Origin of the sequence: Microbacterium pygmaeum (genome assembly GCF_900100885.1) — a bacterium.
Taxonomy (GTDB): domain Bacteria; phylum Actinomycetota; class Actinomycetes; order Actinomycetales; family Microbacteriaceae; genus Microbacterium; species Microbacterium pygmaeum.
The window spans coordinates 1144163-1255978 of sequence record NZ_LT629692.1 but is presented as its reverse complement, the minus strand read 5'-3'; the positions used below and the strand labels follow the sequence as shown (position 1 = coordinate 1255978).

Annotated in this window: 105 protein-coding genes, 1 tRNA gene and 1 pseudogene (2 of these 107 only partly in view); 48 read left to right on the top strand and 59 right to left on the bottom strand. The window is 68.7% G+C overall.

Going from position 1 to position 111816, the window contains the following annotated elements; all coding sequences use genetic code 11:
- From BLT19_RS05775 to BLT19_RS05765, 3 genes are all read right to left on the bottom strand, one after another.
- Window positions 1–1545, bottom strand: the 5' portion of a protein-coding gene (locus BLT19_RS05775) for a dipeptide/oligopeptide/nickel ABC transporter permease/ATP-binding protein (RefSeq protein ID WP_091487575.1). It extends 327 nt beyond the left edge of the window; the window shows 1545 of its 1872 coding nt (coding positions 1–1545); it begins with the start codon at window positions 1543–1545; the stop codon falls past the left edge of the window.
- Window positions 1542–2483, bottom strand: a complete 942-nt coding sequence (locus BLT19_RS05770; RefSeq protein ID WP_091487573.1) for an ABC transporter permease — start codon at window positions 2481–2483, stop codon at window positions 1542–1544. Before BLT19_RS05770 ends, BLT19_RS05775 begins: the two co-directional genes overlap by 4 nt.
- Before the next feature lie 92 nt (window positions 2484–2575).
- A complete protein-coding gene (locus BLT19_RS05765; RefSeq protein WP_091493386.1) occupies window positions 2576–4114 on the bottom strand; it encodes an ABC transporter substrate-binding protein in 1539 nt (512 codons plus the stop codon).
- 207 nt (window positions 4115–4321) lie between these two features.
- Between BLT19_RS05765 and BLT19_RS05760 the strand changes: the two genes are divergently transcribed.
- Both BLT19_RS05760 and BLT19_RS05755 read left to right on the top strand, forming a co-directional pair.
- Window positions 4322–4999 carry a TetR/AcrR family transcriptional regulator gene (locus tag BLT19_RS05760; RefSeq protein ID WP_091487570.1) on the top strand — a complete coding sequence of 226 codons (678 nt, stop codon included), beginning with the start codon at window positions 4322–4324 and terminating at the stop codon, window positions 4997–4999.
- Window positions 5000–5023: 24 nt separating this feature from the next.
- Entirely contained in the window at window positions 5024–6418 is a 1395-nt protein-coding gene (locus BLT19_RS05755; RefSeq protein WP_091487567.1) for a DUF2252 domain-containing protein, read from the top strand.
- 4 nt (window positions 6419–6422) lie between these two features.
- Here the strand turns inward: BLT19_RS05755 and BLT19_RS05750 are convergent, their stop codons facing one another.
- The 6 genes and pseudogenes from BLT19_RS05750 to BLT19_RS05725 all read right to left on the bottom strand — a co-directional run.
- Window positions 6423–7460, bottom strand: a complete 1038-nt coding sequence (locus BLT19_RS05750) for a zinc-binding metallopeptidase family protein (RefSeq protein WP_091487564.1) — start codon at window positions 7458–7460, stop codon at window positions 6423–6425.
- A gap of 33 nt (window positions 7461–7493) precedes the next feature.
- On the bottom strand, window positions 7494–8390 hold the full coding sequence (locus BLT19_RS05745) for a transglutaminase family protein (RefSeq protein WP_091487562.1): 897 nt from the start codon (window positions 8388–8390) through the stop codon (window positions 7494–7496).
- Window positions 8391–8403: 13 nt separating this feature from the next.
- Window positions 8404–10923: a circularly permuted type 2 ATP-grasp protein gene (locus BLT19_RS05740; protein WP_091487559.1), complete on the bottom strand. Its 2520-nt coding sequence runs from the start codon at window positions 10921–10923 to the stop codon at window positions 8404–8406.
- Window positions 10920–14189 (bottom strand): transglutaminase family protein, encoded by a 3270-nt coding sequence (locus tag BLT19_RS05735; RefSeq protein ID WP_091487556.1) that lies wholly within the window; start codon window positions 14187–14189, stop codon window positions 10920–10922. Before BLT19_RS05735 ends, BLT19_RS05740 begins: the two co-directional genes overlap by 4 nt.
- A gap of 266 nt (window positions 14190–14455) precedes the next feature.
- Complete coding sequence (locus BLT19_RS05730; protein ID WP_231917812.1) at window positions 14456–14641, bottom strand: hypothetical protein; 186 nt, start codon at window positions 14639–14641, stop codon at window positions 14456–14458.
- 424 nt (window positions 14642–15065) lie between these two features.
- Window positions 15066–16238 (bottom strand): annotated as a pseudogene (locus BLT19_RS05725) (trans-sulfuration enzyme family protein); the annotation flags it as partial.
- A gap of 109 nt (window positions 16239–16347) precedes the next feature.
- Here BLT19_RS05725 and BLT19_RS05720 point away from each other — a divergent pair.
- The gene (locus BLT19_RS05720; RefSeq protein WP_091487551.1) at window positions 16348–16827 is read left to right on the top strand and encodes an Lrp/AsnC family transcriptional regulator; all 480 of its coding nucleotides are present in this window, start codon (window positions 16348–16350) and stop codon (window positions 16825–16827) included.
- Here BLT19_RS05720 and BLT19_RS05715 read toward each other — a convergent pair.
- Complete coding sequence (locus BLT19_RS05715) at window positions 16824–17303, bottom strand: MarR family winged helix-turn-helix transcriptional regulator (RefSeq protein ID WP_091487549.1); 480 nt, start codon at window positions 17301–17303, stop codon at window positions 16824–16826. The genes BLT19_RS05720 and BLT19_RS05715 overlap by 4 nt on opposite strands.
- A gap of 4 nt (window positions 17304–17307) precedes the next feature.
- Window positions 17308–20232, bottom strand: coding sequence for a glycosyl hydrolase (locus tag BLT19_RS05710; RefSeq protein WP_091487547.1), 2925 nt, complete (start codon window positions 20230–20232; stop codon window positions 17308–17310).
- 156 nt (window positions 20233–20388) lie between these two features.
- On the opposite strand from BLT19_RS05710, the gene menC reads away from it, so the two are divergent.
- Window positions 20389–21489, top strand: coding sequence for an o-succinylbenzoate synthase (menC, locus tag BLT19_RS05705; RefSeq protein WP_091487544.1), 1101 nt, complete (start codon window positions 20389–20391; stop codon window positions 21487–21489).
- Between the two features lie 9 nt (window positions 21490–21498).
- Here menC and BLT19_RS05700 read toward each other — a convergent pair whose 3' ends face one another.
- Window positions 21499–22197: a DUF899 domain-containing protein gene (locus tag BLT19_RS05700; protein ID WP_231917811.1), complete on the bottom strand. Its 699-nt coding sequence runs from the start codon at window positions 22195–22197 to the stop codon at window positions 21499–21501.
- 77 nt (window positions 22198–22274) lie between these two features.
- Window positions 22275–22868: a class I SAM-dependent methyltransferase gene (locus BLT19_RS05695; protein ID WP_157681769.1), complete on the bottom strand. Its 594-nt coding sequence runs from the start codon at window positions 22866–22868 to the stop codon at window positions 22275–22277.
- A 118-nt stretch (window positions 22869–22986) separates the two neighbouring features.
- On the opposite strand from BLT19_RS05695, the gene BLT19_RS05690 reads away from it, so the two are divergent.
- Window positions 22987–23868, top strand: coding sequence for a CHAD domain-containing protein (locus BLT19_RS05690; protein ID WP_157681768.1), 882 nt, complete (start codon window positions 22987–22989; stop codon window positions 23866–23868).
- 33 nt (window positions 23869–23901) lie between these two features.
- Here BLT19_RS05690 and BLT19_RS18240 read toward each other — a convergent pair whose 3' ends face one another.
- The 3 genes from BLT19_RS18240 to BLT19_RS05675 are packed head-to-tail and all read right to left on the bottom strand — an operon-like array spanning window position 23902 to window position 25549.
- Window positions 23902–24339 (bottom strand): DUF2255 family protein, encoded by a 438-nt coding sequence (locus tag BLT19_RS18240; RefSeq protein WP_091487536.1) that lies wholly within the window; start codon window positions 24337–24339, stop codon window positions 23902–23904.
- Entirely contained in the window at window positions 24336–24653 is a 318-nt protein-coding gene (locus tag BLT19_RS05680; protein ID WP_091487533.1) for a cupin domain-containing protein, read from the bottom strand. Before BLT19_RS05680 ends, BLT19_RS18240 begins: the two co-directional genes overlap by 4 nt.
- Window positions 24650–25549, bottom strand: coding sequence for a helix-turn-helix transcriptional regulator (locus tag BLT19_RS05675; protein ID WP_091487530.1), 900 nt, complete (start codon window positions 25547–25549; stop codon window positions 24650–24652). Before BLT19_RS05675 ends, BLT19_RS05680 begins: the two co-directional genes overlap by 4 nt.
- Before the next feature lie 128 nt (window positions 25550–25677).
- Here BLT19_RS05675 and BLT19_RS05670 point away from each other — a divergent pair, with 128 nt between their 5' ends.
- From BLT19_RS05670 to pgi, 4 genes are all read left to right on the top strand, one after another.
- Complete coding sequence (locus BLT19_RS05670) at window positions 25678–26727, top strand: zinc-binding dehydrogenase (RefSeq protein ID WP_172825595.1); 1050 nt, start codon at window positions 25678–25680, stop codon at window positions 26725–26727.
- A gap of 124 nt (window positions 26728–26851) precedes the next feature.
- Entirely contained in the window at window positions 26852–28345 is a 1494-nt protein-coding gene (locus BLT19_RS05665; RefSeq protein WP_091487525.1) for an MFS transporter, read from the top strand.
- Between the two features lie 100 nt (window positions 28346–28445).
- Window positions 28446–29333 carry an aldo/keto reductase gene (locus BLT19_RS05660; protein ID WP_091487523.1) on the top strand — a complete coding sequence of 296 codons (888 nt, stop codon included), beginning with the start codon at window positions 28446–28448 and terminating at the stop codon, window positions 29331–29333.
- A gap of 303 nt (window positions 29334–29636) precedes the next feature.
- Window positions 29637–31319, top strand: a complete 1683-nt coding sequence (gene pgi / locus BLT19_RS05655) for a glucose-6-phosphate isomerase (RefSeq protein ID WP_091487520.1) — start codon at window positions 29637–29639, stop codon at window positions 31317–31319.
- A gap of 10 nt (window positions 31320–31329) precedes the next feature.
- On the opposite strand, the gene BLT19_RS05650 is transcribed toward pgi, so the two are convergent.
- The 3 genes from BLT19_RS05650 to BLT19_RS05640 all read right to left on the bottom strand — a co-directional run bounded on the left by BLT19_RS05650 (window position 31330) and on the right by BLT19_RS05640 (window position 34246).
- Window positions 31330–31953, bottom strand: coding sequence for a DUF1684 domain-containing protein (locus tag BLT19_RS05650; RefSeq protein ID WP_091487518.1), 624 nt, complete (start codon window positions 31951–31953; stop codon window positions 31330–31332).
- A gap of 9 nt (window positions 31954–31962) precedes the next feature.
- The gene (locus BLT19_RS05645; protein ID WP_091487516.1) at window positions 31963–32328 is read right to left on the bottom strand and encodes an HNH endonuclease; all 366 of its coding nucleotides are present in this window, start codon (window positions 32326–32328) and stop codon (window positions 31963–31965) included.
- 103 nt (window positions 32329–32431) lie between these two features.
- Window positions 32432–34246, bottom strand: a complete 1815-nt coding sequence (locus BLT19_RS05640; RefSeq protein WP_091487513.1) for a DUF2207 family protein — start codon at window positions 34244–34246, stop codon at window positions 32432–32434.
- Between the two features lie 90 nt (window positions 34247–34336).
- Between BLT19_RS05640 and BLT19_RS05635 the strand changes: the two genes are divergently transcribed.
- Complete coding sequence (locus BLT19_RS05635) at window positions 34337–34771, top strand: MarR family winged helix-turn-helix transcriptional regulator (protein ID WP_091487511.1); 435 nt, start codon at window positions 34337–34339, stop codon at window positions 34769–34771.
- A gap of 87 nt (window positions 34772–34858) precedes the next feature.
- On the opposite strand, the gene BLT19_RS05630 is transcribed toward BLT19_RS05635, so the two are convergent.
- From BLT19_RS05630 to BLT19_RS05615, 4 genes are read right to left on the bottom strand one after another with little or no spacing between them, the layout of a single operon-like run.
- A complete protein-coding gene (locus BLT19_RS05630) occupies window positions 34859–35593 on the bottom strand; it encodes an ABC transporter permease (protein ID WP_091487508.1) in 735 nt (244 codons plus the stop codon).
- Window positions 35590–36318, bottom strand: a complete 729-nt coding sequence (locus BLT19_RS05625; RefSeq protein WP_197673029.1) for an ABC transporter ATP-binding protein — start codon at window positions 36316–36318, stop codon at window positions 35590–35592. The genes BLT19_RS05630 and BLT19_RS05625 overlap by 4 nt, the downstream gene beginning before the upstream one ends.
- 41 nt (window positions 36319–36359) lie before the next feature.
- Window positions 36360–36641: a DUF4287 domain-containing protein gene (locus BLT19_RS05620; RefSeq protein ID WP_091487505.1), complete on the bottom strand. Its 282-nt coding sequence runs from the start codon at window positions 36639–36641 to the stop codon at window positions 36360–36362.
- 25 nt (window positions 36642–36666) lie between these two features.
- Window positions 36667–37275: a TetR/AcrR family transcriptional regulator gene (locus tag BLT19_RS05615; protein ID WP_091487503.1), complete on the bottom strand. Its 609-nt coding sequence runs from the start codon at window positions 37273–37275 to the stop codon at window positions 36667–36669.
- A gap of 653 nt (window positions 37276–37928) precedes the next feature.
- Between BLT19_RS05615 and BLT19_RS05610 the strand changes: the two genes are divergently transcribed.
- Window positions 37929–38921, top strand: coding sequence for a hypothetical protein (locus tag BLT19_RS05610; protein ID WP_157681767.1), 993 nt, complete (start codon window positions 37929–37931; stop codon window positions 38919–38921).
- A gap of 367 nt (window positions 38922–39288) precedes the next feature.
- On the opposite strand, the gene BLT19_RS05605 is transcribed toward BLT19_RS05610, so the two are convergent.
- From BLT19_RS05605 to BLT19_RS05590, 4 genes are all read right to left on the bottom strand, one after another.
- Entirely contained in the window at window positions 39289–40977 is a 1689-nt protein-coding gene (locus BLT19_RS05605) for an L-serine ammonia-lyase, iron-sulfur-dependent, subunit alpha (RefSeq protein ID WP_091487498.1), read from the bottom strand.
- 143 nt (window positions 40978–41120) lie between these two features.
- Window positions 41121–41540: a hypothetical protein gene (locus BLT19_RS05600; RefSeq protein ID WP_157681766.1), complete on the bottom strand. Its 420-nt coding sequence runs from the start codon at window positions 41538–41540 to the stop codon at window positions 41121–41123.
- On the bottom strand, window positions 41537–42133 hold the full coding sequence (locus BLT19_RS05595; RefSeq protein ID WP_091487492.1) for a hypothetical protein: 597 nt from the start codon (window positions 42131–42133) through the stop codon (window positions 41537–41539). The genes BLT19_RS05600 and BLT19_RS05595 overlap by 4 nt, the downstream gene beginning before the upstream one ends.
- Window positions 42124–42699: an RNA polymerase sigma factor gene (locus BLT19_RS05590; RefSeq protein WP_091487490.1), complete on the bottom strand. Its 576-nt coding sequence runs from the start codon at window positions 42697–42699 to the stop codon at window positions 42124–42126. Before BLT19_RS05590 ends, BLT19_RS05595 begins: the two co-directional genes overlap by 10 nt.
- A 132-nt stretch (window positions 42700–42831) precedes the next feature.
- Between BLT19_RS05590 and BLT19_RS05585 the strand changes: the two genes are divergently transcribed.
- The 7 genes from BLT19_RS05585 (at window position 42832) to BLT19_RS05555 (ending at window position 47390) form a co-directional block, all read left to right on the top strand.
- Window positions 42832–43311: an Asp23/Gls24 family envelope stress response protein gene (locus tag BLT19_RS05585; RefSeq protein WP_091487488.1), complete on the top strand. Its 480-nt coding sequence runs from the start codon at window positions 42832–42834 to the stop codon at window positions 43309–43311.
- Window positions 43308–43496, top strand: a complete 189-nt coding sequence (locus BLT19_RS05580; protein ID WP_091487486.1) for a DUF2273 domain-containing protein — start codon at window positions 43308–43310, stop codon at window positions 43494–43496. Before BLT19_RS05585 ends, BLT19_RS05580 begins: the two co-directional genes overlap by 4 nt.
- On the top strand, window positions 43496–43906 hold the full coding sequence (locus tag BLT19_RS05575) for an Asp23/Gls24 family envelope stress response protein (protein ID WP_091487484.1): 411 nt from the start codon (window positions 43496–43498) through the stop codon (window positions 43904–43906). The genes BLT19_RS05580 and BLT19_RS05575 overlap by 1 nt, the downstream gene beginning before the upstream one ends.
- The gene (locus tag BLT19_RS05570) at window positions 43903–44487 is read left to right on the top strand and encodes a DUF6286 domain-containing protein (protein ID WP_091487482.1); all 585 of its coding nucleotides are present in this window, start codon (window positions 43903–43905) and stop codon (window positions 44485–44487) included. The genes BLT19_RS05575 and BLT19_RS05570 overlap by 4 nt, the downstream gene beginning before the upstream one ends.
- The gene (locus BLT19_RS05565; protein ID WP_091487480.1) at window positions 44484–45098 is read left to right on the top strand and encodes a hypothetical protein; all 615 of its coding nucleotides are present in this window, start codon (window positions 44484–44486) and stop codon (window positions 45096–45098) included. The genes BLT19_RS05570 and BLT19_RS05565 overlap by 4 nt, the downstream gene beginning before the upstream one ends.
- Window positions 45099–45138: 40 nt before the next feature.
- Complete coding sequence (locus BLT19_RS05560) at window positions 45139–45318, top strand: CsbD family protein (RefSeq protein ID WP_091487478.1); 180 nt, start codon at window positions 45139–45141, stop codon at window positions 45316–45318.
- Window positions 45319–45494: 176 nt separating this feature from the next.
- Window positions 45495–47390, top strand: a complete 1896-nt coding sequence (locus BLT19_RS05555) for an amylosucrase (RefSeq protein WP_091487470.1) — start codon at window positions 45495–45497, stop codon at window positions 47388–47390.
- On the opposite strand, the gene BLT19_RS05550 is transcribed toward BLT19_RS05555, so the two are convergent.
- The 4 genes from BLT19_RS05550 to BLT19_RS05535 all read right to left on the bottom strand — a co-directional run bounded on the left by BLT19_RS05550 (window position 47377) and on the right by BLT19_RS05535 (window position 51177).
- Window positions 47377–49101 carry an MDR family MFS transporter gene (locus BLT19_RS05550; protein WP_091487468.1) on the bottom strand — a complete coding sequence of 575 codons (1725 nt, stop codon included), beginning with the start codon at window positions 49099–49101 and terminating at the stop codon, window positions 47377–47379. The genes BLT19_RS05555 and BLT19_RS05550 overlap by 14 nt on opposite strands.
- A gap of 14 nt (window positions 49102–49115) precedes the next feature.
- Window positions 49116–49703, bottom strand: coding sequence for a TetR/AcrR family transcriptional regulator (locus BLT19_RS05545; RefSeq protein WP_091487465.1), 588 nt, complete (start codon window positions 49701–49703; stop codon window positions 49116–49118).
- A 55-nt stretch (window positions 49704–49758) separates the two neighbouring features.
- Window positions 49759–50124 carry a VOC family protein gene (locus tag BLT19_RS05540; RefSeq protein WP_091487462.1) on the bottom strand — a complete coding sequence of 122 codons (366 nt, stop codon included), beginning with the start codon at window positions 50122–50124 and terminating at the stop codon, window positions 49759–49761.
- Between the two features lie 66 nt (window positions 50125–50190).
- A complete protein-coding gene (locus BLT19_RS05535; RefSeq protein WP_091487459.1) occupies window positions 50191–51177 on the bottom strand; it encodes an aldo/keto reductase in 987 nt (328 codons plus the stop codon).
- A 133-nt stretch (window positions 51178–51310) separates the two neighbouring features.
- On the opposite strand from BLT19_RS05535, the gene BLT19_RS05530 reads away from it, so the two are divergent.
- From BLT19_RS05530 to BLT19_RS05515, 5 genes are all read left to right on the top strand, one after another.
- The gene (locus tag BLT19_RS05530; RefSeq protein WP_091487457.1) at window positions 51311–52021 is read left to right on the top strand and encodes an AIM24 family protein; all 711 of its coding nucleotides are present in this window, start codon (window positions 51311–51313) and stop codon (window positions 52019–52021) included.
- A gap of 61 nt (window positions 52022–52082) precedes the next feature.
- Window positions 52083–52220 carry a hypothetical protein gene (locus tag BLT19_RS17760; protein ID WP_172825594.1) on the top strand — a complete coding sequence of 46 codons (138 nt, stop codon included), beginning with the start codon at window positions 52083–52085 and terminating at the stop codon, window positions 52218–52220.
- Window positions 52221–52226: 6 nt separating this feature from the next.
- On the top strand, window positions 52227–52658 hold the full coding sequence (locus tag BLT19_RS05525; protein WP_091487455.1) for a hypothetical protein: 432 nt from the start codon (window positions 52227–52229) through the stop codon (window positions 52656–52658).
- A gap of 10 nt (window positions 52659–52668) precedes the next feature.
- Window positions 52669–53322, top strand: a complete 654-nt coding sequence (locus BLT19_RS05520; protein ID WP_091487453.1) for a histidine phosphatase family protein — start codon at window positions 52669–52671, stop codon at window positions 53320–53322.
- Window positions 53323–53413: 91 nt separating this feature from the next.
- On the top strand, window positions 53414–54283 hold the full coding sequence (locus BLT19_RS05515; RefSeq protein WP_091487451.1) for a PIG-L deacetylase family protein: 870 nt from the start codon (window positions 53414–53416) through the stop codon (window positions 54281–54283).
- 25 nt (window positions 54284–54308) lie between these two features.
- On the opposite strand, the gene BLT19_RS05510 is transcribed toward BLT19_RS05515, so the two are convergent.
- Complete coding sequence (locus BLT19_RS05510; protein WP_091487449.1) at window positions 54309–55349, bottom strand: lactonase family protein; 1041 nt, start codon at window positions 55347–55349, stop codon at window positions 54309–54311.
- Window positions 55350–55387: 38 nt separating this feature from the next.
- Complete coding sequence (locus BLT19_RS05505; protein ID WP_231917810.1) at window positions 55388–56176, bottom strand: bestrophin-like domain; 789 nt, start codon at window positions 56174–56176, stop codon at window positions 55388–55390.
- A 165-nt stretch (window positions 56177–56341) separates the two neighbouring features.
- On the opposite strand from BLT19_RS05505, the gene BLT19_RS05500 reads away from it, so the two are divergent.
- Window positions 56342–57178 carry an alpha/beta fold hydrolase gene (locus BLT19_RS05500; RefSeq protein ID WP_091487445.1) on the top strand — a complete coding sequence of 279 codons (837 nt, stop codon included), beginning with the start codon at window positions 56342–56344 and terminating at the stop codon, window positions 57176–57178.
- Window positions 57179–57292: 114 nt separating this feature from the next.
- Here BLT19_RS05500 and BLT19_RS05495 read toward each other — a convergent pair whose 3' ends face one another.
- Entirely contained in the window at window positions 57293–58219 is a 927-nt protein-coding gene (locus BLT19_RS05495; RefSeq protein ID WP_091487444.1) for a formate/nitrite transporter family protein, read from the bottom strand.
- Window positions 58220–58562: 343 nt separating this feature from the next.
- On the opposite strand from BLT19_RS05495, the gene nirB reads away from it, so the two are divergent.
- The 5 genes from nirB to BLT19_RS05470 are packed head-to-tail and all read left to right on the top strand — an operon-like array spanning window position 58563 to window position 64744.
- The gene (nirB, locus tag BLT19_RS05490) at window positions 58563–61151 is read left to right on the top strand and encodes a nitrite reductase large subunit NirB (RefSeq protein WP_091487443.1); all 2589 of its coding nucleotides are present in this window, start codon (window positions 58563–58565) and stop codon (window positions 61149–61151) included.
- Window positions 61148–61525 carry a nitrite reductase small subunit NirD gene (gene nirD, locus BLT19_RS05485; RefSeq protein WP_091487442.1) on the top strand — a complete coding sequence of 126 codons (378 nt, stop codon included), beginning with the start codon at window positions 61148–61150 and terminating at the stop codon, window positions 61523–61525. Before nirB ends, nirD begins: the two co-directional genes overlap by 4 nt.
- On the top strand, window positions 61522–62781 hold the full coding sequence (cobA, locus tag BLT19_RS05480; RefSeq protein ID WP_091487441.1) for a uroporphyrinogen-III C-methyltransferase: 1260 nt from the start codon (window positions 61522–61524) through the stop codon (window positions 62779–62781). The genes nirD and cobA overlap by 4 nt, the downstream gene beginning before the upstream one ends.
- Window positions 62781–63953 (top strand): uroporphyrinogen-III synthase, encoded by a 1173-nt coding sequence (locus BLT19_RS05475; RefSeq protein WP_091487432.1) that lies wholly within the window; start codon window positions 62781–62783, stop codon window positions 63951–63953. Before cobA ends, BLT19_RS05475 begins: the two co-directional genes overlap by 1 nt.
- The gene (locus tag BLT19_RS05470) at window positions 63950–64744 is read left to right on the top strand and encodes a sirohydrochlorin chelatase (RefSeq protein ID WP_091487430.1); all 795 of its coding nucleotides are present in this window, start codon (window positions 63950–63952) and stop codon (window positions 64742–64744) included. Before BLT19_RS05475 ends, BLT19_RS05470 begins: the two co-directional genes overlap by 4 nt.
- On the opposite strand, the gene fdhD is transcribed toward BLT19_RS05470, so the two are convergent.
- Entirely contained in the window at window positions 64664–65599 is a 936-nt protein-coding gene (fdhD, locus tag BLT19_RS05465; RefSeq protein ID WP_091487427.1) for a formate dehydrogenase accessory sulfurtransferase FdhD, read from the bottom strand. The genes BLT19_RS05470 and fdhD overlap by 81 nt on opposite strands.
- A gap of 60 nt (window positions 65600–65659) precedes the next feature.
- The gene (locus BLT19_RS05460; protein WP_091487424.1) at window positions 65660–68125 is read right to left on the bottom strand and encodes an FdhF/YdeP family oxidoreductase; all 2466 of its coding nucleotides are present in this window, start codon (window positions 68123–68125) and stop codon (window positions 65660–65662) included.
- A gap of 96 nt (window positions 68126–68221) precedes the next feature.
- Here BLT19_RS05460 and BLT19_RS05455 point away from each other — a divergent pair, with 96 nt between their 5' ends.
- Window positions 68222–69466 carry a molybdopterin molybdotransferase MoeA gene (locus BLT19_RS05455; RefSeq protein WP_091487422.1) on the top strand — a complete coding sequence of 415 codons (1245 nt, stop codon included), beginning with the start codon at window positions 68222–68224 and terminating at the stop codon, window positions 69464–69466.
- Window positions 69467–69661: 195 nt separating this feature from the next.
- Here the strand turns inward: BLT19_RS05455 and BLT19_RS05450 are convergent, their stop codons facing one another.
- Window positions 69662–70780, bottom strand: a complete 1119-nt coding sequence (locus BLT19_RS05450) for an ROK family transcriptional regulator (RefSeq protein WP_091487419.1) — start codon at window positions 70778–70780, stop codon at window positions 69662–69664.
- Window positions 70781–70954: 174 nt separating this feature from the next.
- Here BLT19_RS05450 and BLT19_RS05445 point away from each other — a divergent pair, with 174 nt between their 5' ends.
- The 4 genes from BLT19_RS05445 to BLT19_RS05430 are packed head-to-tail and all read left to right on the top strand — an operon-like array spanning window position 70955 to window position 76273.
- Window positions 70955–73075 (top strand): alpha-galactosidase, encoded by a 2121-nt coding sequence (locus tag BLT19_RS05445; RefSeq protein WP_091487416.1) that lies wholly within the window; start codon window positions 70955–70957, stop codon window positions 73073–73075.
- A 47-nt stretch (window positions 73076–73122) separates the two neighbouring features.
- Window positions 73123–74424: an ABC transporter substrate-binding protein gene (locus BLT19_RS05440; RefSeq protein ID WP_091487413.1), complete on the top strand. Its 1302-nt coding sequence runs from the start codon at window positions 73123–73125 to the stop codon at window positions 74422–74424.
- The gene (locus tag BLT19_RS05435) at window positions 74421–75356 is read left to right on the top strand and encodes a carbohydrate ABC transporter permease (protein ID WP_091487411.1); all 936 of its coding nucleotides are present in this window, start codon (window positions 74421–74423) and stop codon (window positions 75354–75356) included. The genes BLT19_RS05440 and BLT19_RS05435 overlap by 4 nt, the downstream gene beginning before the upstream one ends.
- Window positions 75356–76273, top strand: coding sequence for a carbohydrate ABC transporter permease (locus BLT19_RS05430; protein ID WP_091487409.1), 918 nt, complete (start codon window positions 75356–75358; stop codon window positions 76271–76273). The genes BLT19_RS05435 and BLT19_RS05430 overlap by 1 nt, the downstream gene beginning before the upstream one ends.
- 63 nt (window positions 76274–76336) lie before the next feature.
- Here the strand turns inward: BLT19_RS05430 and BLT19_RS05425 are convergent, their stop codons facing one another.
- Window positions 76337–77572, bottom strand: a complete 1236-nt coding sequence (locus tag BLT19_RS05425; protein WP_231917809.1) for a sensor domain-containing diguanylate cyclase — start codon at window positions 77570–77572, stop codon at window positions 76337–76339.
- Window positions 77573–77765: 193 nt separating this feature from the next.
- Here BLT19_RS05425 and BLT19_RS17940 point away from each other — a divergent pair, with 193 nt between their 5' ends.
- Window positions 77766–78320, top strand: a complete 555-nt coding sequence (locus BLT19_RS17940; RefSeq protein ID WP_231917808.1) for a GNAT family N-acetyltransferase — start codon at window positions 77766–77768, stop codon at window positions 78318–78320.
- Between the two features lie 148 nt (window positions 78321–78468).
- Here the strand turns inward: BLT19_RS17940 and BLT19_RS05415 are convergent, their stop codons facing one another.
- Window positions 78469–78966 (bottom strand): hypothetical protein, encoded by a 498-nt coding sequence (locus tag BLT19_RS05415; protein WP_231917807.1) that lies wholly within the window; start codon window positions 78964–78966, stop codon window positions 78469–78471.
- A 626-nt stretch (window positions 78967–79592) separates the two neighbouring features.
- On the opposite strand from BLT19_RS05415, the gene BLT19_RS05410 reads away from it, so the two are divergent.
- Window positions 79593–80369, top strand: a complete 777-nt coding sequence (locus tag BLT19_RS05410; RefSeq protein WP_231917806.1) for a CPBP family intramembrane glutamic endopeptidase — start codon at window positions 79593–79595, stop codon at window positions 80367–80369.
- Window positions 80370–80785: 416 nt separating this feature from the next.
- Here the strand turns inward: BLT19_RS05410 and BLT19_RS05405 are convergent.
- From BLT19_RS05405 to BLT19_RS05390, 4 genes are all read right to left on the bottom strand, one after another.
- Window positions 80786–80858: transfer RNA gene (locus BLT19_RS05405), tRNA-Arg, on the bottom strand.
- A 91-nt stretch (window positions 80859–80949) separates the two neighbouring features.
- Entirely contained in the window at window positions 80950–81420 is a 471-nt protein-coding gene (locus BLT19_RS05400; RefSeq protein WP_091487401.1) for a DinB family protein, read from the bottom strand.
- Window positions 81421–81432: 12 nt separating this feature from the next.
- Window positions 81433–81837 carry an MmcQ/YjbR family DNA-binding protein gene (locus BLT19_RS05395; protein ID WP_091487398.1) on the bottom strand — a complete coding sequence of 135 codons (405 nt, stop codon included), beginning with the start codon at window positions 81835–81837 and terminating at the stop codon, window positions 81433–81435.
- Window positions 81838–81847: 10 nt separating this feature from the next.
- On the bottom strand, window positions 81848–82429 hold the full coding sequence (locus BLT19_RS05390; protein WP_091487395.1) for an asparagine synthase: 582 nt from the start codon (window positions 82427–82429) through the stop codon (window positions 81848–81850).
- A gap of 99 nt (window positions 82430–82528) precedes the next feature.
- Between BLT19_RS05390 and BLT19_RS05385 the strand changes: the two genes are divergently transcribed.
- Window positions 82529–83383, top strand: coding sequence for an SDR family NAD(P)-dependent oxidoreductase (locus BLT19_RS05385; protein ID WP_091493365.1), 855 nt, complete (start codon window positions 82529–82531; stop codon window positions 83381–83383).
- A 104-nt stretch (window positions 83384–83487) separates the two neighbouring features.
- Here BLT19_RS05385 and BLT19_RS05380 read toward each other — a convergent pair whose 3' ends face one another.
- Window positions 83488–84606: a fatty acid desaturase family protein gene (locus BLT19_RS05380; protein WP_231917864.1), complete on the bottom strand. Its 1119-nt coding sequence runs from the start codon at window positions 84604–84606 to the stop codon at window positions 83488–83490.
- 347 nt (window positions 84607–84953) lie between these two features.
- On the opposite strand from BLT19_RS05380, the gene BLT19_RS05375 reads away from it, so the two are divergent.
- The gene (locus BLT19_RS05375) at window positions 84954–86510 is read left to right on the top strand and encodes a DEAD/DEAH box helicase (protein WP_091487390.1); all 1557 of its coding nucleotides are present in this window, start codon (window positions 84954–84956) and stop codon (window positions 86508–86510) included.
- 162 nt (window positions 86511–86672) lie between these two features.
- On the opposite strand, the gene BLT19_RS05370 is transcribed toward BLT19_RS05375, so the two are convergent.
- Window positions 86673–87107 (bottom strand): YdeI/OmpD-associated family protein, encoded by a 435-nt coding sequence (locus BLT19_RS05370; RefSeq protein WP_091487387.1) that lies wholly within the window; start codon window positions 87105–87107, stop codon window positions 86673–86675.
- Window positions 87108–87240: 133 nt separating this feature from the next.
- Here BLT19_RS05370 and BLT19_RS05365 point away from each other — a divergent pair, with 133 nt between their 5' ends.
- The 3 genes from BLT19_RS05365 (at window position 87241) to BLT19_RS05355 (ending at window position 88641) form a co-directional block, all read left to right on the top strand.
- Window positions 87241–87438, top strand: a complete 198-nt coding sequence (locus BLT19_RS05365; protein WP_091487384.1) for a hypothetical protein — start codon at window positions 87241–87243, stop codon at window positions 87436–87438.
- A 173-nt stretch (window positions 87439–87611) separates the two neighbouring features.
- Entirely contained in the window at window positions 87612–88031 is a 420-nt protein-coding gene (locus BLT19_RS05360; RefSeq protein WP_091487381.1) for a DUF4383 domain-containing protein, read from the top strand.
- Window positions 88032–88077: 46 nt separating this feature from the next.
- Complete coding sequence (locus BLT19_RS05355) at window positions 88078–88641, top strand: hypothetical protein (RefSeq protein ID WP_157681764.1); 564 nt, start codon at window positions 88078–88080, stop codon at window positions 88639–88641.
- Window positions 88642–88656: 15 nt separating this feature from the next.
- Here BLT19_RS05355 and BLT19_RS05350 read toward each other — a convergent pair whose 3' ends face one another.
- From BLT19_RS05350 to BLT19_RS05305, 10 genes are all read right to left on the bottom strand, one after another.
- Window positions 88657–89598, bottom strand: a complete 942-nt coding sequence (locus tag BLT19_RS05350; RefSeq protein WP_091487376.1) for an aldose 1-epimerase family protein — start codon at window positions 89596–89598, stop codon at window positions 88657–88659.
- Between the two features lie 3 nt (window positions 89599–89601).
- Window positions 89602–91113, bottom strand: a complete 1512-nt coding sequence (araA, locus tag BLT19_RS05345; protein ID WP_091487374.1) for an L-arabinose isomerase — start codon at window positions 91111–91113, stop codon at window positions 89602–89604.
- 16 nt (window positions 91114–91129) lie between these two features.
- Window positions 91130–92737: a xylulokinase gene (locus BLT19_RS05340; protein ID WP_091487371.1), complete on the bottom strand. Its 1608-nt coding sequence runs from the start codon at window positions 92735–92737 to the stop codon at window positions 91130–91132.
- Window positions 92734–93435, bottom strand: a complete 702-nt coding sequence (locus tag BLT19_RS05335) for an L-ribulose-5-phosphate 4-epimerase (protein ID WP_091493361.1) — start codon at window positions 93433–93435, stop codon at window positions 92734–92736. Before BLT19_RS05335 ends, BLT19_RS05340 begins: the two co-directional genes overlap by 4 nt.
- A gap of 62 nt (window positions 93436–93497) precedes the next feature.
- Window positions 93498–94571 carry a LacI family DNA-binding transcriptional regulator gene (locus BLT19_RS05330; protein WP_231917805.1) on the bottom strand — a complete coding sequence of 358 codons (1074 nt, stop codon included), beginning with the start codon at window positions 94569–94571 and terminating at the stop codon, window positions 93498–93500.
- Window positions 94572–94610: 39 nt separating this feature from the next.
- Complete coding sequence (gene yjfF, locus BLT19_RS05325; RefSeq protein WP_091487369.1) at window positions 94611–95651, bottom strand: galactofuranose ABC transporter, permease protein YjfF; 1041 nt, start codon at window positions 95649–95651, stop codon at window positions 94611–94613.
- Window positions 95648–96694, bottom strand: coding sequence for an ABC transporter permease (locus BLT19_RS05320; protein ID WP_091487366.1), 1047 nt, complete (start codon window positions 96692–96694; stop codon window positions 95648–95650). The genes yjfF and BLT19_RS05320 overlap by 4 nt, the downstream gene beginning before the upstream one ends.
- On the bottom strand, window positions 96691–98274 hold the full coding sequence (locus BLT19_RS05315) for a sugar ABC transporter ATP-binding protein (RefSeq protein WP_091487364.1): 1584 nt from the start codon (window positions 98272–98274) through the stop codon (window positions 96691–96693). The genes BLT19_RS05320 and BLT19_RS05315 overlap by 4 nt, the downstream gene beginning before the upstream one ends.
- A gap of 93 nt (window positions 98275–98367) precedes the next feature.
- Window positions 98368–99354, bottom strand: a complete 987-nt coding sequence (locus BLT19_RS05310; protein WP_091487362.1) for an ABC transporter substrate-binding protein — start codon at window positions 99352–99354, stop codon at window positions 98368–98370.
- 165 nt (window positions 99355–99519) lie between these two features.
- Window positions 99520–100518, bottom strand: a complete 999-nt coding sequence (locus tag BLT19_RS05305) for a LacI family DNA-binding transcriptional regulator (protein ID WP_091487360.1) — start codon at window positions 100516–100518, stop codon at window positions 99520–99522.
- 122 nt (window positions 100519–100640) lie between these two features.
- On the opposite strand from BLT19_RS05305, the gene BLT19_RS05300 reads away from it, so the two are divergent.
- Genes BLT19_RS05300 through BLT19_RS05290 form a run of 3 tightly spaced genes read left to right on the top strand, consistent with a single transcriptional unit; the run spans window position 100641 to window position 104157 of the window.
- A complete protein-coding gene (locus tag BLT19_RS05300; RefSeq protein ID WP_091487357.1) occupies window positions 100641–103070 on the top strand; it encodes a glycoside hydrolase family 2 TIM barrel-domain containing protein in 2430 nt (809 codons plus the stop codon).
- 51 nt (window positions 103071–103121) lie between these two features.
- Window positions 103122–103388, top strand: a complete 267-nt coding sequence (locus BLT19_RS18235) for a pentapeptide repeat-containing protein (RefSeq protein ID WP_091487355.1) — start codon at window positions 103122–103124, stop codon at window positions 103386–103388.
- A complete protein-coding gene (locus tag BLT19_RS05290; protein WP_091487352.1) occupies window positions 103312–104157 on the top strand; it encodes an NAD-dependent epimerase/dehydratase family protein in 846 nt (281 codons plus the stop codon). Before BLT19_RS18235 ends, BLT19_RS05290 begins: the two co-directional genes overlap by 77 nt.
- 18 nt (window positions 104158–104175) lie before the next feature.
- On the opposite strand, the gene BLT19_RS05285 is transcribed toward BLT19_RS05290, so the two are convergent.
- The gene (locus BLT19_RS05285; protein ID WP_091487351.1) at window positions 104176–104394 is read right to left on the bottom strand and encodes a hypothetical protein; all 219 of its coding nucleotides are present in this window, start codon (window positions 104392–104394) and stop codon (window positions 104176–104178) included.
- A 115-nt stretch (window positions 104395–104509) separates the two neighbouring features.
- Here BLT19_RS05285 and BLT19_RS05280 point away from each other — a divergent pair, with 115 nt between their 5' ends.
- Window positions 104510–105112, top strand: coding sequence for a flavodoxin family protein (locus BLT19_RS05280; protein ID WP_091487348.1), 603 nt, complete (start codon window positions 104510–104512; stop codon window positions 105110–105112).
- Between the two features lie 15 nt (window positions 105113–105127).
- Here BLT19_RS05280 and BLT19_RS05275 read toward each other — a convergent pair whose 3' ends face one another.
- On the bottom strand, window positions 105128–105367 hold the full coding sequence (locus BLT19_RS05275; RefSeq protein WP_091487345.1) for a hypothetical protein: 240 nt from the start codon (window positions 105365–105367) through the stop codon (window positions 105128–105130).
- Between the two features lie 130 nt (window positions 105368–105497).
- Window positions 105498–106679, bottom strand: coding sequence for a polysaccharide pyruvyl transferase family protein (locus tag BLT19_RS05270; RefSeq protein ID WP_091487343.1), 1182 nt, complete (start codon window positions 106677–106679; stop codon window positions 105498–105500).
- Window positions 106680–106796: 117 nt separating this feature from the next.
- Between BLT19_RS05270 and BLT19_RS05265 the strand changes: the two genes are divergently transcribed.
- Complete coding sequence (locus tag BLT19_RS05265) at window positions 106797–108950, top strand: glycosyltransferase (RefSeq protein WP_091487341.1); 2154 nt, start codon at window positions 106797–106799, stop codon at window positions 108948–108950.
- Complete coding sequence (locus tag BLT19_RS05260; protein ID WP_091487338.1) at window positions 108947–110251, top strand: nucleotide disphospho-sugar-binding domain-containing protein; 1305 nt, start codon at window positions 108947–108949, stop codon at window positions 110249–110251. Before BLT19_RS05265 ends, BLT19_RS05260 begins: the two co-directional genes overlap by 4 nt.
- Here BLT19_RS05260 and BLT19_RS05255 read toward each other — a convergent pair.
- Window positions 110212–110892 carry a glycosyltransferase family A protein gene (locus tag BLT19_RS05255; RefSeq protein ID WP_091487335.1) on the bottom strand — a complete coding sequence of 227 codons (681 nt, stop codon included), beginning with the start codon at window positions 110890–110892 and terminating at the stop codon, window positions 110212–110214. The genes BLT19_RS05260 and BLT19_RS05255 overlap by 40 nt on opposite strands.
- 31 nt (window positions 110893–110923) lie before the next feature.
- Between BLT19_RS05255 and BLT19_RS05250 the strand changes: the two genes are divergently transcribed.
- On the top strand, window positions 110924–111816 hold the 5' portion of the coding sequence (locus tag BLT19_RS05250) for an NAD(P)-dependent alcohol dehydrogenase (RefSeq protein ID WP_091487333.1). 160 nt of this gene lie beyond the right edge of the window; only the first 893 of its 1053 coding nucleotides appear in the window; the start codon lies at window positions 110924–110926; its stop codon lies off the right edge, out of view.

Sequence of the window (111816 nt, the reverse complement as noted above, 5' to 3'; positions counted from 1 at the left end):
CGAGACCGCCCCCGCGATCAGCACACGCTGGGCCATGCCGCCGGAGACCTCGAAGGGGTACGCCTTGAAGGTGCGCAACGGCTGCGGGATGCCCACGCGTTCCAGGAGCGAGAGCGCCTTGTCCGTGGCATCCTTCTTGCTCATCCCGAGCCCGACGCGCAGCGGCTCGACCAGCTGGCTGCCGATCGTGAACGACGCATCCAGGTTGCTCATCGGCTCCTGCGGGATGTACGCGATGCGACGCCCGCGGATGCCGCGGTACACCGCGTCGCTCCCGTTCTCCAGGCGGGTGCCCTCGTAGTCGATCGACCCGCCGGTCACACTGCCGCCCTTGGGCAGCAGCCCGAGCACAGCGAACGCCGTCTGGGATTTGCCGGAACCGGACTCGCCGATGAGGCCGTGCACTTCGCCCTTGCGGATGTCGAGCGAGACGCCGTGCACGACCTCCGTCGTGCTTCCGTCGCTCTGCCCGTATCCCACGCGGAGGTCCCTGACGCTCAGGATGACTTCGCCCGAGCGAGCGGCTGCCCGCTCGTCGTCGGCGTGCCGGATCGGCTCACCGTCGACGGTGACGAGGTCGACCTCGTCGCCCAGGTCGCTCATGCTCGTCGCCGTGGTGACCGCGGCGATCGAACCGGTGCGGCTGGTGACCGCGCGACGGTGCTTGCGTCGTACGACGACCGTGCGCTCGAGCACGTCCCGCATGGCGTTGGCGAGCAGCATCAGCGCGATGCTCGTGAGGCCGATGGCGAGCGATGGCCAGAGCATCAGCAGCGGCGCCTGGTAGATCTTCGAGAACGCGTCGTTGAGCATCCCGCCCCAGGTCGGCACCGACGTGTCGCCCAGGCCGAGGAACTCGAGGCCGGACTGGATCGCGATCGCGATGATCGCGACGATCGCGGTCTGGATGATGATCGGCGCGCGGACGACGGAGAGCACATGGCGACCGATGATGCGCAGGTCGCTCAGCCCGGAGACCCGCGCGGCGTCCACGAACAGCTCGGATCGGACTGCGGTGACCATCGTGTAGACGAGCCGGAAGTAGGCCGGGGCCAGCACGACGCCGAAGATCAGCATCGCGATCCAGACCGAGGGTCCGAGGACGGCGCGGGCGGCGAGCAGCACGACCATGGCGGGAAGCGCCATCACGAGAGCCGTGAACCACGAGGCCACCGTGTCGAACCAGCCCTGGTAGTAGCCCGCGATCAGACCCGTGATCACGCCGAGCACCAGGGCGGTGACGACCGCCAGCAGCGCGGCGGCGATGCTGACCTGGGTCGCGGCCAGCAGTCGTGAGAACACGTCGCGGCCGGCGCTGTCCCCGCCGAGGAGGTGTTCGGGACTCGGCGGCGCCAGGATGAGCTGGAGCGAGGCGAGGTTCGGATCGTACGGTGCGATGAGCGGCCCGATGATGGCGATGATGCCGACGAGGGCCAGGAAGATCATCGACACGAGCGCGAGCGGGTTGCGCAGGAGGCGGCGGAACAGATGGTCGGCGCGCGCTCCGGACGTGGGAACCGCGGCAGGGACTTCGACGGCGGTCATGACAGTCTCACCTTCGGGTTGAGCGCGGCCTGCGCGAGGTCGATCAGGAGGTTGACGACCACGGCGATGATCGCGGTCACGATGACCACGCCCATCACCACCGGCACGTCGCCGGAGGTCGTGGCGGTCACCGTCAAGGAGCCGATGCCGGGGAGGGCGAAGATCTGCTCGACGATGACGGCGCCGCCGATCATGCCGATGAACTGCACCGCCAGGAGCGCGAGGGCGGGGCCCCCGGCGTTTCGCAGCACGTGCTTGTAGACGACGCGGTTCGAGCTGAGTCCTCGACTGCGGAGCGTACGCACATAGTCGCGGGACAGTCCGTCAAGCACCGAGCCGCGAACCTGCTGGGAGATCGTCGCGATGCCGCCGATGGCGAGAGCGATGATCGGCAGGGTGACGCTGGTCAGCCAGCCGGTGAACGAGGTCGTGATGGGGATGTAGCCGGTCGCTTTGAACCAGTGCAGGTTGATTGCGAAGATCAGCACGAGGAACAGGGCGATGAGGAAGCCCGGGATGGCGAAGCCCAGGATCGAGAAGAACTGCACGGTGCCGTCGACAGCGCCGCCGCGTCGCGCCGCGAGGATCCCGAGGACCACCGAGAAGATCGCCGTGATGATGATGGCGCCGATCACCAGCGACAGGGTGACCGACAGCCGGCTCGCGAGCTGGACCGTGACGAGCTGCCCGTTGAACCAGGACCGGCCGAGGTCGCCGGTGACGGCCGACGAGAGCCAGGTGCCGAACTGCACGAACAACGGCTGATCGAGGCCGAGCTCAGCTGCCTTCTGGGCGACGAGCTCTTCGCTGGCGTTCTGCCCGAGGATGGTGCGCGCGATGTTGCCACTGCCCAGATACAGCAGCGTGAAGGCGATGACCGTGATCACGACGATCAGGACCAGGCCCGACAACAGGCGGCGCAGGATGAATGTGAGCATGGCTCCACTCCTGTGTAGAGAAAGACCGGAGGACGACGGGAAGGCGAGGAGGCCTGGCCCGCCCGATCACTCGGGCGGGCCAGGGAGGGCGACTACTGCTTCGGCTGGAAGTCGTAGATCGCGGGGTACGCGTTGGTCGGGAGCATCTCGACCGTCGTGTTGGCGTCGGTTGCGACGCTGCCCTGCACCCGGAAGAACGGGGCGAACCAGCCCTGCTCGACGATGTAGGTGTTGAGCTCCTTCGCGACGGAGGCCTGCGTGGCCTCGTCACCGTACTGGATCTCCTGGATGTACTCGTCGACCTGCGGGTCGGAGTACTTGAACGGGTTGAACACGGCCGTGGGAGCGATCATGAACTGGATGAGCTGCCAGTCCGGGTTCTGCTCCAGGGCCATGAACGATGCGGGGTACTTCGGGGCGAGCAGGTCGGCGATGAAGTTTCCCATCGGGACGTCGACCTGTTCGACGGTGATGCCGATGTCGGCCAGCTGCTGGGCAACCAGCGTGTATGTGGTCGCACCGAGCACCGACACCGACGGCATCGAGATCGTGAGGCCATCGGCGTAGCCGGCCTCGGCCAGGAGGGACTTGGCCTTCTCCGGGTCGTAGGTGTAGTACTCGTCCAGCTCGGGGTCATAGGCGTCCGAGGTCGCCGGGAACACCTGCGTGGTGACCGTGCCGTTGCCGAACTGCGTGGCCTGCAGCAGTCCTTCGCGGTCGAACGCGTAGTTGATCGCCTGACGGACCTTCACGTCGGCCAGCGCTGGGTCCATCGTGCCGGCGCGGTCGAGCAGGAGCAGACCCTGGAAGTCGAGCTCGTTGGCGTTGACCGTCCAGCCGGCGCCCTCGACCTCGTCGAGCGCATCGTTGTTGGCGAGCTTGACGCCGTTGGCCTCGCCGGCCTTGATCGCGTTCAGCGCGGCGGTCGGGTCGGTGAGCGTGTTGATCACGAGGTTGTCGTAGTGCTGGACGTCAGGGTTCCAGTAGTCGGGGTTCTTCGTGTAGGCGTACGTCGTCCCGGTGACCGTGGCGGCCGTGTCGAGCACGTACGGACCGGAGCCGATCGGGGTGGTCGCGGCATCGGGATTGTCGAAGTTCGCCTCTGCGCCGACCAGACCGGGATCGCGCGTCAGGTAGTCCAGCATCGCGGGGTCCGGCGCGCTCAGGGTGATCACGACCGTGGTGTCATCCGGCGCCTCGAAGCTCGCGACCCCGGCGAAGTAGCCGGCATCGGGTGAGGTGCCGTCCTTGAACCGCTGCAGGTTGCCGACGACCACATCGGCGGTGAGCGCCGAGCCGTCGGTGAATGTCACGTCGTCGCGGATGGTGAGGGTGAGCACAGTGTTGTCGTCGTTGTACGACCACTCGGTCGCCAGCCACGGCTCGATCGTGCCCTCGGGCGTCGCGAGCAGAAGCGTGTCGAAGACGGCCTGGTAGAACGGCGAGCGGTTGCCCCATTCGGAGCCGGCCGGGTCGAACGTGGTCGGCGCGGCGATGGCGCCGAGCGTGAGGGTGCCTCCGCTTCCGCCTTCTCCACCGCCGTCGGTGGCTCCGCCGGCACAGCTGGACAGGGCCAGTGCGGCGGTGACGGCGATAGCCGCTGCTGCCGCGGCCTTCTTCCATCGGATCATCTTCGAGTCCTCTTGGTAGGGGGTGATTCCACTGCGGATCACCTTCGAGGGGTTACGCTAACACCAAATACGAGCGCGCACTAGGTTTTTGAGATAAATTTCTAGTGGACGCTTGGTTTTCAGATCCGAGCGCGCAAGAATGACAGCAGAACGACCGACGACGGTCAGGCAGATGACCGAAGACGGTCCGAACGATACGGTGGGACAGTGACCCAGACCCCGTCACAGACGCGTGTCCGCAAGCCACGCGGTGAGTACGCGAAGACGAGCGCCAAGCGCATCGCCATCCTCGACGCCGCCCTCGAGGTCTTCGCCGAGTCCGGCTACCGCTCCGGTTCTCTCCGCGATGTCGCCGCACGCGTGGGCATGAGCGAGGCGGGACTCCTCCATCACTTCCCGAACAAGAGCGCCCTCCTGGCCGCCGTCCTCGATCGGCGTGACGATCACGCGCGGGAGATGGTCACCTTCGAGGCGCCCGACGGTGCGGACACGCTCCGCGGACTCGTCGATCTCGCGGCCTACAACGCATCGGTTCCCGGTGTCGTCGAGCTGTACTGCGTGCTGTCCGCCGAGGCGACGGCGCCGGATCATCCGGCCCACGACTACTTCGTCAATCGGTACGAGTTCACGCGCCGGACGATCGCCGGGGCGTTCGAGTCCCTCGTGGCGGAGGGCCGCGTACAGGCCGGGCTCACGCCGACCCGTGCCGCGATCTCCACGATCGCACTCATGGACGGGCTGCAGGTGCAGTGGCTGCTGGATCGCAGCGTCGTGGACATGGCCCAGGAGCTGCGGGAATTCTTCTCATCCGTGGTGGACATGTCCTTCGACGACGCCGTGGTCACCGAGGCCGGGGTCACCGAGCCCGCGCTCGCGAACGACTAGCCACGCCTCGGGCATGATGTCCACATGCCCCTCGATGCACCTGACCTGCTGACCGAGCGCGCGCATTTCAGTCGCGCCGAGTCCCGCGAGCTCGGCAAGAGCCTGCGCCGGGTGGTGGGCAGGTCGGAACTCGCAGAGCGCCGTCCCGCCGACCGTGACGTGGCCGTGCATCTGCGCGAGCAGGGCGCGCAGCGTGTCGCGGACCTGCTGCCGCTGCGTCGTGAGCGCATGCTGGCGAGCCCCTTCGCGTTCTACCGCGGAACGGCGGGTCTGATGGCGCTGGACCTCGGCGGCGACCCGCATTCCGGCATCCTCGTCGCCTCCTGCGGCGATGCGCACATCAGCAATTTCGGCTTCTATGCGTCGCCGGAGCGTCAGCTCGTCTTCGATCTGAACGACTTCGACGAGGCAGCCGTGGCACCGTGGGAGTGGGACGTGAAGCGGCTGCTCACGAGTGTCATCATCGGCGGCCGCCATGCCGGCTACGCGGAGAAGGACATCCAGCGCCTCACGGCGACGGCCTTCGGCGCGTATGTGGCGATCCTGCGGCAGATGGCGCAGCTCAGCCCGGCGGAGCGGTATTTCCTGCACCTGAACGTCGAGGCGGCGCGGCGCACGCTCACGCGGGACGGCCGGCGGGTGCTGAATGCGACCCTGGCCGCCGCGGAGCGACGCACGACCGCGCGTGCGGTGCGCCGCACCACGGAGCGGGACCCCGATGGGCGGCTTCGCTTCGTGGAGAATCCTCCGACCATGGTGCGCTTCCACCTGGACGACGCGGGCGAGCCGATCGGCGACGCCGACCCGGCCGACTCGATCCACGCGCTCTTCGCCCAGTACCGCGACACCGTGAACACCGACATCGACACGGTGCTGGCGCAGTACGAGCCGACCGATCTCGCGCGCCGCGTCGTCGGGGTCGGCAGCGTCGGCACGCGCTGCTACCTGCAGCTGCTGCAGGGGTCGGACGAGGACGCCCTTCTGCTGCAGGTGAAGGAGGCGGGCGAATCCGTCCTCGCACGGTACGGCGGCATCCGCCAGCCCACCCGCATCACCGAGGGCGGGGAGGTGCACGGCCAGGGACATCGCGTCGTCGGACTGCAGCGTGTGCTGCAGGCGGTGTCGGATCCGTTCCTCGGATACTTCCAGGCGAACGGACGGGACTTCTACGTGCGCCAGTTCCACGACATGAAGGGATCCGTCGACCTCGACGACATCTCCCTCGCCGCATTCACCGACTACGTCACCTCGTGCGCGGGATTGCTGGGGCGTGCGCACGCGCAGAGTCCCACCGCAGGGCAGGTGGTCGGCTACATCGGGAGCTCGGATGCCGCATCCCGGGCGATCATGCAGTGGTGCCGCGCCTACGCCGACCAGTCCGCCGCGGACTTCGAGGTCGCCTCCGCCACGAGCTGGTGAGTCCTCAGCGCGGTGCGACCCGAGCGCCTCGGCCGCGCACGGTGCGCAGCTCCGCGACGAAATCGAGCTTGTCGAGGACCGGTGCGGGGATCACGAACGGGTAGAGGTCGTCCTTGCCCATCGACCGGTTGATCATGTTGAGGGCGATGGACAGCGGGATCCACACGCCGCCGACGAGGTCGCGGAAGCGGGAGAACGCCTCGACTCCGGCGACCGCGGTCAGTCCGTACTGCGATGCCGTCTGCACCGTGTCGCAGATGTGCAGGTAGTGCGCCCAGGTTTCGGCGAAATCCTCGTACGGGTGCATCGTCGCGTAGTTCGTGAGGAAGGACTGCTCCCATCCCGCCGGGGCGCCCAGCGCGTAGTGGCGATCGATCGCGGCCTGATAGTCGGCCCGCTCGTCGCCGAACAGGGCTCGGCACCGCTCCAGGCGGTCTGCATCTCCTGCGATCTCGACGAGCTGCCACTGGAAGTAGTGACCGATCTCGTGCCGGAAATGTCCGAGCATCGTGCGGTAGGGCTCGTCGAGCTCGCCGCGGAGCCGTTCGCGATAGGCGGGATCGCTCTCGGCGAGGTCGATCGTGATCACCCCGTCGTCATGACCGATGACGACGTGCCGGTCGGTGCTGGAGAGCAGGTCGAAGCACACTCCGTTCACGGGGTCGCCGCCGTCGGCGGCATCCTTCCCGATCACCGCGAAGCCGAGGTCGTCGAGCTCGGCGAGGAGGTGGCGCTTGGCCCGCTCGGCGAGCGGGTAGTTGGCCATGCCCGCGGCATCCGCGTCGTTCGGTCTCGTCCGCGTCAGTGAGCAGCTCGAGCACTGGCCGCCCTCGAGAGGTGCCAGCCAGGTGCATCCGGAGAGATTGAGGTTGCGGCAGACGTGCCAGATCCAGCCGGCCGAATCGACGTACCGGCCGTCGCGCCCGACCGGCACGATCTCGCCCTCGCCGCGCGAGTATCCGAGCGAGGTCCCGCAGACCACGCAGAGGGAGTTCTCGAAGTACAGCGGACTGGCGCACACGCGGCATCGGTACGACTTCACCGCCTCAGGCTCGCACAGTTCGCCGAGCGGACCTCACCCTTGCGCGTATTCCTCGAGTGGTGCAACATCCACGGCGACCTTGAGCGTCGACTTCTTCGCCTCGGTGTAGATGACGCCCTTCACCGGCGGCACATCGCCGTAGTCGCGACCCCAGCCGACCGTGACGTGGCGGTCCGAGGCCCACTGGTCGTTGGTGGGGTCGATGGCCAGCCATTGATCGGACCCGGGGATCCAGACTGCGACCCAGGCGTGCGAGGCGTCCGCGCCGACGAGGCGGGGCTTGCCCTTCGGGGGCCGGGTCGCCAGGTAACCGCTCACGTAGCGCGCCGCCATCCCATGACTGCGCAGGCAGGCCAGCGTCACGTGGGCGAAATCCTGACAGACCCCGGCGCGCGCCTCCATCACGTCTGCGACGGTGCTGGTCACGGTGGTGGCCGTCTTGTCGTAGTCGAACTCGGTCTTGATCCGGTGCATGAGATCGGTGACCGCCTCGCCGATGGGGCGACCGGGGGTGAGCGAGATGGCCCCGTACTCGCGGGCCGCGTCGACGTGCTGCGCCTTCGGGGATTCCAGGGCGAACTCCGTCGCCGCCCACGCACCCGGCGAGATCGTCGGGTTCAGCAGCGGACGCGCGTTCTCCCACGGCTGCGAGAGCGCTTCCGCGTCGTAGATGGTCGGCACGACGGAGACTTCGCTGACGGCGTCGATCACCAGCTGCAGGTGGGGCTCGGTGACGTGGAAGTACGTCACGGTGTTGCCGTAGAGGTCGACGTCGTCGGCGACATCGCCGGGCGGCGGGTCGATCGAGAGCACCGGTGTGCTCACCTGCTGCCAGGGCAGCTCGCGCGGACGGCACCGGGCCAGCCCGAAGCTGCTGGACACGTCGTCGTCGTACGAATACGTGGTGCGGTGGGAGACGCGGTATCTCACGGAGTCGTCCCCCTCACACTCTCAGGCCGGTGATCTCGGCCAGCAGCATGGGCTGCGGCTGCGGGCCGGCGGCGAAGTGCAGGTGCACGATCGCGTCGCCCAGGCGGTACAGGTGCGAATGCGTTCCGGCCAGGAAGTCCTCCAGCTGCGGCCGGCGACCTTCGACGGAGACCGCCAGCGCAGCGATGTCGGCCGCCGCGACGTCCTCCTCGAGATGCTCGAGGAGGCGTTCGGGCCGCGTCGAACCGGTGGAGCCGGCCAGCTGCGACAGGTGGTCGCGCAGGCGCGCCAGGCAGAACGCGATCGAGCGGGGGTTGTCGGGGTCGGCGACGAGCAGCTCGAGGACATCGGCGACCCGGACGCTGCCCCGGAACCGGCGACGGTGGGTGACCGAGCTCTCCGCGGCCATCAGCACGCCGCCGAGCACGGCGCGATCGGTGCCGACACCGAGCGACTGCGTGGCGGTGGCCGCCAGCAGCGTGCACACCTGCATCGCACGTTCGAGGTGGCGGCCGGCCTCGATCGCGTGCCACCCGTCGTCGCGCATCATGTTCGCCGTCACACCCTGCAGGGAGAGGATGCCGCCCAGCATCCTGCTCGCGGATTCGGCGATCTGAGGCCGGCGTGACGCGCGCATCGCCCTCATGGCACGGTCGGTGCTGCCGAACGCACGCCACGTGTCACCGGACATCTGGTCGCGCACGCCCTCGAGCGTGTCGCGCAGCCGCTCCAGCGAGTGCGCCGCCGAGCCGGCCCGGTCCGCGTCCAGCAGCAGCGAGCGCAGTTCGAGATCCGAGTCGAGCCACCGCGTCCCGCAGAGGCGCTGCAGGCTGCCGATGAGCGCGCGCAGCGCCGCGCCGCCGCCCGTGGTGGGGCCATAGTCGAGCTGCTCTGCGTGCGTACTCGCGGTGATCACCAGACGGACCAGGTCTTCGGCGCGTTCGGCGTACCTGCCCGACCAGAACAGGTCCTCGACGGCCCGGGGCGAGAGCACCGGCACCGCGCGGGTCAGCGGCAGGGCCGTCACCTCGACGATCCCCTGGTCGGGGTCGGCGGGCGTGCCCTTGAGCACCCAGACGTCTTTGGTGCTGGGCGCTTCCTTGCGGTCGTTGACGAGCGTGGCAAGTCCGCCGACGAGCGGGCGATAAATCGACCCGTCGCGCACCGTGAAGCCACGGAGCGCGACCTGGCTGGGGTTGGCGCGGCCCGACGCGCGTCCGGCATCGCCCCAGGACGGCACCTGGGACAGGGGCAGCCGCTCCTGCCCGACGTAGCGGTGCGGCTCGGCGAGGATCAGCCGGCTCAAGGTGTCGGAAGCAAGCGCAGCCAGATCGGCGGCCGAGCCGTCGATGCGACGGATGATGATCGCGTCCGGCTCTGTCGCGAGGGTCTCGAGGACCTCGGCCCGCTGGTCCTGGTCACCGCACCATCGGGTCGGCACGGACGGCAGGCGCAGCTGCTCCCCAAGGAGCCGCTCGCAGATCGCGGGCATGTACGGCATGAGGCCGGGGTTCTCCAGCACGCCGGCACCCAGGCCGTTGACCAGGCGGACCCGTCCGCGCCGCACGGCCTCGGTGAGCCCCGCGACGCCGAGCTTCGACCCCGCACGCAGTTCGAGCGGATCGCACCACTCCGCGTCGACGCGCCGCAGGATCACATCGACGCGCTCGTGCGGCGCGACCTGCGGGAAACCGGCCGGCTTCATCCACACCCAGCCGTCCTGCACGACGAGGTCTTCACCCTGGACCAGAGGGAAGCCGAGGATGTTGGCGATGAACGCCTGGTCGTACGCAGTCTCGGACAACGTGCCAGGCGACATCACCACGACCCGCGGATCCTCGACGCCGACCGGCGCGGCCTGCAGGAGCGCGGAACGCACAGCGGAGAAGTAGGGCTCCATGCGATGCAGCCCCGCCTGCTCGTACAGTTCGGGGAGGACGCGGGAGAGCACCCGGCGGTTGGCCATCGCGTAGCCGAGCCCGGACGGCGCCTGGACGCGATCGCTCAGCACGTGCCATTCTCCGGCTGCGTCCCGGCCCAGGTCGGTGCTGGAGAGCACGAGCGGATGCGGGTCGAACCCGGTCGTGCGCGCGACCGGACGTGTGAACCCGGCGTGACCGAACACGACCGCGGCCGGCACGATCCCCTCGGAGAGCAGGCGCTGCTCCCCGTAGATGTCGGCGAGGATCGCGTTGAGCAGCTCAGCCCGCTGCGCGAGGCCGACCTCCAGGCGCGCCCAGGTCGCAGCATCCACCACCAACGGCATCGGATCCAGCCGCCACGGCTGGGCACCCGCCTGCGGATTCCCGTAGGTGACGCCGTCGTCGGCCAGCAGCGTGGTGATCTCGATGTCGATGCGCTCGAGCTCCGCCGGGGTCAGTTCGACCGCGATCGCGGCCATGCCCTTCCACGCGGGGCGCAGCGCGCCGTCCGGCCCCACGACCTCATCGAAGCGCGCACCGGAACCGTCCTGCAGGTGCAGGGGCAGTGTCGGCTGCGCGATGGCGGCAGCGTAATCGCGGAGGAGGCTCACTCGGCCGGAACCCTCCGCAGGTCCAACGTGTGCGGATAGTCCAGCGTCGCGGCACGGCGACCGCGTTCACGAAGGGCTGCGACGTCGATCCGACCGGCCGTGTGCCCGCGCGGCTCGAACCGGCTGGCTCGACGGGCTTCGGCCTCGTTCGCGTTGACCGGCGGGTGATCGTAGGAGCGTCCGCCGGGATGCACGACGTGATACGTCGCGCCGCCGAGACTGACCCCGGCGTCGGCATCGATGACATCGAAGGTCAGTGGCGCATGGACCTCGATCGACGGGTGCAGCGCCGACCAGGGCTGCCAGGCGCGGTAGCGGACGCCCGCGAAGTACTCGCCGGGGACGTCGGTCGGTGTCAAAGGCATCGGAACACTGTTGCACGTCACGAGGTGCACTCGGCGATCGACGCCTGTCACTTTCACCTGCACGCGCTCGACCGACGAGTCGACGTACCGGGCGGTCCCGCCCGCGGTCGCCTCTTCGCCCAGGACGTGCCACGGCTCGATCGCCTGTCGCAGTTCGAGCGTGATCGGGCTGTGCGACCCGCCGATCGAGGCCAGCCCGATCCTGGGGAAGCGGAACTCGGTGAACGCGTCGAACCACTCCTCCTCGAATTCGATGCCGTGCGCACGCAGATCGGCGACGACCTCGGCGATGTCGGCGGTCGCCCCCTCGGGCAGAAGGAAGTCCTCATGCAGGCGCGTGCCCCACCGCACCAGCGGTGCGGTCAACGGCGCGTCCCAGAACATCGAGACGAGGCTGCGCACGAGCAGCGCCTGGACCAAAGCCAGCTGCGGATGCGGCGGCATCTCGAATCCGCGCAGCTCGAGGAGTCCGAGCCTGCCGCGGCTGGAATCCGGGCTGTACAGCTTGTCGATGCAGAATTCGGCCCGATGGGTGTTGCCCGTCAGGTCGGTCAGCAGATGCCGCAGCGCCCGGTCGACGACCCACGGCGAGGGATGCATCCCCTCCGCGGTCGCGAGCGCCATCTGTCGGCGCACCTCCTGCAGCGCGATCTCCATCTCGTAGACCGCCTCCGGGCGGCCTTCGTCGAAGCGCGGCGCCTGGCTGGTCGGGCCGATGAAACGTCCCGAGAACAGGTAGGACAGGCTCGGATGCCGCTGCCAGTACGTGATCAGGCTGGCCAGCAGATCGGGCCGGCGAAGCAGCGGCGAATCGGCCGGCTGCGCGCCGCCGAGGGTGATGTGGTTGCCGCCCCCGGTGCCGGTGTGCAGGCCGTCGAGGTCGAACTTCTCCGTGGCGAGCCGGCTCTGCCGCGCATCCTCGTACAGCGTGACGGTCAGATCGCGCAGCTGCGACCACGTCTGCGTCGGCTGGACGTTCACCTCGATGACGCCGGGGTCGGGCGTGACGATCAGCTGGTTCAGGCGCGAATCCGGCGGCGGTGCATAGCCCTCCAGTACGATCCGGCACGGCACGCGGCGAGCCGCTTCTTCGATCACGGCGAGGAGGTCCGCGTAGGCCTCGAGCGATCTGGTCGGCGGAAGGAACACGTGGACCTGGCCCTCGCGAGCCTCGACCGTGAGCGCGGTCGTGAGCGCGCCCTCAGGATCGACGACGGAGACCGAACGGATGCCGGGCTCCAGCGGCGGCCCCTCGTCGAAGTACGACGGCTCGTCCGAGTCCTGCGGATCGGTCCACGCGATCGAATCCAGCGGCAGTCGGGAGCCGACGGCGCTCGTACCGGGAAGGAGGACGAGCCGGCCTCGACGGAAGCGCCACGCCGGGCTGGTCCACTCCTGGCCGGTGGTCAGCGGAAGCACCCACCCGGTCGGCGTGCGCACGCTTTCGTCGAGAGCCCGGACATCCGCCGCGATGGGCTCCGCCGCGCCGGGTCGCGCACCCTCCGGCTCGCGGAGTTCGGCGCTGAGCGCGGCCAGCGGATCCTCGTAGCCGGGCAGCAGCTGCCGTGCGGGCAGGCCGAGGAGCGTCGTCACGGTGCGTGCGAGGAGCTCGGCGTTCGCGGGCGCGTCGAGGTCGGCATCCTCCCGCCACGGATTCGCGAAGAGGCTGGGGTCGTTCCAGAGCGCTTGGCCGTCGGTCCGCCACTGCAGCGCGATGTTCCAGCGCGGCAGCGGCTCGCCCGGGTACCACTTGCCCTGGCCGCGGTGCACCACGCCGCCGCGGGCGTAGGTCGAGCGCAGCCGCTCGGCGAGGCCATCGGCGAGTTCACGTTTGTGCTCGCCGTCGGCATCCGTGTTCCACTGCGGACTCGTCGCATCATCGAGCGAGACGAACGTGGGCTCGCCACCCATGGTCAGCCGCACGTCGTTGCGCTGCAGACGCTCGTCGACGAGGAGTCCGAGCGCGTCGATGCGCTGCCACTGCGGATCCGTGTACGGCTTCGTGGTGCGCGGATCCTCGTGGACGCGCAGGACCTCGTTCGCGAATGAGAATGTGACCTCGACTGGCTCGGTCGCCCCTTCGATCGGGGCGGCGCTGGAGGGGTGCGGTGTCGCGCTGAGCGGGATGTGGCCCTCACCTGCGAACAAAGCGCTGGTCGGATCCATGCCGATCCAGCCCGCGCCGGGGACGTAGACCTCGGTCCACGCGTGCAGGTCGGTGAAGTCCTGCGCCGGTCCGCTCGGGCCGTCCAGCGCCGCCTGATCAGCGGCCAGCTGCACGAGATACCCCGAGACGAAGCGCGCCGCGAGGCCGTACCTGCGCAGCAGGCTCACCAGCAGCCACGCGCTGTCGCGGCACGAGCCGATCGCCCGGGCGAGGGTCTCGTCGGGAGTCTGCACACCCGGCTCCATCCGCACGTCGTACGCGACGTCGCGGTGCACGGCGCTGTTGAGCGCAGCGAGGAACTGCACCATCGGCACGCCGTCGGCCGGCAGGTTCAGCTCGTCGAGCCAGCGTCCAGCAGCCTCGCTGTCATCGACCGGCCGCAGGTACGGCGCGAGGTCGGCCTTCAGGCCCGGCTCGTACTCGAACGGGAATCGCTCGGCGTACTCCTCGATGAAGAAGTCGAAGGGATTGATCACCATCAGGTCGGCCACCAGGGACACGGTGATCTTGAGGTGATCGATGCGCTCCGGGAACACGATGCGGGCGACCCAATTGCCGAACGGGTCCTGCTGCCAGTTGATGAAGTGGTTCTTCGGGCTGACATCCAGCGAGTACGCCTCGATCGGCGTCCGCGAGTGCGGCGCAGGCCTCAGACGCACCACGTGGGGGGTGACCTGCACCGGGCGCGCGAACTCGTACCCGGTGTAGTGCGTGAGGGAGACCTTTGTGGACATTCCCACAGTGTCGCCCAATTCTGTTGCGCGCGGGTTTCGTGGCGGTGCTTGCAGCCGCCGAGACCCGGCAATTCCGTCCAGTCCCGGGCGCATCGTCCCCGGTCTCGGCTGCGGGGACGGGTCTCGGCCGCGAGTCCGAGGTTTCGGCTGCGACCCATGGGTTTCGGCTGCGACCCCGGGTCTCGGCCGCGACCCGGGGTTTCAACTGCGACCCATGGGTTTCGGCTGCGACCCCGGGTCTCGGCCGCAGCGCTGACCGATCGCGATCAGTTCGAGGGGTCTTCGCCCTTCGTCCCCTCGGTCGCCGCTCTGCGGTCGGCATCCGCACTGTCGATCTGGTCGTCGTCGAGGTCCGGGTCCAGCGGCTGATCGTCCGGGTCGAGCGGATCGACCGCTTCCGTGATGATGTCGGGTCCGTCGATCGCAACGTCGTCGCGGTCAGTGATCGGCACCGGAGGAATGGGAGGGTTCGCGGGGTTGGTCATGATGCTCCGTTCACGGTTTCGCGAGGGGCTGTGCCGTTACCGTAGGTTCTCGCCGGCCCGCTCGACGAGGGCCTGGAACCCCGGCGCGGGACGTGCTAGTACCGTCGACGCCGGCCGACGGCGCGGGCCCCGCGGGCGCAGGCCTCGCCGCCGCCTGCGCCGAGACCCCGGTCGTCGGCGCCGAAACCCCGGTTTCGTCACGAGACCCGGCCCTCTGCACCCCGGTCTCGGCGGAAATGCCGGGTCTCGGCGCCGACGCGGCCGGAACACCCCGGCTCGGCGCCGACGCGGCCGGAACACCCCGGCTCGGCGCCGACGCGACCGGAACACCCCGGCTCGGCGCCGACGCGGCCGGAACACCCCGGCTCGGCGCCGACGCGACGGGAACGCCGGCCGCGGCGAGCGCCTGCGACACGTCGTCGGTGAGGTCGTCGACGTGCTCCAGCCCGACCGAGATCCGCACGACCCCGGCGCCCGGCTTCGCCGGACCCGCGACCGGCCGGTGCGTGAGCGATGCCGGATGCTGCACCAGCGAGTCGATGCCGCCGAGTGAGACCGCATGCTCGATCAGGTCGCACGCCTCGGTGAACCGGGCGGCTGCGTCGTACCCGCCGGCGAGCTCGACCGCGATGATCGCACCGGGGCCTTCCAGCTGGCGTCCGATCAGCCCCACGGGATCCTGCCCCGGGAGCCCCGGGTAGTGCACGCGCGCGACCGCGGGATGCGCGCTGATGCGCTCGGCGAGCACACGGGCGGTCTCCTGCTGGGCCCGCACCCGCAGCGGCAGGGTGCGCAGGCCACGGTGCAGCAGGTACGCCGCCATCGGATGCAGCACGCCGCCGGTCAGCGCCCGCACCTGGCGGAGCCGCGTCACCCAGTCCTCGTTCGCGGCGACGACCCCGCCCATCACGTCGCCGTGGCCACCGAGGTACTTCGTCGCGCTGTGCAGCACCAGCGTCGCGCCGTGCCGCGCCGGCTGCTGGAGGATCGGCGTCGCGAACGTGTTGTCCACCAGCACCGGCACGGTTCCCGCCGCGGCGACGACGTCGGCGATGTCCACGAGTTCGAGCGTGGGGTTGGCCGGGGTCTCGACGATCACGAGTCCGGTATCGGGACGGATCGAGGCGGCGACCTCGTCGACGCGCGCCCACGTGACGCTCGTCCCGAGCAGTCCGCTCTCGAGCACGTGATCGGTGCCCCCGTACAGCGGGCGGACCGCGACCACGTGCGGGCGTCCGGCTGTCACCGACGCGATCAGGCAGGCCGAGAGCGCGGCCATGCCGCTCGCGAAGGCCACGGCGCCCTCGGTCGACTCCAGTTCGGCGAGCGCATCCTCGAAGCGCGCCACTCCGGGCTGCCAGAGCCGCTGGTACACCGCGCTGCGTCCGTCTCCGAGCGACTGCCCGGTCGCGAGCTCCTCGTAGGAGAGCCCGCCCGACTCGACGTCTGCCAGCGGGTTCGTCGTCGAGAGATCGATCACCGGCACGTGCGAGCCGCTTTCGCGAACGCCCGCCATCCCCGCGTGCACCGCTCGCGTCTCGATCCGGTGATGCCACTTGTCCATGCGGCCAGAACAACAGAAACTTGTACTTCCAGCAACCCGCTCTGAAGGTCGTTGCACAGTACCCGAATTCTGTGCAGAACCTTCGTCATCGCCGTGCCCGAGGAGTCCCATGTCGCAGGTCCTTGATCTCGATAGAACCGATCGCGCGCTGCTGCGCGCCCTGACCGCGAATGCCCGTGCATCCGGAGCATCCCTGGCCGCCACGCTCAACATCGCCGAGTCCACCGTCTCGCTGCGCCTGCGCCGCCTGCAGACCAGCGGAGCCATCCGCCGCTACCGCGTCGACCTGGACCCGCTCGCGCTCGGCGCGACGGTTCAGGCGCTCATCGCGATCCGGCTCGCCAAGCACGCGCGCGACGAGATCGAGGCCTTCCGGCGCGCGGCGCCCACCCTCCCCGGCGTAGTCAGCCTCTTCCACATGGCCGGTGCGGACGACTTCCTGCTGCATGTCCTTGCTCGGGATGCCGCGGAGCTGCGCGAATTCGTCCTGGCCCACCTGACGGGGCATCCGGCTGTCGCCCACACCGAGACGAACCTGATCTTCGAGCACACCGACGGTGACGGGTGGGAGGTGCTGCTCGGCCGCTAGCCCTGCTGGGGCTGCCGCACCGTCTCGGCAGCGAGCCGCGCCAGCAGCCGTTGCAGGGTCGCCACGTCCGCGGCATCCCACCCCGCCAGCCTCGAGCGGAAGGTCGCGCCCGCATTCGCCAGGATGCGGGTGCCGATGTCCCGCCCGGCGGCTGTGAGCGCGACGAGCACGCTCCGGTCATCCCCCGGGATGGGCACGCGCAGCACGAGTCCCGCCTCGACCAGCCGGTTCGTGATCTTCGTGATGTTCGCCCGCCCGGTACCCAGCGCCGACGACAGCGCACTCGGCTTCATGGCGCCGCGATAGCTGAGCTGGTTGACCACGAGGAACATCGCCATGTCGTCGACGGGGAAATCCACCGCCGACATCACCCGGCGGCGGACCTCGTGGCTGTCGGCCCAGTGCACGATCGAGGACACCGAGATCCGCAGATCCAGCGGGTCGGTCTCGATGACCGGCGACAGGTCGACACTCATCCCGTCACTCTCGCACGAGTCGCACCGGACCGATCAGGCCGTAGTCGTGCACATCGGTCCGCTGCGTCAGCGTCGGGTCGCCCACCATCTGGGCGAACACGTCCGGCAGCGCGTCGTAGTACCCGCGCGCCAGGAGTCGGTTGTTCAGCGAACTCGAGACGCGGACGACGACCTCGTTCTCGCCGACCCGAAGGTCGTCCGTCACCTCGACCGCAGGGAAGGAGGTGTCGAAGCCTCTCGCCTCCCCGCCGTTGACCCGGACAGACCCGAGCCCGCCGCTGGTGGAACCCAGCCGAAGCACGTACCGGGCACCGCCCTCGATCGCATCGAGCGTGAAGCGCGCGGTGTACTCCCCCACGCCGGACACCTCGGGGCCGACGCCCTCGAGGTGCCGCCAGGCGCGCAGCGCGCCCGTCCCTCCGTCCAGCGTCGTGACCGTCGTGCCGGGGCGCACTTCGCGGGACTCGTAGCCGAGACCTCGATCCTCCGAGATCACCTGCAGCTCACCGGCATCCCAGCTCTGCACACTCATCCGCCACTGATCGATCTCGAGCACCGGTGTCGGAGCGACGGCGGAGGAATCGGATGCCGCGGCCGACCGGTCCAGCGTGATCAGCGCGGTCTCCCCCGGTTCGAGCTCGACCGAGACGATCGTGCGGACGCCGTCCGAGCGCGTTCCCCGGTGCGGCCGGATTCCACCCGACCACGCGTCGAGACGATGCGCGGCGCCGGAGCCCGGGAGGGCGATCTCGACGGTGGTCGGGCGCCCGGTCTCATAGAGGAAGTGGTACAGGTACACGTGCAGCAGGTCGCCGTCCTCGCGCAGGTGCGTGAGCACGTTGCGGTCGTCGTCGACGAACTCGGCGCGTCCGACGACGCCGAGCCGGCGCATGGCCTGGACGGATGCTGCGGGGTCGGCGATCCGCGAAACCGTCGGCAGCGCCTCGAGTTCGGCGATCGTCGCCGCGAGCTCGTCGTCGCGACCGTCGAGTCCTGGCGTGCGCGCCGCAGCGCGCTCGTGGAAGACGTGCTCGTCGGCGGTGAGCAGTTTCAGCTCGCGCGTGCCGTCCACCAGCAGCACCCGAAGCCCGCGGCGCGCCCAGTCGAGCAGATGCGCCGCGACGTCTGCATCCAGCTCGGCTTGGAAGACGATCAGCGCCTGGTACCCCGGACCGTCCGGCTGGATGAGCTGTCCGTCGAACGAGACGTCGTCGCGCATCAGCAGTGAGCCGTCGAAGAATTCGTAGGTCCATCCGGCGTCCTGCATGCCGAGGTCCTGCCACCAATGGTTCTGGCGGTCGCGCATCCACAGCCGCCCGTATGCGTCCTCGTCGGGGATGCGCCCGCCCTTCCCGTCGCTGAAGGCGAATCCGGAGGTGTTGTCGGTGAAGTGGTCGGTGCGGAGGATCCCCACATCGATGCGCGGGCGCCCCTGCCGCAGGACCGCCTGGAAGCGGCCGATGGCATCGTTCCAGAGCGGGTAGAACTCGGATGCCGGCTGACGGGTGTCGAACCGCTCCGAGAACATGCTCCACATGCCCTCGTGGCCGGGCCACTCGGTGACGCCCTCGGCGCCGGCCGTGCTGGCCCAGCCGTGCAGCACCGTCTTGGTGTTGCCCGCGGCGAGCTGCGTCGCGATGATCTGGTCGTAGAAGCGGTGGTCGAGCACATGGTTGCGCGTGGTCGCGCCGGTCTCGGACGAGTACTGCTTGCCGAACAGGTGCGCAGGCCCGGACATCAGCCGGTAGGCGTCGATCTGCGAGCCGAACTCGAGCGACTCGGTCTCGATGCCGTCGACCTCGGGACCCGGCCGGGTCAGCTCGAAGGGCAGCCCGTAGCTGATCTCGGCGCGCAGCGTCATGCCGTTCTCGTGCAGGAAGGCGGCGAACGGACGCAGCATGTTCTCGATGTACAGGTCGGTCAGCGTGCGGACGTAGTCGAAGCGCACCTTTCCGACCGTGGTCTCCTGCTCGGCGAGCGCCTCGTAGTGATAGATCGTGCCGGCGGCCATGAACGGCACGCTGCGGGTCAGCAGCGGCAGCCACGGCGCGATGTCGTAGCCGCGCCGCCTGCGGAACTCCTCGGCGACGGTGCGGCCCCAGAACAGCCCGCCGGCACCGTAGGTCGTCAGCTCCAGGGAGTCCATGTACATCTGCGCCCGCGGGTTCTGCGCGATCTGCGCGCGCAGCTCGGGCGTGAGCACGACTCCGTCCCAGTAGTCGATGACGGCCTGAGCGCCGTCCGGGTCGACGTAGTTCACGGTGTAGTTGACGGATGCCGAGGGTGAGGCGGTCTGTCCGGTGCCGTGCATCCAGTAGACGAACAGCTTCCAGTCGCCCTCCGGCGCGGCCCATGCGAGCGCGCCGTCGCGAACCTCGTCCGTCAGGTCCGTCAGCGACTCGGTGTCGAGGATGTTGCCGCTGACGACGCGGGCCGCGACGACGGCCACGAAATGCTGGTCGCGGATCGTGCCGCGATGACCGGGCAGGATGCCTGCGGGCGGCTCTGCTGCGAGGTCGACCCGCGGCAGCGCGCCGTCTCTGCGCTCACCGCCGCGGAGCTCCTCGACGACGACGTCGAGCTCCTGCGCGGCCGCGGGACTGTCCGCGTCGATGGATGGAAGGTTCGCATTCGACCAGTTCGTGCCCGACGTGAAGCTCACGGACATCCCGCGCTTCGTGGTCTCCTCCACGACGATCTGCGAGTCGTGCACCCACTCCTCGGATCCCCAGCCGTACCGGGAGTGATCGATCGCCTCCTCGTCCATCGCGAGGAATTCCATGCCGCCGAAGCCGAGACGATGCGCGGTCTCGATCTCGTACCGGAGGGTCTCGTCGGTGTGCAGGCCTTCCGCCAGCCACCATCGCAGCTCCGGCCGGTACTCGATGGCCGGGGACGCGAACATCCTCGCGAGGTCGTCGATCGACATGGGTTCTCCTTCGAACACGTCAGGGGGATCGCGTGAAACGTTCCAATGTGGCCGACTCTATGTTGCGGTGGAACATGCGTCAATGTCCTGAGGAAACTGTTTTCGCCGCCCGGTACGCTGACGGCAGACGCTCCCCGCGTCGGAGGGATGGCAGGGATGAAGCTCGAAGGATTCGAACTGCGTCGCGTCGCGATGCCGCTGGTCTCGCCGTTCCGTACCTCGTTCGGCACCCAGACCGAGCGCGACATCCTGCTCGTCAAGGCCGTGACGGATGCGGCAGAGGGGTGGGGAGAATGCGTCTCCCTCCCCGATCCCGTCTACTCGGCCGAGTACACCGACGGCGCCGTAGACGCCATGAAGCGCTTCTTCATCCCAGCCCTTGCAGGAATCGGCGACGCGACGGCTGTCGAGGCGGCCCTGCGTCGCTTCAAGGGTCACCGGATGGCCAAGGCCGCTCTCGAGATGGCAGTGCTCGATGCCGAGCTGCGCGATGAGAGTCGCTCGTTCGCGCGCGAGCTCGGCGCGGTGCACGACACCGTTCCGTGTGGAGTGTCGGTGGGCATCATGGACTCGATCCCGCAGCTGCTGGATGCGGTCGGCGGCTATCTCGACGAGGGCTACGTCCGCATCAAGCTCAAGATCGAACCCGGCTGGGACATCGATGTGGTCCGCGCGGTGCGCGAACGATTCGGCGACGACGTCCTGCTGCAGGTCGACGCCAACACCGCCTACACCCTTCGCGATGCACGTCATCTTGGTCGCCTCGACCCGTTCGATCTCCTCCTCATCGAGCAGCCGTTCGACGAGGAGGACATCCTCGCGCACGCGGAGCTCGCCAAGATCATCACGACGCCGGTCTGCCTGGACGAGTCGATCACCTCGGCCCAGACCGCCGCGGCAGCGATCCGCCTCGGCGCGACCAGCGTGATCAACATCAAGCCCGGTCGGGTCGGCGGGTACCTCGAGGCCCGCCGGATCCACGACCTGGCCGTCGCGAACGGCATCCCGGTCTGGTGCGGCGGAATGGTGGAGTCCGGCATCGGCCGCGCCGCGAACATCGCCCTGGCGGCCCTGCCCGGCTTCACCCTCCCGGGCGACGTCTCGGCCAGCGGGCGCTTCTATGCGACCGACGTCACAGAGCCGTTCGTCATGCGCGACGGTCACCTCGACGTGCCGACCGGTCCGGGTCTGGGCGTCGCGCCGATCCCCGGCATCCTGGACAAACTGACGACGGCTCTGGAGTGGGTACCGCTCTGAGGCAGGCGGCTACTCGGGCTCGTTCCCGTACAGCCGGGCGATGTCCTTCGAATCGTGCCAACCCTCGTAGGTCGGGAGCATCGGCCAGCCGTCGGGCGAGTCCTGCCACTCCTCCCGCCGGCCGTAGGGCAGGAGGTCGATCAGTGGGAACGTGTGCGTGAGCTGCTCGGTTCCGCGGCCGTTCGTGTGCCACGTGCGATAGACGGTGTCGCCGTCGCGCAGGAAGACGTTCACGGCGAATCCGCCACCCGGAGGGGCATCCACGTCGCTGCCGAACGGGCTGTGCGCGGTCGAGTACCACTCCATGCGATTGCCCACCCGGTCGCGGTACGCCAGTGCCTCGCCGATCTCGCCCTGCGTGACGATCACGAAGCGGGCGTCGTACGGCTCGAGGAAATCCAGTCGCGTGAACTGCGCGGTGTACCCCGTGCAGCCGGGGCACTGCCATTGCTTGCCCGGCCACCACATGTGGTTGTAGACGATCAGCTGGGTTCTGCCCTGGAACAGATCGACCAGTCGAACGGGTCCGTTCGCGCCCTCGAGCGTGTATTCGGGCATCTCGACCATCGGAAGCCGCCGACGCTCAGCGGCGATGGCATCGAGTTCTCGGGTCGCCGCCTTTTCGCGGATCCGCAGCTCATCGAGCTGTCGGCGCCACTGATCGGCGTCGACGATCGGTGGCAGGGCGGCAGTGGATGTCGTGGTCACCTTCATCACCTCCGGGATATGTTCACAGCGTACACATCACCGGTCGGGCGTCAAGAGGCCCTTCTGCGCGGGAGGCCTCAGCGCTTGACGAAGAAGTCGAACCGGTGCCCGTAGGGGGTCTCCGGGATGTAGTGGTCGGCGCCGACGGGCGGGAACACCTCGCGGCGGAACCGCTTGTCGAACAGGGCATCGAGGCCGACGACGCGGTGACCGTCGGCGTCGTTCCACCCGACGACGAGCCAGCCGCCCGAGCGGAGGACGTCGGCGCAGGCATCCAGCCCCTTCTCCACGTCGGCCGGCCGGTTCAGGCCCCACCCGATCACGCCGTTGCACACGACGAGGTCGAAGCTCTCTCGTTCGAAGACGTCAGTGAGACCGGTGGCCGAGACCGTGTGGTGCTGCGGACCCGCGATGCGCTGCTTGTCCGGATCCATGTCGACCGTCCAGTAGTCGACCCCTCGGAACAGTTTCGGATACGTCCGCGTGTACCAGGCGACGCCGATGTCGAGCACGCGACGGATGCTGTCCATTGCGAGGAAACCGGGGACGATGACGTCTTCGAGGAAGACGCGATCGGTGGTCGCCAGACGCCAGCGTCCGTTCTTCCAGCGCATCTTGCTGCGCAGCCGAATGCTCCGAGGCACCAGTGACTTGAGAGTTCGCGGGGACATGCCTCCAAGCTTGCCTGGGATTGGGCGATTCCTCGACCGGGGACTCGCCGATGCCGCGTCGTTTGCGCCGCGGCAAGCCCCTTCTCCGTTTCCAGCGCTCGGCCTAACGTCGATCTCCATGCAGGAGAACTCCTCATCGGCCGCACGCACCAGTCCACTCGTCCAGGCGATGGACCAACTGGCCTGCCGTTTCGAAGAGACCGACCGGGAGCTGGTCTCCGTTCGCGCTGACGGCGTCCACCGCCACCGGACGGTCGTCCGCCGCATCCGCAGCCTTCTTGCGGCGTATGGTCGGCTTCTCGAGGTCCCCGGCAGCACGGCGCTGCCGGGCGAGCTTCAAGCGTGGGCGACGTCGCTCGGTGTCGCTCGCGACGCCGAGGTGCGTGCCGAGCAGCTCGCAGAGGCACTCTCCCGTGACGGCGGCGAGGCCACTTCGGCGGCTCGAGCGCTGGTCGAGTCGCGGCGGGCGAGTTCGGATGCCGCATCGCGCCGACTCCGCGAGGTCCATGACCTCGAGCGGACGACGCGGATGCGAGCGCTGCTGGACGAGTTCGTCCTCGCACTGCGGGCGGAGGAGGAGGCGGATGCCCCACCCCGCAGCATCCGCAAGAGGATCAGCAGCGAAGCCGAGCGCACGGTGAAACGCGCCGCGGGGGTGGACGGGTCCCTTGGGTCGTATCACCGGTTGCGCAAGGCCGCCCGGCGCCTTCGTCATGCGGTCGAGGCCGTCACCGATGACCCGCCGGGTCTGTTCGGCGCACGCATCCGCCGCCTCGGGCGTCGCGCGCACCGGATCCAACGCCTCCTCGGCGATCATCGCGATGCCGTGCTGCTGGCCGACGAGCTGGAACGCGAAGCCGGTCTCGCGCAGCACCGCGAGCAGGACGCCACCGACCTGGAGGCGGCCGCAGAGCGGGCGCGGGCGAACGCGACCGAGATCCTCGCGGGCCTGGAGCGGGCGTGCCGGAGGCTTGCGCAGGCCGCCCGCGACCTGGACTGAAGGCGACCCGAGCGGCCCGCTGTCCGATGCCGCCTACCCGTGCCCAGCATTGTCAGTAGTCGAAGCGCGAGAATTCCCAAGCCGATCGAGCGGCGGCCCGTTGACCTCACGCGGGTCGACTCGCAGAGTGGTCTGCTTCGAGACCGCATTCGTTATCGCGCGGGTGGCAGACCCGGTGCCGTACTTTGCCGCGTATGCGGCGTCGATCGCCGCGTCGTGTGTGGGGTCGAGGGTGTAGGTGACTGGTCGGGTCTGGTCACCCCAGGCGAGGAATCCCTCGAAGTAGCGTGCAACGCCTTTGTACCACTGGCCTTCGGGTCCTTTGACGGATCGTAGGTAGAGGTTCCCGTCGACGACGACATGCCAGACGATGACGGGTGTGCGTGAGGTGCCGTCTGCACGGCGTCCTGCGACGCGGACCTCACCGGCACGCTTCAGTTGGCGGAGTTCATCCGGCGTCCACGCGATCAACGGCTTTCCTCACGCTCGTCGACAGTCGTTCCGGCGTAGTCGTCGTCGGTGACATGTTCTCTCCAGGTCGTGGTGGTGGCGGGGTCGTCCCCGGCCTCGAGCATGGCGAATCGGGCGATCCCCTGCGTGACGCGGAGGTACTGGCCGCGGGCGTGGGAGTGCCAGGCTGTGCGGGCGCCCGGCGCGAATCGGACCGTGGCGACGGTCATCCGTTGGTCGGGCTGGTGCGGTGCGGCGATCACGTCGACCCAGACATCGCCGGTGAACTGCTCAGGCGGGTTTTTCACGGTCTCTGCAGCGGCTTCGATGATCATTCGGTTCTCCCTGCTTCAGCGTCGATGTTCGCCTGCGGTGTCGGCGCGGGCGGAGGTGTCGTGGCCGCCCAGCTGGCCAGGACCCGCAGTGCATCGGCGGACGCGGAGCCGGGTTCGGCGGTGTAGGTGGACAGTGTCAGCCCAGGATCGGCGGGGAGTTCAAAGGCTTCGTAGGTGAGCTCGAGGTCGCCTACGACAGGATGCCGGAGCCGTTTCACGCCGCTGCGGTGGTAGCGGACGTTGTGCGCCGCCCAGAGGGTGCGGAATCGCTCTGATCGGGTGGACAGTTCGCCGACGAGGTCGGTGAGGCGCTTGTCGTAGGGGTTTCGACCGGCTTCGCCGCGCATGGTCGCGACGAGCTCTTGGGTGTTCTTGTCCCAGTCGACGTAGAAGTCCGGCGCGACCGGGTTGAGGAACGCGAAGCGAGCACTGTTGGGGGCGGGTTCGGCGAAGACGGGTGAGTAGAGCGCGCGGCCGAGCTGGTTGGCGGCGACGTAGTCGAAATAGTTGTTGCGGATCATCGCGGGAGCGTCGGTGATCGCGTCCAGGAGCCGCAGGATGCTGGGACGCAGACCGTCTGCGCGTCTGCGGGGCTTCTTGGCTGCCGGTGATGCGTTGGCGGTGCGGGCGAGGTCGAACAGGTGTGCTGTTTCGGCGTCGTCGAGCTGCAGAGCGCGGGCGAGGGAGTCCAGAACGCTGTCGGATGCGCCGGAGAGGTCGCCACGCTCGAGGCGGGTGTAGTAGTCGACGCTGACTCCGGAGAGGAGAGCGACCTCTTCTCGGCGCAGCCCGGGGACGCGCCGGTTGCCGCCGTAGGCGGGCAGTCCTGCCCGGTCGGGAGTGATGCGGTCTCTACGCGTGGAGAGGAATTCGCGCACTTCGCCTCGGTGATCCATGTCCTCGACGGTACGCGCCGGCCGCGGGGTGCGGGAGGGTCTGTCAGTACCGGTGACAGCGGTCACTCCCGCGCGCGCGAAGGACGCGATTGTCTTGAAGCATTCCGACCACTGAGGAGTTTCATCGCATGCTTGCGACTTTCATGTACGGCGCCGGGGACGTGCGCGTCGAGACCGTGTCCGATCCGACCATCAAGAACCCGACCGACGCGATCGTCCGCACCGTGCGGTCCTGCATCTGCGGTTCCGACCTGCACCCGTATCACTCGATGGATGCGTCCAGCGAGGGCAGCCCGATGGGCCACGAGCTCATCGCCGTTGTCGAGGAGGTCGGCGCCGACGTGACGACGGTCAAGCCCGGCGATTTCGTCATCGCGCCGTTCGCGTTCCAGGACAACACCTGCGTGTTCTGCCGAGAAGGGCTCCAGACCTCCTGCATTCATGGTGGCTGGTACGGCTCCGCCGAGACCGGTGGGCTGCAGGCTGATCTTGCCCGGATCCCGCTCGCTGACGGCAGCCTCGTGAAGGTTCCCGATCTGAACCCGGCCACGGCCGATGACGGCATGCTCGCGTCGCTGCTGACCCTGTCGGACGTGTACCTCACCGGGTATCACGCCGCCCACATGGGGCAGGTGCAGCCCGGCAAGACCGTCACGGTGATCGGTGACGGCGCGGTCGGTCTGTCCGCCGTGCTCGCCGCGAAGCAGCTCGGCGCGGAGCGGATCATCCTGATGGGCCGCCATACCGCCCGCACCGACCTGGGTGTGGAGTTCGGCGCGACCGACGTCGTTGCCGAGCGCGGCGACGACGGTATCGCGAAGGTCATGGATCTCACCGGCGGGGAGGGTTCGCACATCGTGCTCGAAGCCGTGGGGCACATGCCTGCGTATGAGCAGGCATACGGGATCGTCCGTCCCGGCGGGATCATCTCCCGCGTGGGCGTCCCCCAGTACGAAGACGCCCCGGTCGGGTTCGGTTCGCTGTTCGGGAAGAACGCCCGCCTCGCGGGTGGCCCGGCACCCGTCCGCGCGTACATCGAAGCGGCGATCCCTCGGGTGCTGTCCGGTCAGATCAACCCTGGACGGGTGTTCGACCGTACGATCTCGCTCGCCGAGGTGCCGGCAGGTTACCAGGCAATGGATGACCGCACAGCCCTCAAGGTGATGGTCACCCCGTAGGCGCACTGTCGCTGTCGGAGCCCGGTCACTCCCCCGCGACCGAGGGGGTTCCGGCAGTACCTGGGACACCCCGCACTGCCACCAAGACGGACCCGGTGTTGACATGGAGGTGGGAAGGAAACCGATGACCTCGACCTCCGGTGCGATCCGCACCGCACCGCGACACAGCACCCCGCTCCATAAGTGCGCGATCTTGACGATCATCCTCGTCAGCTACTTCATGATCCTGCTCGACAACTCCGTGATCTTCACCGCGCTCCCCAGTCTGCAAGCAGACCTGCAACTGACCGGCACGGAACTCGCCTGGGTGCAGAACGCCTACACCCTCGTCTTCGGAGGCCTGCTGCTCCTCGGTGCCCGCGCCGGCGACATCCTCGGCCGCAAACCCGTGTTCATCTTCGGCCTCATCGTCTTCTCCGTCGCGTCACTGCTGATCGCGCTGTCCCCGGCAGGGTGGTGGCTGATCACCGCCCGCGCCATCCAGGGGATCGGCGCTGCGATCGTCGCCCCATCCGCCCTCTCGCTGATCACCGCGACCTTCCAGGGCGCGGAACGGTCCCGTGCGGTCGCGTGGTACTCCGCGACCGCCGGTATCGGTGCCAGCCTCGGCCTGGTCGTCGGCGGTGCGATGGCCTCCTGGTTCTCCTGGCGTGCCGGATTCTTCATCAACGTCCCCATCGGGCTGGCGATGCTGATCCTCGCGCCCCGTTTCCTGCCCCGCACCCCGGCCCTCCCCGGCCGGTTCGACATCACCGGAGCCATCACCTCCACGCTCGGCGTCGGATCCTTGGTGTTCGCGATCCTGAACGCGGCCGAGAACGGCTGGGCGAGCCCCGCCACCGTCATCGGGTTCATCTCCGCTGCCGGCATCTTGACGGTGTTCATCGTCGCCGAGTCGCGCGCGGCGCAGCCGATCATGCCGTTGCGTCTGTTCGCCAGCCGCCTCCGCACCGGCGCCTACCTCACCCGGCTGCTGTATCTCGGCGCGATGATCGGATTCTTCTTCTTCACCAGCCAGTACCTGCAGGAGGCGCTCGGCTTCACACCCTTGCAAGCCGGGCTCGCATTCCTGCCGATGACACTGGTCAACTTCGCCGTCGCGATCGCGATCCCTCGCCTCACGGCCCGATTCGGCAACACCATCCCCCTCATCGTCGGTGTGGCGCTCACCCTCGCCGGGATGTTCTGGCTCAGCCACATCGGACCGGACAGCACCTACCTCACCGCCGTCGCCCTCCCCATGCTGCTGATCGGCGCAGGCCAGGGACTCGCGTTCGCGCCGATGACCACCTTCGGCATCACCGGGGCCACCGCGACCGATGCCGGCGCCGCGTCCGGCGTCGTGAACACGTTCCACCAGGTCGGCTCATCCCTCGGCCTCGGCATCCTCGTCGCCGTCGCAGGTGCCGCGGCCTCGGGAAGCACAGGGAATGTCGCGGTCACCGTCACCACGGAGGCCGGCGCTGCACTCACCGCTGGAAGCATCTTCCTGGTCGTGAGCCTGGTGATCGTCCTTGCCCTCATCGCTCCCGCATCCGCGGCACTCCGCCACACCCACGCCACCACCACGGGCGCGGGAGCCACCTCGCGTTCTACGCCGGCTGGCCCCGTCCGATGAGCGCCGTCACCGTCGCCAAGGAGGTCTTCAGCGACACCGCCGACGCCTGACCCGACCGCGCATCCCTGACCGCTCGCCTCCTGACCGAAAGAAGCACTCCATGATCGATCTCACGCTGAACAACGGCATCAGCCTCCCCGCCATCGGGCTCGGCGTCTTCCAAAGCGACCCCGAAGAGACCGCCGCCGCCGTGGAGGCGGCCCTCCGCACGGGGTACCGGCACATCGACACCGCAGCCGCGTACGGCAATGAACGCCAAGTCGGTGAAGGGCTGCGCCGCTCGGGCGTGGACCGGGACGACGTGTTCCTCGAGACCAAGGTGTGGGTCACCGACTACGGGTACGACCAGACCCTCCACGCGTTCGAGAAGGCGACCGGCAAGCTCGGCGTCGAGACCCTCGACCTGCTGATCCTGCACCAGCCGATCCCCACCCGGTTCGAAGACACGATCGCCGCGTACAAGGCGCTGGAAACGCTCCTCGCCGACGGAAACGTGCGGGCCATCGGGGTCAGCAACTTCATGCCCCACCACCTGGACCGGCTGCTCGCCGAGACGGAGATCGTGCCGGCGGTGAATCAGGTGGAGCTGCACCCGTACTTCACGCAGCCCGACGTGCAAAGCGCAGACACCGCGCACGGCATCCTCACCCAGGCATGGTCACCGATCGGTGGGATCACCTTCTACCCCGGCCCGTGGGGCGACGAGCGTCGGAGCGTCATGCAGGACGCCACGATCGCCGAGATCGCCGGCACGCACGGGAAGAGCCCCGCCCAGGTCATGTTGCGCTGGGGCATCCAGGAAGGCCGGTCGGTGATCCCCAAATCCACCAACCCGACCCGCATCGCCGAGAACTTCGACGTGTTCGACTTCGAGCTCACGGGCGAACAGATCGCCCGGATTGACGCGCTCGACACCGGCGTCCGCGGCGGCCCGGACCCCGACCAGCCCAGCGACGCGTACTTCGCGCGCGAGATCCCCGAAGCGTGACCCGGGAAACCGAGAAGGAAAACCCGTGATCCGAGGCCGACGTTCGGGCGAGGCCGATGCGCGCAAGAGCGAGTACCGCGAGATCCCGATAGGTCGAGTCAAAAGAAAATCACGAAAAGATAACGGCACCCCCTTCCCTTTCGTTACCTCCTCGTTATAGAGTTCAACCACGGAAGTTGTTTGCTGTGGCAACGACCGCATGTGATTGCAGGACACTCTTGGTGCAAGGGACAAGGGCCGGTCGGAAGCCTCTCCGATCGGCCCTATCCCTTTCCCTGTGCCACCGGCGCTAGCGTTGAGGGCATGAGCGCTCCGATCGATCCGACATCCACCACTGCCTGGGCCGAGCTCGACGCCCTCCGTTCAGCACTGCAACCAGACCTGCGCGGCTGGTTCGCCGACGATCCTCAGCGGGTCGACCGCTTCACGAAGCAGCTCGTCGACCTGCACGTCGACCTTTCCAAGAACCTCGTCGACGACGAGATCCTGGCGGCGCTGGTGCGCCTGGCCGAGCAGACCGGCGTTGCCGAGCGTTACGCGCGCATGCTCGCCGGCGATCACATCAACACCACTGAGGATCGCGCCGTCCTGCACACCGCGCTGCGCCGCCCGGTGGGCATCTCCCCTGAACTCGTGGTCGACGGTCAGCACATCGACACCGACGTCCACGGCGTGCTCGATGCCCTCTCCGCGTTCGCGGACAAGGTCCGCTCGGGCGACTGGCGCGGCGTGAGCGGCAAGCGCGTCACCCACGTCGTCAACATCGGTATCGGAGGGTCGGATCTCGGACCCGTCATGATCTTCGAAGCGCTCAAGCCCTACGCCGATGCCGGCATCGAGGCGCGGTTCGTCTCCAACATCGACCCGACCGACATCGCGCAGAAGACCGCCGACCTCGACCCGGAGACGACGCTGTTCATCGTCGCATCCAAGACCTTCACGACCCTCGAGACCCTCACCAACGCACGCCTCGCGCGGGACTGGCTGTGGGCGGGGCTGATCGCGGCGGGCGCGATCGAGGACGCCGACGCGGCGAAGACGGATGCCGTCGCCCACCACTTCGTCGCCGTCTCGACGGCCCTCGACAAGGTCGCCGCGTTCGGCATCGATCCCGCGAACGCGTTCGGCTTCTGGGACTGGGTCGGCGGCCGCTACTCGGTCGATTCCGCGATCGGCCTGTCCCTGGCGATCGCGCTGGGTCCCGACGTCTTCGATGAATTGCTCGCGGGCTTCCACGCCGTCGACGAACACGTGCGCACCACTCCGCTCGCCGAGAACGTCCCGGTGCTGATGGGCCTCTTCAACGTCTGGTACAACAACTTCCTCGGCGCCCAGTCGCACGCAGTGCTCCCCTACGCGCAGCAGCTGCACCGCTTCCCCGCCTACCTCCAGCAGCTCACGATGGAATCCAACGGCAAGTCGGTGCGCTGGGACGGCACGCCCGTCACCACCGACACCGGCGAGGTGTTCTGGGGCGAGCCCGGCACGAACGGGCAGCACGCGTTCTACCAGCTCATCCACCAGGGCACGCGGCTCATCCCGGCCGACTTCATCGCGTTCGCGAACCCCGCGTACCCGCTGAGCGACGACGGCCGCGACGTGCACGGGCTGTTCCTGGCGAACTTCCTCGCCCAGACCAAGGCGCTCGCCTTCGGGAAGACCGCCGAGGAGGTCGAGGCCGAGGGAACGACCGGCGCGCTCGTCGCGGCCCGCACGTTCTCGGGCAACCGCCCGACGACGTCGATCTTCGCGCCCGCGCTCACCCCGTCGGTCCTGGGTCAGCTCATCGCGCTCTACGAGCACATCACCTTCACGCAGGGGACGATCTGGGGCATCAACTCGTTCGATCAGTGGGGCGTCGAGCTGGGAAAGCAGCTCGCGCTGCGGATCGCGCCGGCCATCGAGGGCGATGCGGATGCGGTGGCGACCCAGGATGCCTCGACCCGCGCGCTCCTGGAGTACTACGCGCAACACCGCACGCGCTGACCGCGCGGGCTCAGCCGTACAGCTCGCCGACCGGAACCGCGATCGGCAGCACGTTGCCCGGCTGGGCGAGCGGGCACGCCCACTTCGGGTCGTACGCGCAGGACGGGTTGTACGCGAAGTTGAAATCGATCACGATCGTGCGGCCCGCGGCATCCGATCCCAGATCCGCACCCTTGATCGTGTCGATCAAGTAGCGTCCGCCGCCATACGTTCCGCCCGGCGAGCCGGCGAGCCTGTCGCGGAGGGGGATGAAGACCCCGCCGCCGTACGTCGTCAGCCGCCAGAGGTCGAGGCTCCCGGCATCCGGAATCTCCACCCTCCCGAGCCGCTCGAACGGCACCACACCGTCAGTGCCCGTCGCGAACTCGAACCCGCCGGGCTCGGCCTCGACGATCGGCAGCTCGTAGCGCCACGCGGCGTCATACGGCGCGATGGTCAGCCCCTCGAACATCAGGCGGTCCGCGGGCAGGAGCGGCGTGGCGGGATGCCGCGCCATCAGATCATCGCGCTCGATGCGCCAGAGTTCGTGGGCATCCTCCGGATCCTCGGCCTCGCGGACGGCGGCGTAGAGGGCGAATACGCGGCGGCGCCAGTCGGCGACCTCCAGCGCGGTGCGTGCAGCGTCGGTGGGCATTCCTCCAGGCTACGCGGGGCTTCCGGCCTCGGGTCCCCGCGCGAGGGAGTCCAGGAACGCGCGATGTCGCAGCAGGAAGGCGCGCTCGTCGAGCTTCTTGCGGCGCAGCCACCCCGTGACCTCGTCGTTGGACTTGCTGGCGTTGCACGACCGGCACGCCGGGACGATGTTCTCGATCGTGTACCGCCCGCCGCGGGAGAGCGGCAGCACGCAGTCGCGCTGCAACGCCGCGGCATCCGCACCGCAGTAGGCGCAGCCGCCCCACACCTCGCGGATCGCCGCCCACTGCGCCGGCGTGAGGTCGTTGTCGGCAGCGTCCATGCGGCGCCTGCGCTTGCGGGCGGCGCGAGCGCGGCGGGTCTGCGGTACGGCCATGCCGCCAGGCTAGGACTGCGCCGGCCGTGCGGGCCACGGCGACACGGGCCGCGGCGAGCGCGGCGACACAGGGCACAGGCCGCGGGGCACGTGGGCGCGGGCCTCAGACTCCGCCGGTGCCGCCGCCTCCGCCGCCGCCGCCCGCTGATCCGCCGCCGCTGGACCCGCCCGAACTCGAAGATGAGGACGACGTCGCCGACAGCGAGCTGATCCCGGAGGAGAACGATGCCGCACTGAAAGCGGATGAGCCGGCGTACCAGCCCGGCGAGTTGTCGGAGCCGTAGAGGACGGCCAGGTGCTCGGCCCACTGCTTCTCCTGACCGAACACCACGGCGTAGGGCAGCAGGACCTCGTACAGCTTCAGCATCTCGGCGGGGTCGGCCGGATCGATGCGCACGCGCTCGGCGCCGGAGGGCGACTGCAGCATGCGGATCCGGTCCGCCTCGGCCCACTCGATGAAGACCTTCAAACCGGCGAGATGATCGCGTACCTCCGCGCCCTCGGCCGTGAGCGGCACCCGCGACACGACCAGCGACACGATGAAGACGGTCAGGCCCGCGGCAACCATGAGCAGGATCGGGATCAGCGGCTCGACCGAGGCGGTGACAGCGAACACACCGCACACGAACACCACGGCTGCGGCGACGAGCGAGGCCAGCACCGGGGCCACGCGGTCGGTAAACGGCACCTCGCGGCGGAGTCCGCGGGTCACGAGCTCCTTCGCCGCCAGGGCGAGGATGTTCTGCGCCGCCGACGAGAACCGGGTGTCGGTCTGACCGAACTCGTACTCGGTCCCCGGCTCGAGGGCCGGGAACAGTCCGCCCAGGAGCAGCTTGCCGTCGCCGTCCGCGAGCGTGGGATCGATCAGCTGCGCCTTGAGCTTGACCCCGCCGAAGAGCTTCTTCTCCCCCTCGACGATCCGGATGCTCCCGACCACCGCCTGCTCGAGCACTTCGGCCGGGATCGCCTTGGTGGTCCGTCCGAGCAGCACCGCACTCTCGAGCGCATCGACCTGACGCGGCGGGGTGTACTCGGCGATGATCGTCGGGCGGCCGCGACCGTCGGACAAGCGCCGCCGGCGAACGACGACGGCGTACACGATCGAACCGAGAAGGCCGAGCCCTCCGACCGCCTGCAGCCACCCCCAGGGCGACGCCAGGTACGACGGGTCGAAGGGCGTGAACGTGCCCTCGTCGAAGCCGATGGCGAACGTCATGGTCTGGTAGGGGGAGAGCGAATCGGTGGATGCCTGCACCACCGCGCCGGTCGTATCCGCGCCGTCGTCTTCCGCGATCGAACACGTCTGCGTCGACCCCGCGGAGCCGACGTAGCAGCCGAGACCTCCGGTCATGCGACCGGCGAGCTCGGGCGGAATGATCGTGCGGGCGGTGACCGGACCGAAGGGCTGCGGCGAATCGGTCCCCGGCACGTTCCAGTAGAACTCGTCGACACCGGCATCGGTGCGCACCGTGACGTTCTCCAGCAGGTAGGTGAACACGTACGTCTGCTCGCCGTGCACATAGTCATCGGCTCGCGAGGTCATCGAGAACACCCCGTCCTCCGACTCCGTCTCGGACGGACGCGGGTTCCCGTCGCCGTCGGTGATCGAGATCAGTCGCGGGGAGTGCGGGCCGACGGTGGATTCCGGGATGCTGCGGCGCATGCCCCGGTTCTGGTCGTAGTCGGGGAAGAGCGCCACGAAGCGTTCGACGACCAGGAGCGTGCTCGAGCCGTCGTCCTCGCGGCCGAGCGTGTACTGGACATCGAGGCTCTGGAACGAGAAGTCGTCGAGGTCGGTCGAGACGAAATCCGAGCTGTCCGCGTCGGTCTCGAGCGAGACGCTCGCGCTGCAGGCGGCCAGGAGCGACAGGACGAGAGCGAGCACAGCGCCGACGAACACCCGCAGAACGGTCCCCATGGCTCCACCCTACGCAGGCAGGCGCCCCGCCCGCGGATCGCGCGGTGCGGCACGACCCATCGCGCGGCGCGTCCGCGTAATCTGATTCCTATGAACGACCGCCGCCTCGCGATCGATGCCTGGGAGAGTCTCTTCCGCGCGCAGCACGAGGTGTTCGAGGAGATCAGCTGCGACTTCGATGACACCGGGCTGTCGCAGGCCGAGTACGACGTGCTGCTGACGGTCACGCGCGGCGACGGGATGACCGCGCGTCTGCGAGATGTGACCTCGAACATGCTGATCAGCCAGCCCAGCGTCTCGCGTCTGGTCGATCGGATGACCGCGCGCGGACTGGTCTCCAAGTGCCCCGATCCGGAGGACGGGCGCGGCTCGCTGGTGCGGGCGACACCGGAGGGCGCGTCGGCGTTCCGTCGGGTCGCGTCCGCGCACGGGCGATCGATCGCCGAGCGGATGTCACGCCTCGACGACGACGAGCTCGAGCAGCTGCGGGATCTGACGGCGAAGCTGCGCGACCCGGGCCGCTGAACCGGTCGCGACCCGGCCCGTTGAATCGCCGCGCGACCCGGTCGTCTGAACCGCCGCGCGACCCGGTCGTCGAGCCGGCGGAGCGAGTCAGGGCGTGCGCCGTCGCAGGGTCAGGGACGCCAGGATCAGGCATCCCACCGCGAAGGCGACGACGATCAGCAGCGGCCGGTACAGGTCCCACCCGTCATCCCCCGCGGTCACCGCGTTGATGGCGTCGATCGCGTAGCTGAGCGGCAGGAAGTCGGAGATGACCTCCAGTGCCTCCGGCATCTGATCGCGCGGCATGAACAGCCCGCCGAGGATCACCTGGGGGAACACGATCAGCGGCATGAACTGCACCGCCTGGAACTCGGTGCGCGCGAAGGCGCTCGCCAGCAGCCCCATCGCCGTGCCGAGGATCGCGTCGACGACAGCCACCAGCCCGAGCTGCCAGATCGGCCCGTCGACTTCGAGCCGGCACACGAAGACGGCGAAGCTGACCGTGATCACGGCTTGCAGGCTCGCCATCAGCCCGAGCGCCAAGCCGTAGCCGAGGATGAAGTCGCCCTTGCCGAGCGGGGTGGTCATGAGGCGCTCGAGGGTCCCCGATCGCCGCTCGCGCAGCGTCGTGATCGAGGTGATCAGAAACATCACGATGAACGGGAACAGCGCGAGGATGGGCCCGCCGTACTGGTCGAACACGCCGTCCTGGTCACTGAAGAGCCAGGCGAAGAGGCCGACCAGCAGGCTGGGTGCCACCAGCATGAGCGCGATCGAGCGCGGGTCGTGGCTGAGCTGGCGGAGCACGCGGCCGGCAGTGGCCGCGGTGCGGGCGCCGTTCACCGCTGATCCCTCTCGATGAGCGTGAGGAACGCGGCATCCGGATCACTCGCACCGGTCTCGGCCAGCAACCCGTCCGGGGTCGTGTCGGCGATGATCCGGCCGCTGCGCATCAGCAGGAGCCGGTCGCACCGCAGCGCCTCGTCCATCACGTGGCTGCTCACGATCATCGTCGCGCCCGCATCGGCGAGCGCGCGGAACAGCGTCCACAGCTCGGCGCGAAGGACTGGATCCAGGCCCACGGTCGGTTCGTCGAGCACGATCAGCTCGGGTGAACCGAGCATCGCCACCGCAAGCGAGACGCGATTCTCCTGTCCGCCGCTCAGTGAATCGACCTGCTGGTCGCGGTGGGCGTCGAGTCCGACCTGGCCGATCACGCGGTCCACGTCTGCGCGGGGGGCGCCGAGCACGCGAGCGAAGTAGCGGAGGTTCTGGCGCACGGTGAGGTCGCCGTAGACAGAGGCGGCCTGGGTGTCGTAGGCGACCCGTCGGCGAAGCGGCGTGCTGCCGGCCGGTTCACCGAGCACGGTGACGGTGCCGGCCGCGACCTTCTGGACGCCGACGATCGAGCGCATCAGGGTCGTCTTGCCGCAGCCGGATGGCCCGAGCAGTCCGGTGATCTGTCCGCGCGGAATCGTGACGTCGAGCCCGGCGAAGACCTCGGTCTTCCCGCGGCGCACGGTGAGACCGCGGACATCCACGGCGGACTCGAGCGCATTATTCATCATGTGATGAATAATGCTCCTCCGGACGCGGCCCGGTCAAGACCTCAGCGGTCGGGATTGCTCGCCTTGCCGTCGAGCCAGAGCGTGTCGGACGCATCGCTGTGCGCGGTGCCGGTGCCGACGTGTTTCGCGTCGCCCTTCGTGATGACGTGCACGAGCGCCATCGCGTGACCGCGGCCGAGGCCGTAGTCCTCCGCGAGCCAGGACACGATCTCGCCCGACTTGGTGCCAGGGCCGAAGCCCTTCTCCCCGGCGAGGTCGATGAACTGGCGGGGCGTCAGCCCGGTCTTGTCCTCGATGTTGTCGAGGTACGCCTGGAACGACATCCACTCTCCTTCCCCGGACCTCGGATCAGTCCGTGAGATAACTCTGCACCGTGGGTCCGACGCGCGCCACGAGGTCTTCGACGCTCGCGTCGGCGAGTGCGGGAAGCTGCAGGAGGTAGCGCGCGATCAGCAGTCCTGCGACCTGGCTGGCCACGAGGCTCGCCCGCAGCTCGGCGTCCGGCGTGTCGAGGCGCGCAGCGATCCGCGCGAACAACTCGCGCTGCAGGAAGCCGGCGAGCAGGGGCGTGGTGAGGCGATTGCCGAGGCCGGTGCGCATCAGCAGGATGCCGCGCTTGCGCGTCTCGGGCTTCTCCCACGCCTCCAGCACGTAGCGCACGACGCGCTCGCCCATGCCGTCGACGGAACCCTCCAGGAGCGCAGGGATGTCGACGTCGGGGCGCATCGGCGCCCCGATCGTCTCGGCGAACAGATCCGCCTTGGTGCCGAAGTAGTGGTGCACGAGCGCCGCGTCGACCCCGGCGCGGGCGGCGATCCCGCGCGTGGTCGACCCGTCGTAGCCGAGTTCGCCGAACTCGTCGATCGCCGCGGCGATGATGCGCTCGCGCCCGCCGGCCTCGCCGGCCCTGGGTCGCCCGCGGCGCCGTTTCGGCGTGGGGACGGCGTACTCCGGCATGCGGTCAGCCTAGACCTGGCCGATCGGCGGGCAGCGGCATCCGCTCTCCTCGACCCTCGCGGATCGGTCCCCTGGCGAACAGAGGCTCGCGTGAGGTGGCAGCAAGTGCGGGCTCGTGCGGCTCGAGGCTGCAGAACCTGCCACCCCCACGAGCCGGCCTCCGCACGAGGTGGCAGTTCGTGCGGGCTCGCAGAGCCTGAGGCCATAGAACCTGCCACCCCGCGGACCGGTCTCCTCACGAGCCGGCCTCCGCACGAGGTGGCAGTTCGTGCGGGCTCGCAGAGCCTGACGCCACAGAACCTGCCACCCCCGCGGACCGGTCTCCTCACGAGCCGGCCTCCGCACGAGGTGGCAGTTCGTGCGGGCTCGCAGAGCCTGAGGCCGCACAACCTGCCACCCTCGAGTGCTGCCCTTCTCAGAGGTGGCCGCTCTTGCGGAGTCACGATGCTCGAGGCCACAGAACCTGCCACCCCCGCGGACTGCGTTCCTCGCGAGGTGGCAGTTCGTGCGGCCTCAGAGGGCTCGACACCGCTGAAATTTGCCACCGCGCGTGGCCCAGGGCAGGTTCCTCCACACGCAGGCATGAGGCCGATCCCTGCACAGATCTGCACTGGCGCGCGCCGCACGGTGACCAGGGCGAGGACCGTGAGCGGATGCCGACGCCTGCCGCTCCCTTGCCTTCCGAGCTCGGTCGCACCTTCACCTGCGCCGACGCGCAGCGAGCCGGTGTCAGTCCAGGCCGGCTGCGCGCTAAGGACCTCCGGATCCCTTTTCGCGGCGTCCGGACGGTTGTCGAGTCCCAGCCAACCGCGTGTCCGCCGATCCTCGACGATGCACCCCTCGCACGGGATCGCGCACTTCGCAGCGCCGTGCTCACCAGGGCGCGCGAGTACGACGCGATCATGGCACACCACGCGTTCTTCACCGGACGGACGGCCGCCGTGCTCTATGACGCTCCGATCGATCACGCCGGCGACCTCGAGGTGGGCGTCTTCGCGCCTGCACGGGCTCCTCGACGGGAGGGCATCCGAGGGCGCAAAGTGGCAGTCGCACTCGCGTCGACGCGTGAGCACCTCGGCCTGCGCGTCACCAGTCCCGGCTCGACGTGGGCGATGCTCGGTGCGGAGATGAGCGTCAGGGATCTGGTCCGTCTCGGCGATGCGTTCGTTCGCGTTCCGCGTGACGACCGAGGACGACGGCAGCCGCGTGAGCAACGCGCAACGCTCGATCAGCTGCGGGCCGCCGTCGATGCCGGGTCGCGTCCGGGCGCGGCGAGATTGCGCGAAGCGCTCGAACTCATCCGCGTGGGCAGCGCGTCACCCCTGGAGACGGACTATCGCCTCGATGCGGCGGCGGCGGGCTTGCCGGACCCCCAGCTCGACGTGGAGATCTTCGATGCGCACGGGTTCCGGATCGGGATCACCGAGATCGTCTATGACCAGTGGCGCGTGGTCGTCGAGATCGAGGGCGACCACCACCGCACGAGCCGCGACCAGTGGAACCGCGACATCGAGAAGCACGCGGCATACGTCGCCGAGGGGTGGGAGGTCATCCGCCTCACCTCCGGACACATCCGGGGCGCACAGCCGCGGGCCGTCCCCATCGTCCGGAGCGCGCTCGCTCGGCGCGGCTGGCAGCACGGGTGACTTGTCTCGTGGTGGCAGTTCGTGCACACTCAGCCCGGCTGAACTCGCACGAGCTGCCACCTCGGGTCGCCAAGCCACCACGAGGTGGCAGCTCGCGCGACGTCAGGCGCCGCGAGGCCGCAGGAACTGCCACCTCGGGTCGCCAAGCCACCACGAGGTGGCAGTGCGTGCGGCGTCAGGCGCCGCGAGGCCGCAGAACCTGACACCTAGGGTCGCCAAGCCACCACGAGGTGGCAGTGCGTGCGGCGTCAGGCGCCGCGAGGCCGCAGAACCTGACACCTCGGGTCGCCGAGCCACCACGAGGTGGCAGCTCGCGCGACGTCAGGCGCCACGAGGCCGCAGAACCTGACACCTGCGCGCGAGGGGATCAGCACTCGATGACGTTCACCGCGAGACCGCCCTCGCTGGTCTCCTTGTACTTCGTCGACATGTCGATGCCGGTCTGACGCATCGTCTCCACGACGGCGTCCAGCGAGACGTAGTGGCTCCCGTCGCCGCGGAGCGCCAGGCGCGCAGCGGTCACGGCGGTCGAGGCGGCGATCGCGTTGCGCTCGATGCACGGGATCTGCACGAGCCCGCCGACCGGGTCGCAGGTCAGGCCGAGGTGGTGCTCCATCGCGATCTCGGCGGCGTTCTCGATCTGGCGGTTCGTCCCGCCCATGACCGCGGTGAGCCCGCCCGCCGCCATCGCACACGCCGAGCCGACTTCGGCCTGGCAGCCACCTTCGGCGCCCGAGATCGAGGCGTTCGCCTTGAACAGCGACCCCAGCGCGGTGGCGGTCAGGAGGAAGCGACGGATGCCCCGCCGCCGGTTCGCCTCCGCGATCGCCGCGGGCGACCCCTCGACGAGCTCCGGAATGGGAGCGTGGAATCCGATGAGCGCGCTGCCGACGAGCTCACCGTAGGGCGTGACCGCGTTGCCCGCACCGAGGCCGGAGTCGGCGAGGAAGCGCCACCAGTACATGGCGACTGCGGGAAGGATGCCGGCAGCACCGTTCGTCGGAGCCGTGACCACCCGGCCTCCGGCCGCGTTCTCCTCGTTGACGGCGAGCGCGAACGCCGCGAGCCATTCCCCCGGCAGCTCGCGGTGACCGTCGGCCTCTGCCGCTTCGAGCTGCTCGCGCATCGCGCCGGCGCGGCGTTTGACCGCCAGCAGCCCGGGCAGGACACCCGTTGCCTGCATTCCCGCGTCGACGCACGCGGCCATCGCGTCCCAGATCCGGTCGAGCCCCGCGGCGATCTCCTCGGGATCTCGGAGCGCCTCCTCGTTCGTGCGCGCGGCCTCGGCGATCGTGATGCCGCGCTCGTCGCAGATCTCGAGCAGCTCCTGCGCGCTGTCGAACGGAAGCGGGTAGTCCGGGTCGGCGGCGGGCCCGAAGCCGGCGCGTGAGTCACCCGCCCCCTCGCGTCGGATGAAGCCTCCGCCGACGGAGTAGTACGTCTCGCGGAGGAGGAGTCCGTCCGGGCGCGACCCTTCGGCGGGCTCAGAGACCGCGGCCGGCTCACCGCCCGAGTCCGGCTCACCGACCGAGTCCGAATCACCGACCGAGGCCCGCCCAGGAACCGGGCGCTGCACCGAACCACGCCCGGTGCTGCGGATCCCGGCGGCCGCGAGCCGCGCCACCTCCGGATCGACCGGTGGCCGTGGGCTCGACCACGCCTCCAGGGTCATGGCGTTCGGGTGTGCGGGAAGCCGCGTCCGCGGCGCGAAGACGACATCGGATTTCTGGAACGACACGGCGTGCGACCCGTCCAGCGCCAGCTCTCGGCCCCTCGGCCAGTCGGTCCACGCCGAGCGGACAGCATCCGGTTCCACCGTCTCCGGATCCAGCCCTTGCAGGCCCGCGACCACCGCGTCGGGTGTGCCGTGGCCGATGCCGGTGGCGCCGAGCGATCCGTAGAGGGTGCACGTGACTCGTGCGACATCCTCGAGGAGCCCCGCCGAGCGGAGACGAGCCGCGAAATCCCGGGCGGCCCGCATGGGACCGACCGTGTGCGAGCTCGAGGGTCCGATGCCGATGGAGAACAGCTCGAACGCAGAGACGTATGCGCTCATCCGGCTAGGTTACGCCGCTTCTCGCAGACTGCCTATGGATTCGAGTCAACAGCGATCAGGATGCCTGCCCTCGACCTCTCGGACGACGCAGTGTGTCCCGACGCAGCGCGCAGTTCGGCAAGAAGACGATCCGGCGGCCGGTATCAGGAGATCCGCGAGACCTGCACCGAGACCGTCGCCCCGTCGCCTTCGGGGACGGCGGCCAGAAGCGCGTCAGCGACCTCGCGCGCCGCCTCGGGAGTGCTCGCGGAGCGCGCCACGCCGATCCGGGTGACCACCGTGGTCCCATCGTCTGCGGAGACGACACGCACGCGATTCAGCCGATCCAGGTCGTGCGCGAACACGGCGCCGACGATCTGCGGCAGCTGCGCGATCGAGCCTCCGGCGGCGAACACGTCTGTGACCCCGTGGACGTCGTACACGGCTGTCGTCAACGCCGTCTCCAGGATCCCGTCGACGTCGACGACGACATCCACCTCGACGTCCACTGCTGCTGCAGCCGTGGCATCGAAGGCCGCGCCCGGGCCGGAATCCCGATCAGGTGTAGGGGTGAGGCTCGTCATCGCTGCCCTTCCTCGGGGATGTCCCCGTGCAGATCGTCGATCGAGATGTCGACCGCCTCGACGTGCAGTTCGGTGTGACGCGCGAGGGCTTCGAGGATCCCTGTGCGCAGCGCGGTGGTGACCGGCAGGATGGGCCGCCCGAACGCGATGCTCGCCGTGATGGTCACCACGATCGGCGCTCCCGGCCTCTCGACGTCGCCTTCGAGTCTGCAGCGGCCGACGACGACATCCGGGATGTCATCGCCCACGGAGCGGATCAGCGCACGCACCGCGCCCTCGGTGACGGAAAGCGTGACCCGCGGGTCGGGGTGATGCAGGGGCAGCGCGCGACCGGCTCGCACCTCGGTCTGGATGTTGCTCATGATCCCCTGGAACCAGCTCTCCGGAATGGGCGGCTGCTCGGCGATGTCCTGGGCGAGCAGGTCCCGGGACAGCTGGGACACGCGGGCGAGTCCCTGCAGCGCGTTCAGGCACTCGGGGCACGTTTCGATGTGCGGGTCGCGCGGGAACCGGTCGGCGGCGAGATAGTCGCTGAGGTCCTCGATCGTCTTCCCGCAATCGAGCGTGCGGTGGGTCATGTCGGTCACCGCCATCCCTCCATCTGCGCGTAGATACTCGAACGTGCGCGAGCCAGCTTGCCTCGAACCGTCGCCTTCGGGATCTCCATGTCCTGAGCGATCTCGTCGTAACTGAGTTCGGCCACCTCACGCAGAAGCCAGCACCGCCGTTGGTCTTCGGGCAGCGCATCCAGCGCGACCGAAAGTGCACTGAGCTGCGCATTGCGCACCGCGACGTTCTCGGGATGGAAATCCTCGCGAACGGTGATCTCCGCAAGCGGCAACCCGACGTCGTCCGGCCTCCGCCTGATCTGCGTGTACGCGATCCTACTGGCGATGCGCATCAGCCAGGCCTTGACCGCGGCGGGGTCGCGCAGCTCCGGCAGTTTCCGCCACGCGGTGTAGAAGGCCTCCTGGAGGACGTCGTCCGCCGCGGCGTGCGACCCGACGATGCGGGCAACGTACGCCTTCATGAGCGGACCGTATCGGCGGATCAGCGCCTCGAACGCCTCGGCATCGCCGTCCGCCGCTCGTTCGGCGAGGATCTCGTCCGCGATGGTGCGGAAGCGATCGGATCCGGGTCCGCCGGGCCGTTCGGTCATGTCCCCGGAAACTCCCCTGAACTTTCTTGTGACGTTTTCGCTGTCACGAGCGTCTTACCTGTAGAGCGACGATAACGCTCCGGTGCAGCACCGTTCGGTGTGACGCCTGACCCTTGACAGATGGAGGATTCCATGGCTACCGAAGACAAGACCCTTTCCGCGACGACCGTTCCTGCGACCAGCTCGCGGGTGGACCGCGCGTTCGGCACCACTGCCGGCGCGATCGTCGAGACATCCGCAGGACGCACGACGATCGCCGACGGCGTCGTCGCGAAGGTCGCCGGCATCGCCGCGCGCGAGGTCCGCGGCGTCTACGCCCTCGGCGGCGGAGGTGCCCGCGCCCTCGGTGCACTGCGCAGCGTCGTGAACGCCGATGACCTGACCCAGGGCGTCCGCGTCGAGGTCGGCGAGACGCAGGCCGCCGCCGACATCACGATCGTCGTCGAGTACCCCGTGCCCGTGCACGAGGTGGCCGCGAACGTCCGCGCCGCAGTCTCGGCTGCGATCACGTCGCTGGTCGGCCTCGAGGTCGTCGAGGTCAACGTCGACGTCAACGACGTCCACCTGCCCTCCGACGACAACACCACCGTCGAGGAGTCGCGCGTCTCATGAGCCCGACAGTGACCGGCGCCGTGTTCGGCGCCATCCTGGCCGTATCGATCATCCTCTTCGGCTTCTGGGGATTCCTCCTCGTCGCCGTCTTCGTGGCCGTCGGTGCGCTGCTCGGGCGAATCGTCTCCGGCAAGCTGGACGTACGCGGCCTCGCCAACGCGTTCAGCGGTCGCCGCACCTCCTGATGAGCGCGGCACAAGCCGGCCGGCTCGGCGGCGATCTCGCAGAGGTCGCCGCCCGGACGCCCTCGACTGACGCGGATCGCTTCTCGGGCCGCATCAGTGTGCAGCCACGGGTGCTCGAGAAGATCGCGCACGAGACATCGGCCTCTGTCGTCGGAGTGGAGCGCGGGAGCATCTCGGTGCAGGTCGCGGAGGGCTCGAAGGGTGTTGCCGTCCGCCTGTCGACACCGCTCCCGGTACCCGATCTGGACGACACGGCGGCCATCCGGGACGGCGAGCCGGTGCTCGTGCGTGTCGGGCGCATCCAGGAGGAGGTCCGCGACCGCGTCGCGCACCTGATCGGCAGGGACGTGTCCCGCGTCGACATCACCATCACCGGCGCTGTCATCGCAGAGAAGAGGAGAGTGAGATGAGCACCCCGGCATTCCGCAGGATCGTCCGCCGTGAGACGCACTCGCCTCGCACGGTCGCGATGTTCATCGCCGTCATCCTGCTGATCCTCGCCCTCGTGTACGTGGGCGTGGAGATCGTGCTGTACCTGCTGGCGCAGCCGGCGCTGCTGCTCGGACCGGGCGCGGCACTCGGATGGATCGTCGGGCTCCCCACGGCTCAGCCGGCGGGTCTCGTGATCCTGGGCGGCGTCGTCCTGGCGGTTCTCGGACTCGTGTTCCTCGTGCTGGGGCTGGGGCCCGGCCGACTGCCCAAGCACGAGATGTCGGGCGACCGTCGAGCCGTCGTCGTCGACAACGGCGTGATCGCGTCATCGCTCGCCCAGCGGATCAGCGAGGAGACGGGCATCCAGCGCGACGACATCACCGTGGGGGTGTCGCACCGCACGGTCGATGTGACCGTCCGCTCCGGATTCGGCGATCCCCACGAGAAGGAGCCGATCGCCCGCGTCGTCGACGCCGAACTCGAGCGCTACGCGCTCATCCCCTCCGTGACGTCCCGTGTACGCGTCACCAGTCCACCGGAAAGGGACCAGGACCGATGAACGACACCAATCGCGCACTCAACAGGATCGTGCTCATCATCGTCGGTATCGCCCTGCTCGCACTCGGAGCCGCTGTCGTGACGGTGATGGCGCTGCCGGTCGCAGCCGACTACTGGACCGGGGCTACCGAAGCCGGCCGCACCTGGATCGATGACGCGATCGCAACGACCATGATGGGCGCGACCGCTCTGAGCGGCCTCGCGATCGGCGTGCTCGCCCTGATCGTGCTGCTGGTGATCCTGCTCATCGTCGTCCTCACCCGCATCGGCGGCGGACGCACCCGAACGGTGCTGCGCGGCAGTGGCTCGGACAACCCCCTCGGACGCGTGCACGTCCGAGCAGGCTTCGTCTCGGACGCCTTGCAGCATTCCCTGCGGGAACGCTCCGACATCCTGTTCTCGAGCGTCAGCGCGAACGACGTCCGCAAACAGCCTGTGATGCACGTCAGCGTCACACCCCGGCAGAACACCTCACCCAAGCAGGTGCTCGAAGACGTGGACCGACTGGTCTCGAACCTCGCTACCCTGACCGGCGAAGAGGTTCCGACCTACATCTCGATCCACTCGGGACTGAGATCCAGGCTCGCGCGCGACCAGCGCCGCCTCGCCTGAGCACAGTCCGCAACCACCCACAAGAAAGAAGGAGGATGCCATGGGCATCGGAGACGACATCAAGAACAAGGCCGAAGAACTCGTCGGCAAGGGCAAGGAGACCGTCGGCAAGGCGACCGACAACGACAAGCTGGTCGCCGAAGGCAAGGCCGACCAGGCCAAGTCCGGCGTCAAGCAGGTCGGCCAGGACGTGAAGGACACGCTGACCGGCGACAAGTAGCACGCGACGACGCGGAACGGGATGCTGGGGCTTCGGCCGCGGCATCCCGTTCGGCGTATCGCGAGTCGAACGCACCGCGGATCCGACGCACGTCAGCCCGGCGTCACGCACGATCCGGCCCCTAGTCTGGACGACGCGGAGATCGCGCCGAGGGGCGCACCGCACGAAGGAGTGAGATGTCCGGACTCAGCACCGACTGGGCTCACGATGCCGCGGCGATCCGCCGCCATCTGCGCGAGAACGCGGGCGAGCCGGACGCGACGTTCGAGCGCCGGTTTGACGAGCATTTCCCGACGCTGCACGGCCTGTTCGCGCAGCTGTACGGCGAGCGCGACGACGGACTCGAGCAGCTGGCATCCGTCGTCGCCGAAGCCGCGGCGTCGTGGACCGCCCGTCCGCTCGAGCTGAAGGCCCGCGATGAGCAGCGCGAGCAGGATCCGCAGTGGTACCTCTCGAACCGCATGCTCGGCGGGGTCTGCTACGTCGACCGTTTCGGCGGTTCGATCCGCGGCATCCGCGACAGCATCCCGTATTTCGAAGCGCTCGGGCTCACCTATCTGCACCTGATGCCACTCTTCGAGAGTCCTGATGGGAATTCCGACGGCGGCTACGCGGTCTCCAGCTACCGACGCGTGAACCCTGCCCTGGGCACGATGGACGAGTTGCGCGATCTTGCGGCCGACCTGCGGCTCGCCGGCATCTCGCTCGTGGTCGACTTCATCTTCAACCACACCAGCAACGAGCACGAGTGGGCGCGCAAAGCGGTCGCGGGTGCACCGGGCTACGAGGACTTCTACTTGATCTTCCCCGATCGCACGATGCCCGACGCCTACGAGCAGACCGTCCGCGAGATCTTCCCCGACGACCATCCCGGCTCGTTCGTCCAGCTGCCCGACGGCCGGTGGATCTGGGCCACGTTCTACTCGTTCCAGTGGGACCTCAACTACGCCAACCCGTCGGTGTTCCGTGCGATGGCCGGCGAGATGCTGTTTCTGGCGAATCAGGGCGTGGAGGTGCTGCGCATGGATGCCGTCGCCTTCATCTGGAAGCGACTCGGAACGCCGAGCGAGTCGCTGCCCGAGGCGCACCTGCTGATGCGGGCCTTCAACGCGGTGCTGCGAATGGCAGCGCCCAGCCTGCTGTTCAAGTCCGAGGCGATCGTGCATCCTGACGAGGTCATCGAGTACATCTCGCTGGAGGAGTGCCAGCTCTCCTACAACCCGCTGCAGATGGCGCTCACGTGGGAGGCGCTGGCCACGCGCGACCCGCGGATGCTGCAGCAGGCGCTCGAGCGCCGTCACGCGCTGCCGCCCGGTACCGCGTGGGTCAACTATGTGCGCAGTCACGACGACATCGGGTGGACGTTCGCCGACGAGGACGCCGCAGAGCTCGGGATCGACGGTCATCCGCACCGCCGGTTCCTCAACGACTTCTACGTCGGGAGATTCCCGGGCACCTTCGCGCGCGGAGTGCCGTTCCAGGAGAACCCGAAGACCGGGGATGCCAGGGTCACCGGCACCACGGCGTCGCTGGCCGGTGTCGAAGCGGGCGATCCTGCGGGGGTGGATCGAGTTCTGCTCGCGCACGCGATCGCGCTCTCGACCGGCGGTATCCCGCTGCTGTATCTCGGCGACGAGGTCGCCCAGCTCAACGACTACTCGTACCGCGACGACCCGGATACTGCCCAGGACAGCCGCTGGGTGCATCGCCCGGCTCGACCAGCGGCACGGTATGACGAACGAGCGGATGCCGGCACCGACGCCGGCCGTGTGTTCACGGGTCTCTCCTCGCTGATCCTCGCGCGTCAGGCCGCACCCGAGTTCGCCGGGAACGACCTGGTGGGCTTCGACCCCCGGCATCCTTGCGTGCTCGCCTTCCAGCGCCCCGGCGAGACGACCACCGTGCTCGTCCTCGCGAACGTCGGCGACGATCTGGCGCTGGTGGACCCGCTGACCCTGAGCGGATTCGCGGATGAGGCGACCGACATCGTGATCGATGCCGAAATCGACCTCACCCGCGGGATCGCCCTGCCGGCGCACGGGTTCGCGTGGCTGCGGGTCACGCCTCGCTAGACGGGTCGCCGGCGTCTGCGCGCCGCGACCGGCGGGCGCCGGGAGTCGTGGGGATGCTGCCCGTCGAGACCAGTTCGCCGTCATCCGCCGTGACTCCGCTGCGCAGCTGCGCCTCGAGCGCCTCGGCCTCGTCCCCGCTGATGGCCTCACCGCGCGCGACGAGCCCGGCCACGTCGGACAGCGGAATCTGCTTCAGGAACAGCGACAGGATGAACGCGAGGGCGATGAACGGCACCAGATACCAGAACACCGGGGCCAGCGCGTCCGCGTAGGCGGTGACGATGCCGTCTCGGACCTCGTCGGGCAGCTGCCCGAGCGTCTGCGGGTCCAACGTGGAGGTGGCGTTCGCCGCCTCGCCGGCGGTCGCCCCCGCCGCCGCGAAGACGCCCTGCAGGTTCTCGGTGAGGCGTGTGGTGAAGATCGTGCCGAACACCGCGGTGCCCAGTGCCGCGCCCACCTCGCGGAAGTAGTTGTTCGTGCTGGTGGCCACGCCGACTTCGGCTGCCGGCACGGCGTTCTGCACGACGAGGACGACGACCTGCATGATCAGGCCCAGGCCGGCACCGAAGAAGAACAGGAAGACGCAGATGAGCCAGATCGGGGTGGACGCCGTCAGCGTCGTCATGGCGATCATCGCGAGGCCGGTGACCACGGTGCCGACGATCGGGAAGATCTTGTAGCGACCCGTCCGGGTGATCAGGAGTCCCGACGCGATCGAGGTCCCGATCAGGCCGACCATCATCGGGATCATGAGGAGACCGGATGCCGCGGCCGAGGTCCCGGAGGACATCTGCAGGAACGTCGGGACGAAGCCGATGGCCGCGAACATGCCGATGCCCAGTGTCAGGCCGATGGCGGTGGCATTGAGGAACACCGGGTTGCGGAACAGGCCGAGCGGGATGATCGGATCCTTCGCCCGAGCCTCGGTGAGGATGAAGGCCGCGACTGCGGCCAGCATGCCCACACCCCACGCCCACGTGCCGAGATGGCCCCAGCCGAAGTCTTTGTCGCCGCCGAAGTCGGTGAAGAAGATCAAACAGGTCGTCGCGATCGAGAGGAAGACGACCCCGAGGATGTCGATCGGCTGCGTGGCCTTCTTGTTCGGCAGCGTCAGGGCGAACAGCGCGACGATGAACGCCGCGATGCCCAGCGGGATGTTGATGTAGAACGCCCACTGCCACGTGAGATGGTCGACGAAGAATCCGCCGAGAAGCGGGCCGGCCACTGCTGACAGCCCGAAGATGGCGCCCAGCGGACCGAGGTACTTCCCGCGCTCGGACGCCGGAACGATGTCGGCGATGATCGCCTGCGACAGGATGATCAGCCCACCCGCCCCGAGGCCCTGCATCGCGCGGAAGATGACGAACATCCAGAAGTCGCCGGCGAACGCGCAGCCGATCGAGGCCAGCGTGAACAGTGCGATCGCGACCAGGAACAGCCGTCGACGGCCGAGTACATCGCCGAACTTGCCGTAGATGGGCATCACGATCGTGGTGGCCAAGAGGTATGCCGTGGTGATCCACACCTGATGGTCCACGCCGCCGAGCTGGCCGACGATGGTGGGCATCGCGGTGGAGACGATCGTCTGGTCGAGGCTGGAGAGCAGCATGCCGACGATCAGCGCGCTGAAGATGATCCAGATGCGCCGTTTCGTCAGAAGCAGCGGCCCGGCGGCGCTGGTCGCGCTCGCGGCTTTCGCGGAGGTTTTCATGGGTCCGTTCGGGTTCAGGAGGTGAAGATGTCACGGGCGGCGTCGACGCGCCGCAGGAACAGGGTTGGGAAGTCGGATCCTTCGTCGCCGAAGTACTCGAGCATCGTGGGGCGCAGGAGCGCGCCGATGACGTGGACGACGGTGGCGGCGCGCAGGGCGTCGCCCGCGTCCGGGCGGCGCTGGACGAGGGCGATATCGTCTCGCTCGCCTTCGGCGGCCAAGCCGATGAAGTGAGCGAACAGCCGCGGCTCGCGCTCGAACACGCGGCCCAGCTCTTCCGCCTCGGCCTTCGTCAGCGTCATCCGGTGCCAGCGCTGGATGTGCAGGTCGACGAGGTCATCGACCAGCGTGCCACCGGCGACGACGAACGCCGCTTCGAGATCGCCGGCCGTATCGCGCACCGGGATGCCGAGGACGGCGTTCTCCTTCGACGGGTAGTAGTTGAAGAACGTGCGGCGCGAGACGCCGACCTCCGAGCAGAGCTCTTCGATGGTAAAGCCGGAGAACCCACGCTCGGCCGTCAGCCGACGGGCCTCGGAGCGCAGCGCACTGGTCGTTTCGGCCTGGCGGCGTTCGCGAAGGTTGAGTGCACTCTGCTCCATAGAGTGCATTGTTGCACTTTATGGGTTAGCGTGCAAAGTAACCGGAGTGCGCGGGCTACGGCCGCTGGAAGGCGACCAGTCCGATCGTGTTCCCCTCGCTGTCGCGGATGAACGCCTGCCACTCCTCGTAGCCGTCCGGCCCGAGCGCATCGCCGTGATGCGTGAAGATGACGTGCGGCTCGCGCACGACGTCCGCGAGCCCGTCGAGCCGCTCCAACGTCGCGTGCACGTTGTCCACGTGCAGGTACACCAGCGATGAGGGGGCGTTGCGATCGAGCAGCAGGCGGACGCCGTCCAGGTCGAAGAACAGCATGCCCGGCTCGTCGAACCGGGCGCTCGGCGGCGTGTCCAGCAGCACAGTGTAGAAGTCCGCCGCGCGGTCCAAGTCCTCTGCGCGCTGCGCGATCTGGGCGAATCTCATGTGTCCTCCGAGTGTTCGGTGGACAGTCTGCCAGCGAGTCGGATGCCGCGGGCGCCCGACCCGCGCTTACAGGCCCACGGCCGCCATGCCCGCCTCGTCGTAGCGGTTGCCTGCGACGCCCACGCTGTCGGCGAGCGCGTCAAGGCGTGCGATGTCATCGGCCGAGAGCGCCACCGTCGTCGCGCCGGCGTTCTCGTCCAGGCGTTCGCGACGCCGCGTGCCTGGAATGGGCACGATGAAGGGATGCTGCGCCAGCAGCCATGCGAGCGCCACCTGTCCCGGGGTCGCGGCGCGATCGGCAGCCAGCGCCTTCACCCGGTCCACGAGCGCCTGATTGGCGCTCAGGTTCTCCGCGGCGAACCGAGGGACGCGCGCGCGGATCTCGTCGGGAGCGAACGTGGAGTCGGCGGTGACGGTGCCGGTCAGGAAGCCTTTGCCCAGCGGGCTGAAGGGGACGAACCCGATTCCGAGCTCGATGCACAGCGGGAGGATCTCCGGCTCGGGGTCGCGGGTCCACAGCGAATACTCGCTCTGGATCGCGGTGACGGGGGTGACGGCGTGGGCGCGCCGGGCGGTCGCCGCGCCCGGCTCGGACAGCCCGAAATGCTTCGCCTTGCCTTCCCGGATGAGCTCGCCGACCGTCCCCGCGACATCCTCGATCGGTACCGCCGGGTCGACCCGGTGCTGATAGAGCAGGTCGATGGCGTCGATCGCGAGGCGCTGCAGGGATCCGTCGACCGCGCGTCGGATCTGCTCGGGACGTGAATCCACCCCCTGCGACCTGCCGTCGCGGATGTCGAAGCCGAATTTCGTCGCGAGCACCACGCGCTCCCTGATCGGCGCGATGGCCTCGCCGACCAGCACTTCGTTGTCGTAGGGCCCGTAGACCTCGGCGGTGTCGATCAGCGTGACGCCCTGCTCGACCGCGTACCTGATCACGCCGATCATCTCGTCGCGGTCGCCCGGATTGGGACCGTAGCTCTGCGACATCCCCATGGCTCCGAAGCCGACGGCCGACACCTGCAGGTTCTTCCCGAGCGTCCTGGTGTGCACGATGTTCCTCCTCGTTCGCGTGCTTCGAGCATGCACCCGCCCGAGCTGCGGAACCAGGTACGGCCGGACCCCCTCACGCCGGATCGCGGATTCCGCCCTTCCCGGCAGCGCCCCGCGCCGCTACCTTTGCCGCATGAAGACGACCATCGTGGGAACGACCATGCCGGTGCTGGAGATCACGCTCGAGGCCGGAGAGCAGATCATCGCCGAAGGCGGTGACGTGTCGTGGCTCACGCCGGGCTTCGACATCGAGACCTCGACCGGGTTCGGCTCCGGCGGCAAGGGCGGCTTCATGAGCGGGCTGAAGCGGATGGTCGGAGGCGGTCAGCTGTTCCTGACGCAGTACACCGCGTCAGGAGCGGGTGGGTTCGTGGCGTTCGCCGCACAGCTGCCCGGCACGATCCGTGAGCTCACGATCGACCCGGCCGACCAGTTCATGGTGCAGCAGGGCTCGTACATGGCCAGTACCCCGCACGTCGAGGTGTCGGTCGGGCTGCAGACCAAGCTCGGCGCGGGGATCTTCGGCGGCGCCGGTGTCGTGTTCCAGAAGCTCGCCGGGCAGGGCACCGCGTGGGTGCAGCTGGCCGGCGAGATCGTCGAGTACGAGTTGCAGGCCGGTCAGTCCATGCTGATCCACCCCGGCCACCTGGCCCTCTACCGCGCCGAGATGCCGTTGGAGTTCGCCACCATCAAGGGCATCAAGAACAAGTTCTTCGGCGACTCGCTCTTCCTGGCGAAGCTGAGCGGACCGGGGCACGTGTGGCTCCAGTCGATGACTCCGGCCAAGCTGGCGGCCGCGATCGAGCCCTACCTGCCGGACAAGTCCTCCTCGTCGAGCAGCTGAGCGCCGAATGCCGCGCTGTCAACCCGTCGCCGCGGCATCCGATCATCGCCAGTGTGGAGCCATGGACACCGACAAGCAGAACACCCAGGGCACCCCCGGCGAGGACGAAGAGGCCGACACCGCGTCGGGTGGCGCGCCGGAGGCGCCCGACACGACCGACGAGAACGACCGGCCCCTGGACAACCCGTCCGGAGGCTGAGAGCGGATGGCCTTCAGTCTGGAGACGAAGTCGGATGCCGCCGGCCTGCGCCGCACCGGATTCCCCTCGATCGGCGATGCGAAGATCGCCTCGGGGGTGGGCGCCGGCGAGATCGACGCCGCAGCCGTGTACGAGGGCGACTCGCCGGAGTTCGGCGACGGCACGCTCGTGTCGCTGATCGGCCGTGAGACGGGCTGGCTGGACGTGCACTCCGCCCCTGCGCCGCAGTGGTGGAATGGCATCGAGCCGGAGATCCGGCGATGGATCCTCGGTCATGGCCCGGCGAGCCTGCCGTCCTTCGTCTGGATTCCGATCGTGTCGGCCGGCGGTGCCGTGCAGACCGTGCAGTGGGACAACTCCGATCCCGCCGGCATGACGGTGACGCTCAGCGATGAACAGTGGGCGGAACTGCAGCGGGAGTTCGAGGCGCTCTCGTAGATTAGAGGGAATGCGCCTCATCTTCGTCCGTCACGGACAGACCCCCGCCAACGTCAAAGGGCTGCTCGACACGCGAGTGCCCGGGCCCGGCTTGACCGCATTGGGCCTGGAGCAGGCCGCCGCGCTCCCCGAAGCGCTTGCCGGCGAGGAGATCGACGCGATCTACGTGTCGAACATGGTCCGCACGCAGCTGACCGCCGCCTATCTCGCCGCTGCGCGCGAGCTCGAGACGATCGAGCGGCCGGGTCTGCGTGAGATCGGCGCCGGCGACCTCGAGATGCGCGGCGACATGGCGTCCGTTCGCGTCTACCTCTCGACCGTCTACGACTGGACCGGCGGAAACCTCGACCTGCGCATTCCGGGTGGCGAGAGCGGCGCGGAGTTCCTCGCACGCTACGACGAGGTCATCGACGAAGCGGCCCGGGAGCACTCGACGTCGGTCGTGATCGTCAGCCACGGGGCCGCCATCCGGGCGTGGGCATCGCTGCGCGCGACCAACCTGCCACCGGATTTCATCATGCATCACACCCTGCACAACACCGGCGTGGTCATCGCCGAGGGCGATCCGGAAGCGGGGTGGAGCATCCAGAGCTTCATGGGCGAGGCGATCGGCGGCGACAGCGTCGACTCCGCCGCGTCAGGTCCGGCAGGCGAACCGGCGTGAGCTATCCGGTCATCGGCAGCCGCCGGGACGATCCGTCCGCAGCTCGTGATGCGCGGAAAGCGGGGGAGAGCCGACGAGTAGGCTCGCTCAGATGAGCGATCTCGGCGACCCGCGGCATCCGCTTCCGGAGCACTCCCCGATCGAGACGGTGGCGACCTTCTTCGCCCATTACGACGACGATCTGATCTTCGCAAATCCGACGCTCACTCAGGCGCTGGAGAGCGGATGCCGCACCCGCAGCTTCTTCTTCACCGCCGGTGACGCCGGCAAAGGGATGTCGGAGTACGTCGCCGGTCGCGAGCAGGGCATCCGCGCGGCGTACGACGCGATGCGCGGACGGTCGGGCGCGTGGACGGATCGGACGGAGACCCTCGGCAACGGGCTGCGTGTGACGGTCACGAGCCCGGACGACGATGACAGGGTCGCGCTGATCTTCTTACGCCTTGCGGACGGCGGACTCGGCGGCAACGGGTATGAGGCCACCGGTCGCAACAGCCTCCGGAATCTCTTCACGGGGTACAAGACGCCGATCCGAGGGCTCGACAGCGACCAGGACATCACCCTCGAGCTTCTGCGCGGGGCGGTGATCGAGCTCATCGCCGAGTACCGGCCGACGCTCGTGATCACCAACAATCCCACGTTCGCCGACGGCGCGGACGGCGACCACCCCGACCATCAGACCGTCGGAAGCCTCGTCGCCTCCCTCGTGGACGACGGCCTCGTCGATGCACGTCTCGTGCGCTACGCGGTCGGCTACCCGGCGGCGGAGCGTCCCGCGAACATCGAGAGCGACGCGTTGCGCCGCAAACTCGAGGTCTTCGCGGCGTACGCGGCTGATGACCCGGTGGTGGCTCGTGCGCAGCCCGAGGAGTACCTGGCGGTGCGAGGTTTCGGCGACTGGCTGCAGCGGCAGTACCTCGTGCCGCACGACGAGCTCGTCCGGGTCGGCGCGGGGCGCTAGTTCACGCTTCGTGCCGCCCGCGTCGTCAGACGAACCGCACCCAGTTCGCACCGACGCCGGTCTCGGCCCGTTGCACCAGCTCGAGCTGATCGTCATCGACCGTGTACAGCGACACGGTGGTTGACCGCTCCCCCGCGACGACGAGGTGGGCACCGTCGGCGCTCAGGTCGAAGCCGCGCGGCTGCGGCTCCGTCTCGGTGAACCCGACGGGCGCGGATACCGCGCCGTCCCGTGCGACCGCGACGGCGGCCACCGTGCTCTCGGTGCGCTCGGAGGCCCAGAGGTGCCGCTCCCCCGCACCGAAATGGAGATCGGCGCCCCAGATGAGGTGTTCGGCCCGCGGGTCGGCGCCGATCCGGCTGTGCCGGAGGCCGCGCGACGGGTCGAAGGCGTCGGCCGCGCCGACGAGCTCCAGCACTCCGCTGTCGGTGTCGCGGCCGAAGTGCAGCACCTCGCAGGAGAACTCGGTCAGCACGTACACGGCATCCTGCGCGGCGTTGATGACCAGGTGCCTGGGTCCGCTCCCCTCCGGTGCTGCCACCGTGGCGGGGTGCAGCGGCTCAAGACGGAGGTCCGCGGTGAGCGCGTACTGCGCGACCAGGTCCGCTCCGAGGGAGACGAAGTAGGCGAACCGGCCGTCTGCGCTCGGCAGCACCGAGTGCAGGTTCGGGAACGCGATCCGCGAGATCTCCTCGCCGACCACACCGTCCTCCACCGCGCAGCTGATGCCGTAGCCTCCGCCGTAGGAGGCGCCGAGCAGGCAGCCGCCATCGCGCGACAGGGCGAGGTAGTTCATCCCGCCATCCGGCAGGTCCAGCCGTGATCGTGGAGTGAGCGTGCCCTTGGCGCGATCGAGTTCGAGCGTGACGATGCCTGCGGACTCGCCTTCTCGGCGCGGCTTCACCGCCGCATAGACGAGGTTGCGGCTGGAGTCCACCGCGAAGGTCGAGCAGCCCTCGAGGCCCTCCGTGACGGACAGCCGTTCCAGCGAGCCATCGGCGAGACGGAAGGCGCTGATGCTGCTGTCACCGGCGTTGGCCACGAGGAGGAGAAAGGGCTCGGTCATTCCTCGATCGTACGGGTCGCCGGCGGCAGTGACGCCGGTCAGCCGTCGCGATGCAGCAGACCGTCGCGGAGCTCGATGAAGTACGTCGGCTCGACCGATATGGATCCCGAATACGGCCGGTCGAAACCGGCGATGGCGAAGATCAGCATTGCCACGAAGACCGCGATGAGGCCGGACATCGCGAGGTGGACACGTAAGCTGCGAGCCTCGATGAGGCCGAGGAGCACTGCGTTGAGCACGGCACCGACGGTGAGCACGATCCACAGCACACCCGGCAGCTGGAGTTCGGTCACCGCCACGCGGGCGCGACGGTCGGCCACGAACTGGTTGAACGCGTCGATCGTCTCCTCCTGGACGTTCGACTCGGCTTCGGTCTGCGGCTGGAAGCCGAAGAGCAGGCGTTCGATCTTGTCCACCTCGTCGGTCGTCTCATTCGGAAGATCACCCGACGACTGCGCGGGCCACTCCACCTCGATCACCCGCGAGGTGTAGTCGGTGAGCAGCGTCTGCAGCTCGCCTCTCTCCGGTTCCGGGAATCCCGAGGCATCCCGGTAGAGCACCGCGACCGACGACGATTCCTGCAGCACGATCGCGTCAACGTCGGAGAAGTCCGCGTACGAAGCGCTGGCGATCAGGGCCAGGGTCACACCGTAGAACACGCCGTAGACCGCGACGGCATAGCCGAGGATGCGGTCCCATTCGCCGCTGCCGCGCGAGGTCCTGCGCACCCAGCGACGCAGGCTGAGCAGGATCAGCCACGAGCCGGCGACGACGAAGGCGATGAACAGCGGAAGTCCGACCCACATCGGGAGCGCGTAGAGCCACATGAGCATCATTCTGTGGCATCCCCGTCCCTGCCCACGGCGATCGGGCATCCTCACTCCCGAACGGACACCGTCGACCGCTATCGTGAACCCGCTCCCCGCTCACCGACGGGCAGGGGCGGACCGTTGTCCCGCGCAGAACGGGACGACATGAACTGGAGGACGAACATGGGCTTTGTGACGACCGGCGATGGCGCTGAGATCTACTTCAAGGACTGGGGCAGCCACGACGCCCAGCCGATCATGTTCCACCACGGCTGGCCGCTGTCCGCCGACGACTGGGACGCGCAGATGCTGTTCTTCCTGGGGAAGGGCTACCGGGTCATCGCCAGCGATCGCCGCGGGCACGGCAGGTCCTCGCAGATCAGCACCGGCCACGACATGGACCACTACGCGAGCGACGCGAGCGCCGTCGTCGAGCATCTCGATCTGCACAACGCCATCCACATCGGACACTCCACCGGCGGTGGTCAAGTCGCTCGCTACGTCGCGCAGTACGGAGAGCCCCAGGGACGCGTCGCCAAAGCGGTCCTCGTCTCGGCCGTACCCCCGCTGATGGTGCAGGCCGAGGCGAACCCGGACGGCACGCCGATCTCGGTCTTCGACGGATTCCGCGATGCGCTGGCAGCCAACCGTGCCGAGTTCTTCCAGGCCGTGGCATCCGGTCCCTTCTACGGTTTCAACCGCCCGGGAGTCGAGGCCTCCGAGCCCGTCATCGCCAACTGGTGGCGTCAGGGGATGACGGGCAGCGCGCTCGCGCACTACGAGGGCATCAAGGCCTTCTCCGAAACCGACCAGACCGAGGACCTCAAGGCGATCACCGTGCCGGTGCTGGTCCTCCAGGGCGATGACGACCAGGTGGTTCCATACAAGGATGCCGCGCTCAAGCAGCACGAGCTGCTCAGCAACTCGACCCTCAAGATCTACGAGGGCTACCCGCACGGCATGCTGACCACGCACGCCGACGTCCTGAATGCCGATCTTCTGGCGTTCATCCAGGAGTAGAGCGCCGACCGGTCGGACGCCTCGTCGCAGAACCGCACCGCAGGAGCGCCGCGGAGTCCGCGGCGCTCCTGCGTGCATCACACGCCCTGCTGCGTTCGGTGGCGTGGCGGCCGATCAGCGGGTGGGCACCGCTGAGTCGGTCGGGACGTCGACGATCGCCTCGGCGGTGGTGTCCACAACGGAGGCAGGCGCCGTCGTGATTCCGCGTCGGATTCGCTGCGCACGCGGCAGACGCCCCGCACGGCTCGCCTTGGTGCGCCCGTAGGTGACGTAGATCGGGATGCCGACCAGGAGCAGTCCTCCGACGAGGTTGCCGAGCACCGTCGGGATCTCATTCCAGATCAGGTAGTCGCCGATGGTGAAATCGCCGCCCAGCAGCAACCCGGACGGGAACAGGAACATGTTGACGATCGAGTGCTCGAAGCCCATGAAGAAGAACAGCATGATCGGCATCCACATCGCCATGATCTTGCCAGGGACGTCCTTGGCGACCATCGCCATCACGACGCCGGTGGCGACCATCGCGTTGCAGAGCATCGCGCGCACGAACAGCGTCAACATGCCGGCCGCACCGTGTTCCGCGTAGCCCACCGTGCGATTCTCTCCGATGTGGCCGATGGCCTCCCCGACCTCGTTCGGCGGAGTGGACCAGCCGTTGGTGAAGACGATCGCCATGAGGAGGGCGACCGCGAAGGCACCGATGAAGTTGCCGACGAAGACCAGGCCCCAGTTGCGCAGGACGCCGCCCAGCGTCACCCCGGGACGCCTGGCGAGCCATGCCAGCGGCGCCAGGACGAACACACCCGTCAGCAGGTCGTATCCGAGCAGGTACAGCATGATGAACCCGACCGGGAACAGGACGGCCCCGAGGAGTGGGATGCCGGTCGTCACGCTGACGGTGACGGCGAACGCGGCGGCGAGGGCGAGCAGCGCACCGCCCATGATGGACCGCACGATCGTGTCGCGCGTGGACAGGAAGATCTTCGTCTCGCCGGCAGTGATCAGGTCGGTGACGAGATCCGTTGGTTTCACGTACGTCATGGAACACGCTCCAAAGGTGAAGTGATTCGCGACCGTCTGTCGGCCTTGACCCGACGCTAAGGCGCCGCCGTTTCTGCGTCGTATCCCGTGCGGACAGCTTTGATTGCGGAGTTCGCTCAATGCGGACAGAGCCGTTGTGAGATCCGGCGCTGCGTGGCGGCTTCTCACAATCTGTCGACCGCGACTGTGCGAACAATGTTCGCCGCGGGAAACGCACGGAGGGAGGGGCGCGAAATACGACCTTCCTAGTGTCGAGGCATCAGCCCCGACGCCCTCAGGAGCAGACATGGCCCCGAAACATCGCGCACCATCCCCTGCAACATCGCCCGCGTACGGTGCAGGGATGGTCGAGCAGCATGGCCACCAGCGCCACGTCGTCGTCGTGGGGGCCGGGATGGTCGCCCACCGCTTCGTGGAGAGCCTGCGTTCGGGCGACCCGGAAGGACGGTGGCGGGTCACCGTCATCGGCGAAGAGGACCGGCATCCGTACGATCGGGTGGGGCTGACCTCCTACTTCTCCGGCACGAGTGCTGACGAGCTCACCTTGCCCCGCTCGGTGCTCGACGACGAATCCGGGGTGCGATTCATTCGAGGGGATGCCGTCGCCCGCATCGATCGCGAAGCGCGACGCGTCACGACCGAGAGCGGGCTCAGTGTCGGCTGGGATGCCCTCGTGCTGGCCACCGGCTCGTTCGCCGCGAAGCTGATGGTGGACGGCTTCGATCTCGCAGGCTGTTTCGTCTATCGCACGCTCGATGACGTCGAGCGACTCCGTGCCTTCGTCCAGCGACGCTCGGCCGAGCTCGGACGACCACTTCGCGGCACCGTGATCGGGGGCGGACTGCTCGGGCTGGAAGCTGCCGGAGCGTTGCAGGGGCTGGATGTCGAATGCACCGTCGTGCAGTCATCAGACCGCCTGATGTCCGCGCAGCTGGACGACCGCGGAGCGGATTCCCTGCGCCGCCTGATCGAAGCCCGCGGGATCGGCGTGCGCACCGGCAGCGTGACGACACGGCTCGACTCCGACGTCCGCGGGAACGTCCGCGGACTCGAGTTCCGCGAGGGCGACTACGCGGATACCGACGTCGTCGTCTTCACCGTCGGCGTTCGTCCGCGGGACCAGCTCGCCCGCGCGGCCGGACTCGCGGTCGAGCACCGCGGGGGCGTCGTGATCGATGCGTCGTGCACGACATCCGATCCGCGCATTCTCGCCATCGGCGAGGTCGCGAGTTTCGACGGGCGCTGCGTCGGACTGGTCGCTCCCGGGTACGCGATGGCGGAGGTCGCCGCGACACGCCTGCTGGGCGGTGAGGCCGACTTCCCCGGCTACGACGACTCCACCAAACTCAAGCTCAACGGTGTGGATGTGGCCAGCTTCGGCGACGCCTTCGCCACGACTCCGGGTGCGCTGGACGTGGTCTACGCCGATCCCGTGGCCGGCGTGTACAAGAAGCTCGTCCTCTCGGACGACGCGCAGACCCTGCTCGGCGGGATCCTCGTCGGGGATGCCAGCGCCTACGGTCTCCTCCGGCCACTCCTGGGCGGTCGGCTCGGCGCGGATCCCGCTGCCTACCTGATGCCCGAGGGTGCCGGGGACGCCCTCGGCGACGCCGAACTGCCCGATCAGGCGCTGGTCTGCTCGTGCAACAGCGTCACCGCCGGCGCCATCCGGTGCGCCGTCACCGATGCCGGGTGCACGGATGTCGCGGGCGTCAAGGCCTGCACGCGTGCCGGCGCGGCCTGCGGGTCGTGCCTGCCCCTGGTCAAGAAGCTGGTCGGCACGGAGCTCGCCCGCACCGGCGCATCCCTCAGCAGCGCCCTGTGCGAACACTTCTCCTTCTCGCGGGCGCAGCTGTTCGACGCGGTCCGCGTGTCGGGGCTGCGCGCCTTCACCGCGATCATCGAGCGGTTCGGCACGGGACGCGGCTGCGACATCTGCAAACCGGTGCTCGCGAGCATCCTCGCCTCCCTCGGGGCCGGTCACGTGCTCGACGGAGAGAATGCCGCACTTCAGGACACGAACGACCACGTGATGGCCAACATCCAGAAGGACGGCAGCTACTCGGTGGTGCCCCGCATCGCCGGAGGTGAGATCACCCCGGAGGGGCTGATCCTCATCGGCGAGGTCGCCCGTGACTTCGGGCTCTACACGAAGATCACCGGCGGTCAGCGCATCGACATGTTCGGCGCTCGCCTGGAGCAGTTGCCGGAGATCTGGCGCCGGCTCGTGGACGCGGGCTTCGAATCCGGTCAGGCCTACGGCAAGTCGTTGCGCACCGTGAAGTCGTGCGTCGGGTCGACCTGGTGCCGCTACGGCGTGCAGGACTCGGTGGGCATGGCGGTGCAGCTCGAGCTGCGCTACCGCGGGCTGCGGTCCCCGCACAAGTTCAAGCTCGGGGTGTCCGGCTGTGCTCGGGAGTGCGCCGAAGCGCGCGGCAAGGACGTCGGAGTGATCGCGACGGAGGCGGGCTGGAACATGTACGTCGGCGGCAACGGCGGATTCACCCCACGTCATGCGGTGCTGCTCGCCGAGGGCCTGGACGACGCGGGTCTGCTGCGCGCGATCGATCGCTTCCTCATGTACTACATCCGCACCGCCGACCGTCTCCAGCGCACAGCCCCCTGGTTCGAGGAGATGGAGGGCGGGATCGACGCGCTCCGCGGAGTCATCTTCGACGACTCGCTGGGCATCGCCGACGACCTGGACGCGGCGATGGCCGCGCACGTCGGCAACTACGAAGACGAGTGGAAGGCGACGCTCGACGATCCGGAGAAGCTCAAGCGGTTCGCGTCGTTCGTCAACGCGCCCACCACGCCGGATCCGTCACTGGCCTACACCCTCGAGCGTGGGCAGGCCCGACCTGCGACGGCGGACGAGCGCGACGACCGCCGCGTTCTGATCGCGGGGACGACGCTGGCGGTGCGACGATGACCGCAACCGAGACTCGCCCGATTCCCGCTGCCGTCTGGGTGCGGGTGTGCGCGGTGGACGACCTCGAGCGCGAGCGCGGTCGCGCTGCGCTGATCGACGGCGAGCAGGTCGCTCTGTTCGTCACGCACGATGACCGCATCTACGCCGTCCAGCAGCTCGACCCGTACAGCGGCGCATACGTGATGGCGCGCGGAATCGTCGGCTCGCGCGCGGATGCTCCCACCGTGGCTTCGCCGATGTACAAGCAGGTCTTCGATCTGCGCACCGGTGCGTGTCTGGATTCCCAGGGCAAGGAGGAGCGAACGCTCCGCACCTGGGCGGTCGGCGTCGACGACCACGGCGATGTGCTCCTGAAATGGAAGGCGAACGCATGACGACGATGATGGGGATCTCTCTGGGCGGACGCCTGGTGCTCTCGGTAGGGGGTGGGGATGTCGCGGCTCGACGCATCCGTCGCTTTCTCCTGGACGGTGCTGTCGTGCGGGTCGTGGCACCGGAGCTCGGCGAGCAGACCGCTCGGATGGTCGCGGAGAATACGCTCGAGTGGCACGCGCGCGAAGTCGAGCCCGCGGATCTCGACGGCGCCTGGCTGGTGCACACGGCGACCGGGAACGCGCGCGTCGACGGGCGGGTCGCCGCCCTGTGCGACGAGCGGCGTATCCTCTGCGTCAACGCCGGAAGCGGGGCGCACGGATCGGCGCGGCTGGCAGCCGAGACCCGGTCAGGCGACAGCATCGTGGGGGTCGTCTCGGATTCGGGTGTCGATCCGGGTCGTACAGGGGCACTGCGCGACGCGATCGCCGACCGACTCCGCGAGGGCGGCTTGCCGGTCCGGCGTCGTCGTCCGACCAGCGTCGGACACGTGCACCTGGTCGGCGGAGGACCCGGCCCGGTGGATCTGCTGACCGTTCGCGGACGACGACTCCTCGCGGAGGCGGATGTCGTGATCGTCGACCGGCTGGGTCCGGTCGCCGTCCTGGACGAGCTGAGTCCGGAGGTCGAGATCATCGACGTCGGCAAGCGACCCACCCATCATCCTGTCCCGCAGTCGGAGATCAACGAGCTGCTGATCGATCGCGCACGTCGCGGCCTTCGGGTGGTGCGGCTGAAAGGCGGCGACCCCTTCGTCTACGGCAGGGGCGGCGAGGAGGTCGAGGCGTGCCTGGCCGCCGGTGTGCCGGTGGATGTCGTGCCGGGGCTGACCAGCATCGTGTCGGTGCCTGAGGCGGCCGGCATCCCGGTCACGCACCGCGGAACAGCCGCTGCCCTGCACGTGGTCAACGGCCAGGACTCGCCCACCGATGCCACCTTGGCCGCCCTTCGCGACCCGCAGACCACCACGGTGGTGCTGATGGGCGTCAGTGCGCTCACCCGGTTCGCCGACGCTGCGCTCTCCGCCGGCGCGGACCCCTCCCTTCCGGTGGCCATCGTGGAGAGCGGACACACCGACGCACAGCGGACGACGCGCGCGCCGCTCGCGGACATCGCCGAGCGTGCCCGTGTCACGGGCGTCGCCAACCCCGCCGTCATGGTGTTCGGCCACGTCGCGGCGGCAGAACTGCTCCTCCCTGCCCTCGGCACGAATGGGACGCCTGCGCGCACCAGCGTGAGCGCGGGACAATCGAGGTGATGAGCTCTTCCGATCCGTTCCAAGGCGCCGGCGCCGGCCGCACAGCGCCGTTGCTGTCGGCGGCGTTGGCCGGGTGCACGATTCTCCTCCCCGTCGACCGGCGATCGGGCGAACTGACCGCCGCGCTCGAACGGCACGGCGCGACGGTTCGGCTGGCGCCTGCGCTGACGATCGTGCCGCACATCGATGACGAGGAGCTGATCGCACGATCGAGGGCGCTGATCGCCGATCGCCCGGACGTGGTCGTCGTCACCACGGGCGTGGGCTTTCGGGGATGGATCGAAGCTGTCGACGAGGCCGGCATGCTCGATGCGTTCCTCGAGGCGATCCGGCCCGCGCAGATCGTCGCACGCGGGCCAAAAGCGCGCGGCGCGATCCAGCAGGCGGGCCTCTCCGCAGACTGGGTCGCGGAGTCGGAGACAGCCGCAGAGCTGGAGGAGTTCCTTCTCGCCGAGGGCGTGCGCGGCAAGCGCATCGCCGTGCAGCATCACGGCTCGGGGTCGGACGGTCTTGACGAGGCCTTCGAAGCCGCCGGCGCGCACGTGGTGAGCCTCACGGTGTATCGCTGGGGTCCGCCGCCGGACCCGGCCGTCGTGAGGCGGTCGGTCACTGCCGCCGCTGCCGGGGAATTCGATGCGATCCTGTTCACATCCGCGCCGGGGGCGCAAGAATGGCTGGGCTCCGCGGATATCCTCGGTGCACTTCCGGACATCCTCGAGCACGCGCTCCACGGCCGACTCCTCACGGCGGCGGTCGGACCGATCACGGCCGGTCCACTGCGGGCGGCGGGCTTCGACCCCCTCCTGCCCGATCGCGGTCGCCTCGGTTCCCTGGTGCGCAGCGTGGTCACCTATTTCGGCGGTGGCCATGTCCCTGGCGTGCTCACCACCTCGGGGAAGCTGGAGCTGCGCAGCACCGGCGCCGTCGTCGGCGGCCGGTACGTTCCGCTCTCGCCGACGGGCGTGCAGGTCCTGGCCGTGCTGATGGATGCCGCGGGGGCGACGATCTCCAGGGAGGACCTCCAGTCCGCTCTGCCTCGATCGGTCTCGAACACGCACGCCGTCGAAGTGGCGGTTGCTCGTCTGCGCGAGTCGCTGGCGGATCCGGAGCTGATCAAGACCGTCGTCAAACGGGGGTATCGGCTGAACGTCGTCGAGGAGGCACCCGCATGACGGATCCGGTCCTGATCGCGTGTTCGCACGGAACGAGCTCCGAAGCAGGTCGGGCGGCGATCCGCGCGATCATCGCGGAAGCCCAAGCGCTGCTGCCCGGTGTCCGCATCGTTCCCACCTTCGTGGATGTGGAGCACCCGCAGATCGATGAGGTGGTCGCGGCTCAGACGACGGCGTCTGCGCCGGGAAGCCAGGACCCGGCCGATGCAGTCGCCGCCGTCGTGGTCCCTCTCCTCCTCTCGAGCGGCTATCACACCCGAGTCGACATCACCCGCGCCGTGAGCGCGGCCGATGGTCGAGCGATCGTCACCACGCCGATCGGAACCCATCCACTCGTTGCCGACCTCATCGTCCGAAGACTTCGCGCGGCGGGCGCCGTTGCGGACGACGTCGTCGTGCTCGCTGCCGCCGGATCCAGCGATCCGGCATCAGCGGCCGATGTTCGCCAGGTGGCCGCGGAGGTGTCGAGACTGTGGGGCGGCGAGATCGCCGTCGGTTTCGCCGCCAGTTCCGAGCCCCTCCTGCCCGATGCGCTGGCCGTCGCGAAGCGCGCCGGCCGTCGCACCGTCGCCGCCAGCTATGTGCTCGCTCCCGGCCATTTCGCCCGAGTGATCAGCCGCGCAGGCTTCGACGTCGTCACCGAACCGCTCGGACCAGACGAGGCCCTCGGAGCCGTCGTCGCCGCAAGATATCGTGCAGCCGTGGCGGATCTACCCGCCTTCCTCCCCGGCGAGCACCCGGGCCCGCCCGGCCAGAACCCGGGCGGGAGACGAGTAGACGTTCATCGATGAGCCTCGCACGAAGCCGATGAGCGTGAGGCCGGCCGACGTCGCGAGCTCCACCGCCAGCGAAGATGGCGCAGATACGGCGGACAGGATGGGGATGCCGGCCATCACCGCCTTCTGAACGAGCTCGAAACTGGCTCGACCCGAGACCTGCAGCACCGTCCCCGCCATCGGCAGACGATCGTTGAGCAGCGCCCAACCCACGACCTTATCGACGGCATTGTGCCGCCCCACGTCCTCGCGCAGCACCATCAGTTCGCCCGTCGCGGCGTCGAAGAGCGCGGCGGCGTGCAGTCCACCCGTCTTCTCGAAGACCGCCTGCCCGTCGCGGAGCAGGTCGGGCAGACGCTGCACCAATCCGGCGTCGACGGTCGCGGGGTCCGCTCTGACGTCGTAGCGCGAGTTCTTCTCGATCGCGTCGATCGATGCGGTGCCGCAGACACCGCACGAACTGGTGGTGTAGAAGTTGCGGGCGATGTCGGTCGAAGGCAGCTCGATCCCGGCGGCGAGCGCGACATCCAAGACGTTGTACGTGTTCTCGCCGTTCGCCAGGACGCCCACGGGGGCAGGTCCGATCGACAGCAGGGCGCCTGCATCGGACGACCCGGCGCCGGGTCCTCCGCAGTGGATGGCCGACCGGAATTCTTCCCCGGCAGCGATGATTCCCTCGCTGACGAGGAACCCCGCCGCCAGCTCGACGTCGTGTCCGGGCGTTCGCATCGTGACCGAGAGCGGCTTGCCGGCCACGCGGATCTCGAGGGGTTCCTCCACGGCCAGCACGTCGGCCCGGCGGCGCGCGACGGCATCGTCGTCGTTCAGCACGATGCGCGTGATCGAGGTGCGGACGGTGATCCGGCCCATCTCAACCGCCCATCGTCGTCATGCCTCGGGAAGGTTGCGGGAGTCTCCCGCGCTCCTGGCTCATGCCCCTACCGGTCGTCGTTCCAGCCGCACGATGACCGATTTGGAGGTCGGCGTGCCGCTGACGTCGGCGGTCGAGTCCAGCGGCACCAGCACGTTGGTCTCGGGGTAGTAGGCAGCCGCGTTCCCGCGTGGCGTGGAGTACGCCACGATCCGGAATTCCTCGGCACGACGCTCGATCCCGTCGCGCCACTCCGAGACGAGGTCGACGATGTCGTCCTCTTGGAAGCCGAGCTGGTGGATGTCCTTCCGGTTGACCAGGATGACGCGCCGCCCACCGTGGATACCCCGGTAGCGGTCGTCTTTGCCGTAGATCGTGGTGTTGTACTGATCGTGCGATCGCAGCGTCTGCAGCAGCAGTCGCCCGCGCGGGATGAAGGGATACTCCAGCGGATTGGCAGTGAACATCGCCTTTCCGGTCGAGGTCGCGAAACTGCGGTCGTCGCGGGGACCGTTTGGCAGGAACAGTGTGCGTCCCTTCTGTATCCTGCGCTCGAAGTCATCGAAGCCGGGGATCACGGCCGCGATATGCCGGCGGATCAGCGTGTAGTCCGCCTCCAGCGCCGCCCAGTCGGCATGTGGAACCGTCCGGGGCCGAGTGCCACGCTCGGACCGAGCAGCCGACGTGTGTCCCACCGCCGGGGCATCCGATCGGATTCCATCGTGCTCGGGCTGGCCGGCATCGACATCAACCGCGCTTCGTCCCTCGATCTGCGGCTCGAACGTGCTGCGGGTGTCCGACCCGAACAGTCGCCCGCACAGACGTGCCACGATCGCCACCTCGCTGAGCATGTCCTCCGACGGCGGGACGAGCCGGCCACGCGAGGCGTGGACGGCGCTCATGGAGTCCTCCACGGTGACCCGCTGCTCGCCGCCGCCGCGCAGATCTCGGTCTGTTCGGCCGAGCGTCGGCAGGATGATGGCGCGCTTTCCGGTCACGACGTGCGAACGGTTGAGCTTGGTCGATACCTGCACCGTGAGATCGACGGTGCGCACTGCGGCCTCCACGACCTTGGTGTCGGGCGTCGCAGAGATGAAGTTGCCGCCCATCGCCATGAAGACGCGCGCCTCGCCGTCGCGCATCGCCCTGATCGCCTCGACGGTGTCGTGGCCGTGCGCCCGGGGCGCGGTGAACGCGAATTCCCGGTCGAGCGCGGAGAGGAACGACTCCGACGGCTTCTCGTAGATCCCCATGGTGCGATCGCCCTGCACGTTCGAATGGCCGCGGACGGGGCAGACCCCGGCACCCGGCCGGCCGATGTTCCCCTGCAGCAGGAGCACGTTCACCACATCGCGCAGCGTCGCGACCGAGTGCTTGTGCTGCGTCAGTCCCATCGCCCAGCACACGATGGTGGCCTTGGACGTGCGGACCCGCTCCGCAACGCGCCGCAGCGTCTTCTCCGGCACGCCTGTCGCCGCGACCAGGTCGCGCCACGGGACGGCCGCGATGGCTGCCGTGTACTCGGCGAAGCCGGTGGTGTGCGCGGCGATGAAGTCGTGATCGAGCACCGCGCCGGCGTCGGGGCCGGACGTCGCGTGCTCGACCTCGAGCAGGTGCTTCCCGATCGCCTGGAACAGCGCCTGGTCTCCGCCGAGCCGGATCTGCACGAATTCGTCGGCGAGTTTCTTGCCGCCCAGAATGACCCCGCGCGGAGTCTGCGGGTTGCGGTAACGGATGAGACCGGCCTCGGGCAGCGGATTCACCGCGACGATGCTCGCCCCGTTGTCTTTCGCCTTCTCGAGCGCACTGAGCATGCGCGGGTGATTCGTGCCGGGGTTCTGCCCGGCGACGATGAGCAGGTCGGCGTTGTGCATGTCTTCGATGGTGACGGTGCCTTTGCCGATGCCCAGGGTCTCGGTGAGCGCCGAACCCGATGACTCATGGCACATGTTCGAGCAGTCGGGCAGGTTGTTGGTGCCGAGGCCGCGGACGAGCAGCTGGTAGAGGAACGCAGCCTCGTTCGAGGTGCGGCCAGACGTGTAGAACACCGCCTCGTTCGGGTCGTCGAGTCCGCGGAGGGCTGCCGCCACCTCGTCCAGCGCGTCATCCCATGCGATCGGGCGATAGTGGGTGGCGCCTTCGTCCAGGATCATCGGATGCGTCAGCCGGCCCTGCTGGCCGAGCCACCAGTCGTCATGCGCTCGCAGCTCTGCGATCGAGTGCTCCGCGAAGAACTCCGGTGTCACCCGTCGGATCGTGGCTTCTTCTGCCACGGCCTTCGCGCCGTTCTCGCAGAACTCGGCGATGTGCCGCTTGTCTTCTTCCGGCCAGGCGCATCCCGGGCAGTCGAAGCCGCCCTTCTGGTTCACCTGAAGGAGTGTCCGGATCGTGCGCGTGAGCCCCATCTGATCGTTGGAGACCTGCAGTGCGTGCAGCACAGCGGGCACGCCCACGGCGACTTTCTTGCGGCTCGTGACGCGCACCTGCGTCTCGTCGATGTCTGCGTTCGGGGGCTTCGTCGCCATGGTCTGCTCCTCACCTCATGTGTAGCACGATCACGCAGCGCCGAGGCCGGGCATGGGCTCTCCGGGGAAGAGGAACGCGAGGGTTACGGTGAATGCATGCGCCCGCTCCTGTCCGTGCAGGATCATCTCGCTGCGGTGCTCGCGACGGTCGCTCCGCTTGACGGCGAGACGATCCCGCTGGATGCGGCCTCGGGCCGGACGCTTCGCGAGTCGGTGTCGGCGGCAGTCGCGATTCCCGTGTTCGACAACTCGGCGATGGACGGCTTCGCCGTGCGATTCACCGATGTGGCGCGGGCCGATCGCCGACAGCCGATCCGGTTGACCGTCGTCGCAGATCTGCCCGCCGGAACGAACCTGGATCCGCGCATACCCGAGGGCTGTGCCGCGCGCATCATGACAGGATCGCCGGTCCCCACGGATGCCGACACGGTCGTGCCGTTCGAGGACACGACCGGCGGTCTTGCCGACTCGCTCGAGACCGCCTCGGTCGTCGTAGCCCCACGGACGCGCGGGGCGCACATCCGCCGCGCCGGTGAGGATGTCGCCACGGGCAGCCTGGTGGTGGCTCGAGGCGCGGTGCTGGGACCGCTGCAGGTGGCGGCGGTGGCCGCAGCGGGTGTGAGTGGTGTGGTCGTCGGGCGGCGACCGCGTGTGGCCGTCATCTCAACGGGTGATGAGTTGGCCGAACCCGGCAGCGCCTTGCGCCCCGGCCAGATCCCGGACTCCAACGGTCGGCTGCTGAGCGCACTCGTCGCCGACGCGGGATGCCACGTCGTGATGCGCACGACCATCTCCGACCAGCCGGCCGCGCTCGAGCATCTCCTCGACGAGCTCGCGCGGCAGGCACCGTCGCCACGAGCGGATGTCGTCGTGTTCTCCGGAGGGGTGAGCGGCGGCGCGTATGAGGTCGTCAAGGAGACGCTGTCCGGCTCGATGACCTTCAGCGACGTTGCGATGCAGCCGGGGAAGCCTCAGGCGTTCGGGCGATTGCCAGACGGCACCCTGGCTTTCGGGCTGCCGGGAAATCCCGTCAGCGCCGCAGTCTCGTTCGAGGTGTTCGTCCGCCCTGCGCTGTTGGCGATGCTGGGCAGGTCCGATCTGCAGCGGCCCGTGCTCGCCCTGCCCACGCTGCGGGGCTGGCGCTCACCCGAGGGAAAGCGGCAATACGTGCCCGTGGCGCTCGACCGGAGCAATCCGCGCTCGTGGCACGTCGTTCCGGCGACGATGAGCGGATCTCATCGCGCGGGAGGCATCGCTCGCGCGGAGGCGTTTGCGGTGATCCCGCCGGACGTCGACGTCGTCCGCGACGGCGATGTCGTGGATGTCATGCTGATCGCGTGATCGCCTCTCGGCGCAACTCTGCGTCATTCCAGTCCACCACGGCGCGTCTCACCGGGTGACCTCCACGCGGAGAGCTCTACGCGAAGACGACGGTCACCGCGCAGGACATCGCCGAAGTGATCTCCTCCGGGATCTCACGCCCGCACCACCTCGCCATCGACGAAAGCCTGCTGCGGCCCGCGGACCAGGTGTAGATCACAGCCGGGCGACCGCCGCCTGGATCGCCACCGCGGCGGCGCCGCGAGCCCACGCCCGGAAGCCCGCCTCGTCGACGAGGATCTCCACCGGCTCGGCGAGCGGGTCGCGCTCCGCACCGGTGGCGGCGACGATCCGCTCGGCCGCGATCCTCCACAGGCCGATACCGTCGCCCGCGAGGACGACCGTCGGCTGCATGGTGAGATTCGCCGCGAGCGCGATCATGCGGCCCAGCCCGCGAGCCGCGGCGTCGACCACCGCGGCCGCCGCGGGGTCGCCTTGCTCGGCGAGGGAGAGCACCTCCTCATATGCCACCGCTCGTCCGAGCGCGGCTCCCACCTGAGCGCACATTCCCACAGAGGTGAGCAGCGCGGAGGAGCACCCACGGTGCCCCTCGGGGCAGAGCGGGCCCGTCGGATCGATCGGTATGTGCCCCCCGAGGCCGACCCCGGCCTCGCGCGTATGGACCGCGTCCCCGCCGATGACCAGCCCATAACCGACGCCGGCGCCGATCGTGATCAGAGCGAAGCCGTCGCGTCCACGGCCGGCGCCGAACCATCGCTCAGCTTCCACCAGCGCGACGACGTCGTTCTCCACCGTCACGGTCGTTCCCGTCGCCTCCGCGATCAGCGCGCCGAGACCGACATCAGTCCAGTTCAGAAACGGTGCGCGGATGACGCGCCCGTCTTCGTCGACCGCGCCGCCGAGACTCACGCCGATGCCGACGAGCGGGTGCGGATCGCGTCGGGCGAGACCCTCGATGAGGTCAGCGACACGCGACACCACGGCGGAGGGCGAAACGTCGGCGATGACGGACTCAGCCTCCGCAACGACCCTCGCGCGCGCATCGGTGAGCACCGCGAATGCCGCATCACCGGTGATCTTCACTCCGACGAACGAGCCGAGGTCGGGCGCGATGTCCAACGGTCGGGCGGGCCTGCCGACCGAACCGTCGGAGTTCTCGCCGAGCTCGACGAACACACCTCGCTCCAGCAGCGGCCTGGCGAGCCGGGTGAGGCTCGCGGGCGACAGCCCGAGGCGTCGTCCGAGCGCGCTCCGGCCGATGGGCCCGTGGATGAGCACCTCACGCGCAAGTGTTTCGCGACTGTCTGTGCGCATCGCAACCCCCGTTGCTTCCATCCTGGCACCAATTGGCGGCTTCTCGACACTCTTCTCGTTCGCGAATGACCCTTGACCGCATAGTTCCTTCCGCGGTAGAAAGAATTCGTGACGAACGAGAGCCGACCGCTGGCGCAAGCGTGGGCACCCCCGACTGAATCGGTCAACCAGCAGATGGATACTCTGCACCTGCGCCGCGGTGGGACCAGTGTGGTGCTGGATCTGTCCGCCACCCCCCATCCCGCAATGGTGCACTGGGGCGAAGAGCTCGCCGGATCGACCCGCGACACGCTGGCGTCCCTGGCGATCGCGGCGCAGCCGCAGCGGGTGTCCGGTGGCCTGGACGAAACACCGCGTCTCGGGCTAGTGGCCACGCAGGCAGGTGGCTGGCTCGGCTCCGCCGGTCTGGAAGGCCACCGCGCCGGAACGAGCACAAGCGCCCGATTCGAGGTTGCAGGGGTCCAGGCGAACGATCACCGCGCCACGATCTCGCTCGTGGACGACGAAGCCCGTCTGGCCGCGCAGGTCGAGTTGCGCGTCGGACCGAGCGGTCTGCTTCGTCAGCGCATCCTGGTCCGCAACACGGGTACGACCGACTACACCGTCCAGTCGCTGCAGGCTGTGTTCCCTGTTCCGTGGGATGCGACGGAGCTGCTCGACACGACGGGCCGGCACCTGCGCGAGCGGTCACCGCAACGCAGGGCGTTCACCTTCGGGACACACCTGCGAGAGAGTCGGCGTGGCAGACCCGGCGCGGATGCCACGCTGCTGCTTGCCGCCGGCAGGCCGGGATTCGGTTTCGAGCACGGCCGCGTCCACGGAATTCACGTCGCGTGGAGCGGCAACCACCGGGTCATCGCCGAACGTGCCGTCACGGGCGAGGCATTCCTCGCAGGAGGAGAGCTCCTCTTGCCCGGTGAGGCCATCCTCGAACCCGGCGCTGCCGTGCAGACGCCCTGGGTCATCGGCTCGTGGGGTGACGGTTTGACGGAACTGTCCTCACGATTCCACGCAGAATGGCGCGCTCGCCCCCACCACCCCCGTCGACCGCGTCCCATCACGCTCAACACCTGGGAGGCCGTCTACTTCGATCACACGCTGCCGAAGCTGACCGCCCTCGCCGACGCGGCCGCCGGCGTCGGCGTCGAGCGGTTCGTGCTCGATGATGGATGGTTCACCGGGCGTCGCGATGACACTGCCGGCCTCGGCGACTGGTACGTCGACGAGAGCGTCTGGCCGGAGGGGCTGCACCCGCTCATCGATCACGTACGCGCCCTCGGGATGGAGTTCGGCCTCTGGGTGGAGCCCGAGATGATCAATCCGGACAGCGACCTTGCCCGCCGGCATCCGGATTGGATCCTGCGCGGACGCATGGCACTGCCGCCCCCGGCCCGCCAGCAGCAGGTCTTGGACCTCGCCCGCCCGGACGCATATGAGTACATCTCGCGCCGCTTGCACGCCCTGCTGGACGAGTACCCCATCACGTACCTCAAGTGGGATCACAACCGCGACCTCGCCGATGCCGGCAGCGGACCTCAGGGAGTGAGCCGCGTCCACGCGCACACACTGGCGGTGTACCGGCTCTTGGACGAGCTGAAGATGAGACATCCCGGCCTCGAGATCGAGTCCTGCGCGTCGGGCGGAGCACGCGTCGACCTCGGAATCCTGGATCGCACAGATCGCGTGTGGACCAGTGACAGCCTCGACCCGCTCGAGCGGCTGACCAATCAGCGGTACACCGGGCTGGTCGTTCCGCCCGAGATGATGGGCATGCACCTGACCAGTCCCGTCGTGCATTCCTCGGGCCGGACCGTCGCCCTCGGTCTCAGCGGTGCGGTGGCCCTGTTCGGGCACTTCGGCATCGAATGGGACCTCACCTCCGTCGGTGACGCCACGCGCGACGAGATCGCCCGATGGGTCGCGCTCGCCAAACGCCTCCGGCCGCTCGTCGCGAGTGGCACCGTCGTACACGTCGACGGCACCGATCCCGGAGTCGATGTACGGGGCATGGTGGCTGCCGACGCGGCGTCCGCCGTCTACACCATCACCCAGATCGAGACCTCCGTCGCCTACCCGGCCGGGCGGGTGCGGCTGCCGGGGCTGGCGCCGTCGCGCAGATACCGCATGCGAGTCGTTCCCGTCGGCGCCACCGGCCGCGACGCCGCCCAGTCCCCGCTCGCGTGGGCGCACCACGAGACGGTCCTGACCGGCCGTGAGCTCGAGTCGGTCGGAATCAGGCCGCCCGTGCAGTTCCCTCAGCAGGCGACCGTCATCGAGCTGATCGCGGAGCCATAGACCCCTCACCAGGTACAGCAGCAGGACAGCGCGCAAGGAGGCGCACAATGACCAACAGACATCGACCGACGGCCCGCGCCGTCGCCATGCTCACCGTGGCGGGTGTCGCGATCGGGCTGGGCGGATGCGCCGGCAGCTCCGGCGACGGGGTGACGACGCTCAACTTCTTCCAGTTCAAGGGCGAGGCTCTCGAAGACTTCGATCAGATGATCGCCGACTTCGAAGCCGAGAACCCCGACATCCGCATCGTACAGAACCAGGTCGCGGATGCCGATACCCTCATCCGCACGCTGCTCGTGAAAGATCGAGTCCCCGACATCATCACGCTCAACGCCAATGGCAACTTCGGTCGGCTTGCCGAGGCAGGCGTGTTCCGGGACTTCTCGGACGAGCCGGTGCTGCAGACGATCAACCCAGCGGTGCAGGACATCCTCGCCGACCTCGGCAGCTACGGCGACGAAGTCAACGGCCTGGGCTACGTGAACAACGCCAACGGCGTGATCTACAACCAGGCGATCTTCGACGACCTCGGGCTCGAGGTCCCCGAGACGTGGGACGAGTTCATCGCGGTCTGCGACGCCCTCGTCGCAGCCGGCATCACCCCTTTCTACGGGACTCTTGCCGACTCGTGGACGGGAATGCCGTCGTGGAACGCGCTTGGCGCGTATCCCGCGCAGGACGACTTCTTCGACAAGATGCGCGAAGAGGGCGAGGATGTCGGTCCCGACTCGGCGGTGTCGTTCGAGAAGGACTTCCCCGATGCCATGGATCAGCAGTACACGCTCTTCTCGGAGTACATGCAGGACGGGTACCGCGGTCGCACGTACGACGACGGGAACGCCGCGTTCGCGAACGGCGAGGTGGCGATGCTGCTGCAGGGGATCTGGGCGACGAACCCCATCAAGCAGACCAACCCGGACATCCAGATGGGCATCTTCCCCTATCCGGCCACCGACGACCCGGACGATCGCCTGCTCGTCTCCGGCGTGGATGTGGTCTTCACGATGGGCAAGGACAACCCGAAGGAAGAGGCGGCGATGCGCTTCATCGACTACGCCTTCTCTAAAGACGTCATCGAGGAATTCGCAGCATCGCAGAACATGGTGCCTTCGGTCGAGGGTGCCGAACTCAGCGACGACCCAGCCCTCCAATCGGTGAAGCCCTACTTCGACGACGGCCGGATCACCGGGTTCATCGACCATCAGGTTCCGCCGAGCATCCCGCTCACGCAGATCGTCCAGGAGTTCCTCTTCAACGGTGACACGCAGGCCGCGCTCGCCGCGCTCGACAACGAGTGGCGAAAAGTCGCCGCCCGAACCATCCCGGTCACGACAGGAGACGATCGATGACGATCACACAGGCGGTGCGAAGCACCGCGGCCGAGACGAGGGCGCCCAAGCGCGCTGCCCGGATCCGGACGGAGACCAAGCGCGCTCCATCCGCCTACTACTGGATGGTGTGGCCGGCCGTGATCGCCTTCGCGGCCTTCCACACTCTTCCCGTCATCATCGGCATCTTCTTCAGCTTCACCAACTACGCGGGCTATGGTGCGTGGAACTTCGTCGGTCTGTCGAACTACTTCAACCTGTTCAAGGACGACCGGGTCCTGCAGGCGTACGGGTTCTCGTTCCTCTTCGCGATCGTCGCGACGATCCTGACGAATGTGTTCTCCCTCGCGATCGCCCTGGGCCTGAACGCGAAGATCAAAGCCCGCAACTTCTGGCGCGGCGTCTATTTCGTGCCGTATATCCTCGCGATCCTGGTCATCGGATATGTGTTCCAGTTCTTCTTCTCGAACTCGCTGCCGAAGATCCTCGCGGGGATCCCGCTCTTCGCCGACAACATCCTGACCAATGACACGTGGGCATGGACGGCGATCGTCGCACTGGCCGTCTGGCAGTCGTGTGCGTTCGCGATCATCATCTACCTGTCCGGGCTGCAGACCATCCCCGCGGAACTCTACGAGGCGTCGTCGCTGGATGGCGCGACACCATGGCGCACCTTCCGCTCGATCACCTTCCCGCTGATCGGGGCGTTCTTCACGATCAACGTCGTGCTGAGCCTCAAGGGGTTCCTGCAGGTGTTCGACCCGATCATCGCGCTCACCAACGGCGGACCGGGCACGTCGACCGAATCCGTCACGCTGCTCATCTTCAGGGGCGGCTTCTCGGGCGGCGAGTTCGCCTACCAGACGGCGAACGCCGTGGTGTTCTTCATCGTCATCACGATCGTCTCGCTCTTCCAATTCCGGGTCCTTCAGCGCAGAGAGGCCGACTTCTGATGACCGATGCAAACACCACCCTCGCCCAAGCCGAGCCGGAGCTCGACACCGCGACCATCGCCCGGACGCGCAAGCGCGAGAGTGAGCGCGACGACGACACACGCAGGACGAACTGGTGGGCGACCGCGCTCATCGCGGTCTGCTCGCTGACGGTGCTCGTCCCGCTCTACCTCGCCATCGTCGTCGCGCTGAAGACGCCGGAACAGCTGACGCAGGGCACCGGGTTCGAACTGCCGAACCCGATCCGATGGGAGAACTTCGCGGATGCCTGGACGCGGACGAGCTTCCCGCAAGCGCTGGCCAACACAGCGTTCATCACCGTCGGATCGGTCGTCTTCACGCTGCTGACCAGCTCGGTCGTCGCGTACGCACTGGCTCGCAACATCCATCGCCCGTTCTTCAAGGGCGTGTTCTTCTACCTGCTCGCGGCGCTGTTCATTCCGTTCCCGATCATCATGCTGCCGCTGGTCAAGCAGACCTCCATCCTCGGACTGGACAACCAGGTCGGCATGATCCTGCTCTACACGATCTACGGGCTCTCGCTGAACATCTTCATCTACACCGCATACATCCGCTCGATCCCCATCGAGCTCGAGGAAGCCGCCCGAATCGACGGCGCGAGCACCTGGCGCGTCTTCCGATCGGTGATCTTCCCCCTGCTGATGCCCATGAACGCCACCGTCGGCATCCTCACCTGCGTCTGGGCGTGGAACGACTTCATCATGCCGCTCGTGGTGCTGACCGACCCGGGGGCACGGACCCTCCCTCTGGCTCAGTACGTCTTCCAGGGCCAGTTCAACACCGACTACACCGTCGCGTTCGCGTCCTACCTGATGGCCATGGCGCCACTGCTGATCGTCTACATCTTCAGCCAGCGCTGGGTGATCTCCGGCGTCACCCGAGGTTCCATCAAGTAGCGGGCGCGTCATGAGACGCCACGACCATGTTGATGCATCCGCCTGAGCCCGACACACGCGCGTTCAGGGTCGGTCAGTGTTCGGATCGTCGCTGAACTGGACGCGGTTGCCGCCGGCAGACTTGGCACGATACATGGCGTGGTCGGCTGCGCGGATGAGTGAGTCCAACGGGCGCTGCTCATCGTGGTCGATGGTTCGAGCCACGCCGATACTGGCTGTCAGGCCCATCCCTTCCGGCAAGGACACGATCGGCGATGCCACCGCGGCGCGCAACCGTTCGGCGATGCGCTGTGCATCTGAGGAGGTGCCGACGCTGCTGATCACGACGAATTCGTCGCCACCGTAGCGAGCGAGAACGTCCTCGTCGCGGACGTTCTCGCTCAGTCGGCGAGCGACTTCCCGCAGCACCTCGTCTCCCTGATCGTGGCCGAGCCGATCGTTCACTGCCTTGAACCCGTCCAGGTCGATGAACAGGATCGCGAGGATCGCACCGCCGACGTCGATCCTCGGGCGTTCTTCGAGCATCCGCCGGTTCGGTAGACCCGTGGTCTCGTCGTGGAACGCGGCGTGCTCGAGCTGGTTCTGCAACTGGATCGTGGTGAGCGTCTGCCCCGCCTGACCGGCCAGAGCGTCTGCGAGGGGCACGGCCTCCTCGTCGAATGTTCGAGGGTGGCGGAAGAAGCAGGCCCACGCTCCGAGTCGCATGCCGGCGTGCACGATCGGTGTTGCGATCAGTGCCTCGACTCCCTGTTCTCGCATCGCGCGACCCAGACCCGGCGTCACCTTCTCCGCTTCGTCAGGACCACTGATCTTGACGACCTCGCGCCACTGCCGGGTACCGGCCCTGACACGGGTGTCATCGAAGTACCCCGCAAGTGGATTACTGCCCGCTGCAAGGATGAGGGTGTCGCTGTCATCGGCGAGGAAGACAGCCGATTCTTCTGCGGCGAACGCCTGAGCGGTCGTCGTGGCGAGAATGTCGGCCAAGCGGTCCACCGACCTGGCGGCTGCGAACGCGATCGATGCGGCGATGATCAGCTCGAGGCGGTGACGCGTGCGCTGGGCCAATTGCAGAGACGCTCGCAGCGCCTGGCCCGCCCGGCGGCGCGCGGATGCGTCGATGACGACCAACACGCTGCCGTCCACGTCCACGGTGCGCATCACGAACGCGGCCCGCTTCGGATCGACACGGCTGACGCACAGGCGCAGTGACCCGCCCTCATCGGGCAAGAAGTCCTCCGTTTCGACGAAGAAGTCCGAGAAGAGGCGCCCGAGCACGTCATCGCCGCACCAAGACACGAACGCCCGGTTGGTTTCCAGGATCCGGTCATCACGGCCAAGCCGCACCACACCAACCGGCAGATCCGCCACAGCCAATCCCGATGCACCCACCCGCCGAGTGTCGCACACCCTCCACCGACCCACCGCGCTCGTCTCACCGCCGCCTCCTCAAGACGATTCGGATCCCCGAAGGTCACGTATTCTCAGAGATGTGTCGCTCTTGACCAGCTTCGCCACCCCGCCAGTCCTGCAGACACCGCGGCTGACCCTCGTCCCGCATGGACCCGAGCACATCGACGACGTGATGGTCGCGCTCGCTGACGGCGACGCGATGAGACTGACTGGCACGCGCGGCTCGTTCACCCGCGAGCAGGTGCTTGCACACCTGCACCGCATCGCAAAAGCAGACGACCGCGCCGACTTCGCCATCCTCGATGAGGCAGAGAACTACATCGGCGAGGTGGTCCTCAACGAGCTCGACGAGGACAACCTCGCCGTGAACTATCGCATCGCGCTGTCGGGCACCTCCACCCGCGGACGCGGCTACGGCACCGAGGCCGGCCGCGCTGCGGTGGAATGGGCCTTCGGCACCGCGGGAGTGCACCGCATCTCACTCGACGTCTACAGTTTCAACCCCGCCGCCCAGCGCTCGTACGAGAAGATCGGCTTCCGAGTCGAAGGGCGCGCACGCCACACACTCTTCTGGGACGGCGAATGGGTGGACTCAATACTGATGGCCATGCTGGCCACTGACCCGCGCCCCTGACGCCGAACCCAAGATCCCGGGGGATGAGCAAAGCCAAGAACTTCTCCTGCGAATGCTCGGGCGGGTCATACGGTAATGGCGTCCTTCATCCGTCACTGAAGCGTTCGCGTGCGTGCTCGACGTTCGGCCCTGTGGAACCGGCGCCCGCTCAGCCAACAGCAGCGCCGAGATGACGGGCGAAGAAGCGGGCGGCATCCTCGCCTGCAAACTGCGGGACGCCCGTGTGGCCGCCCGTATTGGCGTAGAGCGTCTTCTCCGTCGATCCGAAGGCGTCGAACAGATCGAGGGCCATCCGGCGGTCGTTGCCCTCGTCGTCCCATTGCAGGAGGACGTGCAGCGGGATCGTGACCCGACGCGCCTCTTCCATCGTCGTGCGCGGCACATGACTGCCTGCAAAGAGGCCCGCCGCCACGATGCGTGAGTCGATCGCGGCCAGACGTACTCCGATCGCGATCACCCCGCCGGAGAATGCGACCCGCTCGCCAATCTCGGGAAGGGCGAGGACCTCGTCGAGCGTGGCCTGCCACTCCGGCACCGCCAGATCCACGAGAGGAAGTATCAGCCGGTCGATGACATCTTCGGCAGGCTCTTCGCCTGCAGAGATCGCACGAACGAGGTCCGCTCGAGCCTGCTCCACGCCGGGCACCGGAGTTCTCTCGCCCGCTCCGGGCACCTCGATGGAGACCGCAGCGAAGCCTTGCGCAGAGGCGCTGCGCGCTCGTGCCGCCAGACGGGGATACATCCGTCGCATCCCGATGCCGCCGGGTTGGCCCATCAGGATGAGTGGAACCGGCGCGGCCGAGGATGCGGCCGGTGGCGTCCACAAGATGCCGGAAATGTCGTCGAGGATGAATTCACGCTCGGTGATGCCCTCGTCGAGATTCTGTTCAGAAATGAAGTGCATGGTCGTGCCTTTCGGGTGCGCTGCAGATATGCGGCGCCCCCGGACGACTCATCGCCCGACCGTGACTCCCCGGAAGAGCACCAACGTCAATTCGTTCACGGGTGCCACCTCCTCAAACTCCTGCACGGACGCCCCAGGGTATCAGCGCCCATCTGAGCTCGAGCCGGCTGGCGGGTCGACCAGCCCGAGAACACCCGCCGACGGTGAGGGCTTCCTGGAACTGGGCGACAGGTGTGCCGACCTCGACCTTCCAGGTCTGCTGGAAGGTGGCCGCACCACTCTGACGCGAATCGCTCCAAAGCGCCCATCCGCGACACCGGGTTCTCGTGTTTCGCCAACGAGCATCGCGGGTCTGACAGGATCCCCGTATGACTGAGACTCTGCGGGTGCGTCCACGGGTGTGGATCGGGTTGGCCATCTACGTCGGCTACGTCATCATCGTCTTCGCCGTCCAACAGTTCTCCGGAGTCCCGTACACCGCGCTCGGTGAGTCCGGCAACAACCTGTTCCGCGGAGCAGGACTGTCCCTGATCGTCGCCGCCGTACTGCTGGCCATCACGACGACACTGCTCGGATGGTGGCGGCCGGCGCTGTTCGACCGGCACCGCAGCGTCCGATGGCCGATCATCGCCCCGATCCTCATGGCAGTCGCTCTGCTGATCAACCTCGCCTCCACCGACTGGGGCTCCTACGACGGGCCGTTCTTCGCCGCCTCCCTCGTGCTGATCCTCGTCGGCTTCACCGAAGAACTCACCACCCGCGGCCTCCTCCTCACCGGTCTACGCAGTCGACTCGGCGAAGGATGGGTATGGTTCATCACGACCGCCCTGTTCGCACTCATGCACCTCGTCAACTCGCTGTCCGGCCAGGCGATCGGGCCGACCCTGCAGCAGGTCGGATTCGCCTTCCTCGGCGGTACGATCCTCTACATTCTCCGCCGCACCACCGGCACGCTGATCTGGGCGATGGTGCTGCACGGCCTCTGGGACTTCTCCACCTTCGCCGTCGCCCACGGCACACCCGGACCACTTGCCGGATTCGGGTCGATCCTGTACCTCGCCGCCGGAGTATTCGCCCTCGCCACCGTAGCCTTCGTGATCCGCGGCTCGAACGAGCGGCTCACGATCTCGACCACGACGCGCTGACTGCCCGCCTCTCGTCGAAGCTGCGCAACTCGGGGTCGGCGGTGAACCAGGGTTCGTTCGAGAACGGGGTGCCCTTGCGGGTCATCTGCATACGGTTATCCCCCCTTCTCAGCGGTGGGCTCCGCCACAGGCGCGGACGCGGTTGGGGCAGCGGTCCCCCGGAGCCGTCCACGCACTCCCCCACCTCGCGAATCATCGCCCCGCGACTCCGTATCTTGGACTTGTGCGATCAGATGCGAGTGCATCGTCATCCGATGGACCCCGCGAATTCGCAGCCCCTTGGTCCCCTCCGCAGACTTCCCTGATTCACGATCAGACGAAGAACTCGCCGAGATCCCGCGGGTCATAGCACTCTGGAGAACACGAAAACCCGCGGAATTCCGCGGGTTTTCGTGGGTTACTGTCTCAACACAGTGTGCGCCCGAAGAGACTCGAACTCCCAACCTTCTGATCCGTAGTCAGATGCTCTATCCATTGAGCTACGGGCGCATGGCCGCTTTGCGAGCAGGCCAGCGTCCAGAATACCCCACGCTCGCCCACGGCACGAATCGAGCCGGAGGAGCGGGAGCCACCCGCGGAGTCAGCCCACCCACGCGCCCCAGACCGGCCCGGCGTCGATGCCCAGGGCCTTCAGGTACACGCTGAGCTTGCCGTAGAAGATGTACACCGCCTCGCGGTAGATCTCGTGCTGGACGAACGGCGACGCGATGAAGCCGTCGCCTCGGTCGATCCGATCGACGTGGAGCTCGTCGACGCTCAGTGCGTCCATCGCGGCCTTCATCGCCGCGTCCTGCACGTCGAACCAGGCTCGCAGCTCGGCAACCGTGGTCGGCGACGGGTGCGGCACGTGCCGATGCGTCCAGTCGAGCGTGGACGTTTCGAACGAGTGCGTGTAGACCCCCTCGACGTCGCCGAGCTGCAGCAGCAGTTCGCCGAGCGACGGGTTGCGACCCGGCAGTGTGCAGGCCAGATCGTCGTCCGACACGAGGCTCAGGACGAGATCGCGCATCGCGTGATGGCCCCGGATCTCCTCCTCGTACAGCGTGTTCATGCGCTCAGAATCTCAGAGCTCTTCGATCTCCACCACCGGGTCCGCGTCGAGCGCCTTCAACTGCCTGACCAGCGCGACGCGTCGGTAGGAGGCATCCAGCAGCTCTTCGATCAGGTCCCACGGACCGGATGCCGCGTCGATCCGGATCGCGAGCCAGCCGTACGCCCCCTCGTACGGCGGTACGAAGACGTCGTCGCGCTCGAGCAGCGCGTCGCGCTCATCCGGATCGGGGATGAAGACCACCGCGGAGGTCTCCCCCACCCCGACGAGCGCGAACTGCCGCTTCCCCGCTCGGAACGTGCAGCGGCCGTGCGCCATCACCTCCGCGCACTCCGGATACCGCTCGGCCAGCGACCGCACGCGACGAACGAGCGGATGCTCCGGCGGGAAGTTCACGACGTGCGAGTCCGCGCTCATGACGATGAAACTACTCGTCCTCCGACGGATCGTCCTGCGCATCGTGCCCGCGCGTGAGCGCGCGACGGTGGGACGCGAGACGCGGCAGATCGACGAGGCGAAGCGCCTGCATACGCGCCGCGCGCATCGTGGCGTAGTCGGGGTCGACGTCGGCGCGCATCCCCTCGACGTTCAGCCGTCGCTCCAGGTTCGACTCCACATCGCCCCACGCGGCATCTCGCGCCTGTTCGACCAGGCCGCCGATCGCCTCCGGATCCTCCGCGCGCTGCCGCAACTCCTTCGCGACGCCCACGTACTGCCGGTAGCGCTTGCGCAGGTTGCGGGTGTCGCGGTCGCGGTAGTCGTGCGTGCCGTCGGGATCGGAGTACTTCCCCCACGCCTTCTTGCGCTGCTTCTTGGCGAGGTCGGCCGCAGCCTGCTGTTCGTCAGCGAGCGCGATGAGCGTATCGCGCGCAAAGGCCCCGACCGCTGCGCCGTCGAAGGGCACATCCTGCCCGATGGTCTGCACCAGGATGTGATTGCGCACGGAGAGTCGAGCCGCCGCGGACGCGATGGATACGCCTTCGGCGACGGCATCCGCGGTTTTTCCCATGCGCGCAAACCCCCTCCCCCGAGGGTACCTGTCCGCGGCGCAGCCTCGAGGCGGCGAGAATCGTTCCAACGAAAGTGCGGAAGGACGAGGATGAACCGGATGCGACGGCTCGACGTGCGAGGCAGGACCAGCGTGATCACGGGTGCGGCCAGCGGCATGGGCGCCGAGATCGCGCGCGAACTCGACCGTCGCGGTGCGCGTCTCGCCCTCCTCGACCGCAACGCCGAGGGGCTCGCGGCGCTGGCCGCGGATCTGACGGGCACGGGCCATACGATCCACACCATCGACTTGACCGACGACGACGCGGTCTTCGCGGTGGCGGCCGAGATCGCGGCATCCCACCCGCACGTCCAGACGCTCATCACGTGCGCCGGCTCGTCCATGCTCGGCGACATGGATCAGTCCTCGATGGAGGAGATGCGCTGGCTGATGGATGTGAACCTCTGGGGCACCGTGAACATCACGAAGGCCCTTCTGCCGGTGATGCGCCGCGAGCGCGCGGCGCACATCACGCATCTGGTGAGCATCTACGGCCTGGCAGCGCCCGCGGGCCGGATCCCGTACGCGATGACGAAGTACGCGGTGCGCGGGTTCACCGAGTCGCTCCGCCACGAGCTGGAGCGCTCGAGCGTCACAGTGGGCGCGATCTACCCGGCGGGCGTGAAGACCGGGATCATCCTGCACGGCCGCTACGCCGCCGCGATCGATCCGGCCGTGGCCGCCCGCGCCGCCGCGGCCCAGGCCGCGATGTACCACACCGAGCCCGCCGACGCCGCCCGGCGCATCGTCGAGGCGACGGTGCGTCGCCGGGCCCGGACGATGGTCGGCCGTGAAGCGCGGCTGATCGACGTGCTGACGCGGATCACCCCGGCGCACTACTGGAACGCGATGCGTCGCCCTCTGCGGGACGCGATCGACACGACGACGCCGATCGCGTCGCGTCATCCCTCGTGAGAGGCCTCAACTGCAACGAGACACCACGCGATGCGTGATGTCTCGTTGCAGAACAGGATGCGTCCGGGCGCGGCGGCGATTCGAGAACCGCGCGCCGGCCGGAGTCAGACGCCCTTGGTGCGGAACTTCTGGACGATGCCGCACTCGAACGGGTCTGCGGCTGACAGGCCGACCTCGTTGAGGTAACGGATGACGATGCCGTAGGACTTGAACAGCGTGGTCTCGGCGTATGGCACGTCGAGCGTCTTGCAGTAGTCGCGGACGATCTCGCGGGCCTGGGCGAGGTGCGGGCGCGGCATGCTCGGGAAGAGGTGGTGCTCGATCTGGTAGTTGAGACCGCCCATGAGCCACGTCGCCCACCAGCCGCCGGAGACGTTGCGGGAAGTGCGGACCTGCTTGGTGAAGAAGTCGAGCTTCGCGTCGGGGTCGATGATCGGCATGCCCTTGTGGTTCGGCGCGAACGCCGCACCCATGTAGATGCCGAAGACGGCCATCTGCACACCGAGGAACGCGAACGCCATGCCCAGCGGCAGGAACACGAAGATCGGCGTGAGCACCAGGGCGAAGCGCAGGGCGATGAGCCCGAGCTCGACCCAGCGGCCCTTGACCGGCTGGCGGAAGTTGAGGAGGTGCCGCAGTCCGATGAAGTGCAGATTCAGGCCCTCGAGCGTCAGCAGCGGGAAGAACAGCCAGCCCTGCCGGCGAGTGATGAAGGCCATCGGGCCGGACACCTTGGCGGCGTCGACCTCGAGGAAGCGGATGGTGTCGACCTCGATGTCGGGGTCCTTGCTGACCCGGTTCGGGTTGGCGTGGTGACGCGTGTGCTTCGAGCTCCACCAGTCGCGGCTCATGCCGACGATGCCGTTGCCGATGATCAGTGCCACGCGATCGTTCAGCTTGTTCGAGCTGAAGATGGTGCGGTGCGCCGCCTCATGGGAGAGGAAGGCGACCTGGGTGAAGAGGATGCCGAGGGCCGCCGCGATCAGCAGCTGGTACCAGCTGTCGCCCAGCAGGATGAATCCGGTGATCGCGCCGCCGAAGCCCAGGACGATCGCGGTCGCGGTGAAGATGTAGAACCACGGGGTCCGCGCCAGCAGACCGGTCTCGCGCACGACCTGCGACACCTTCGTGTACGCCTGAGCGATCGGCGGGAAGCTGTCTTTGCGAGCGTACGTCTGGCGTACGGCGCCGAGGGTGGATGCGGGTGCGGAGACTGAAGTGATGGCGACACCTACCTGTTCGGGGGTCTCGCGAAGCGAGCCGGGCGAAAGAGAAGGGCGGATGTGCCGTTCGCTGGTGCCCACCCTACGCGGCGGAACATGCATTCCCGGGAATGTGATACGGGGGATTGACAGATTCGGTTCGTCCCGATTTTCGGGAGGAAGCGGCGTACAGCGGATGCTCATTCCGCCGTGCTAGCGTTGCACTCGGCGGAATTCTCCGCCTGCGTCGTTGTCACGCTTCGCGGTCTCCCGAACCGCGGTTCTTTTCACACGGCGAACCGATGCGCGAACCCGCGCCGTCGCCCACTTCACGCCCTTCCCGCGGCGTGCAATCCGAAAGCATCCCTATGCCTACTTTCTCCGACCTCGGCGTGCCCACGGCACTTGCCAACTCACTTGCCTCTGAAGGCAAGACCGAGGCCTTCCCCATCCAACGCGACACGCTGCCCGACTCCCTGGCCGGGCGCGACGTGCTCGGCCGCGGCCGCACCGGCAGTGGCAAGACCATCGCCTTCGCACTCCCCCTCGTCGCTCGCCTGTCCGGCGCGTTCGCCTCAGGTCGCACCCCTGGCCGCCCGCGCGGTCTGGTCCTGGCGCCGACCCGTGAGCTCGCGACGCAGATCGCCGCCACCATCCAGCCTCTCGCCGCGGCCAGCGGCTTGAGCGTCACCACGATCTTCGGCGGCGTCAGCCAGAAGCCGCAGGAGAGCGCGCTGCGCGCCGGCGTCGACATCGTCGTGGCGTGCCCCGGTCGCCTCGAGGACCTCATGAAGCAGGGTCACATCCGTCTGGACCGCGTCGAGATCACCGTGCTCGACGAGGCCGACCACATGGCCGACCTCGGCTTCCTCCCGGGCGTCACGCGCATCCTCGCGGCCACGCCGCAGGGCGGGCAGCGCATGCTGTTCAGCGCGACCCTCGACCGCGGCGTCGACACCCTCGTGCGTCGGTTCCTCCAGAACGAGGTCCGCCACGAGATCGACGACCAGAGCGTCCCGCAGGGCGAGATGACGCACCGCGTCTTCCTCATCTCCGACGACGACAAGGCCGCGCTGGTCAAGCACCTCGCATCCGGCCGCGGTCGGCGCATCATGTTCACGCGCACCAAGCACCAGGCCAAGAAGCTGGCGAAGGTGCTGACGGCAGCAGGCATCCCCGCGGTCGACCTCCACGGCAACCTCTCGCAGGCTGCCCGCGAGCGCAACCTCGCCGCGTTCGGCGCCGACGTCGCCAAGGGCGGCGTCCGCGTGCTGGTCGCGACCGACGTCGCCGCACGCGGCGTGCACGTCGACGAGGTGGAACTCGTCGTCCACGTCGACCCGCCAATGGAGCACAAGGCGTACCTGCACCGCTCTGGCCGCACGGCTCGCGCCGGCGCCGCCGGCACCGTGGTCACCGTCACCATCCCGTCGCAGCGTCGGGATGTCGCCGACCTGCTGAAGAAGGCCGGGATCACGGCCCCGCTGGAGCAGGTCACCGCGCACGCGGCATCCATCACCGAGCTCGTCGGCCAGCCGGCCGACCACGTCACCCCTGCCCCGATCCAGGCGGCACCGCAGCGCACGGCGAAGCCGCGCACGGCCGGTGCCGGCGGTCAGGGTGGCAGCGGGCGTGGCGGTCAGGGCGGTCGTGGCGGCAGCGCCGGCGGACGCGGCCAGGGCGCCGCGCGCGGCGGGCAGGGTCCGCGCGACGGTCAGGCCGGTTCGGGTCGGAGCGCCAAGGCCTCCGGTTCGGCGTCGCACTCGCGGGGCGCCGCGGCTCCGGCTGCGGGCTCGCGCCCCTTCTACTCGACCGGCACCGGTCAGGCCGGGGCCCACAACCCGGGAGCCGGCCAGACCGAGCGCCCCCGCGGTCCGCGTCGCGCGTCGCACAACGGCCAGCGCTCGGGCGCACCGCGCGGCTGACCCTTCCACGGCGACGCCGCATTCGCGGCGCCGAGCCGATACGAAATGAACGAGCCGATACGCCGCGTACGCGCGGAACGTATCGGCTCGTTCTCGTCGTCCCGGCTCGGCGACATCGTCAGAGGCTCGGCGACATGGCCGAGGCGCCGCGCCGACCCAGTGCTAGGCGGTGAGCTTCGCGACGATCGCGGCGACGCGACGCGCGCGGGTGTCCTCCGCCTTTGCGCCCTCGACATTCGTCACGTGCGCCTTCTGGGCGCTCGGCGCGAGCGCGTCGAACGCAGCCCGCGCGTCGGCGGCGGCGAGCGCCTGGCCGAGGTCCTGCGGAACCTCGACGGTGCGCGGCGCGGTGTCCAGCGTCAGATCGACCGTGATCGTCTCACCGCCCTGCAGACCGGTGGCCGCGCGCTTGTCCGAGCTGAACGCGATCAAATACCGCCCGCCCATCGTGGCGATCGTGCTGCGGTACGAGAAGTCGCCGTTCACGGTGACGTTCACCGCGGGGCGTTTTCCGCCGCCGAGCGCTTCCAGGACCTCGGGCGGAACCTCGATTCCGGTGTTGTTGCCGGACTTGAACAGGGTCGTCTGGAAGCGCATGAACCGAGTGTGACACGGGATGCCGGGCCCGGCCAGACGGACTAGCGCGCAGCCTTCGCGCGCGCAAGCCCCCTCTCCCGGCACCGCGAACGTCGTAGATTTTCAGCACTACCTTCACGAAAGGAGGCGCACCATGGGATTCGTGGATGACGCCAAGGAAACCGCTGAAACCGCCGGACGCAAGATCAAGGATGCGTGGGAAGACACCACCGACAAGATCGGCGACAAGGTCGATGAGGCCAAGGCAGACGCTGACGTGAAGAAGGCGGAAGCCGAACGCGATTCCGTCAAGGAGCGCAACGATCTCAAGGAGCAGATCCGCGACGCGTGACCGCATCATGACTGCCCGGCCGCGAGCCGAGGCGTGAACAGAGGGCCTTGGAGAATACTCCGGGGCCTTCTGGCATTCCCAGGCGACTGTCAGGAACGGCAAACCGATCGGCCACCGGATCCGAAGAACCTCCAGACGCGGCATCCGGCCGTGCACGAATCAGGAGGTCGCTCATGCGCACGTCACCGAATCGACTCGTCGCCACGATCTTCGGCGCGGTCTACATCCTCGTCGGACTTCTCGGCTTCGCCGTGACCGGCGGCGTCGGATTCCTCGCCACCGAGGGCGGACTGCTCCTCGGCATCTTCGAGGTCAACCCGCTGCACAACATCGCTCACCTGCTGATCGGCGCCGCACTGCTGATCGCCGGGCTGATGTCGGCACGCGCTGCCAAGACCGTGAACATCATCGTGGGCGCCGCCTACCTGTTGCTCGGCATCGTGGGGTTCTTCCTCGTCGGCACCGCGCTCAACGTGCTGGCGCTGAACACGTTCGACCACTTCCTGCACCTGGGCAGCGCGATCGTGCTCCTCGGTGTCGGACTCGCCGCCGAGCGTGGCACACGGGCGAACCTGTCCGGCCGCACCGCCTGATTCCGACCGGACACGGTCGGACAGGAGGGAGGCGATGATGCAGACCATGACGATGAACTCCGCGGCTCGGGTCGCGGAGCAGAGCTCAACTTCGGGGGCGAGCTCGCCGTCGTGGCACGCGCCGGCAGCATGGGGAGCAGGTCTGATGCAGATCGCCCTCGGCGCCGGCGCGGTCATCGCCGACTCCAGTGGGGCGGTCAGCCGCGCGACAGGGTCCCTCCTGATCGCGATGGGTCTGGCCGCCCTGGTCTGGGGCGGCGTGTCCCTCGCGCGAGCGCGCCTGGTCCTGCCGCGCATCGTCGTCGGCGTCGCACTGGCCGGGATCGTGATTCTGGCCGCAGCCTTGGCCCTGGACCCGGTCCGCATCAGCGTGTTCGCCGTGGCCGCGGCATCCGTGCTCCTCATCGCGGTCGCGCTGGCGGCAGTGGCCGCCCTGCGCCGCGCGGGCACAGGACGAGCGGATGCCGCGTCCCCGCGCATCGTCGAGCTTCTCATCGCCGCTGTCCTCGTCGCGGCCCTGGTCACACCGGCCCTGTCGGCGACCGAAGCCGGCAGGCTGGCGCCCGATCACGGCTCTCACGGCGTGATGGTCGACCCGTCGCACCACTGACGCGACGCGGGCGCGTCAGATCGCGGAGATCCGCCAGGACGCCTCGGTCGACTCGCCCGGCTCGATCACGATCAGACCGGCGTCGTAGGCGTACGAGTCCGCATTGAAGGCATCCGGAGCGCAGGTCATCGGCTCCACCGCCAGGCCGAGCCGGCTCTGCGCCGCCACCGGCTTGTCGGCCGTGTGCACCTGGACCCATGGGCATTCGGTGCCCCAGCTGATCGCGACGCCGTGACCTGCAGCATCCGTCACCCGCACCGTCGTCTCGTCGCCCTCGTCGCGCAGGATGCCCGAATACGCGTGGTCCAGCTCGGTGGCACCGATTCGTCGCGCCGTGCGGAAATCGAAGCGCTCCGGGTCGGCGGAATCGACGGCCACCAGCTCGGTCGGGATCAGGCGATCGGGCGTCACCTCGAGCACGTCCGCCGCCGGCAGCTCGAGGAGCCAGTCGTCGACCCGACCCGGGCCGGCCACGAGGTACGGGTGCGGTCCGGTCCCCCACGGCGCCGCGGAGAGGCTGTCGTTGCGGGCGGTCACGGACTGCGTGAGTCCGTCCGGTCCGAGGGAGAAGGTGACGCTCACGACGATCCGCCACGGGTAGGCCGTCTGCGGCTGGATGACGGCCTCGAGGGTCACGTGGTCGGGCCCCTTGTCGACGGCGTCGAAGTCGAGCCACGGACCGAAGCCGTGCAGCGCGTGTCCGCGGGCGGGCTCTGACAGCGCGAGCTGGAAGTCGGAACCCCCGAAGGAGTACTTGCCGTCCACGACCCGGTTCGGCCAGGGCACGAGGGTCGCCCCACGGTGCGCGGGGCGCACCTCGTCGGCTTCGAACGGGACGACGAGGTCGCGGTCGTTGCATGTGAGCGAGCGCAGCGAGGCGCCCACGCTCGCGATGACGGCCTCGTAGTCGCCCGCGCGCAGCGCGTGCTGGGTCCCGGATGCGGGGGTGCGTGCCATGGATCAGATTCCCTGAGCGAGTCGGTAATACGCCTGGTTCCACCGCAGTTCGCGCTGGAAACCGCGAACCGTGGTGTCCTCGTCGATGACGACGAGTTCGGTCTTGGCGATCTCCGCGAAGTCACGGAACACCTCGATGCCGACGGCGGTCGTCATCACAGTATGGTGGGCGGCGCCCGCAGCGAGCCAGCACCCCGCGCTCGTCGCGAAATCGGGCTGCGGCTTCCAGATGGCGCGGCCGACCGGGAGCTTGGGCAGGTCGGGTGCCTCGACGTTCTCCACGACGTTCGCCACGAGCCGGAACCGATCGCGCATGTCGCTCATCGCGACCACCAGGGCCGGGCCGGGGTCTGCGGTGAAGACCAGCCGAACCGGGTCGTCCTTGCCGCCGATGCCGAGGGCGTGCACCTCGAGGCGCGGCTTGGCGGTGGTGAGCGAGGGCGAGACCTCGAGCATGTGCGCGCCGAGGATGCGCTCGTTCCCCGGAACCAGGTCGTAGGTGTAGTCCTCCATCAGGCTCGCGCCGCCGGGCAGCCCGGCGCCCATCACGTTCGCGACGCGCACGAGGATCGCCGTCTTCCAGTCGCCCTCGGCACCGAAGCCGTATCCCTCGGCCATCAGTCGCTGCACGGCGAGACCCGGCAGCTGCGTGAGGGCGCCGAGGTCCTCGAACGAGGTGGTGAAGGCGCCGAAGCCGCCCTCTTCGAGGAACGCGCGCAATCCGATCTCGATCGCGGCACCGTCGCGCAGCGACTGGTGGCGCTCGGCGCCGGGCAGCAGTTCGTCGGCGACGTCGTAGCGCTCCACATACTCTGCGACGAGGGCGTCGATGTCCGATTCGGATGCTGCGGCCACCGCATCCGCCAGTTCGTTCACGCCCCACGTGTTCACCTGCACGCCGAAGCGCAGCTCGGCTTCGGTCTTGTCGCCCTCGGTGACCGCGACGTAGCGCATGTTGTCGCCGAAGCGCGCGAGCTTCAGCGTTCGCGAGGCGGTCCAGCCGGCCGCGGCGCGCTCCCAGTCCTCGACCTGCTGACGAACGACCGGGTTCGAGACGTGACCGACGACGGTCTTGCGCGCGACCCCGAGCCGGGTCTGGATGTAGCCGAACTCGCGGTCGCCGTGCGCGGCCTGGTTGAGGTTCATGAAGTCGAAGTCGATGTCGGCCCAGGGCAGCTCGACGTTCGCCTGCGTGTGCAGGTGCAGCAGCGGCTTCTGCAAAGCGTCGAGGCCGGCGATCCACATCTTGGCGGGGCTGAAGGTGTGCATCCACGCGATCACGCCGATGACGTCATCTCGGGCGTTCACCTCGAGCGCGAGGCGCCGGATGCTGTCGGAGTCCTTCAGCACCGGCTTCCAGACGACGTTGACCGGCAGCCCGGACAGGCCGTCGGCGACCGCCTGCGACTGCTCGGCCACCTGGCGCAGCGTCTCCTCGCCGTACAGGTTCTGGCTGCCGGTGACGAACCAGACCTCGTACGCGTCGAGGGAGGTGGAAAGCGGAGTGCGGGTCATGAGTGGTTCCTTCGGTTCAGAGGGCTTCGACGGCGGCGGCTTCGACGGCGAGGCCGGCGCGATAGCGGTCGAGGTAGGTGGCGAAGCCGGCGACGTCCGCCGGATCCGGATCGACGGTGGAGATGGCGGCGCCGACGAAGACCTGCTCCTCGAGGTACTCCCCGAGGGTGCGTCCGGATCCGGATGCCGCGTACGCGGCGAGCACCGCGATGCCCCACGCGCCGCCTTCGGCGGCCGTGTCGCCGACGGCGACCGGCGCGTTCAGAGCGCCGGCGAGGAAGCGCTGCGCGACACCTGCGGTGCGGAACATGCCGCCGTGCGCGAACATGCGATCCAGCTGCACGCCCTCGTCGTCGAGAACCCGCATGCCCAGGGCCAGGGTTCCGAAGACGCCGTACAGCTGCGCGCGCATGACGTTCGCGAGGGTGAAGCGGCTGTCGGGCGTGCGCACGAACAGGGGTCGTCCCTCCGCGAGTCCCGCGATGGGCTCGCCCGCCAGGTGGTTGTAGGCCAGGAGTCCGCCGGCATCGGTCTCGCCGGCGAGGGCCTCGCGGAACAGCACATCGAAGACCGCATCCGAGTCGACCGTGGCGCCCGCTGCCGCGGAGAAGCGGACGAACATGCCCGCCCATTCCGCGAGCTCGCTGGCGCCGTTGTTGCAGTGCACCATCGCGACCGGATCGCCGGCCGGCGTCGTGACGAGGTCGAGCTCGTGGTGGACGCGGGCCAGTGGCCCTTCGAGCACCACCATCGCGAAGATGCTGGTCCCCGCGCTGACGTTGCCGGTGCGCGGCGAGACGGCGTTCGTGGCCACCATGCCGGTACCGGCATCGCCCTCGGGTGGGCAGACGAGGGCCCCGGGCTGCAGTGCGCGTGAAGGATCGAGGAGGGCTGCGCCCTCAGCGCTCAGCGCACCGGCCGGAACGCCGGCCGCCAGCACCTCCGGAAGCAGATCGACGATGCTGCGTCCGCCCAGGGCGGGCGCGTCCAGGCGGTCGAAGAGCTCGACGAGCCGGGCGTCGTAGTCGCCGGTCGCGGGATCGATCGGGAACATCCCCGAGGCATCCCCGACTCCCAGCACGCGTCGGCCGGTGAGCCTCCAGTGCACGTAGCCCGCGAGCGTCGTCAGGAACGCGACATCCGGGACGTGGGCCTCGTCATCGAGCACGGCCTGGTGGAGGTGCGCGATCGACCAGCGGAGCGGGATGTTCGCGCCGAACAGCGCAGTCAGCTCGGCTGCCGCCGGGCCGGTGTTCGTGTTGCGCCACGTGCGGAACGGGACGAGCAGCTCCCCCGCCGCATCGAACGCGAGGTAGCCGTGCATCATCGCCGAGACGCCCACCGCGGAGTATCCCGGGATGCGCACGGCGTGGCGCGCCTCCACGTCTGCGACGAGGGCGGCGTGTGCGGCCTGGAGGCCCGACCACACGGCATCCATCGAATACGTCCACAGGCGCTCCTGGAACTCGTTCTCCCAGTCGGAGCTGCCCACCGCCAGCACGCGCGCGGGATCATCGGGGTCGATCAGGCACGCCTTGATGCGGGTCGAGCCGAGCTCGATGCCGAGCACCGCCCGGCCCGCGCTGATGAGGTCTTCGATCGCCGAGCTCTGTCGAACGGTCATCGCCGCACGTCGCCGCTCTGTCCGTAGACGTTCTGGTAGCGGTTGTAGAGCGCGTCGATCTTCTCCTGCGGGATCGGGATGAGCGGCCCCGCTTCACGTGCGATGTGCACTGATCGCGCGGCGTCCTCGCACATCACGGCGGCCTTGACCGCGTCGTTCGCGCTGGCACCGATCGTGAAGGGGCCGTGGTTCTGCATGAGCACAGCACGCGAACGGTGCCCGCGCAGCGTCTGCACGATGCCCTGCCCGATCGAGTCGTCGCCGATCACCGCGAACGGACCGATCGGGATGGGTCCGCCGAACTCATCGGCCATGCCCGTGATCACGCACGGGATCTCCTCGCCGCGTGCCGCCCACGCGACCGCGTAGGTCGAGTGGGTGTGCACGACCCCGCCGACCTCGGGCATGTTGCGGTAGACGTACGCGTGCGCGGCGGTGTCGCTGGACGGGCTCCGCTCGCTGCCGGGCGAACCGGGCACGACGGTGCCGTCGAGATCGCAGAGGATCATGTTCTCGGCGGTCAGATCGTCGTACGAGACGCCCGACGGCTTGATCACGAAGAGGTCGGCGCCCGGCACGCGGCCGGAAACGTTGCCTCCGGTCCACACGACCAGTCCGTACCGCACCAGCTCGCCGTGCAGTCGGGCGACATCGGATCGGGTGGCCGCGATCGCGGCCTCCACATCAGCGCTGGTCATGGTGTCCTCCATCGGTCGCCGGGCACCGATGATGTTACCGGTAACATCATCGATCCCGCCAGTCACACCCGGCGACTGCTCGCGCGGACCACCAGATGGGTTTCGCGCGGAGCGGGCGGCTCGCCCTCATCGTCCTGCAGCACGGCCAGCACGGCGATCATGGCGTCCCGCCCCAGCGAGGAGAAATCCTGCCTGACCGTGGTCAGCGGGGGTGCGAAATGCGCGGCCTCGGGGATGTCGTCGAAGCCCACCACACTCACGTCCTCGGGAACGCCGAGCCGTGCCTCGTGTGCAGCGTGCAGCATCCCGAGCGCCATCTGATCGTTCGCGGCGAAGACCGCAGATGGCACCCCGGCGCTGATCAGCGCGCTCCCGATCCGATAGCCGGCGTCGGGCGACCAGTCTCCGCGCTCCGGTTCGACCGGACGGATGCCGGCTTCGATCAGCCGGTCGCGCCAGCCGCGAAGCCGCTCCTCGGCATCCATGGATCCGGCGGGTCCCGCGATGTGGCGGATGTCGCGGTGACCGAGTTCCAGCAGGTGCGAAACCGCCGCGCGCGCGCCGCCGTACTGGTCCAGGGTGACGTGCACTGCGCGGCCGCGCTCCTCGGAGGCCACCGCGATCAGCGGCACGCCCAGTTCCCAGCCGTCGAAGGCGTCGACGGTCTCGCGCTCGGCGGCGACCAGCACGATCGCCTCGACGTTGTGGCGCACGAGCATCTCGGTTGCCGCGCGGACGTTGCGTCCCGAGGCATCGACGAGGTTCGTGGTGATGACGGCGTAGCCCGCGTCGGCTGCCGACTCGTTCACGGTGAGCACGATGCTGGACGGGCCGAAGTCGGGCAGCCCGGTCGCCACCAACCCGATGGTGCGGGAACGCCGCGTCACAAGTGCACGCGCGGCCTGAGAAGGCACGTACCGCAGCTGCCGGATCGCCTTCTCGACGCGCTCGCGCGTCGCGGGACGCACGTTCGGCAGATCATTCAGCACCCTCGAGACCGTCTGGTGCGACACGCCTGCCAGGCGCGCGACGTCGAAGATCGTCGCGACGCGGTTCTTCTCGCTGGTCCCGGGACCGTCGCCGTTCGCACTCACCTGCTCGACCGGCTCCTCTCGGCCGCGTCGGGCCGCGTCCACGCCTTCATTATCGCGGGCCGTCCCGCCGCCGCCGTGACCTCATCGGCGCCGCGACGTGAGCAGACGCTGCAGGATGATGAAGACCAGCAGCAGCGCGCCGATGAAGATCTTCGTCCACCACGATGACAGCGTCCCTTCGAACGTGATGATCGTCTGGATGATCCCGAGGACCAGCACGCCCAGCACCGAGCCGAGGACGAACCCGTATCCGCCGGCCAGCAGGGTGCCGCCGATCACCACGGCGGCGATCGCATCCAGCTCCGTGCCGATCGCCGTGAGCGGATAGCCGGAGAGCGTGTAGAAGGTGAAGAGCACACCCGCGACCCCCGAGCAGAACCCCGAGATGACGTAGACGAGCACCTTGGTCCGAGCGACCGGCAGACCCATCAGCATGCCGCTCTGCTCGCCGCCGCCGATCGCGTAGACCGTGCGGCCGAAGCGGGTGCGGTGCAGCACCCAGACCGCGACCACCACGACCAGCACCGCGATCAGGACGCTCGGGGTGATCGACAGACCGCCGCCGAGCGGGATGCGCGTCACGGCGAGCGCGATGAAGGACGGATCGGTGATCGAGATCGAATTCTGGCTGATCACGTAGCAGAGCCCGCGGGCCAGGAACATCGCGGCCAGCGTGGCGATGAACGGCTGCACCTTGAAGACGTGGATCATGAGCCCCACCAGCAGCCCGAGGATGCTCGTCAGCACGAGGATGAGCGGAATCACCGCGGCCGGCGGCCAGCCGCTCTGCAGCAGGCTCGCTGCGATCATCGTCGACAGCGCCACCACCGCGCCGACGGAGAGGTCGATGCCGCCGGTGAGGATCACGAAGGTCATCCCGACCGCGAGCACGATGAGGTACGAGTTGTCCACGAGCAGGTTCAGCAGCACCTGGCCGGAGAAGAAGCCGGGATAGCGGATGCCGCCGCCGATGAAGACGGCGAGGAACAGGATCGCGGTGACCAGCACCGGTCCGTACTTCGGGCTCGTGAATGCGTCGCGCACCCGCGCGCCGACCCGGCTTCCTGCGCTCCCCTGGTTCCCGGGACCGCGCTGAACAGGAGGGGAGATGAGAGCGGTCATGCTGCGGCCAGCCCCTTTCCGGCTCGCGCCGAGAGTCGTCGTCGCCAGCCCGAGAGCGCCTCGTTGGTCGTCGGCGACTGCAGCAGGCAGACGACGGTGACGACGGCGGCCTTGAAGACCATGGTGGCGATCGGCGGGATCCCGACGGTGTAGACGGTGGTGACCAGCGTCTGGATGACCAGGGCGCCGACGAGCGTCCCGGCCAGGGAGTATCGACCTCCCGCGAGGGAGGTGCCGCCGATCACGACCGCCAGGATCGCGTCGAGCTCGATGAACAGACCGGTGTTGTTCGCGTCGGCTGCCATCGTGTTGGCGGTGAGGATGAGCCCGGCCACCGCCGCGCAGATCGCGCAGAACGTGTAGACCGCGAACAGGAGTCCGCGCGAGCGGACGCCGGCCTGGCGGCTCGCCTCCGGGTTGATGCCGACCGACTCGATCAGCAGTCCCAGCGCGGTGCGCCGGGTGAGCAGCGCCGCCAGTACGAAGACGATCGCGGCGATGTAGATCGCGATCGGCACACCGAGCCAGAACCCGGAGCCGAGTGCCTTGAACGGCGGGCTGGTCACGGTGAGGATCTGACCCTCGGTGATGAGCATCGCCACACCCCGGCCGGCGGTCATCAGGATCAGCGTGGCGATGATCGGCTGGATGCCGAAGACCGACACCAGCAGACCGTTCCACAGTCCGCACACGAGCCCGACGAGCAGGGCGGTGAGGATCGCGATCGCCACCACGCCGGGATCGGCGGGGTCCGACGCGCCGAGCAGGATGCTGCAGGCGACCGCGCCCGAGATGGCGCAGACCGCGCCGACCGACAGATCGATGCCGCGGGTGGCGATCACCAGCGTCATGCCGACCGCGACGATGAGCGTCGGCGCACCGTTGCGGAGGATGTCGATGATGCTGCCGTAGAGGTTGCCGTCGCGGATCGAGATCGCGAAGAAGCCCGGGAAGGCGATCACGTTGATCAGGAACAGCACCAGGAGCATCACGACCGGCCAGAACAGCCGGCTGGTGAACATTCGGGCGAGCAGCGCGCTCATCGGGCTTCTCCTACGTTCTCGGTCTCTTCGTCGCCGGATCCCTCGGCGATGAGGGCCATCAGGCTGTCGACGGACAGGTCTTCGTTGACGAGGTCGGCGACCTTCTGACGGTCGCGCATCACGATCACGCGATGGCTCAGCCGGAGCACCTCCTCCAGCTCTGCGCTGATGTAGACCACGGCCATGCCGTTCTCGGCGAGCGAGAAGACCAGCTTCTGGATCTCGGCTTTGGCTCCGACGTCGATCCCGCGGGTCGGCTCGTCCAGGATCAGCAGGCGGGGAGCGACGGCGAGCCAGCGCGCCAGCAGCACCTTCTGCTGATTGCCGCCGGACAGGTTGCGCACCACCGCGTCGGCGTTCCCGGGGCGGATGTTCAACGCGTCGATGTAGCTCTGCGCCAGCTCGTCCTGCCGCTTCTTCGGGATCGGCCGGAACCATCCGCGGTCGGCCTGCAGCGCGAGGATGATGTTGTCGCGCACTGTGAGCTCGTCGACGATGCCCTCACCGCGGCGGTTCTCGCTGGAGTACATGATCCGCTCGGAGATCGCGCGCCGGGGGGTGCGCAGGCGCATCGTCTCGCCCTTGACGGTGAGCGAGCCGCTGTCGGCGCGATCCACGCCACCGAGGAGGCGGGCGACCTCGGTGCGTCCCGACCCGAGCAGCCCGGCGAAGCCGACGACCTCGCCCTCATGGATCGTGACATCGACCGGGGCGACCGCGCCCTTGCGCCCGATTCCGCGTGCGCGGAGGAAGACCGTGGAGTCCGCGGCATCCGTGTCAGCATCGTGCACCCGCGCTTCGAGGTCGTCGAGGGTCGCGATCTCCTTGCCGATCATCTTCTGCACCAGGTCGATGCGCAGCAGGTCCGGGGTCAGGTACTCCCCCACCAGCCGGCCGTTGCGGAAGACGGTGAGGCGATCGGCGATCTCGTACACCTGATCGAGGAAGTGCGAGACGAACAGGATCGCCACGCCGCTGTCCTTGAGTGAGCGGATGATCCGGAAGAGCTCGGCGACCTCATCGGCGTCCAGGCTGGAGGTGGGTTCGTCGAGGATCAGCACGCGCGCATCGACGTTCGTCGCGCGGGCGATGGCGATCAGCTGCTGCACCGCGAGCGAGTGCGAGCCCAGGAGCGAACCGGGATCGACCTCGAGACCGAGCTCGTCCAGGACCTCGCGGGCGCGAGCCCGCATGCGGCGGTAGTCGATGCCGCCGAAGCGGCGTGGTTCGCGGCCGAGCATGATGTTCTCGGCCACGGAGAGATTGGGGAGGAGATTGACCTCCTGGTAGACCGTGCTGATGCCGGCGGCCTGCGCCTGCGCAGTCGTGGCGAACGAGACGGGCTGACCCGACAGGCGGATCTGCCCGCTGTCGATCTGGTACACGCCGGTGAGCGCCTTGATCAGCGTCGACTTCCCCGCGCCGTTCTCGCCCATGAGCGAGTGCACCTCGCCGGGGAACATGCGGAAGGAGACCTCGTCGAGGGCCTTCACGCCCGGGAACGAGATGGAGATGTCGGTCATCTCGACGACGGGTTCCGGCTGCCCCTCGGGAGCGGGCGGGCGGATGAGCTCGGTCATAGTGAGTTCTCCATCGAACGGCTGGTCGGTCTTCAGGGCGTACGGGCGGGGAAGACGAGGGGCGGATGCCGCGGCATCCGCCCCTCGAATGGATCAGTACTGGCGGTCGGGCAGGGCCTCGACGGCCTGCTCCTGGGTGAAGGTGGTCTCCTCCGTGACGATGCGCTTCTCGGGCGTCCCACCGTCGTTGAGCGTGGAGATCACATCGACCAGCTGCTTGCCCAGCAGCGGCGAGCACTCGACGATGAAGTTGATCTTCCCGTCGGCGAGCGCCTGCATGCCGTCGTGGACCGCGTCCACGGTGACGATCTTGATGTCCTTGCCGGGGACCAGACCCGCGGCTTCGATCGCCTCGATGGCGCCGAGGCCCATGTCGTCGTTGTGGGCGTAGACCAGGTCGATGTCCGGGTTGGACTTCAGCATGGCCTCCATGACCTGCTTGCCGCCGGCACGCGTGAAGTCACCGGTCTGGCTGGCGACGATCTCGAACTTGTCGTCGGCGCCGATGACCTCGGCGAACCCCTCTGCACGGTCGATGGCCGGTGCCGCGCCCGTGGTGCCCTCGAGCTGGACGATGTTGACCTTATCGGCGTCCGCGAACTCGTCGACGACCCACTCGCCCGCCTTCTTACCCTCTTCGATGAAGTCGGAGCCGAGGAAGGTGACGTACAGCGAGTCGTCCTTCGAGTCGACCGCGCGGTCGGTGAGCACGACCGGGATGCCGGCGGCCTTGGCCTCGTTCAGGACTGCGTCCCATCCGGTCTCGACGACCGGCGAGAACGCGATGTAGTCGACGCCCTGCTGGATGTACGAGCGGATCGCCTTGATCTGGTTCTCCTGCTTCTGCTGGGCATCCGAGAACTTCAGTTCGATGTCAGCGTCCTTGAAGGCCGCCTGGATGTCCTTGGTGTTGGCCGTGCGCCAGCCCGACTCGGCGCCCACCTGGGCGAAGCCCACGACGAGCTCGTCCAGAGCCTTGGGGCCTTCGCTCGTGCCGCCTGCAGCGGTGCCGCCGCCGGCGCAGCCGGCGAGTCCGATCAGCAGGGCGCCTGCCGCTGCGACCGAGATCAGCTTCTTCATGTGAATGAACCTCCTTGTTCGCTCCCGGGTGCGCCGTCCGTTGCGCTCCCGGTGCTGCCGGCCGCCGTGGCCGCTGTCAGGATGTTAGCGCTCACTGTTAGCGTTCACAAACGGCTTTCTGCGCTCGCTGGGCAACAGTTTGGTAACGGATGTGAGCGTGAACATTCACGCGGGCGGCGCGACTGATGCACGCACGACGAGCATCGGCGCCGCTGGCGGCGCGGCCGCGACATCGACCAGTTCTGCGATGCACCGCGCCGCCTCCCCTGCGACGTCGAGCCGGACACTGCTCAGCGCGGGTCGGTAATAGGCCGAATCCGCGTTGTCGTCGACACCCACGACGCTGATGTCTCCGGGGACGTCGATACCCGCCGCTGCGAGGCCGGCGATCAGCCCGAGCGCCATCTGGTCGTTGGCGGCGAAGATCGCGCTCAGCCCCGCGCCGGCGGCGACCGCGATGTCGGCTGCGGCGGCGAATCCGGATGCCGCACTCCAATCCCCTCGCCAGGTGCCGACCGACTGCACGCCGAACTCGGCGACCGACGCGATGTAGCCGTTCGCACGCTCCGCGGCTTCGAGCCAGTCCGCAGGACCTGCGAGGTGCCCGATGCGGACGTGTCCGGCCTGTGCGAGGTAGCCGATCGCCATCTTCGCGGCTTCGCGCTGCGCGCCGGCCGCCTCCGGCCCGTGCAGCGCGATCACCGGGACCCCGAGGCCGGCCGACCCGAGCGCAGCGAGCGTGCGCGCGTGCGGGGCGACGACGACGATGCCGTCAACGCCCTGCGCGCCGAGGTGGCGCGCGGCGGCGATCATCGACGACTCATCGCCGGCATCCGCGTAGGCGGTCGTGACCCAGAGCCCGGCGGCTCGTGCTGCCGATTCAAGCGCGACGATGCCGATCGCGGGCCCGTACATGCTGGCGTCCGACGCCACGATGCCCACGGTACGAGTGCGACTGGTGCCCAGGGCGCGCGCGGCGTTGTTGACCCGGTAGTCCAGCGCGGCCATCGCGTCGAGCACGCGCTGGCGCGTCTCGGCGCGGATTCCCGGATTGTCGTTGATGACCCGGGAGACGGTCTGGGTCGACACCCCGGCGGCACGCGCGACCTCGCGTACGCCGACCCGACGGGACGGCGCATCTGCGGAAGACTGGGTATCGACCATCGCGCTCACAATAGCCGTCGTTCGGGCGCTGTGGAGTGCGGAGGATGTTACCGGTAACATGTCAGCACGGCGACGATGACGCACCCATCTCCCGCCGTCCAGTCGACCCGAGGAGTCTCATCGTGATCCGCCATCCCTTCACAGACGGCTGGACCGTCGGTCCCAAACTCGGCGCGTTCGAGGCGATGGGAGCGAACATCGAGCCGCAGCCCGTGACTCTGCCGCACGATGCGATGCGCGACCTGCCGCGATCTGCCGACAGCGACCAGGGCGTCGGCGCCGGCTATCACCGCGGTGGGGTGTTCGAGTATGTGAAGACGTTCGATGTTCCGGACGCGTGGCGCGAGAAGACGGTTCTCATCGAGTTCGAGGGCGTCTACCGGGATGCCGTCGTGTACGTGAACGGCGAGTTCGCCGCGCACCAGCCCAACGGCTACGCGGCGTTCGCCGTGACGCTGGACCCGTTCCTCGTGTTCGGCCGGACGAACCGAATCTCCGTAGAGGCGAGGGCGCACAAGGACAGCCGCTGGTATTCGGGGGCCGGGATCTACCGACCAGTGCACCTCGTGGTCGCCGAGCCCACGCACATCGCACTGGACGGAACGCGGGTGACCACGCCCGACATCGACGAGGACCGCGCGATCGTCGAGATCGCGACGACGGTGCAGAACGCGGGTCGTCACACCTCGATGTCGCGCATCGCCTGGTCGATCGTCGGTCCGGACGGCGCCGAAGTGGCCGCGACGTCGGCCCCGGTCACGGTCCTGCCCGGCGAGACGGCGATCGCCAGGGCCCGCCTGAGCGTCCCGGACGCGAGCCTCTGGCATCCGGACTCCCCCGGACTGTACTCGGCGCGTGTCACCCTCGACGGCACCGACGGAGCCGCAGCGGGCGATGAGGAGACGGTGCGCTTCGGCATCCGCCGCCTGCAGCTGGATCCGCAGCGCGGACTGCGGATCAACGGCCGGACGGTGAAACTGCGTGGCGCGTGCGTGCACCACGACAACGGCCCGCTGGGGGCTGCGACGATCGGCGCCGCCGAGGAGCGGCGGGTACGGCTGCTGAAGGCGGCCGGCTTCAACGCGCTGCGCAGCGCCCACAACCCGATGAGCCGCGCCATGCTGGAGGCCTGCGACCGCCACGGCGTCCTGGTGATGGACGAGCTGACCGACGTGTGGACGCGCTCGAAGACCGCCTTCGACTCGTCGGTGTCGTTCGCCGAGACCTGGCGTGACGATGTCGCGGCCCTCGTCGCGAAGGACGTGAACCACCCGAGCGTGATCATGTACTCGATCGGCAACGAGATCCTCGAGCTGGCGACCCCGATCGGCTCGAGCTGGAGTCGCCGGATCGCCGAGGCCGTCCGCGCGCTGGATGACACCCGCTTCGTCACCAACGGCATCAACGGGATCATCGCGAACCTCGACAAGATGGCCGAGGCCCGAGCGGAGCTGGAAGCCGCGGACCCGAACACGATGATGGCCGACATGGGCGAGCAGATGGGCCTGATGAACGCGTCCGCGATGGTCAGCGAGTCGACCGAGGAGTCGGCCGCAGTCCTGGACGTCGTCGGTTTCAACTACGCCGAATCGCGCTACGCCCTGGACGCCGAGCTGTTCCCGCACCGGGTGATCGTGGGCTCGGAGACCTTCCCCGCGAAGATCGAGCGCATGTGGAGGCTGGTCCTCGAGCACCCGCACGTGATCGGCGACTTCACCTGGACCGGCTGGGACTACCTCGGCGAGGCGGGGATCGGAAGGGTCGACTACACCGATGTGGAGGGCTACCAGCCGACCGGCACGGCGGGCCCGTATCCGTACCTGCTGGCCGAGTCCGGCGACATCGACATCACCGGCCATCGCCGGACGGTGTCGTATTACCGGGAGATCGCGTTCGGGTTGCGCACCGACCCCTACCTCGCGGTGCACCGCCCACAGCACCACGGGCGGCCGACCGCCACCACCCCGTGGTCCTGGGATGACTCGGTCGCGAGTTGGACGTGGGGGGTCGAGCCCGGCGCACCGGTCGTCGTCGACGTCTACAGCGACGCGGACGAGGTCGAGCTGCTCATCGATGGCGAGCCCGTGGGGACCGCGACTGTCGGAGAGATCGCGCCGCTGATCGCCCGCTTCAAGACCGTCTACCGGCCAGGCGAACTCGTCGCCATCGCCCGTTCGGCCGGAGCCGAGACGGGTCGCACCCGTCTTCGCACCGCCGACAGTGCGCCGCGGCTGACTCTGTCGGCGGAGCGGACGGCCATCGCGGCCGACCCGGACGACCTCGCGTTCGTCGAGATCGCGATCGCCGATGCCTCGGGTTCGACCTTCACCGACGCGGATCGCCCCGCCACCGTCTCCGTCACCGGCCCCGGCGTCCTGGCCGGGTTCGGCACCGGTCGCGCTCGCACCGAGGAGCCGTTCGACGGCGACACGGTCACGACATACGATGGCCGCGCGCTGGCGATCGTGCGCCCGACGGGCGCCGGCGCGATCACGGTGACCGTGACGGCTGACGGCCTGGCACCGGCGAGCATGACGATCACGGCCGGCTGACACGCGGCATCCGCCCTCACTCGACCCCGATCGGACTCGACCCGATCCGACTTGACCCGATCCGACTTGACCCGATCCGACTTGACCCGATCCGACTTGACCCGATCCGACTTGACCCGATCCGACTTGACCCGATCGGCCCCTTCCCTGCTCGGGGAAGGGGCCGATCGGGTCAAGTGGGCTGGGGGACGAGGGCTCGGAGCACGCGCCGGGCGCAGCTCCGCCGTGGCAGGCTGGCTGCATGCGCATCGCTCTGACCGGATCAACCGGCAAACTCGGCACCGTCGTCGCTCGCGAGCTGAGGGCGGCCGGTCATGACGTCACAGGCCTGGATGTGGTCGGTGCTCGCGGCGCCGGCTTCGTGCAGGTCGATCTGACCGACTACGGGCAGGTGGTCGATGCGCTGGGCGGCGTCGATCGGGCCGCGCCGTTCGAGGCCGTCGTCCATCTCGCGGCCGTCCCCGCCTCCGGCATCCGCACCGACGTAGCCACATTCCACAACAACATGGCCAGCACGTTCAACGTCTTCTGGGGTGCTGCGCGCACCGGCATCCGTCGCATCGTGTACGCATCCAGCGAGACGGTCCTCGGGCTTCCGTTCGACGTTCCACCCCCCTACATCCCGGTCGACGAGGAGTACGCGCCGCGCCCGGAGAGCGTCTATTCGATCGTGAAGGTGCTCGAGGAACAGCTCGCCCGCGAGCTCGTGCGGTGGCACCCCGATCTGTCGATCACCGCGCTGCGGTTCTCGAACGTCATGGTTCCAGAGGACTACGCGGACTTCCCCTCCTACGACGCCGACGCGCTGGCCCGCAAATGGAACCTCTGGGGCTACATCGATGCCCGTGACGGCGCGCAGGCCATCGATCGCGCACTGCGCGTCGCACCCGTCGGTTTCGACAACTTCATCATCGCCGCCGCCGACACCGTCATGAGTCGCCCGAACGACGAGCTCATCGCCGAGGTCTTCCCGGGCGTCGAGGTGCACGCGGGGTTCGCCCAGAACGAGACACTGCTCTCCATCGACAAAGCGCGCCGCCTGCTCGGGTACGATCCGCAGCACTCCTGGCGCGACTGCGTGGGCTGAGCCCGCGGCGGACGCCCCTCAGAGCGCGCTCACGCGCTCCTTCAACTCGGTGAGCGTCGCGGCGGGCAGCTGAGAGCCGGCCATCGCGAGCACCGTGCTCGCCGGCATGTTCTTGATCATTCCCACCATCGGGTGACCCGGAAGCTCCGGCACGAGCTCGACGATGATCGCCCGCGCTTCGGGATCATCCAGCAACTGGCTGAGGGTCGTGACGTCGAGATCGAATCTGCCGGGCATGTGCACTCCTGAGGCCGGGGGAAGGCGGTCACTCAAGGATCCCAGCTTTGTCAAGGCCACGATCGTCCGCAGGTTCCCGATTAGCGTCATGCGCAGAACCGGGAAGGGGAAACACATGGTTCGCGCACTCGCGCTCAGCTGCACACTCAAGTCGTCTCCGGCGGCCTCGAGCACCGACAAGCTCGCTCAGGAGGTCCTTGACGCACTCGCTGCCCACGACGTCGGCGGCGAGCTGATCCGCGTCGTCGATCACGACGTGAAGCCCGGTGTGGAAGCCGACATGGGCGACGGCGACGCGTGGCCCCGGATCCGCGCGAACGTCCTGGCGGCGGACATCCTGATCGTCGCGTCGCCGACATGGATGGGGCACATGTCCAGCGTCGCCCAGCGCGTGCTGGAGCGTCTCGATGCGGAGCTGTCGGAGACGGATGCCGCGGGCCGACCGCTCGTGGAGGGCAAGGTGGCGATCACCGCCGTCGTCGGAAATGAGGACGGCGCGCACAAGATCACCGCGGACATCTATCAGGCGCTGGCCGATGTCGGTTTCAGCATCCCCTCGCAGGGAGGGACGTACTGGAACGGCGAGGCGATGCACACCGTCGACTACAACGACCTCGACGCCGTTCCCGACGAGGTCGCCAGCGCGACCGCGACCGCCGCGCGCAACGCCGCCCACCTCGCGAAGCTGCTTACGGCGCAGCCGTACCCGCCGGAGTGAGCAGGGCGGACGAGCTCAGCCCATCGCCTTGATGGCGCGGCGCTTGAGCTTGTCCGCCTCCTTCGCGGCCTTCTTCGTGCTCTTCTTGGCCGACTTCATCGCACGATCGCGCGCCTTGGCGACGAGCGGGTCGTTCCAGAAGGTGCGAGCGGCGTGCGCGATCTCGCGGTAGCGCGAGCGGCCCGCCTGTGCGCCGAGAACGTACGCGGCCGCGGCGGCCGCTCCGATCAGAAGAAGAATGCTGAAGAATCGCACGACGGCTCCTCGAGGTTGCAGAACAGTTGTCTTCAGTCTCCGTCGTCCGCCCGGTCCGAGCCACCCCCTTGCCCCCGCGCGGTCACGTATGCATCATGCGGCATGCGCCCGAGGCCGGAGTCGTTGCGGGTCAGCGGAACGACCGGGCGACGGCATCCCACCACTGCGTCGTCTCTGAACGGTGGCGAGGAAAACGCAGCCGCGCCTCGTCGGCGATGCGGTCGCGGTCGCGCCACGACGACGCGAGGAGCGGGATGCCGTCGCGATCCGCCGCTGACACCTCGACGACCGAGTCCTGACCCCAGTGCGCGAGTGCGCCGCGCTGCTTCACGGCCGTGTAACGATCTGTGACCAGCCCCACCACGGGAACTCCCGCAGGTGCGGCGAAGACCGCGGGATGATACCGACCCGTGATGAGCATCGCCGACGAGCGGGCGAGGGATGCCGCAGCCGGCGCGTCGCCGGTGGGGACGACCGTCGACGTGCCGCGCATCCGTGCACGCACGAGTTCGTGAAGCGGTTCGTCGCCACGCGGCTGCGGATCATCGAGCGGGCCGAAATGCGCGTGGAAGCGCACCCCGCCGCCGACGGTCTCCGCCGCCGCGTCGACGAGCGCCGCGATCCGCGTCGCGATCTCTTCGGGCGGGGCTCCGCCGAGCGAGAGGGAGAGGCTGACGAGCACGCCTCGTCTCGCCTCGTCCGGTTCGCCCGTAGGGGCGATGCCGAGGAAGGACGCATCGTCGACTCCGAGCCGCGGCACAGTACCGAAGACGACGGCGAGCGCCTCGGACGCCGACTCGCGGACGCCGACCAGGGCAGCGCCGGCCAGCAGCTCGCCGACCAGCTCGCGATCGCGACCGCGCAGGTCCGGGCCCAGGGTCTGGCCCGTGACGACGATCGGTCGCCCGAGGATCCTCGCGATGCCACCGAGGGCTGCCCGCTCGTAGACGTGCAGAGGCCACGTCGACGCGAGGTTCCCGCCACCGGCGATCAGGACGCCATCGGCACCGTGGACGGCCTCGACGACGGCGCGCGCGGGGTCGCCCTGCTGCAGCACGTCGCGTCCGCCCGCATGTGCGAGCACGGCCTGCACCCGATCCTCAGCCGCGGTCCGATCGAGCCCGTCGAATCGAATCCGCGGCACCGCCCCGACCCCATATCGGCTGGCGGTCTCGTCCGGAACTGAGGAGACGGCGACGATCTCGGCGCCGCGGGCGACGAGTTCGTCGCGAGCCGCCCGGAACATCGCCTCATCGCCGATGTGCATCATCCCCTGCACGACGCCGACATCTCCGAGCACGACGACGCGCATGCAGGATCCTCCGATAGCAATGTGGACCCGTTCACGGTAGCCCACGCGCGCGTCGTTTCCGGCGACTACGATCGAGAGCCCGCCCGCCCCGGGGCGGGTCGGCGACGGGATACAAGCATGGGCGTGCAGACGGCTCTGGATGCGGTGCGCGAAGCGCCGGGAATCGTCGAGGCGATCCGCCTCGCGGACGACCTCGCGTTCGAGGCCGGGCGCGATCCGGGCGTGCGCACCTTGCGGGTCCTCTCGACCGCGCTGAAGGGCGAGGACCAGGTGGCGGCGATCGCCGCAGTGCACGCCCTCGCCGAGGTCTTCGACGATCAGGCCGCTCGCATGCTGACCTCCCTGCTCTCGGACGATCGAGCGACCATCCGCGAGCACGCCGCGTGGGCGCTGGGTTCCGGGCTGCCCCGCATCGACGCGGTCGGCCGTCTGATCGGACAGGTCGTCTCCGGCGGCTTCACCGGGATGCTCGCGCAGCGGACGCTCGAGAAGTGGTCGACCGCGGCAGCCGACATCCTCGCCGTGAGCCTCGAGACCGCCCTGCAGGCGACGACGGATCCCGGCGGTCGTGCACGGCTGGTGGAGACGGTCGGACTCGTGCGTCCCGACGTCGCGACCCGCGTGCTGCGCGAAGTCGCACGCGACGGCCATGAGGGTGAGGACGCCCGCGTCGCAGCAGTCGCCGCCCTCGGTCAGCGACCCGGCGCCCCCGGTGTACGGGAGATTCTGGAGGAGGCGCTCGATGGCGCTCCGCGGATCGCAGGCGCCGCACGGCTGGCCCTGATCGACCTCGACGCCGCGCGCGATGCGCCCGTGCCGGTCCGCGCGGAGGGACTGACGATCGGGCAGCTGTTCCTGCACGCCGACATCGATCCGTCCCTGTCTGCGGTCGGCGCCGGCGACAACGGCGGCATCGCCACTCTCCTCGTGCGGCTGGGCGACGCGCTGGTCGCCGATCCGAGCACCGGCGTGGGTCGGGTGATCACCCTCTCGCGGGGACCGGTCTCGCAGGCAGCGGAGGACCTCCTCGAGATCGGTTCGATCCCATCAGGGCACATCTACGGACGAGTCCCCCTGCTCCCCGCCCCGGTTCCCTCCGCGGCCGCATGGCCGCTGCGAGTCACCGCGCGGCGCGGCATCCGACGCATTCTGCGCTCCGCCGGTCGCGTCGACCTCCTCCACCTGCGCATGGCCGATGTGGGAAGCCTCGCCGCCGCCGATGTCGCGCGGGAGCTCGGCATCCCCACCGTGTTCACCGTCGCTCCCGACCCGCACGCGGTGATCCGCTCGCTGGACCGGTCGGGCGCGCTGACCCGGGGGAACTTCGGGGCGACCGACCTCCGCGAACACTTCTGGTTCCGCGCGCGTCTGGTCACGAACCTGGCGGCCAACGCCGCGCACACCGTGCTCTTTCCCCGTCCTGCGCTGCAGCAGGACATGCGCCAGCTCGTCGGCATCGACATCACCTCGCACCCCGAACGACACACCGTCGTCGCGGAGGGCGTCGATCTCGCAGTGGTCGACGGCGCCGTCTCGACGGCGCGCGAGCCCGCTCCCGATCGGGCGCCCGCAGGCGTCGAGGAACTCCGCGCACTGCTCACGCGACTGCCCGAGCATCGACGGAGCCTCCCGCTGGTGCTGACCGTCGGCCGCATGCACCGTGTGAAGGGCATGGCGACGCTGGTGGAGGCATGGGCGTGCGGACCCCTGCGCGATCGGGCCAATCTGCTGATCGTGGGCGGCGATCTCGAGCATCCGTCCCTGGACGAGCGCGAACAGCTGACGCGGATCGATGCCGCGGTGCCGCCCGGCGAGCGCGACCGCGCCGGACTCATTCTCGCCGGCCACAGGCCCAACGACGTCGCGGCGCAGTGGCTCGCTGCGGCACGGTTCGGTCTGCCCGCTCTCATGCCCGCCGGCGGCGTGTACGTCTGCGCGAGCGTGAAGGAGGAGTTCGGCATCGCCCTGCTCGAGGCGATGGCGACGGGTCTGATGGTGGTCGCACCCGACGGCGGCGGCCCCGCGACGTACGTCGAGGATGGAGTGACCGGCATCCTGACGCAGACGTGGGACGTCGCCCGGCTCGCCTCCGCCGTCGGCGCGGCGCTGGATGTCGCAGTCCGGCCGGATGAGATGCGAGCCGATGCCGCGCACGAGATGGTCCGCGCGAACTTCACGATCCAGGCGATGGCCAGCGCTCTGGGCCCGATCTACCGCGGCGTGGCCGCCGACGAAGAAGAGCTGATCCGCGCCGGTGGGGCCGTCCTGTGACCCTGTTGGTGATCAGCCCCGACTACGCATCCCACCTGCTGCCACTGGCGACGCTGGCGACGGCATGGCGGGACGCCGGCGACCGGGTGGTGGTCGCGACGGGCCTCGCCACGGATCCGATCGTGCGCGAGTTCGGACTCGAGCGATACGACCTTGCGCTCGGGCGCGGCAGCAACGCTCGAGTCATCCGAGCTGAGGACCAGCCCGCCGAGGAATCGGACTCGCTGCGCGGCTTCTTCGATGCCACGCGCCGCGGAATGGTGCCGACGTTGGCCTATCAGGCCCGCGAGCGACTCACCGACCTGATGTGGGATCCGGTGGATGCCGGGCGTCGCACGCTCGCCGCCGTCGACGCGATCCGTCCCGACGCGATCCTGGTCGACCATCTCGCCTTCAGCGCACGACTCGCGCTGCAGACCGCCGGCGTCCGATACGCCGACGTGGTGCTCGGTCACCCCAGCGCCCTGCCGGTGGCCGGCGAGGTGTACGGGTATCCGCCGTTCTGGCCGGCGGCTTTCGCTCCCGGCGAGGACGAGCTGACGGAACTGCGAGCGCTCTGCGAACGTGTCTCACTGCGCTTCACGGACGAGTGGAATCGCACCGCCGCCGTGCTCGATCCCGGTGCGTCGGGCACGGCCGACGCCTTCCGCGAGCACGGTGACCTGGTGCTGTACAACTACCCGGCGGAGCTGGCCCGCGAAGACGGTCGCATGCTTCCGCCGCACGCGTTCCTCGGCTCGACTCGTCGCGAGGAGGCTCCGGATGACCAGGTCGAGCGCTGGCTGGCCTCGGTCTCGGACTTTGCCTACGTGAGCTTCGGCAGCTTCCTGTCCGTCCGCGGCGACGTCCTGCGACGGGTCGCGGAGGCGCTCGCCGAGATCGGGATGCCGGCCGCGATCGCGACCGGCTCCACGCCTCCCGACGAGCTCGGTCCGATCCCGGAGGGCTGGCTCGTGCGCGACTACCTCCCGCAGGTGCGTCTGCTCGCCTCGGCTCGCCTGGCCGTCACCCACGGCGGGAACAATTCCGTGACCGAGGCACTCGGACAGGCGGTACCCCTGCTCGTGCTGCCGTTCTCGACGGATCAGTTCGCCGGCGCGGCGGCCATCGAGCGGGCCGGAGCGGGTCGGGCGCTGGATCCCAACACGGCCGGCGTGCCGGAGCTGGCCGCGGCGCTCGTGGCGGTGCGCGACTCCTCGAACACCGCACTGCTGGACTCGATCGCGCGCGAGCAGTCCGCGCGTCCGGGTCCGGTGCTCGCCTACGGGTTGGCCGGCGGGCTCGGCACGCCCACGAGCTGAGCCATCGCGCTGGGGTCGCCCGCCGCGTCGCGGTAGCGCTGCATGAGCGCGGCGTTGGCCTCGTAGCGCGGGCCGGCGCGGACCTCGGCGACGTGGTGCATCGCATACACGCTGCCGTCGTGCCTGACCGGCGCGGCACCCAGCAGGGTCTCGTGGGCGAGGTACCACGCGGCATCCTCGAATCCCCAGCCACGGAAGCGCTCGTCCTGACCGCCGTGGCGTGCCCAGGTCCGTGGGGTGGTCACGTAGACGCCGGAGCATGCCCCGACGACGAGTTCGTGCGAGCACTGGTCTGCCGGGACACCCGCGCGCAGCTGGGCATCGCCCGCGGCGCCCAGCCAGCGGTACTGCGTATAGGGCAGGTGCACGAGTCCGCTCGTGTGCGCGGCCGCGACCGCGTCGCGTAGGGATCCGGGCTCGGGCAGGGTGTCCGCGTCGCACACCACGACGACCTCGTCGGGATCCGCGGCAGCGATGCCCCGATTGCGGCACGCGGCGAGGACGAACACGTCGTCGTCGGTGTCGACAGTGCGCACTGCGAACTCCGGCAGGAGTCGCGCATACCAGTCGAGGACGAACTCGAACGCCGGAACCCGCGATGGCGCCGGCCGCCAGGGTACGACGACGGTTACGGGCGGCACCGCTCCAGCGTACGTGTGAAAAGATTCTCGAATGCCGACTCTCACCCCTGCCCTGGTCACCCGTTCCTCCGGCGAAGCGTTCGAGCGCGACACGATCGAGCGCCGCGACCTCGGTGCACACGATGTGCTGATCGACATCGCCTACGCGGGAATCTGCCACTCCGACATCCACCAGGCGCGCGAAGAGTGGGGCGGAGCGATCTTCCCGATGGTGCCCGGTCACGAGATCGCCGGCATCGTCCGCGAAGTGGGCGCGGAGGTCACGAAGCACGCGGTCGGGGACCGCGTGGGAATCGGATGCTTCGTGGACTCGTGCCGGGAATGCGAGAACTGCCTTGCCGGGGAGGAGCAGTTCTGCCTCAAGGGCAACGTCGCCACCTACAACGGCCGGCAGTACGACGGGACGCCGACATACGGCGGATACAGCACCCAGATCGTCGCCGACGAGAACTACGTGCTGCGCATCCCCGAGTCCATTCCGCTCGATGTCGCCGCGCCGCTGCTGTGCGCCGGCATCACCACGTACTCGCCGCTGCGCCACTGGGGTGCCGGGCCCGGCAAGCGCGTCGCCGTGATCGGCATGGGCGGCCTCGGGCACATGGCCGTGCAGATCGCGCACGCGATGGGCGCCCACATCACGGTCCTCTCGCGCACCCTCGCCAAGGAGGCCGAAGGCCGCGAGCTCGGCGCGGACGACTATCACGCCACAGCGGACCCCGCGGTGCTCCGGTCGCTGCGCGGCACGTTCGATCTCATCATCAACACGGTCGGCGCGGACATCGACGTCGACCGGTACCTCTCGACCCTGCGACTGGACGGCGCGCTCGTCTTCGTCGGCCTCCCGGAGAATCGGCAGACTTTTCGGGTGTTCTCGCTGACCGGCGCACGTCGCTCCCTCGCAGGATCGAACATCGGCGGCATCCG

What these genes read in the sequence shown, in the direction of transcription:
- BLT19_RS05290 (WP_091487352.1), top strand. Translation starts at nt 103,312, where the DNA reads ATGCGCATCGCTCTGACCGGATCAACCGGCAAACTCGGCACCGTCGTC.
- BLT19_RS05550 (WP_091487468.1), bottom strand. Translation starts at nt 49,101, where the DNA reads ATGAAAACCTCCGCGAAAGCCGCGAGCGCGACCAGCGCCGCCGGGCCG.
- BLT19_RS05270 (WP_091487343.1), bottom strand. Translation starts at nt 106,679, where the DNA reads ATGCGCGTCGTCGTGCTCGGAGATGTCGGCGTCGTGCAGGGGATGATG.
- BLT19_RS05570 (WP_091487482.1), top strand. Translation starts at nt 43,903, where the DNA reads ATGAGCACCCCGGCATTCCGCAGGATCGTCCGCCGTGAGACGCACTCG.
- BLT19_RS05510 (WP_091487449.1), bottom strand. Translation starts at nt 55,349, where the DNA reads ATGACCGAGCCCTTTCTCCTCCTCGTGGCCAACGCCGGTGACAGCAGC.
- nirD (WP_091487442.1), top strand. Translation starts at nt 61,148, where the DNA reads ATGACCGCAACCGAGACTCGCCCGATTCCCGCTGCCGTCTGGGTGCGG.
- BLT19_RS05305 (WP_091487360.1), bottom strand. Translation starts at nt 100,518, where the DNA reads ATGGTCGATACCCAGTCTTCCGCAGATGCGCCGTCCCGTCGGGTCGGC.
- menC (WP_091487544.1), top strand. Translation starts at nt 20,389, where the DNA reads ATGAAGCTCGAAGGATTCGAACTGCGTCGCGTCGCGATGCCGCTGGTC.
- fdhD (WP_091487427.1), bottom strand. Translation starts at nt 65,599, where the DNA reads ATGGGCCGGATCACCGTCCGCACCTCGATCACGCGCATCGTGCTGAAC.
- yjfF (WP_091487369.1), bottom strand. Translation starts at nt 95,651, where the DNA reads ATGACCGCTCTCATCTCCCCTCCTGTTCAGCGCGGTCCCGGGAACCAG.
- BLT19_RS05650 (WP_091487518.1), bottom strand. Translation starts at nt 31,953, where the DNA reads ATGCCCACCGACGCTGCACGCACCGCGCTGGAGGTCGCCGACTGGCGC.
- BLT19_RS05370 (WP_091487387.1), bottom strand. Translation starts at nt 87,107, where the DNA reads ATGCGCTTCCAGACGACCCTGTTCAAGTCCGGCAACAACACCGGAATC.
- BLT19_RS05430 (WP_091487409.1), top strand. Translation starts at nt 75,356, where the DNA reads ATGACCGATGCAAACACCACCCTCGCCCAAGCCGAGCCGGAGCTCGAC.
- BLT19_RS05625 (WP_197673029.1), bottom strand. Translation starts at nt 36,318, where the DNA reads ATGATGAATAATGCGCTCGAGTCCGCCGTGGATGTCCGCGGTCTCACC.
- BLT19_RS05755 (WP_091487567.1), top strand. Translation starts at nt 5,024, where the DNA reads ATGCCCCTCGATGCACCTGACCTGCTGACCGAGCGCGCGCATTTCAGT.
- BLT19_RS05595 (WP_091487492.1), bottom strand. Translation starts at nt 42,133, where the DNA reads ATGGCGGTGACCGACATGACCCACCGCACGCTCGATTGCGGGAAGACG.
- BLT19_RS05645 (WP_091487516.1), bottom strand. Translation starts at nt 32,328, where the DNA reads ATGGCCGTACCGCAGACCCGCCGCGCTCGCGCCGCCCGCAAGCGCAGG.
- BLT19_RS05360 (WP_091487381.1), top strand. Translation starts at nt 87,612, where the DNA reads ATGCGCACGTCACCGAATCGACTCGTCGCCACGATCTTCGGCGCGGTC.
- BLT19_RS05335 (WP_091493361.1), bottom strand. Translation starts at nt 93,435, where the DNA reads ATGACCAGCGCTGATGTGGAGGCCGCGATCGCGGCCACCCGATCCGAT.
- BLT19_RS05385 (WP_091493365.1), top strand. Translation starts at nt 82,529, where the DNA reads ATGCGACGGCTCGACGTGCGAGGCAGGACCAGCGTGATCACGGGTGCG.
- BLT19_RS05690 (WP_157681768.1), top strand. Translation starts at nt 22,987, where the DNA reads ATGCAGGAGAACTCCTCATCGGCCGCACGCACCAGTCCACTCGTCCAG.
- BLT19_RS05710 (WP_091487547.1), bottom strand. Translation starts at nt 20,232, where the DNA reads ATGTCGATCGACGACCTCGCGAGGATGTTCGCGTCCCCGGCCATCGAG.
- BLT19_RS05340 (WP_091487371.1), bottom strand. Translation starts at nt 92,737, where the DNA reads ATGACCGTTCGACAGAGCTCGGCGATCGAAGACCTCATCAGCGCGGGC.
- BLT19_RS05600 (WP_157681766.1), bottom strand. Translation starts at nt 41,540, where the DNA reads ATGACGAGCCTCACCCCTACACCTGATCGGGATTCCGGCCCGGGCGCG.
- BLT19_RS05310 (WP_091487362.1), bottom strand. Translation starts at nt 99,354, where the DNA reads ATGAAGAAGCTGATCTCGGTCGCAGCGGCAGGCGCCCTGCTGATCGGA.
- BLT19_RS05475 (WP_091487432.1), top strand. Translation starts at nt 62,781, where the DNA reads ATGAGCTCTTCCGATCCGTTCCAAGGCGCCGGCGCCGGCCGCACAGCG.
- BLT19_RS05520 (WP_091487453.1), top strand. Translation starts at nt 52,669, where the DNA reads ATGCGCCTCATCTTCGTCCGTCACGGACAGACCCCCGCCAACGTCAAA.
- pgi (WP_091487520.1), top strand. Translation starts at nt 29,637, where the DNA reads ATGAGCGCTCCGATCGATCCGACATCCACCACTGCCTGGGCCGAGCTC.
- BLT19_RS05390 (WP_091487395.1), bottom strand. Translation starts at nt 82,429, where the DNA reads ATGGGAAAAACCGCGGATGCCGTCGCCGAAGGCGTATCCATCGCGTCC.
- BLT19_RS05620 (WP_091487505.1), bottom strand. Translation starts at nt 36,641, where the DNA reads ATGTCGTTCCAGGCGTACCTCGACAACATCGAGGACAAGACCGGGCTG.
- BLT19_RS05375 (WP_091487390.1), top strand. Translation starts at nt 84,954, where the DNA reads ATGCCTACTTTCTCCGACCTCGGCGTGCCCACGGCACTTGCCAACTCA.
- BLT19_RS05580 (WP_091487486.1), top strand. Translation starts at nt 43,308, where the DNA reads ATGAGCCCGACAGTGACCGGCGCCGTGTTCGGCGCCATCCTGGCCGTA.
- BLT19_RS05695 (WP_157681769.1), bottom strand. Translation starts at nt 22,868, where the DNA reads ATGTCCCCGCGAACTCTCAAGTCACTGGTGCCTCGGAGCATTCGGCTG.
- BLT19_RS05560 (WP_091487478.1), top strand. Translation starts at nt 45,139, where the DNA reads ATGGGCATCGGAGACGACATCAAGAACAAGGCCGAAGAACTCGTCGGC.
- BLT19_RS05585 (WP_091487488.1), top strand. Translation starts at nt 42,832, where the DNA reads ATGGCTACCGAAGACAAGACCCTTTCCGCGACGACCGTTCCTGCGACC.
- BLT19_RS05470 (WP_091487430.1), top strand. Translation starts at nt 63,950, where the DNA reads ATGACGGATCCGGTCCTGATCGCGTGTTCGCACGGAACGAGCTCCGAA.
- BLT19_RS17760 (WP_172825594.1), top strand. Translation starts at nt 52,083, where the DNA reads ATGGACACCGACAAGCAGAACACCCAGGGCACCCCCGGCGAGGACGAA.
- BLT19_RS05565 (WP_091487480.1), top strand. Translation starts at nt 44,484, where the DNA reads ATGAACGACACCAATCGCGCACTCAACAGGATCGTGCTCATCATCGTC.
- BLT19_RS05460 (WP_091487424.1), bottom strand. Translation starts at nt 68,125, where the DNA reads ATGGCGACGAAGCCCCCGAACGCAGACATCGACGAGACGCAGGTGCGC.
- BLT19_RS05435 (WP_091487411.1), top strand. Translation starts at nt 74,421, where the DNA reads ATGACGATCACACAGGCGGTGCGAAGCACCGCGGCCGAGACGAGGGCG.
- BLT19_RS05660 (WP_091487523.1), top strand. Translation starts at nt 28,446, where the DNA reads ATGATCGATCTCACGCTGAACAACGGCATCAGCCTCCCCGCCATCGGG.
- cobA (WP_091487441.1), top strand. Translation starts at nt 61,522, where the DNA reads ATGACGACGATGATGGGGATCTCTCTGGGCGGACGCCTGGTGCTCTCG.
- BLT19_RS05505 (WP_231917810.1), bottom strand. Translation starts at nt 56,176, where the DNA reads ATGTGGCTCTACGCGCTCCCGATGTGGGTCGGACTTCCGCTGTTCATC.
- BLT19_RS05410 (WP_231917806.1), top strand. Translation starts at nt 79,593, where the DNA reads ATGACTGAGACTCTGCGGGTGCGTCCACGGGTGTGGATCGGGTTGGCC.
- BLT19_RS05320 (WP_091487366.1), bottom strand. Translation starts at nt 96,694, where the DNA reads ATGAGCGCGCTGCTCGCCCGAATGTTCACCAGCCGGCTGTTCTGGCCG.
- BLT19_RS05675 (WP_091487530.1), bottom strand. Translation starts at nt 25,549, where the DNA reads ATGGATCACCGAGGCGAAGTGCGCGAATTCCTCTCCACGCGTAGAGAC.
- BLT19_RS05545 (WP_091487465.1), bottom strand. Translation starts at nt 49,703, where the DNA reads ATGGAGCAGAGTGCACTCAACCTTCGCGAACGCCGCCAGGCCGAAACG.
- BLT19_RS05770 (WP_091487573.1), bottom strand. Translation starts at nt 2,483, where the DNA reads ATGCTCACATTCATCCTGCGCCGCCTGTTGTCGGGCCTGGTCCTGATC.
- BLT19_RS05555 (WP_091487470.1), top strand. Translation starts at nt 45,495, where the DNA reads ATGTCCGGACTCAGCACCGACTGGGCTCACGATGCCGCGGCGATCCGC.
- BLT19_RS05530 (WP_091487457.1), top strand. Translation starts at nt 51,311, where the DNA reads ATGAAGACGACCATCGTGGGAACGACCATGCCGGTGCTGGAGATCACG.
- BLT19_RS05265 (WP_091487341.1), top strand. Translation starts at nt 106,797, where the DNA reads ATGGGCGTGCAGACGGCTCTGGATGCGGTGCGCGAAGCGCCGGGAATC.
- BLT19_RS05735 (WP_091487556.1), bottom strand. Translation starts at nt 14,189, where the DNA reads ATGTCCACAAAGGTCTCCCTCACGCACTACACCGGGTACGAGTTCGCG.
- BLT19_RS05365 (WP_091487384.1), top strand. Translation starts at nt 87,241, where the DNA reads ATGGGATTCGTGGATGACGCCAAGGAAACCGCTGAAACCGCCGGACGC.
- BLT19_RS05445 (WP_091487416.1), top strand. Translation starts at nt 70,955, where the DNA reads ATGGATACTCTGCACCTGCGCCGCGGTGGGACCAGTGTGGTGCTGGAT.
- BLT19_RS05450 (WP_091487419.1), bottom strand. Translation starts at nt 70,780, where the DNA reads ATGCGCACAGACAGTCGCGAAACACTTGCGCGTGAGGTGCTCATCCAC.
- BLT19_RS05355 (WP_157681764.1), top strand. Translation starts at nt 88,078, where the DNA reads ATGACGATGAACTCCGCGGCTCGGGTCGCGGAGCAGAGCTCAACTTCG.
- BLT19_RS05670 (WP_172825595.1), top strand. Translation starts at nt 25,678, where the DNA reads ATGCTTGCGACTTTCATGTACGGCGCCGGGGACGTGCGCGTCGAGACC.
- BLT19_RS05590 (WP_091487490.1), bottom strand. Translation starts at nt 42,699, where the DNA reads ATGACCGAACGGCCCGGCGGACCCGGATCCGATCGCTTCCGCACCATC.
- BLT19_RS05285 (WP_091487351.1), bottom strand. Translation starts at nt 104,394, where the DNA reads ATGCCCGGCAGATTCGATCTCGACGTCACGACCCTCAGCCAGTTGCTG.
- BLT19_RS05680 (WP_091487533.1), bottom strand. Translation starts at nt 24,653, where the DNA reads ATGATCATCGAAGCCGCTGCAGAGACCGTGAAAAACCCGCCTGAGCAG.
- BLT19_RS05495 (WP_091487444.1), bottom strand. Translation starts at nt 58,219, where the DNA reads ATGACGTACGTGAAACCAACGGATCTCGTCACCGACCTGATCACTGCC.
- BLT19_RS05525 (WP_091487455.1), top strand. Translation starts at nt 52,227, where the DNA reads ATGGCCTTCAGTCTGGAGACGAAGTCGGATGCCGCCGGCCTGCGCCGC.
- BLT19_RS05455 (WP_091487422.1), top strand. Translation starts at nt 68,222, where the DNA reads ATGCGCCCGCTCCTGTCCGTGCAGGATCATCTCGCTGCGGTGCTCGCG.
- BLT19_RS05350 (WP_091487376.1), bottom strand. Translation starts at nt 89,598, where the DNA reads ATGGCACGCACCCCCGCATCCGGGACCCAGCACGCGCTGCGCGCGGGC.
- BLT19_RS05715 (WP_091487549.1), bottom strand. Translation starts at nt 17,303, where the DNA reads ATGAGTGTCGACCTGTCGCCGGTCATCGAGACCGACCCGCTGGATCTG.
- BLT19_RS05575 (WP_091487484.1), top strand. Translation starts at nt 43,496, where the DNA reads ATGAGCGCGGCACAAGCCGGCCGGCTCGGCGGCGATCTCGCAGAGGTC.
- BLT19_RS05610 (WP_157681767.1), top strand. Translation starts at nt 37,929, where the DNA reads ATGCCGACGCCTGCCGCTCCCTTGCCTTCCGAGCTCGGTCGCACCTTC.
- nirB (WP_091487443.1), top strand. Translation starts at nt 58,563, where the DNA reads ATGGTCGAGCAGCATGGCCACCAGCGCCACGTCGTCGTCGTGGGGGCC.
- BLT19_RS05500 (WP_091487445.1), top strand. Translation starts at nt 56,342, where the DNA reads ATGGGCTTTGTGACGACCGGCGATGGCGCTGAGATCTACTTCAAGGAC.
- BLT19_RS05440 (WP_091487413.1), top strand. Translation starts at nt 73,123, where the DNA reads ATGACCAACAGACATCGACCGACGGCCCGCGCCGTCGCCATGCTCACC.
- BLT19_RS05615 (WP_091487503.1), bottom strand. Translation starts at nt 37,275, where the DNA reads ATGCCGGAGTACGCCGTCCCCACGCCGAAACGGCGCCGCGGGCGACCC.
- BLT19_RS05605 (WP_091487498.1), bottom strand. Translation starts at nt 40,977, where the DNA reads ATGAGCGCATACGTCTCTGCGTTCGAGCTGTTCTCCATCGGCATCGGA.
- BLT19_RS05540 (WP_091487462.1), bottom strand. Translation starts at nt 50,124, where the DNA reads ATGAGATTCGCCCAGATCGCGCAGCGCGCAGAGGACTTGGACCGCGCG.
- BLT19_RS05665 (WP_091487525.1), top strand. Translation starts at nt 26,852, where the DNA reads ATGACCTCGACCTCCGGTGCGATCCGCACCGCACCGCGACACAGCACC.
- BLT19_RS05635 (WP_091487511.1), top strand. Translation starts at nt 34,337, where the DNA reads ATGAACGACCGCCGCCTCGCGATCGATGCCTGGGAGAGTCTCTTCCGC.
- araA (WP_091487374.1), bottom strand. Translation starts at nt 91,113, where the DNA reads ATGACCCGCACTCCGCTTTCCACCTCCCTCGACGCGTACGAGGTCTGG.
- BLT19_RS05515 (WP_091487451.1), top strand. Translation starts at nt 53,414, where the DNA reads ATGAGCGATCTCGGCGACCCGCGGCATCCGCTTCCGGAGCACTCCCCG.
- BLT19_RS05765 (WP_091493386.1), bottom strand. Translation starts at nt 4,114, where the DNA reads ATGATCCGATGGAAGAAGGCCGCGGCAGCAGCGGCTATCGCCGTCACC.
- BLT19_RS05395 (WP_091487398.1), bottom strand. Translation starts at nt 81,837, where the DNA reads ATGAGCGCGGACTCGCACGTCGTGAACTTCCCGCCGGAGCATCCGCTC.
- BLT19_RS05315 (WP_091487364.1), bottom strand. Translation starts at nt 98,274, where the DNA reads ATGACCGAGCTCATCCGCCCGCCCGCTCCCGAGGGGCAGCCGGAACCC.
- BLT19_RS05640 (WP_091487513.1), bottom strand. Translation starts at nt 34,246, where the DNA reads ATGGGGACCGTTCTGCGGGTGTTCGTCGGCGCTGTGCTCGCTCTCGTC.
- BLT19_RS05280 (WP_091487348.1), top strand. Translation starts at nt 104,510, where the DNA reads ATGGTTCGCGCACTCGCGCTCAGCTGCACACTCAAGTCGTCTCCGGCG.
- BLT19_RS05720 (WP_091487551.1), top strand. Translation starts at nt 16,348, where the DNA reads ATGTCGCAGGTCCTTGATCTCGATAGAACCGATCGCGCGCTGCTGCGC.
- BLT19_RS05400 (WP_091487401.1), bottom strand. Translation starts at nt 81,420, where the DNA reads ATGAACACGCTGTACGAGGAGGAGATCCGGGGCCATCACGCGATGCGC.